The sequence below is a fragment of the Rhizobium sp. 05N430 genome, assembly GCF_056396985.1.
Genome location: NZ_JBFTMO010000013.1, coordinates 56332 through 143841, shown reverse-complemented (window position 1 = coordinate 143841; position 87510 = coordinate 56332). Strand labels below are relative to the sequence as shown.

Annotated in this window: 97 protein-coding genes (1 of these 97 only partly in view); 36 read left to right on the top strand and 61 right to left on the bottom strand. The window is 62.8% G+C overall.

The genetic code is table 11. The features are described 5' to 3' along the window. Positions 1–245: 245 nt before the first annotated feature. The 5 genes from AC1DJO_RS23175 to AC1DJO_RS23155 form a co-directional block, all read right to left on the bottom strand. Positions 246–716, bottom strand: a complete 471-nt coding sequence (locus AC1DJO_RS23175; protein ID WP_477973086.1) for a nuclear transport factor 2 family protein — start codon at positions 714–716, stop codon at positions 246–248. Positions 717–822: 106 nt separating this feature from the next. Then, the gene (locus tag AC1DJO_RS23170; RefSeq protein ID WP_477973084.1) at positions 823–1149 is read right to left on the bottom strand and encodes a nuclear transport factor 2 family protein; all 327 of its coding nucleotides are present in this window, start codon (positions 1147–1149) and stop codon (positions 823–825) included. Positions 1150–1162: 13 nt separating this feature from the next. Further along, the gene (locus AC1DJO_RS23165) at positions 1163–2146 is read right to left on the bottom strand and encodes a saccharopine dehydrogenase family protein (RefSeq protein ID WP_477973082.1); all 984 of its coding nucleotides are present in this window, start codon (positions 2144–2146) and stop codon (positions 1163–1165) included. A 1-nt stretch (position 2147) separates the two neighbouring features. Further along, positions 2148–2543 carry a VOC family protein gene (locus AC1DJO_RS23160; protein WP_112541150.1) on the bottom strand — a complete coding sequence of 132 codons (396 nt, stop codon included), beginning with the start codon at positions 2541–2543 and terminating at the stop codon, positions 2148–2150. 15 nt (positions 2544–2558) lie between these two features. Next, positions 2559–3302, bottom strand: a complete 744-nt coding sequence (locus tag AC1DJO_RS23155; protein WP_477973080.1) for an SDR family NAD(P)-dependent oxidoreductase — start codon at positions 3300–3302, stop codon at positions 2559–2561. Positions 3303–3438: 136 nt separating this feature from the next. Here AC1DJO_RS23155 and AC1DJO_RS23150 point away from each other — a divergent pair, with 136 nt between their 5' ends. Beyond that, positions 3439–4311 carry an AraC family transcriptional regulator gene (locus AC1DJO_RS23150; RefSeq protein WP_477973092.1) on the top strand — a complete coding sequence of 291 codons (873 nt, stop codon included), beginning with the start codon at positions 3439–3441 and terminating at the stop codon, positions 4309–4311. Between the two features lie 101 nt (positions 4312–4412). On the opposite strand, the gene AC1DJO_RS23145 is transcribed toward AC1DJO_RS23150, so the two are convergent. Beyond that, positions 4413–5204: an aldolase gene (locus tag AC1DJO_RS23145; RefSeq protein ID WP_477973078.1), complete on the bottom strand. Its 792-nt coding sequence runs from the start codon at positions 5202–5204 to the stop codon at positions 4413–4415. Positions 5205–5224: 20 nt separating this feature from the next. Further along, positions 5225–5926, bottom strand: coding sequence for a haloacid dehalogenase type II (locus AC1DJO_RS23140; protein ID WP_477973076.1), 702 nt, complete (start codon positions 5924–5926; stop codon positions 5225–5227). Positions 5927–6015: 89 nt separating this feature from the next. Here AC1DJO_RS23140 and AC1DJO_RS23135 point away from each other — a divergent pair, with 89 nt between their 5' ends. Further along, a complete protein-coding gene (locus tag AC1DJO_RS23135; protein WP_477973074.1) occupies positions 6016–6873 on the top strand; it encodes a LysR substrate-binding domain-containing protein in 858 nt (285 codons plus the stop codon). 48 nt (positions 6874–6921) lie between these two features. Here the strand turns inward: AC1DJO_RS23135 and AC1DJO_RS23130 are convergent, their stop codons facing one another. Beyond that, positions 6922–7698 carry a siderophore-interacting protein gene (locus tag AC1DJO_RS23130; RefSeq protein ID WP_477973090.1) on the bottom strand — a complete coding sequence of 259 codons (777 nt, stop codon included), beginning with the start codon at positions 7696–7698 and terminating at the stop codon, positions 6922–6924. A gap of 278 nt (positions 7699–7976) precedes the next feature. On the opposite strand from AC1DJO_RS23130, the gene AC1DJO_RS23125 reads away from it, so the two are divergent. Continuing rightward, positions 7977–8591 (top strand): O-methyltransferase, encoded by a 615-nt coding sequence (locus AC1DJO_RS23125; RefSeq protein ID WP_477973072.1) that lies wholly within the window; start codon positions 7977–7979, stop codon positions 8589–8591. Here AC1DJO_RS23125 and AC1DJO_RS23120 read toward each other — a convergent pair. The 4 genes from AC1DJO_RS23120 to AC1DJO_RS23105 form a co-directional block, all read right to left on the bottom strand. Then, positions 8588–9397, bottom strand: coding sequence for a DUF6456 domain-containing protein (locus tag AC1DJO_RS23120; protein WP_477973070.1), 810 nt, complete (start codon positions 9395–9397; stop codon positions 8588–8590). The genes AC1DJO_RS23125 and AC1DJO_RS23120 overlap by 4 nt on opposite strands. After that, positions 9390–9830 carry a helix-turn-helix domain-containing protein gene (locus tag AC1DJO_RS23115; RefSeq protein WP_442207989.1) on the bottom strand — a complete coding sequence of 147 codons (441 nt, stop codon included), beginning with the start codon at positions 9828–9830 and terminating at the stop codon, positions 9390–9392. Before AC1DJO_RS23115 ends, AC1DJO_RS23120 begins: the two co-directional genes overlap by 8 nt. A 138-nt stretch (positions 9831–9968) precedes the next feature. Then, positions 9969–10637: a LysE family translocator gene (locus AC1DJO_RS23110; RefSeq protein WP_477973068.1), complete on the bottom strand. Its 669-nt coding sequence runs from the start codon at positions 10635–10637 to the stop codon at positions 9969–9971. A 68-nt stretch (positions 10638–10705) separates the two neighbouring features. After that, entirely contained in the window at positions 10706–11458 is a 753-nt protein-coding gene (locus AC1DJO_RS23105) for an SDR family oxidoreductase (RefSeq protein ID WP_477973066.1), read from the bottom strand. Between the two features lie 98 nt (positions 11459–11556). Between AC1DJO_RS23105 and AC1DJO_RS23100 the strand changes: the two genes are divergently transcribed. Together AC1DJO_RS23100 and AC1DJO_RS23095 are read left to right on the top strand one after the other, a co-directional pair. Next, complete coding sequence (locus AC1DJO_RS23100; RefSeq protein WP_477973064.1) at positions 11557–12453, top strand: cupin domain-containing protein; 897 nt, start codon at positions 11557–11559, stop codon at positions 12451–12453. Between the two features lie 607 nt (positions 12454–13060). After that, a complete protein-coding gene (locus AC1DJO_RS23095; protein ID WP_477973062.1) occupies positions 13061–14266 on the top strand; it encodes an MFS transporter in 1206 nt (401 codons plus the stop codon). 56 nt (positions 14267–14322) lie between these two features. Here AC1DJO_RS23095 and AC1DJO_RS23090 read toward each other — a convergent pair whose 3' ends face one another. From AC1DJO_RS23090 to AC1DJO_RS23050, 9 genes are all read right to left on the bottom strand, one after another. After that, complete coding sequence (locus AC1DJO_RS23090; RefSeq protein WP_112389884.1) at positions 14323–14754, bottom strand: Ros/MucR family transcriptional regulator; 432 nt, start codon at positions 14752–14754, stop codon at positions 14323–14325. Between the two features lie 437 nt (positions 14755–15191). Continuing rightward, positions 15192–15521, bottom strand: a complete 330-nt coding sequence (mnhG, locus tag AC1DJO_RS23085) for a monovalent cation/H(+) antiporter subunit G (RefSeq protein ID WP_477939626.1) — start codon at positions 15519–15521, stop codon at positions 15192–15194. After that, a complete protein-coding gene (locus tag AC1DJO_RS23080) occupies positions 15521–15898 on the bottom strand; it encodes a cation:proton antiporter (protein ID WP_477939624.1) in 378 nt (125 codons plus the stop codon). Before AC1DJO_RS23080 ends, mnhG begins: the two co-directional genes overlap by 1 nt. Next, complete coding sequence (locus AC1DJO_RS23075) at positions 15895–16368, bottom strand: Na+/H+ antiporter subunit E (RefSeq protein WP_477973060.1); 474 nt, start codon at positions 16366–16368, stop codon at positions 15895–15897. The genes AC1DJO_RS23080 and AC1DJO_RS23075 overlap by 4 nt, the downstream gene beginning before the upstream one ends. Beyond that, positions 16365–17915 carry a Na+/H+ antiporter subunit D gene (locus AC1DJO_RS23070; RefSeq protein WP_477973058.1) on the bottom strand — a complete coding sequence of 517 codons (1551 nt, stop codon included), beginning with the start codon at positions 17913–17915 and terminating at the stop codon, positions 16365–16367. The genes AC1DJO_RS23075 and AC1DJO_RS23070 overlap by 4 nt, the downstream gene beginning before the upstream one ends. A 212-nt stretch (positions 17916–18127) precedes the next feature. Beyond that, positions 18128–18505, bottom strand: a complete 378-nt coding sequence (locus tag AC1DJO_RS23065) for a Na+/H+ antiporter subunit C (protein WP_477973056.1) — start codon at positions 18503–18505, stop codon at positions 18128–18130. Then, positions 18505–18924, bottom strand: coding sequence for a Na+/H+ antiporter subunit B (locus AC1DJO_RS23060; protein ID WP_112389877.1), 420 nt, complete (start codon positions 18922–18924; stop codon positions 18505–18507). Before AC1DJO_RS23060 ends, AC1DJO_RS23065 begins: the two co-directional genes overlap by 1 nt. Positions 18925–19126: 202 nt before the next feature. Then, entirely contained in the window at positions 19127–21481 is a 2355-nt protein-coding gene (locus AC1DJO_RS23055) for a putative monovalent cation/H+ antiporter subunit A (RefSeq protein ID WP_477973054.1), read from the bottom strand. A 60-nt stretch (positions 21482–21541) separates the two neighbouring features. Further along, on the bottom strand, positions 21542–21781 hold the full coding sequence (locus AC1DJO_RS23050; protein ID WP_477973052.1) for a hypothetical protein: 240 nt from the start codon (positions 21779–21781) through the stop codon (positions 21542–21544). Positions 21782–21952: 171 nt separating this feature from the next. Here AC1DJO_RS23050 and msrB point away from each other — a divergent pair, with 171 nt between their 5' ends. Continuing rightward, a complete protein-coding gene (gene msrB, locus AC1DJO_RS23045) occupies positions 21953–22363 on the top strand; it encodes a peptide-methionine (R)-S-oxide reductase MsrB (protein WP_310291369.1) in 411 nt (136 codons plus the stop codon). 99 nt (positions 22364–22462) lie between these two features. On the opposite strand, the gene AC1DJO_RS23040 is transcribed toward msrB, so the two are convergent. Continuing rightward, positions 22463–22969, bottom strand: a complete 507-nt coding sequence (locus AC1DJO_RS23040; protein ID WP_477973050.1) for an N-acetyltransferase family protein — start codon at positions 22967–22969, stop codon at positions 22463–22465. A 127-nt stretch (positions 22970–23096) separates the two neighbouring features. Here AC1DJO_RS23040 and AC1DJO_RS23035 point away from each other — a divergent pair, with 127 nt between their 5' ends. Beyond that, positions 23097–23579 carry a cytochrome c family protein gene (locus AC1DJO_RS23035; RefSeq protein WP_477973048.1) on the top strand — a complete coding sequence of 161 codons (483 nt, stop codon included), beginning with the start codon at positions 23097–23099 and terminating at the stop codon, positions 23577–23579. Here the strand turns inward: AC1DJO_RS23035 and trhA are convergent, their stop codons facing one another. Further along, on the bottom strand, positions 23580–24248 hold the full coding sequence (gene trhA / locus AC1DJO_RS23030) for a PAQR family membrane homeostasis protein TrhA (RefSeq protein ID WP_477973046.1): 669 nt from the start codon (positions 24246–24248) through the stop codon (positions 23580–23582). It abuts the gene before it with no gap. 223 nt (positions 24249–24471) lie between these two features. On the opposite strand from trhA, the gene AC1DJO_RS23025 reads away from it, so the two are divergent. Further along, the gene (locus tag AC1DJO_RS23025; protein ID WP_112537330.1) at positions 24472–25269 is read left to right on the top strand and encodes a polysaccharide deacetylase family protein; all 798 of its coding nucleotides are present in this window, start codon (positions 24472–24474) and stop codon (positions 25267–25269) included. Between the two features lie 57 nt (positions 25270–25326). On the opposite strand, the gene AC1DJO_RS23020 is transcribed toward AC1DJO_RS23025, so the two are convergent. Next, positions 25327–26619, bottom strand: a complete 1293-nt coding sequence (locus tag AC1DJO_RS23020; protein WP_477973044.1) for an NAD(P)/FAD-dependent oxidoreductase — start codon at positions 26617–26619, stop codon at positions 25327–25329. A gap of 13 nt (positions 26620–26632) precedes the next feature. After that, positions 26633–27799: an AI-2E family transporter gene (locus tag AC1DJO_RS23015; RefSeq protein ID WP_112389869.1), complete on the bottom strand. Its 1167-nt coding sequence runs from the start codon at positions 27797–27799 to the stop codon at positions 26633–26635. A gap of 5 nt (positions 27800–27804) precedes the next feature. Between AC1DJO_RS23015 and AC1DJO_RS23010 the strand changes: the two genes are divergently transcribed. From AC1DJO_RS23010 to AC1DJO_RS23000, 3 genes are all read left to right on the top strand, one after another. Then, positions 27805–28434: a GNAT family N-acetyltransferase gene (locus AC1DJO_RS23010; RefSeq protein ID WP_477973042.1), complete on the top strand. Its 630-nt coding sequence runs from the start codon at positions 27805–27807 to the stop codon at positions 28432–28434. A 26-nt stretch (positions 28435–28460) separates the two neighbouring features. After that, complete coding sequence (locus tag AC1DJO_RS23005) at positions 28461–29222, top strand: alpha/beta hydrolase family protein (protein WP_477973040.1); 762 nt, start codon at positions 28461–28463, stop codon at positions 29220–29222. A gap of 210 nt (positions 29223–29432) precedes the next feature. Continuing rightward, the gene (locus AC1DJO_RS23000) at positions 29433–30557 is read left to right on the top strand and encodes an acyltransferase family protein (protein ID WP_477973038.1); all 1125 of its coding nucleotides are present in this window, start codon (positions 29433–29435) and stop codon (positions 30555–30557) included. A 48-nt stretch (positions 30558–30605) separates the two neighbouring features. On the opposite strand, the gene pdxR is transcribed toward AC1DJO_RS23000, so the two are convergent. Further along, positions 30606–32117 carry a MocR-like pyridoxine biosynthesis transcription factor PdxR gene (gene pdxR / locus AC1DJO_RS22995; protein WP_477973036.1) on the bottom strand — a complete coding sequence of 504 codons (1512 nt, stop codon included), beginning with the start codon at positions 32115–32117 and terminating at the stop codon, positions 30606–30608. An 81-nt stretch (positions 32118–32198) separates the two neighbouring features. On the opposite strand from pdxR, the gene AC1DJO_RS22990 reads away from it, so the two are divergent. Continuing rightward, positions 32199–33362: an MFS transporter gene (locus AC1DJO_RS22990; RefSeq protein ID WP_477973034.1), complete on the top strand. Its 1164-nt coding sequence runs from the start codon at positions 32199–32201 to the stop codon at positions 33360–33362. Between the two features lie 6 nt (positions 33363–33368). Here AC1DJO_RS22990 and AC1DJO_RS22985 read toward each other — a convergent pair whose 3' ends face one another. Further along, a complete protein-coding gene (locus AC1DJO_RS22985) occupies positions 33369–34364 on the bottom strand; it encodes an aldo/keto reductase (RefSeq protein WP_477973032.1) in 996 nt (331 codons plus the stop codon). Between the two features lie 97 nt (positions 34365–34461). Here AC1DJO_RS22985 and AC1DJO_RS22980 point away from each other — a divergent pair, with 97 nt between their 5' ends. Further along, a complete protein-coding gene (locus AC1DJO_RS22980; RefSeq protein ID WP_477973030.1) occupies positions 34462–35391 on the top strand; it encodes an AraC family transcriptional regulator in 930 nt (309 codons plus the stop codon). A 16-nt stretch (positions 35392–35407) separates the two neighbouring features. Here the strand turns inward: AC1DJO_RS22980 and AC1DJO_RS22975 are convergent, their stop codons facing one another. The 3 genes from AC1DJO_RS22975 to AC1DJO_RS22965 form a co-directional block, all read right to left on the bottom strand. Beyond that, complete coding sequence (locus AC1DJO_RS22975) at positions 35408–36748, bottom strand: NAD(P)/FAD-dependent oxidoreductase (protein WP_477973028.1); 1341 nt, start codon at positions 36746–36748, stop codon at positions 35408–35410. A 123-nt stretch (positions 36749–36871) separates the two neighbouring features. Beyond that, positions 36872–37138, bottom strand: coding sequence for a DUF2277 domain-containing protein (locus AC1DJO_RS22970; RefSeq protein WP_112389860.1), 267 nt, complete (start codon positions 37136–37138; stop codon positions 36872–36874). 96 nt (positions 37139–37234) lie between these two features. Continuing rightward, positions 37235–38095, bottom strand: a complete 861-nt coding sequence (locus AC1DJO_RS22965) for a VOC family protein (RefSeq protein WP_477973026.1) — start codon at positions 38093–38095, stop codon at positions 37235–37237. A 280-nt stretch (positions 38096–38375) separates the two neighbouring features. Between AC1DJO_RS22965 and AC1DJO_RS22960 the strand changes: the two genes are divergently transcribed. Beyond that, on the top strand, positions 38376–38786 hold the full coding sequence (locus tag AC1DJO_RS22960; protein ID WP_112389859.1) for a universal stress protein: 411 nt from the start codon (positions 38376–38378) through the stop codon (positions 38784–38786). A gap of 6 nt (positions 38787–38792) precedes the next feature. Here AC1DJO_RS22960 and AC1DJO_RS22955 read toward each other — a convergent pair whose 3' ends face one another. Next, a complete protein-coding gene (locus AC1DJO_RS22955) occupies positions 38793–39764 on the bottom strand; it encodes an alpha/beta fold hydrolase (protein WP_477973024.1) in 972 nt (323 codons plus the stop codon). 173 nt (positions 39765–39937) lie between these two features. Between AC1DJO_RS22955 and AC1DJO_RS22950 the strand changes: the two genes are divergently transcribed. Beyond that, entirely contained in the window at positions 39938–40381 is a 444-nt protein-coding gene (locus AC1DJO_RS22950) for an RrF2 family transcriptional regulator (RefSeq protein WP_112389858.1), read from the top strand. 23 nt (positions 40382–40404) lie between these two features. Here AC1DJO_RS22950 and AC1DJO_RS22945 read toward each other — a convergent pair whose 3' ends face one another. Next, positions 40405–40794 (bottom strand): DUF930 domain-containing protein, encoded by a 390-nt coding sequence (locus tag AC1DJO_RS22945; protein ID WP_477973022.1) that lies wholly within the window; start codon positions 40792–40794, stop codon positions 40405–40407. Between the two features lie 522 nt (positions 40795–41316). Here AC1DJO_RS22945 and AC1DJO_RS22940 point away from each other — a divergent pair. Both AC1DJO_RS22940 and AC1DJO_RS22935 read left to right on the top strand, forming a co-directional pair. Then, positions 41317–43428, top strand: coding sequence for a S9 family peptidase (locus AC1DJO_RS22940; protein WP_477973020.1), 2112 nt, complete (start codon positions 41317–41319; stop codon positions 43426–43428). 221 nt (positions 43429–43649) lie between these two features. Further along, positions 43650–44174, top strand: coding sequence for a DUF1697 domain-containing protein (locus AC1DJO_RS22935; protein WP_477973018.1), 525 nt, complete (start codon positions 43650–43652; stop codon positions 44172–44174). A 29-nt stretch (positions 44175–44203) separates the two neighbouring features. Here AC1DJO_RS22935 and AC1DJO_RS22930 read toward each other — a convergent pair whose 3' ends face one another. The 3 genes from AC1DJO_RS22930 to AC1DJO_RS22920 all read right to left on the bottom strand — a co-directional run bounded on the left by AC1DJO_RS22930 (position 44204) and on the right by AC1DJO_RS22920 (position 47559). Continuing rightward, a complete protein-coding gene (locus AC1DJO_RS22930) occupies positions 44204–45616 on the bottom strand; it encodes a DUF1254 domain-containing protein (protein WP_477973016.1) in 1413 nt (470 codons plus the stop codon). A gap of 26 nt (positions 45617–45642) precedes the next feature. Continuing rightward, the gene (locus AC1DJO_RS22925) at positions 45643–46683 is read right to left on the bottom strand and encodes a DUF1254 domain-containing protein (protein WP_477973014.1); all 1041 of its coding nucleotides are present in this window, start codon (positions 46681–46683) and stop codon (positions 45643–45645) included. A 114-nt stretch (positions 46684–46797) separates the two neighbouring features. Next, positions 46798–47559: a sulfite exporter TauE/SafE family protein gene (locus AC1DJO_RS22920; RefSeq protein WP_477973012.1), complete on the bottom strand. Its 762-nt coding sequence runs from the start codon at positions 47557–47559 to the stop codon at positions 46798–46800. A gap of 139 nt (positions 47560–47698) precedes the next feature. Here AC1DJO_RS22920 and AC1DJO_RS22915 point away from each other — a divergent pair, with 139 nt between their 5' ends. After that, on the top strand, positions 47699–48277 hold the full coding sequence (locus tag AC1DJO_RS22915) for a hypothetical protein (protein ID WP_477973010.1): 579 nt from the start codon (positions 47699–47701) through the stop codon (positions 48275–48277). Here AC1DJO_RS22915 and AC1DJO_RS22910 read toward each other — a convergent pair whose 3' ends face one another. Continuing rightward, positions 48278–49198, bottom strand: a complete 921-nt coding sequence (locus AC1DJO_RS22910) for an EamA family transporter (RefSeq protein ID WP_477973008.1) — start codon at positions 49196–49198, stop codon at positions 48278–48280. It abuts the gene before it with no gap. 80 nt (positions 49199–49278) lie between these two features. After that, on the bottom strand, positions 49279–49911 hold the full coding sequence (locus AC1DJO_RS22905; RefSeq protein WP_477973006.1) for a TetR/AcrR family transcriptional regulator: 633 nt from the start codon (positions 49909–49911) through the stop codon (positions 49279–49281). Positions 49912–50136: 225 nt separating this feature from the next. Here AC1DJO_RS22905 and AC1DJO_RS22900 point away from each other — a divergent pair, with 225 nt between their 5' ends. After that, on the top strand, positions 50137–51090 hold the full coding sequence (locus tag AC1DJO_RS22900) for a homocysteine S-methyltransferase family protein (protein ID WP_477973004.1): 954 nt from the start codon (positions 50137–50139) through the stop codon (positions 51088–51090). Positions 51091–51103: 13 nt separating this feature from the next. Next, positions 51104–51298: a hypothetical protein gene (locus tag AC1DJO_RS22895; RefSeq protein WP_477973002.1), complete on the top strand. Its 195-nt coding sequence runs from the start codon at positions 51104–51106 to the stop codon at positions 51296–51298. A 39-nt stretch (positions 51299–51337) separates the two neighbouring features. Here the strand turns inward: AC1DJO_RS22895 and AC1DJO_RS22890 are convergent, their stop codons facing one another. From AC1DJO_RS22890 to AC1DJO_RS22880, 3 genes are all read right to left on the bottom strand, one after another. After that, the gene (locus AC1DJO_RS22890; RefSeq protein ID WP_477973000.1) at positions 51338–52789 is read right to left on the bottom strand and encodes an MDR family MFS transporter; all 1452 of its coding nucleotides are present in this window, start codon (positions 52787–52789) and stop codon (positions 51338–51340) included. A 162-nt stretch (positions 52790–52951) separates the two neighbouring features. Further along, the gene (locus tag AC1DJO_RS22885) at positions 52952–53275 is read right to left on the bottom strand and encodes a type II toxin-antitoxin system RelE/ParE family toxin (RefSeq protein WP_477972998.1); all 324 of its coding nucleotides are present in this window, start codon (positions 53273–53275) and stop codon (positions 52952–52954) included. Beyond that, entirely contained in the window at positions 53275–53532 is a 258-nt protein-coding gene (locus AC1DJO_RS22880; protein WP_162702792.1) for a ribbon-helix-helix protein, CopG family, read from the bottom strand. The genes AC1DJO_RS22885 and AC1DJO_RS22880 overlap by 1 nt, the downstream gene beginning before the upstream one ends. Positions 53533–53664: 132 nt before the next feature. Between AC1DJO_RS22880 and AC1DJO_RS22875 the strand changes: the two genes are divergently transcribed. Together AC1DJO_RS22875 and AC1DJO_RS22870 are read left to right on the top strand one after the other, a co-directional pair. Next, positions 53665–54192, top strand: a complete 528-nt coding sequence (locus AC1DJO_RS22875; RefSeq protein ID WP_477972996.1) for a dihydrofolate reductase family protein — start codon at positions 53665–53667, stop codon at positions 54190–54192. Positions 54193–54246: 54 nt separating this feature from the next. Beyond that, complete coding sequence (locus AC1DJO_RS22870; RefSeq protein ID WP_477972994.1) at positions 54247–55752, top strand: protein adenylyltransferase SelO; 1506 nt, start codon at positions 54247–54249, stop codon at positions 55750–55752. Between the two features lie 104 nt (positions 55753–55856). Here AC1DJO_RS22870 and AC1DJO_RS22865 read toward each other — a convergent pair whose 3' ends face one another. The 3 genes from AC1DJO_RS22865 to AC1DJO_RS22855 all read right to left on the bottom strand — a co-directional run bounded on the left by AC1DJO_RS22865 (position 55857) and on the right by AC1DJO_RS22855 (position 58247). Then, complete coding sequence (locus AC1DJO_RS22865; RefSeq protein WP_477972992.1) at positions 55857–56375, bottom strand: copper uptake system-associated protein; 519 nt, start codon at positions 56373–56375, stop codon at positions 55857–55859. Positions 56376–56386: 11 nt separating this feature from the next. Next, positions 56387–57760: a PepSY-associated TM helix domain-containing protein gene (locus AC1DJO_RS22860; RefSeq protein ID WP_477972990.1), complete on the bottom strand. Its 1374-nt coding sequence runs from the start codon at positions 57758–57760 to the stop codon at positions 56387–56389. A gap of 79 nt (positions 57761–57839) precedes the next feature. Further along, complete coding sequence (locus AC1DJO_RS22855) at positions 57840–58247, bottom strand: hypothetical protein (protein WP_477972988.1); 408 nt, start codon at positions 58245–58247, stop codon at positions 57840–57842. 280 nt (positions 58248–58527) lie between these two features. On the opposite strand from AC1DJO_RS22855, the gene AC1DJO_RS22850 reads away from it, so the two are divergent. Together AC1DJO_RS22850 and AC1DJO_RS22845 are read left to right on the top strand one after the other, a co-directional pair. Continuing rightward, positions 58528–60867: a glucose/quinate/shikimate family membrane-bound PQQ-dependent dehydrogenase gene (locus AC1DJO_RS22850; protein WP_477972986.1), complete on the top strand. Its 2340-nt coding sequence runs from the start codon at positions 58528–58530 to the stop codon at positions 60865–60867. Between the two features lie 289 nt (positions 60868–61156). Next, a complete protein-coding gene (locus AC1DJO_RS22845) occupies positions 61157–61654 on the top strand; it encodes a hypothetical protein (RefSeq protein WP_477972984.1) in 498 nt (165 codons plus the stop codon). Between the two features lie 92 nt (positions 61655–61746). Here AC1DJO_RS22845 and bla read toward each other — a convergent pair whose 3' ends face one another. The 3 genes from bla to dmeR all read right to left on the bottom strand — a co-directional run bounded on the left by bla (position 61747) and on the right by dmeR (position 63962). Next, positions 61747–62634 (bottom strand): class A beta-lactamase, encoded by an 888-nt coding sequence (bla, locus tag AC1DJO_RS22840; RefSeq protein WP_477972982.1) that lies wholly within the window; start codon positions 62632–62634, stop codon positions 61747–61749. Between the two features lie 77 nt (positions 62635–62711). Continuing rightward, a complete protein-coding gene (gene dmeF, locus AC1DJO_RS22835) occupies positions 62712–63671 on the bottom strand; it encodes a CDF family Co(II)/Ni(II) efflux transporter DmeF (protein ID WP_477972980.1) in 960 nt (319 codons plus the stop codon). Between the two features lie 18 nt (positions 63672–63689). Further along, a complete protein-coding gene (gene dmeR / locus AC1DJO_RS22830) occupies positions 63690–63962 on the bottom strand; it encodes a Ni(II)/Co(II)-sensing transcriptional repressor DmeR (protein ID WP_477972978.1) in 273 nt (90 codons plus the stop codon). 114 nt (positions 63963–64076) lie between these two features. On the opposite strand from dmeR, the gene AC1DJO_RS22825 reads away from it, so the two are divergent. From AC1DJO_RS22825 to AC1DJO_RS22815, 3 genes are all read left to right on the top strand, one after another. Continuing rightward, positions 64077–64721, top strand: a complete 645-nt coding sequence (locus AC1DJO_RS22825) for a MarR family transcriptional regulator (protein WP_477972976.1) — start codon at positions 64077–64079, stop codon at positions 64719–64721. Positions 64722–64763: 42 nt separating this feature from the next. Continuing rightward, complete coding sequence (locus AC1DJO_RS22820; RefSeq protein ID WP_477972975.1) at positions 64764–65480, top strand: hypothetical protein; 717 nt, start codon at positions 64764–64766, stop codon at positions 65478–65480. A 151-nt stretch (positions 65481–65631) separates the two neighbouring features. After that, positions 65632–66315: a thioredoxin domain-containing protein gene (locus tag AC1DJO_RS22815; RefSeq protein ID WP_477972973.1), complete on the top strand. Its 684-nt coding sequence runs from the start codon at positions 65632–65634 to the stop codon at positions 66313–66315. On the opposite strand, the gene AC1DJO_RS22810 is transcribed toward AC1DJO_RS22815, so the two are convergent. Beyond that, on the bottom strand, positions 66236–67093 hold the full coding sequence (locus AC1DJO_RS22810) for a glycosyltransferase family 2 protein (protein ID WP_112537293.1): 858 nt from the start codon (positions 67091–67093) through the stop codon (positions 66236–66238). The genes AC1DJO_RS22815 and AC1DJO_RS22810 overlap by 80 nt on opposite strands. Positions 67094–67330: 237 nt before the next feature. Between AC1DJO_RS22810 and AC1DJO_RS22805 the strand changes: the two genes are divergently transcribed. Next, complete coding sequence (locus tag AC1DJO_RS22805) at positions 67331–67900, top strand: acyltransferase (protein ID WP_477972971.1); 570 nt, start codon at positions 67331–67333, stop codon at positions 67898–67900. Between the two features lie 3 nt (positions 67901–67903). On the opposite strand, the gene AC1DJO_RS22800 is transcribed toward AC1DJO_RS22805, so the two are convergent. Then, entirely contained in the window at positions 67904–69013 is a 1110-nt protein-coding gene (locus tag AC1DJO_RS22800; RefSeq protein WP_477972969.1) for a DegT/DnrJ/EryC1/StrS family aminotransferase, read from the bottom strand. Positions 69014–69753: 740 nt separating this feature from the next. On the opposite strand from AC1DJO_RS22800, the gene AC1DJO_RS22795 reads away from it, so the two are divergent. Continuing rightward, positions 69754–70248 carry a GNAT family N-acetyltransferase gene (locus AC1DJO_RS22795; RefSeq protein WP_112389829.1) on the top strand — a complete coding sequence of 165 codons (495 nt, stop codon included), beginning with the start codon at positions 69754–69756 and terminating at the stop codon, positions 70246–70248. Positions 70249–70263: 15 nt separating this feature from the next. Here the strand turns inward: AC1DJO_RS22795 and AC1DJO_RS22790 are convergent, their stop codons facing one another. Next, a complete protein-coding gene (locus AC1DJO_RS22790; protein ID WP_477951016.1) occupies positions 70264–71229 on the bottom strand; it encodes a phytanoyl-CoA dioxygenase family protein in 966 nt (321 codons plus the stop codon). A gap of 297 nt (positions 71230–71526) precedes the next feature. On the opposite strand from AC1DJO_RS22790, the gene AC1DJO_RS22785 reads away from it, so the two are divergent. Continuing rightward, positions 71527–71919, top strand: a complete 393-nt coding sequence (locus tag AC1DJO_RS22785) for an ester cyclase (RefSeq protein WP_477972967.1) — start codon at positions 71527–71529, stop codon at positions 71917–71919. Positions 71920–72006: 87 nt separating this feature from the next. Here AC1DJO_RS22785 and AC1DJO_RS22780 read toward each other — a convergent pair whose 3' ends face one another. From AC1DJO_RS22780 to AC1DJO_RS22755, 6 genes are all read right to left on the bottom strand, one after another. Next, positions 72007–72348, bottom strand: a complete 342-nt coding sequence (locus AC1DJO_RS22780; protein WP_112389826.1) for a type II toxin-antitoxin system HicB family antitoxin — start codon at positions 72346–72348, stop codon at positions 72007–72009. After that, positions 72345–72551 (bottom strand): type II toxin-antitoxin system HicA family toxin, encoded by a 207-nt coding sequence (locus AC1DJO_RS22775; protein WP_477972965.1) that lies wholly within the window; start codon positions 72549–72551, stop codon positions 72345–72347. Before AC1DJO_RS22775 ends, AC1DJO_RS22780 begins: the two co-directional genes overlap by 4 nt. Positions 72552–72639: 88 nt before the next feature. Then, positions 72640–73554 carry a c-type cytochrome gene (locus tag AC1DJO_RS22770; RefSeq protein WP_477972963.1) on the bottom strand — a complete coding sequence of 305 codons (915 nt, stop codon included), beginning with the start codon at positions 73552–73554 and terminating at the stop codon, positions 72640–72642. 105 nt (positions 73555–73659) lie between these two features. Further along, a complete protein-coding gene (locus tag AC1DJO_RS22765) occupies positions 73660–74100 on the bottom strand; it encodes a c-type cytochrome (protein WP_477972961.1) in 441 nt (146 codons plus the stop codon). 298 nt (positions 74101–74398) lie between these two features. Beyond that, positions 74399–75109, bottom strand: coding sequence for a DNA helicase (locus AC1DJO_RS22760; protein WP_477972959.1), 711 nt, complete (start codon positions 75107–75109; stop codon positions 74399–74401). Between the two features lie 146 nt (positions 75110–75255). Beyond that, positions 75256–75915, bottom strand: coding sequence for a LysE family translocator (locus AC1DJO_RS22755; RefSeq protein WP_477972957.1), 660 nt, complete (start codon positions 75913–75915; stop codon positions 75256–75258). A 129-nt stretch (positions 75916–76044) separates the two neighbouring features. Here AC1DJO_RS22755 and AC1DJO_RS22750 point away from each other — a divergent pair, with 129 nt between their 5' ends. Next, positions 76045–76734, top strand: coding sequence for a helix-turn-helix transcriptional regulator (locus AC1DJO_RS22750; protein WP_477972955.1), 690 nt, complete (start codon positions 76045–76047; stop codon positions 76732–76734). A gap of 62 nt (positions 76735–76796) precedes the next feature. Further along, positions 76797–77441, top strand: coding sequence for a ThuA domain-containing protein (locus tag AC1DJO_RS22745; protein WP_477972953.1), 645 nt, complete (start codon positions 76797–76799; stop codon positions 77439–77441). 31 nt (positions 77442–77472) lie between these two features. Here the strand turns inward: AC1DJO_RS22745 and AC1DJO_RS22740 are convergent, their stop codons facing one another. Then, entirely contained in the window at positions 77473–78252 is a 780-nt protein-coding gene (locus AC1DJO_RS22740) for an SDR family NAD(P)-dependent oxidoreductase (protein ID WP_477972951.1), read from the bottom strand. A 153-nt stretch (positions 78253–78405) separates the two neighbouring features. Between AC1DJO_RS22740 and AC1DJO_RS22735 the strand changes: the two genes are divergently transcribed. Further along, positions 78406–79314 (top strand): AraC family transcriptional regulator, encoded by a 909-nt coding sequence (locus AC1DJO_RS22735; protein WP_477943193.1) that lies wholly within the window; start codon positions 78406–78408, stop codon positions 79312–79314. Between the two features lie 50 nt (positions 79315–79364). Here AC1DJO_RS22735 and AC1DJO_RS22730 read toward each other — a convergent pair whose 3' ends face one another. The 5 genes from AC1DJO_RS22730 to AC1DJO_RS22710 form a co-directional block, all read right to left on the bottom strand. Next, on the bottom strand, positions 79365–79856 hold the full coding sequence (locus AC1DJO_RS22730) for a histidine kinase (RefSeq protein WP_112389816.1): 492 nt from the start codon (positions 79854–79856) through the stop codon (positions 79365–79367). A 148-nt stretch (positions 79857–80004) separates the two neighbouring features. Further along, a complete protein-coding gene (locus tag AC1DJO_RS22725; RefSeq protein ID WP_477972949.1) occupies positions 80005–81177 on the bottom strand; it encodes a GAF domain-containing sensor histidine kinase in 1173 nt (390 codons plus the stop codon). Positions 81178–81386: 209 nt separating this feature from the next. Then, entirely contained in the window at positions 81387–83486 is a 2100-nt protein-coding gene (locus tag AC1DJO_RS22720) for an autotransporter domain-containing protein (RefSeq protein WP_477972947.1), read from the bottom strand. A 540-nt stretch (positions 83487–84026) separates the two neighbouring features. Then, positions 84027–84155 carry a hypothetical protein gene (locus tag AC1DJO_RS22715; protein WP_310291523.1) on the bottom strand — a complete coding sequence of 43 codons (129 nt, stop codon included), beginning with the start codon at positions 84153–84155 and terminating at the stop codon, positions 84027–84029. A 199-nt stretch (positions 84156–84354) separates the two neighbouring features. Next, positions 84355–84957, bottom strand: a complete 603-nt coding sequence (locus AC1DJO_RS22710; protein ID WP_112389814.1) for a superoxide dismutase — start codon at positions 84955–84957, stop codon at positions 84355–84357. 212 nt (positions 84958–85169) lie between these two features. Between AC1DJO_RS22710 and AC1DJO_RS22705 the strand changes: the two genes are divergently transcribed. The 3 genes from AC1DJO_RS22705 to AC1DJO_RS22695 form a co-directional block, all read left to right on the top strand. After that, a complete protein-coding gene (locus AC1DJO_RS22705; RefSeq protein ID WP_112389813.1) occupies positions 85170–85499 on the top strand; it encodes a hypothetical protein in 330 nt (109 codons plus the stop codon). A 210-nt stretch (positions 85500–85709) separates the two neighbouring features. Continuing rightward, entirely contained in the window at positions 85710–87236 is a 1527-nt protein-coding gene (locus AC1DJO_RS22700; protein WP_477972945.1) for a hypothetical protein, read from the top strand. A gap of 80 nt (positions 87237–87316) precedes the next feature. Beyond that, positions 87317–87510, top strand: the start of a protein-coding gene (locus AC1DJO_RS22695; protein ID WP_477972943.1) for a hypothetical protein. It continues 1168 nt past the right edge of the window; the window shows 194 of its 1362 coding nt (coding positions 1–194); it begins with the start codon at positions 87317–87319; the stop codon falls past the right edge of the window.

The following is an 87510-nucleotide window of genomic DNA, read 5'->3' as shown; positions in this document are numbered from 1 at the left end:
AAACGACGTCATATGGCGTCATTGCCGCATGAGAGCGGCATGAATTGAGACCCTGCGCCGAGGCGCGGGGCAGAAACGCGTTGGTACTCCGCCCGGAAAATCAAAATGGGCGGATGAGCAGCTAATGCGGCGAGTTTTTCAACGATATCCGCCAAAAGCAGACATCGCGCTACCCCGCGGCCACAGGCTGCTAGGCGGCGGAGACAGAGTCTCTCGCCGCCCTCCTTGGGCACCTATAGTGGAGGCTAGATGCCGGAAAGAACTCCAATGTCGCCGGAGCGCCAGACGTTGTCGACGGTGTTGCGGGTGATGACCCAGAGGCCGCCGTTCCTCTTGAGTTCGACGTCGTAGCGGTTCTTCATCAGGTAGTGACGCGAGGGATCGCTGCGGGGAACGTGCTGGGCTTCGACGAGAACGTCCATGCGTGCGGTGTCTCCATCGATCGTCACCCGCGGATTGCTGACGGAATGCGTCGTGTCCAGGTTGGCGAGCGATGTCGCCAACGCCGAGACGATGACATCCCGGCCCTCGATGACGGGATATTCGAAGCCGGCCTTGGCAGCAGCCGGTCGGAAGTCGGAGACGGCATTCTCCGCCAGCGATGATGCGAGGAGATCGCTGTCGCGAAGATCGATGCCGGCCGTGAAGCGATAGAGAGCCTCGACGACGGCGAGCCGGTCTGCAGCATCCTGTGCGAAGGATGGCGATAGGGTCATGAATTTGCTCCTTGTCGTGCCGGAGGCCTGCGGAATGCACGCCCTCCCCGGCATCGGCGCGCTGGGCGCAGATGTTCCTGTTTCGATAGGGCTGAAAGTTAGTCTGTTATTCGAGATCGGCGTCGATGCGCTCGATCAGGCCATCGGGATTGACCGCGATCTTCAGGATCCCGATCTCGTGTCCGAAATCGCCTGTGAAATCGAGCCGGACGTCCGAATGGAATTCGTCGAGTTCTTTGATCGACAGCAGCTTGCTGTTGGTGCTGTAACCAACGAAGAACCGCTCGAGGTAATGCCGGACACCATCGCGGCCGACAAAGGCGTCGCCGACTGAAACGTCGTCGATGACGGCGTCGGCTGTGAACAGCGACAGCGTCCCTTCCACGTCGAAGGCATTGGCGGCCATGATGAAGGATTCGATGAGCTTCTGCATGACGCCGGTCTCCTTAGACATCGTTGATCGAGGTATCGGCGATGGTCTGCGCGAAGCCGCTTCCGAACAGGGTCGCAGGCGTCTGGAAGCCGGGACGGACTTCGCCGCCAAGGACGCGCCGGCCAGCCTCGGCCGCCGCCATCGCCGTGAACGTGTAGCCGTTGACCGTATCGAGGATGGAACGGGTGATCGTTCCATCTGCGCCAGTGACTTCGACGGCTGCCTGGTAGCGGTTCGCCCGCCGCTCCTCTTCACTGGGGCCGTCCGGTAGGGTCGAGAGATCACCCTGCGGGAAACCATCGCCGGTGACATGCACAAAGGTCTCGACGTCGGGGACCCCCGTCGCCAGCCAGATGGTGATAAGATCAGGCAGCGTCACCGGGAAGCAGTCGACCGCGCCCTTGCCGAAATCGAACTTGCGGACGCCGTCGGCGGCAATCGAGACAAGCTCTCCGTCCACACGGGCCAGGGTTTCGCCTGTGACGTTCTCCATGGCGCTGATCGCCGACCCGCGCGAAAGTCCGCCTGCGACATGCAGCGCAATCCTGATCTTGCGAGGGTCGTTCACACGAGCGACCGCATGTCCGGCAAGGCTGCCGAGCATGGAGACGCTTCCGCCGCCGCCCGGCATGAGCATCACGCCCGCAGCCTTCGCGTCGTCGTCGAGCGTGCCGCCCAGACGGTAGCTGTCGAGTTCGGCCGCCGTGTCGAGATAGTGGATACCGTTGCGGATCGATGCCTTCATCAGTGCATCGGCGGTGCGCATGAATGGTCCTGCGCAGTTCAGCAGGACGGAGACGCCGGCCAGACCGACGTCAATTGCCGCAGCATCATCGAGGCCGAAGACGCGGTACTCGACGCCGAGTTCCGCAGAGAGTTTCGAGAGGGTCGCTTCGTTGCGGCCGGCGAGAACGAGAGGCGTCCGGGCAGCCTTCGCATGTTCCGCCGCCATGCGGCCGGTATAGCCGGTCGCGCCGTAGATCATCAGCTTTGTCATATCAGTGCTGCCATTCCTTGTAGACGAATTCGAGACTGTAGCCGTCCGGGTCGCGAACCTGGGCGGCGTAGTAGCGAGGGTCGTAGTGAAGCTGCGCTCCGGGCGGATGGATTTTTGACGCGCCCGCGGCGACAGCTGCGGCATAGGCGGCGTCGACCTGGGAGGTGCTGTCGGCGACGAAGCCGATATGAGCAGCACGGCCTTCGACCACGCCTTCGCGGAGCCAGAAGAACACCCTGCCATTCGCGCCGAACCCCTTCAGATCAGGATGGCCGGGCGGCCCGTCCTTTCCGTCATAGTCATGAGCATGAACAATCCCGAGTGGTGCCAGTGCCGCTTCGTAGAAGGCAATCGACCGATCGATGTCGCTGACGGATATGAAGACATGGTCGAGCATGGTGCTCTCCTTTGCTCAGATAATGTATCCGCCCGAGACCTCGATGTTCTGGGCGTTGATCCAGCGGTTCTCTGCCGACAGGAGACTGGCGACGACTCCACCGATCTCTTCAGGCTCGCCGACACGGCCAAGTGCGGTTTGGCCTGCCAGCATGGCCTCGAACTCGTCGTTCAGGCCGCCGCCAAGCTCCGTGCGGATTGCGCCGGGTGCGATCGAGTTCGCCCGGATGCCGCGCTCGCCGAACTCCTTGGCCATGTAGCGGGTCAGGACCTCGAGACCACCCTTGAAGGAGGCATAGGGCGCGACGCCAGCGGTCGCCACGCGCGAGGTGGCGCTGGTGATGTTGATGATCTGGCCGCCATTCGCCATCAGCGGCAGCAGGATCTGGGTCAGGAAGAACGGCCCCTTGAGATGAACGTTAAAGAGCCCGTCGAACTGTTCTTCCGTAACAGTCGCGATCGGATTGAAGAGGCCGTATCCGGCATTGTTGACGAGATAATCGAAATCGTCCCGGCCGAAGATGGAACGCAGTTTCGAAGCAACAAAATCCCGGAAGGCCGGAAACGCGCTGATGTCGCCGACGTCGAGTTTTAGGGCAACGGCCTTACCGCCGTTCCCGATGATTGCCTTGACGACATCGTCCGCTTTTGCCGGGTTGCTGTTGTAGGTCACGACGACGCCCATTCCTTTGCGGGCGCATTCGATGGCTGTGCTGGCTCCGAGACCCCGGCTTCCTCCGGTGACGATGACGATCTTCATGGCTGTTTCCTTGCCTGTTTGCTGTGCCCTGAAGCTAGGCCTGTGCCATCTTGCCCGCTCACCTATTCCTCTCCGAAGCTTGCCTATTTCTGCTTTACGCTTGCAGGGGCTTTCTCGAGCTGTCACGGTCATCGCTATGGAAAAGCAACTTCAGGAACTGCGTGCCTTGGCATCGACGGCGGAAAACCGCCGCACGGAAACGGGAATTCCCCGTGTTGCGATGGTCCAGGGCGAGATCCCGGAGCATCGGCTCTCTGCCGTCTACGAGCCGATGATCAACCTGATCCTCACTGGCTCGAAAACGATGACGGTCGGCGAGCGGACATTCGCCTACGACCCGGCGACGTATTTCGTCATGTCGGTCGATCTTCCGGCGGTGGGGTCGGTTCACCCTTCGGTGGCGGGAGAACCCTATCTCGCGGTCAGCCTGACACTCCACCCGCCAACGGTCGCCGCCCTCATCAGCGATCTGCCCGTGCAGGTGTGCAGCAAGCTGTTCGGCTCCGGTTTCTCCGTCGCGCCGGTCAACGACGAGTTCCTCGACGCCTGGGTGCGGATGCTCCGGCTGATGGACCGTCCGGACGAAATCGCCGTGCTTGCACCTGCCTACGAGCGTGAGATCCTCTTCAGGGTGCTGAAAGGCCCGCTCGGCTGGATGCTGCGGGACATTGCCGCGCCAGATGCTGCACTATCGCGGATCGGCGTTGCGATCCAATGGATCCGGGAAAATTTCGCCAAGCCGCTCAGGGTCGAGGCTCTCGCGGAGATGGCGGCGCTCAGCGTCTCGGCGTTCCATCGACACTTCAAGGCAATCACGGCACTCAGCCCGATCCAGTACCAGAAGCAAGTCCGGCTGCTGCATGCGCGCAGGCTTTTGATGGTTGGGGAAGGAACGGCAACGTCGGTCGCCTTCTGCGTTGGTTATGAAAGCCCGAACCAGTTCAGCCGTGAATACGCAAGGCAGTTCGGACTACCGCCCTCGAAGGATGTCGTGCGCCTTCGGGGGTGAGACCGTGTGACGGGATGCTTTCCTGCAACGACCGCTTTGGGTCGAAAGCGGCCACCGCGCCGTAGCCAACGAGCATCTGCTGGCCATAACCGCAATCCTCCTCAATCCTTATACCCCGACCCCTCGCGATCCAGCACCCGGCGCACACTCTCCAGATGCATCCGCGCACTCTCGGGGTCGCCCTCGCGCATCTGCCGTGCCGCCGCCGCCGCCACCTCGGGCGCGACCGGCAGCAGGCGGCGGCCGGTGCTCATGGCCTTGAGCTGCACTTCGGCGGCGCGTTCGAGGTAGTAGAGATCGTCCCAGGCCTCGGCGATATTGGGGGCGCAGACCATGACGCCGTGGTTCTTCATGAACAGGATGTCGTTGCCGCCGAGGACGGCGGCGATGCGGTCGCCTTCGCGCTCGTCGAGCGCCAGGCCGTTGTAATTCTCGTCGACGGCGACGCGGCCGTAGAATTTCAGGGCGGTCTGGCCGGCGAAGATCAGCGGCTCGCCTTCGACCATGCTCAGCGCCGTCGCGTTCGGCATATGGGTGTGGAAGGCGGCGCCGACGCGCGGCGACATTTTGTGCAGGCGGGCATGGATGAAGAAGGCGGTGGCCTCGGGCACGCCGTCACCGGCGACCACATTGCCCTCGAAATCGCAGATCAGCAGCGACGAGGCGGTGGCTTCCTGGAAAGCCCAGCCGAGGCGGTTGACGAGGAAAAGATCGGGATGGCCGGGGACGACGGCCGAGAAATGGTTGCAGATCCCCTCTTCCAGGCCGAGCTTTGCAGCCATCCTCAGGCAGGCGGCGAGATCGGCGCGGGCCTTCCAGATCTCGTCCGTATCGAGCGGGATGTTGCGCAGGATGGCGGGGCCGCCCTTCGAGAGATTGAGTTCGTGCGCCATGTTTGCCTCCGCAATATCCGTTACATCCAGCCGGCGGCAGCGAGCACGCCGGGTACCTTGTCGAGCGTTGGCACCACCGCGTTGGCGGCGTAATCGGCGAGCGGCTTGCGCCCCGTGCCGCGATCGACCCAGACCGTACGAAAGCCGAGTTCGCGGGCGGCGGCAAGGTCGAGATGCGGGCTGGCGCAGATATGCACCAGATCATTGATGCCGATGCCCAACTCTTTCCAGGCGTGACGGAAGATCTGCGGCGACGGTTTGTAGGCGCCGGCCTGCTCGGCGGTGATGACGCGGTCGACATGGCCGCCGAGCTGGGCAACATTGCCTGCGATGATCGCATCGTCGGTGTTGGAGATGATGGCGAGGCGGAAACCGGCTGATTTCAGCTGACCGAGCGTTTCGACGACTTCGGGGAATGGCGGCATCCTGCCGATCGAGGAGGTCAGGATCTCGGCATCATCGAGCGTGAAGCCGAGGCCGAATTCGCCCATCGCTTTTTCCAGCGCCAGGGCGCTCACTTCTCTGAAGGATCGGTGCGGGCGCTCTTCCTCCAGCGCGTGCTCATGGCGGTCATAGGTGGCGATGAAGGCTTTCTGGTCGATGTCACCGCCCTTGGCGGAGAGAATGCGATCCATCGCCGCCAGCAGCCCCTCATCCCACTGGATCAGGGTTCCGTAGCAATCGAATGTCAGCCAGCTCGGCCGGGTGCCTGGAAGCGTCATCTGCGTCATCTCCGTTGATGCCGCCAGATTGACAAAGCGCGCGGTCATTGAGAAATTAAATATAGAAATTTCTCTCAGTGAAAAATCGAATGAGCTACGGATTCGACCTCGATCTTCTCAGAACCTTCGCAGCCGTTATCGATTGCGGCGGCTTCACCAAGGCGGCCGAGCGGGTGCATCTGACGCAATCGACCGTCAGCCAGCAGGTGAAGAAGCTCGAGGCCAATCTCGGCCACACGCTGCTGTTGCGCGACAAATCGACGGGCGGAGTACAGACGACGGAGGCGGGCGAGCTGCTGCTGAGCTATGCCAGGCGGCTGCTTTCGACAGCCGACGAGGCGTCTGAAGCGATGCGCAAACCAGCAGCGCCGAAGACCGTTCGTCTCGGCGTTCCCGAGGATTTCGCCGGGCGGCGGCTGATCGATCTGCTCTCCGGCTTCTCGGCGGCCTCGCCGCACATCCGGCTGGATACGGTGAGCGGCTGGAGCACGGAGCTCAAGCGGCTGCTCGATGCCGGCGAGATCGATCTGGCGCTGATCAAGCGCGAACCCGGCGATGGCGCGGCATTGGCGAGCTGGAGCGAAGAGCTGATCTGGGTCGAAGGCGGGCAGCCGAGCGCCGGGAGCGACCCGGTGCCGCTGGCGGTTTTTCCCGTCGGCTGCATCTATCGCGACCGGGCGATCCGCGCCATCGAGCGCAGCGGGAGGCGCTGGCGGATCGCCTATACCAGCCAGGGGCTGATGGGCGTGCAGGCCGCCGTCGCCTCCGGCCTCGGCATCAGCCTGCTGCCCTCGGATGCGGTGCTGCCGGAACACAGGCTGCTTTCGGCGGATGACGGCTTCGAGCAGCAGCCGAACTCGGAACTGGCGCTGGTCAAGGGACGGACGCGGCTATCGGCGGAGGCGAAATTCCTCGGTGAGTTTCTGACGGATAACCTAGCGCCCTAGTGATGCGGCAGGGGCGAGCCTCAGCCCGCCCCTTTGCATTTGCTGATATCAGCCAAACTTCTCGGTCGTATCCGCCTTGCCCTTCACCCAGTAGCCCGAGGCCTTGATCCAGGCGAGCGGATAGCCGCGCTCTTCGGTCAGATAGGCGCGGATGGCGCGGACGACGGAGGCTTCGGCGGCGACCCAGACGAGGGTCTGCGGGGCGATGTCGATGCCGCTGAGCGCCGCGATGATCGGCGCGGCATCGGTCGCTTCCGACAGCGGGCGGTGGACCCAGCGGGTGGAAAGCGCCGCCTTCGTTTCGAAGACCTGTTGCTCTTCCGGCCCGGCGACGGCGCCGAGCACGGTGATGGCAGTGTCCTCGCCGCTTTCCTCGATGCGGCGGCCGATCGCCGGCAACGCGGTTTCATCGCCGACCAGCAGCCAGCGCTTCACCTTGTTCGAGATGACCGCCGAGCCGCGCGGGCCGCCGATTTCGAGCGTGGTGCCCGGCTTCGCATCGATCGCCCATTGGGTGACCGGACCGGCCTCATGGAGGGCGAAATCGATCGTCAGGCTGCGGGCGGCGTTGTCGTAGCGGCGCGGGGTGTAATCGCGGCGCTCTTCCTCGCCACCCTCACCCGGTACTATGACCTTGATATGGTCGTCAGGGGCGAGGCTGACGAAATCGGCGAGGTCTTCGCCTGTCAGCACGACGCGGCGCATGCCGGGCGTGATGTCGGTGACGCTCTCGGCGATCAGCGAACGGCGGCGCAGTTCATGCCTGACACGCTCGATTTCGGGTGCGGCATTGGCGTTGTTTGCAGAGTTGGTGTTGTTATCCATCTTGTCCTTCATGGGGCTCATAGAGCTCGATCCGCAGGACATGGTCGCGCAGATCGAAGCCGCAGAGCCGTTCGATCATACGCGTTGAGTGACGTTAACGCTTACGTGGCCGGGCAAGCGCCCGGACATTGACGAACCGGCTTTAACCGACAGAGCCCCTCGCCGCAAGACGGACGGCGCAGCGAATATCCGATGTTACTAAGATTTAACTTTTGCAAGGCCGATCATCCGCGTCAGATATTTCCCATATAGGCATTCGAAAGCAGATGGAAAAGATGATGGACGCCAAGATCCGCACGGTTCTCGACATATATGAAGAGATGATCGCCAAGGAGCGCACCAGCCCCCGCATCGAGCCGCCGGGCGGGMGGGACGGCGGGCAGGACCGGCGGATGCGCGCCGTCGGCCCGGAGACCGGCCAGTTTCTGAACATTCTGGCCAAGAGCCTCGATGCGCCCGTCATCCTGGAGCTCGGCACCTCCTTCGGCTATTCCGGCATCTGGCTGGCGGAAGCGGCGCGCGCGGCGGGCGGCAGCCTGATCACCATGGAAATGCACGGCTACAAATCCGCCTTTGCGCAGGAGATGGCGGAGAAGGCCGGGCTGTCGGCGCATATCGACTTCCGGACCGGCGATGCCGTGGAGATGATTGGCACGCTCAAGGCGGGCCTCGATTTCGTCCTCGTCGATCTCTGGAAGGATCTCTACCTCCCCTGCCTTGAGGCCTTCTATCCCCGGCTCAATCCCGGCGCGATCATCGTCGCCGACAACATGATCCGGCCCGGCGACGACAATGTGAAAGCCTATGGCCGGGCGATCCGCGCCAAGCCAGGGATTTCGAGTGTGCTGCTGCCTGTGGGCAGCGGGCTGGAGATCAGCCGGTACGAGCCTTAGCGGAAGGTGGTCTCCATCTCCGGCCGATACCCTTCCTCGCCCCAATGCTGCATCCGCGCGGCTCGCCGCGGCGGGTTGTAGTGGCGTGCGAGCGCCAGGAGAGCGGTGCGCAGCATCAGCTTGGCGGAGCGCACCGGCCATTGGCGTTCGCGCTCCACGGTTTCCAGCCCCTTCATGAAGCAGCAGATATCGAGGGCTGCGCCCGACAGTTCCGGCCCCATCGCCTCGATGGCGCGGTTGACGGCGATGCGGGCGGCTATCGCGCTGTCGGCGAGATCGGCCATGCCACCGCGCTCGCCCTTGCTGCGGCCGGAAAGCCGCGGCTGCCAGGAGGCGGTGACGCGCGGCTGCAGCTGGGCGCGGGTGAAATCGGCATGCAGGTGTTCGCCGGCGGCAAGTGCGGCCTTCGGCAGGAAGGGTTCGCCGTTCCTGTCCTTCAGGCGGGCGAGCGAGGCAAGCGGTGATTCCGCCTCGTTGACCCTGAGCGTCTCGGGCCGGCCATCGATCTCGCGGGTTGCGCGGGTGATAGTGCCGTGCTGCTCGATGAAGGCCTCGTTGCGTTCGGCCAGCGCCCGGCGGAGATAGGCACGCGCTGCCGGCGCCAGCCCGGCGCTGTCCTGCGCCATCGCGACAAGGCCGCGGGAGACGGCTTCGGAGAGCAGTCCGGACGGGATCTCGTAACGGGCGCCGCCGTGCTGGAGGGCGACGGTTTCCGAGCCGAAGCGCTCAAGCAGCACCTCGCCTTTCGCCAGAAACCGCAGCATTTTCAGCATCTGCCTGTCGCTGTTGACGGGTCGCTCAGTCATGGGCCGCTCCTTCCGGAAAGCGGAAGACGGAGACGACGGTGCGCTCGATGGCGGAGACGAAGTCGTCGAAAGCCGGGTCGTCGCGGCGCTGTTCGACGATCATGCAGGCATGGGCGACGGTGGTGCGATGGCGCCCGAAGCCGCCGGCAATCTCCTGCTGCGAGAATTGCAGCGCCGTGTGGCAGGCATACATGGAAATCTGCCGGACATGGCAGAGCATGCGGCGGCGATCCCGCCGCTCCAGCATGCGGCTTCCCGCGATCATCACCATCTCGGCGGTGATCTTCTGGGCGATGCGGCAGACGATGCGCACCGGCAACGACACCGATGGCGGACGCGGCTCGGGCGGTGGAGCCGGCGGCTCGTCGTCGATGATCGGGCGAAGGGCTGTTTCGAGGCGATTGCGCGGTAAAGGGATTTGAGTGTGCGGCATGTGAAACTCCCGGAAATAGGAATTAATTCACACACGATAAGAGAAGAATGCGCGAAGCGGAAGAGCGACGCCGCAACTTTTTCGTGCCTTTGGCCTTGATGGACCTTAACCTGCTGAAATTGAATTTGGATTATTTTCCTATATCGATCGTGCCACCGAAGGAGCGGGAGATGGGCTGCCGGAGAGGAGAAGCCGGATACCGAGGCCGACAAGGACGAAGCCGGTGAACCGCTCCTGCCAGGAGAGCAGTTTCGGAAAGCGGTGAAGAACATTGCCGACGGTTCCCGATGCCAGGGCCACGCCGCCGAGCGAGAGGATGCCGACCAGTTTCTGGATCGATCCGAGAACCAGCAGCTGCAGCCAGACCGGCCCCGTATGAGGATCGACGAAGAGCGGCAGGAAGGTGAACATGAACAGCAGGGACTTAGGGTTGGTCAGGCTGTTCAGTGTTCCCTCGCGTACAGCCTTCCACCCTGACACCGGCCGGGATTTCAGCCTTGCTGCGGATTGATGCGCAAAGCTTGCCCATACCATCCTGATCCCGAGATAGATCAGATAGGCCGCGCCCAGCCACTGGAGGACATGCAGCGCAGACGGATAGGCGGCCACCAGCGACGCCAGGCCAAGGACCAGCAGGCCGACCTGCACGGCCCCGGCGACAAAGACCATGCCGACGACCGTCAGAAGCGCGGTCCTGCGCCCCTGGCCGACGCCGCGGGCGATGACCAGCATCATGTCCGGCCCCGGCGTGATTTCGAGGACGGCAAGGGCGATGAGGAAGGTCAGGAAGATCGAGGCGTCGGGCATGGCTTTGAGATCGTGGAGGGAGGAAAGCTACCAATTGAAAACAAGAGGTAGCGGAAGATGGGTTGCCGTTACAACCCCGCTTCGGCCATCCAGAGCTCGGCGTCGGCGCCTCCAGGGATGCGCAGCGGTGCTGCGGGATCGGTGGCGGCGCGCCAGATGGCTTCGGCGACATCGGGCGCGTGGGTGACCGGGCCGGTATCGTCCTGAACGCTTCTGACGAATTGCTGGATCAGCGGCGCATAATCCGGATCATCGGCGCCGCGCAGATGTGGCCGGGCATTCTGGCCGAAACGAGTCTCGGGCGAGCGGCCCGGCAGGACGATATGCACCCGCACGCCGAACGGCTCCATTTCGACCGCCAGGGATTCGCTCAGCGCATTCACCGCCGCCTTGCTCGCCCGGTAGACGCCGATGACGGGCAGGACCTTGACCGTGACCGTCGAGGTGACGTTGATGATGACGCCGGCGCGCCGCTGACGCATCTGCGGCAGCACCGCCTGGATCATCGCCAATGTGCCGATCACATTGGTCTGGAAAAGCGACTGCGCCGTCTCGGGGTCCGTCAGCTCGATCGGCGCCGGCGCGCCGAAACCGGCATTGTTGACCAGCACGTCTATGGGACCTGCGCTCTTCACCGCTTCCGCGACGCTTGCGGGATTGGTGACGTCGAGCGGCAGGACGCGAAGGCGATCGGATGGCTGAAGCAGGCTGGCAGCCGGCGTGCGCATCGTGGCGATCACCTCCCAGCCGCGGTCGAGAAACAGTTTGGCGGTTTCAAGGCCGAAGCCGGACGAGCAACCGGTGATCAATATCGTGGGCATGCGCTTCTCCATGTGAAAAGGAATGCTGCGATGGTAGTGACCGATGACAGGACTTGATATAGGCTATAGTCTCCTTTTCTTTAGCGTTAGTCCTGATCATGAGCATCGATCCGCTTGCCGACATCGTCACCTTGCTGCAGCCCGCAGCGCGCTTCTCGAAGCTGGTGGAATGCGCCGGTGCCTGGCGTATTCGTCGCGAGGCCACCGGCGAGCCGTTCTATTGCGCCATCCTGGACGGCGCGTGCCGCGTCACATTCGGCGACGATCAGCCCTTCATCCTCGAAGCCGGGGATTTCGTGCTGGTGCCTGCGATGCGCGATCTCGTCAACGAGAGCCTCGATGCTTCCGCCGATTTGCCGGATACGATCCCGGCGCAGCTCGCCGACGGCCGTTTTCGCGCCGGGCGCCTCGATGGCCCGGCGGATCTGCGCATGCGGATCGGCCACTGCAGCTTCGGCGCGCCGGATGCCGCCCTGCTCGTGTCGCTGCTGCCCGACGTGGTGATCGTGCGCGGCGAACCGCGCCTGGCGACGCTGATGCAGCTCCTCGGCGAGGAGACGCGGGCGCAGCGCCCGGCACGCGAACTGGTGCTGGAGCGGCTGCTTGAAGTGCTGCTGATCGAGGCCCTGCGATCAGGGACCGAGACCACTGCCGCACCCGGGCTCAGCCGAGGCCTTGCCGACGAGCGTCTGGCAGCCAGTCTCCACGCCCTGCATGCGCGCCCAGCCCATCCCTGGACGGTGGCCGATCTCGCCGCCGAAGCCGCCCTCTCCCGCTCCGCCTTCTTCGCCCGCTTCAGCCGCATCGTCGGGCTGGCGCCGATGGAATATCTGTTCGCCTGGCGCATGGCGCTCGCCAAGCAGCTGCTGCGCCGGCGGGAGCTCACCATGGACGAGGTGGCCGAGCGTGTCGGCTACGGGTCGGCGAGCACATTCAGCGTGGCCTTCGCCCGCCATGCGGGGGTGCCGCCGGCACGGTTTGCGCGGGGTGGGTGAGGATGGGGCGGACTGGCTGGGCCGCCGCCTCATCTCCCCTTCTGGCACCGTCGTCGATGGGGAGAAGGGACGTCTGCACCCACCACCGCTACCGGCATTCGGTGCGGATGACCGTAAGAGTCATTCACGGCGCAGACGCGCCGTGGCTGGATTCCTGTGAAGAGCACAGGAATGAGGGAATTTGGGGTATTCCGGCCTGCAGATTGCACGGTCGAGACTGTCAGGAAATGAACACTACGCGAACTCCCTCGCGGCCGGTAACGCCCTGAAGCGTTACATCGACCTCCCTCATTCCTGTGCTCGTCACAGGAATCCAGCCGCCGCGCGTCCGCGCGGCGAAAGACTCATCGTCAGTAAGGATAGCTGACAAATGGTATGGACCGAAGGGTGGCTACGGTCAGACCCTTTCCTCGGCACGATGGCGGGGAAAGAGACGCAGGATGATCTTCGAGCGACTGCGTCGTCAGCCGGCATCGCCGGATGCGGACCAAACGACACGAAGGCATCAACCGCAAACCGGTGTCCACCGGCGCCCCCTCGCCCCCTGTCATCAAACTGATAGAATTGACTTGCTAATGATTTGCAATTGCAGATCGGAACGCATTTGATGACCAGAACAGAACCAGAGACGAAAATCCTCCTTCCCCTCGTCGTCCTGTCGATCGCCCAGCTGATCGGCTGGGGCGCCGTCGGTTTTCCGGCGGTGGTCGGGCGGGACGTGGCGGCCGATCTGCAGATCGGCATGCCGGCGGTATTTGCCGGAACGACGACCTTTTACATGATGATGGGAGCCTGCTCGCCGCTGCTGTCGCGGTTCTTTGCCAGCCTCGGGGCGCGGGTGGTAATGATGGCCGGGACGGTGGTTTCGGCTGCGGGGCTCATGCTGGTGTCGCTGGCACATTCGCCCGCCACCTATTTTCTCGGATGGCTTCTGATCGGGGCAGCGGGCAGTGCCAGTCTCACCATGCCTGCGCATATCCTGCTCAACGAGATCGCCGGACGCAGGGCGGCGCGGGCGATCGCGACGCTGATGCTGGTGACCGGCCTGTCAAGCACGATCTTCTGGCCACTCACCTCGTTTCTGGCGGCGCATGGCGGGTGGCGGGGCGCGTGCCAGGTCTATGCGCTGGTCATGGCCTTGGTCTGCCTGCCGCTCTATGGCTTCGGGCTGCCGCGCAGGCGCAACGAGGCCGTCTCTTCTGCAGCGGCGCCGGCGCCGACCGCAGCGCGCGCCTATGACCGGACCTTCTACCTTGTTGTCGCGGCAATCGTCTTCAATGCCTTCATCACCTATGGCTTCAGTTCGGTGCTGATCGAGCTCCTGAAAGGCGAAGGTCTCAGCGCTTCGCAGGCGCTGGCTTTCGGCTCGACGCTCGGCATCATCCAGATCGCCGCCCGCGGGGTGAACCTGATCGGCAAGACCGAATGGGACGGCGTGACGATCGGGGCCGGTGCCTCCGGAATGCTTTGCCTGTCGCTCCTGATCCTGCTCGCCGTTCAGGGCTCGCCCGTCGCCGTCGGGGTTTTCCTGGTGCTCTATGGCACCAGCAGCGGCGCACTGGCGGTGGCCCGCTCTACGATTCCGCTCACCTTCTACGACAAGGCTGAATTTGCGCGCGCCCTGTCGCGGATCGCCCTGCCGCTCAACTGGATCTCGGCGGCCTCGCCGCCGCTGCTGATTTGGCTGATGACCGCGTATGGCAATGGCGCGGTGCTGGCCCTGTGCCTGTTTTGCTCGCTTTGCGCCATCGGCATGCTGCTTTTGCTGCGCGGCCGCCGCCCGGCCGATCAGGCCGCCGCCGTCCCGTCCTAGCCGCAAACAAAAAAGCCGGGCGCAAAGCCCGGCTCTTGACATCGACTGCGCGCTTTTCAGCCGCGGCCGCGCTTGCGGCGCTGGCCGAGACCCATTTCCTTGGCGAGGCGCGAGCGCGCTTCGGCATAGGCAGGGGCGACCATCGGGTAGTCGGCGGGAAGATCCCACTTTTCGCGGTATTCTTCCGGCGAGAGACTGTGATGGGTCATCAGGTGGCGCTTCAGGGACTTGAAGTTGCCACCGCATTCCAGGCAGGTGATCTGCTCGTCCTGAACGGACTTGCGGACAGAAACAGCAGGCTTCTGCTTTTCTACGATCGCTGCGGCGGGCTGTGGTACGGACGTGTTGCTGAGGGCGGAATGCACGTCGGAAATCAGATTGGCCAAGTCGGTGACCGGGACTACATGATTGCTGACATAGGCCGCCACGATGTCGGCCGTCAGCTCTACCAGCAATTCCGGCCCAGTGCCGGTCGCGGTATCCGTCATATTTTATATCTCCTGTTCGCATGCGTGGATGATCTTTGTGCCAAAAAGCACAAGATCGCCTTCGTAGAGGCTAACAGTAGAAGTCCAGCTTACAGCAGCATGTCCTAAAACGCGAATCCACCCCTAGATTCTTGCCGCCGAAATCTGTCCCAATACTGCCTGAATCCGAATCATACGTCGCACTCTTCGACCGCAGCCTTAATTAGACATTGGATATCAACGTTAAGGATGGAAAAAGCGAAACGATTCTAATTCGAAATCAGAACTCTACTTGCAATTCAATTAGCATCGTTTGACCGAAAGTCCAATTCTTATTTGCGTGATCTCTACGTAAAAAATTGTCCGACATTAAGATTTTGCAAGCAAGCATCCGACTTTAGTCCATAAGCAGAGACAAAATTTGCGTAAAATTGCTTAAAGCCCTGTATTTTATACTCTCATCGTTTGCGCATATCGTCACGTACGGAAAATACCGACAAAGCATGTCCGGTGGCATGTGCGGCCCTTGCAAGCAGATGCGCAGCAACCGGAGCGGTCAGAAGCAGAAAGGCTATCCCGGCCACAGCTCGCGTAAAAATTGATAAATCCCCGGAATGGACCCCGGCAGCGAGCAGCAGGAGGCTGGCACCGACCGTGCCGGCCTTGGAGGCGGCATGCATGCGGCAATAGACATCAGGCAGCCGCAGAACGCCGATGGCCGCAGCCAGCGTGAAGAATGCGCCTGCCAGCACCAGGACGGCAACGATGATCGCAACGGCATAATCCATCACCGCACCCTCCCCGGTTTGGCGGCTTTCACTTTTGTCTTCGGTTTTGCGGCCTTGCCCTGCTTCGGAACCGCGTCCGGCTCCGGTTGCCCGGCCGGCAATCCCCGCGACAGTACGAAGCGGGCAAAGGCGACGGTCGCCAGGAAGCCGACGAGGCCGAGCGAGACGGCGATGTCGATGTAGAGCGCGAAACCGGTCTTGACCGCGACCACGGCGATGAAGCCGATGGCGATGCCGGTCAGCATGTCGAGACCGGCTATCCTGTCGGGCAAGGTCGGCCCGGCGGCGATGCGCCAGGCGGTGAGCAGCAACGACAGACCAAGCACGGCCAGTGCCGCATCGGCCGCAAGCTGGATGATGACGGCGGGCTCGATCACCGGAAGGCCTCCATGATCTTGCGCTCGAAGCCTTCGGCAATCGCCTTGCGGGCCGCCTTCGGATCGGAACAGTCAAGCGCATGGACATAGAGCGTCTTGCGGTCGTCGCTGACATCGACCGACAGCGTGCCGGGCGTCAGCGTGATCAGGTTGGCGAGCAGGGTGATCTCGAAATCGCGATCGACGGTCAGCGGAAAGGCGAAGATACCGGGCCGTATCCGCATCTTCGGCCGCAGCACCGTCAACGCCACCGCCGCGGCGGACAGTGCGAGCTCCCGCAGGAAGAGCAGAGCCAGCGACAGAACCAGCCGGAAGCGGCGCAGATAGCCGCTGCCGCCGAAGGGTTCGCGGACAACCGCGAGAACGGCAGCGCCGAGCACGAAGCCGAGCAGCAGATTGTGCAGCGAAGCGCTGCCCGATACGGCGGCCCAAGCAATGGCGAGCAGCAGGTTGAAGACGAAGGCGATCATGGTGTGCGAGCCTCCGGGAAGACCGAATGGATATAGGCGGTCGGATCGGCAAGGTTTTCGGCGGCCTGCTGCGTCAGCGACAGCAGCTGCTCCGGCAGCACGCCGAAGAGCGTGACGAGCGCCGTCAGCGCAATCAGCGGCGCGGCGGCGGTCCAGCCGACCGCCACTGGCGCAAGCGGAGCCGCCGCCGGACGCCAGTAGGCGAGCAGGAAGAGGCGGCCGAAGCAGATCGTCGACAGGAAGCCGCCGGTCAGCAAGACTGCCGCCAGCCACCAGGCGCCGACATCGAGCGAGGCCTTGACCAGCATCAGCTTCGGCCAGAAGCCGGAAAAGGGCGGCAGGCCGGAGGCGGCGAAGAACAGCATCAGCGAGACGGCTGCAAACCAGCCGTTTGCGCGGTAGAGGCCGCCAAGCGATACCAGCGAGAAGCCGCCGCCGAGGCGTCCGGCAATACCGGCTGCCAGATAGAGCGCGGTCATCAGCACGATCGACTGCAGCGCATAGAAGATCGCGCCGCTGACGCCCCCCGGCGTGCCGATCGAGATGCCGATCAGCATGCTGCCGATGCCGGAGATGACGGTATAGCCAAGCACGCGGCGGATATCGCTCTCGGCCAGCGCCCCCAGCGCGCCCGACAGGACGGTGGCAGCGCCGAGGATGGCGATCAGCAGACTGAGCTCCTCGCGCTCGACCGGCATCAGCATGATCATCACGCGGATCAGCGCGTAGATGCCGACCTTGGTGAGCAGGCCGGCAAACAGCGCCGACACGACGGTTCGCGGCGTGTGATAGGAGGCGGGTAGCCAGAAATTGACCGGAAAGGCGGCGGCCTTCATGGCGAAGGCAAACAGGAAAAGAGCTGCCAGCGTCATCAGCGGCGCGCCGTCGCGCAGGCCGGCGGCCTTTTCGGCGATATCGGCCATGTTGAGCGTGCCGAAGATGGCATAGAGATAGCCGACGGCCACGAGGAACAGCGTGGTGGCGATCAGGTTCAGCACCGCATATTTCATCGCTCCGTCGATCTGCCTCCGCTCGGAACCCAGGACCAGCAGGCCGAAGGAGGAGATCAGCAGCACCTCGAACCAGACGTAGAGATTGAAGACATCGCCGGTCAGGAAGGCGCCGCTGACCCCGGCCATGAGCAGAAGCAGCAGCGGGAAGAAGCCGAAGCGGCGATGCCCGGCATCGGTATCGGACAGCGCATAGAGACTTGCCGCCAGCGCCGCGATCGCCCCCGCCAGCGCCATCAGCACGCCGAAGAGGTCGGCGGTGAAGGCAATGCCGAACGGCGGCAGCCAGCGGCCCATCACCATGGTGACCGGGCCTTCGGCGATGACCTTCTGCAGGAGCAGTGCATTGATGACGACGAGAGCCGTCAGGCCGGCGATGGCGATCGGGGCATGGAGATGGATGCGGGACCGTAGCGCAAGTAGCAGGGCGCCGAGCGCGATGCAGAGGGCGACGGGAAGGATGACCAGCCAATGGGCCGCCGGAACGGGGGCGGTGAGCATGGCGGTGGAGAGGTCGAGGGTGGTGGGGGTGGCCATCTAGGGGGTGGCTCCCTTGAGTGTCGAGGGTGAGATACCCCCCTCTGCCCTGCCGGGCATCTCCCCCACAGGTGGGGAGATCGGCTGGGCGCACCCGCCCGCTCCACCTTTGATGATTGGCGAGAAGCGAGCCACTGGTCGATCTCCCCCCTTGAGGGGGAGATGCCCGGCAGGGCAGAGGGGGGTAGCCACGCGCAGAACGCTCTCCATCCTCAATACCCCACCGGCGGAACCGGCTCGTCGCGCGGTTCGGCCAGCCGCATCTCGCCGGTATTGTCGGTGCCGGTGTCCTGGTAGGCGCGGTAGGTCAGCACCAGCAGGAAGGCGAGGAAGGAGAAGGAGATGACGATCGCCGTCAGGATGAGGGCCTGCGGCAGCGGGTTGGCGGCACCCGCAGGAAGGGTGTCGAGACCGGCGGCGATGATCGGCGGCACCTCGCGGGTCAGGCGTCCGGCGGTGAACAGCAAGAGGTTGACGGCATTTCCGAGGATGGCGATGCCGAGCATGATGCGGATCGAGAATTTCGACAGCATCAGATAGATGGCGGCCGAGAAAAACAGGCCTGAGAGGATGGCGACAAGCGGCTCCATCAGTCGTCCTCCCTTTCTTCCAGCGCCAGCGCAATGGCGGTGATGGCGCCAAGCACGACGAAATAGACGCCGATATCGAAGAGCATGACCGAGGAGAGCGGCACTTCCAAACCGAGGATGGTTGGATAGATCCAGAGCCCGGTCATGAAGGGGACGGCGGCAGCGATGGATATTAGCCCGGCAGCCGTGGACATCAGCAGTCCGGCACCGGCGATTGCCAGCGGGTGGATACGGATGGCGCGGCGCACGGCCGGCACGCCATTGGCGATGCCGTAGATCGCCAGCGCGGAAGCCGCGATCAACCCGCCGATGAAACCGCCGCCGGGCTCGTTGTGGCCGCGCAGCAGGATGAAGACGGAAAAGAGCAGCATCAGGGCCGTGAGGAAGGGGGCGATGGTGCGGAAGATGAGGGTGTTCATGGGCGGGCGGCCTCGCCTTCCCTTCTCCCCCGCGGGGAGAAGTTGCCCGGCAGGTCAGGCGCAACTTGTTGCGCCGGGGATGAGGGGGCCGCGGGCTCGAAGCGATTGATGAAGCTGGGCACGGCCTTACCGTGTAGCCCCCTCATCCGGCCCTTCGGGCCACCTTCTCCCCGAGGGGAGAAGGGGAAAACTAGCACCACCATCACGTCTCCCTCCCCGGCCGCTTCGGCAGTGGCCGCGCGCCGCCTGCCCGCATGCCGATCAGGGCGATGATCGCCAGGGCGGCGACGGCGACGACGGCGATTTCGCCCAGCGTGTCGGTGCCGCGGAAATCGACGATGATGACGTTCACGACATTGGCGCCGTGGGCGATGGTCTTCGAATAGGTGTTGAAGAAATCGGAGAGCGTTGCATAGAATGGCCCCGCGGTAGCGCGGATCAGCAGCAGCGTCAGCCCCGCACCGCAGGCGAGCGCGATCGCCGCATCGGCAAAACGCTGGCCGGGCGGGCGGCGGTCGGCGGGCGAGAGCCTGAGCCGGGTCATCACCAGCGCCAGGATGACCACACTCAATGTCTCGACCATGAACTGGGTGAAGGCAAGGTCAGGGGCGCCGAACAGCAGGAAGATCAGCGCCACGGAGAGGCCCTGGATGCCGAGCGCGGCAATCGCCGTCAGCCGGTCGCGCGCCACCAGCACGGCGCCGAGCCCCGCTGCGGCAAGAAGGAACACCGCCCATTCATAAAGGCGCACGTCGCGCGGCCAGACGATCGCCTGTGGCCACTCGCCATAGACATAGAGCGGCACCAGCAAGATCGCCGCCAGCAGCACGAAGGTGGTGGTGACGTAGATTTCGAGCTTTCCCGGCTGCAGCAGCCGGGTGACGCGATGCGAGAGGCGTACAAGGCCCGAGATGAAGAGATCGAAATACCAGTCCGGCCCCGGCCCGGCAGCGCGGAAGAATGCATCCGTCCATCGGCGGCAGCGGTCGAGCTGCCAATAGACGGCGATGCCGAGCGCAATGGTGCCGACTGACAACAGCAGGGGCACGCCGATATGCGGCAGCAGCGAGATGGTGACCTCCACCGGCCGGTGCTCGATCGCCGAGGCCATGGGGATGGAGATGTAGCGATGAACGGCGGGCGCGAAGATGGCAGCGGCAAGGCCGAGCAGCGCCAGAAGCGCCGGGCCGAGCCAAAGCAGCAGCGGCGCCTCGTGGGCGATCTTCGGCGTGGTAACGGGCGTGCCGATGAACGGCTTGAGGCCGACGGCGAAGGCAATCGCAAACATCAGCACATTGCCGAAGATCGCAACCGAGGTGAAGACGATCGAGCGCAGATCGCCGAGCGCCAGGGCGGCATAGATCTCTTCCTTGGCGAGGAAGCCGAAGAAGGGCGGCAGCCCGGCCATCGAAATCGCGGCGGCAAGGGCTGCGGCGCATGTGAGCGGCATAGCCGGTCCGAGACCGCTGAGGCGGGTGACATCGCGGGTGCCGGTCTCGTGATCGAGAATGCCGGCGACCATGAACAGCGCGCCCTTGAACAGCGAATGGGCGACCAGATAGAGCACCGCCGCCTCGATCGCATATTCCGAGCCGAAGCCGGTGAGCAGCACCAGCAGGCCGAGCGAGGCGACCGTCGTATAGGCGAGCTTCAGCTTCAGATCGGTCTGGCGGATGGCGAGCGCCGATCCGGTGACCAGCGTCATGCCGCCGAAGAACGGCAGCAGGATTTCCCAGGCGGGCGTTTCGCCGAGCAGCGGATGGAGGCGGAGCAGAAGATAGACGCCTGCCTTCACCATGGTTGCCGAGTGCAGGTAGGCCGAAACCGGGGTCGGCGCCTCCATGGCGTTCGGCAGCCAGAAGTGAAAGGGAAACTGCGCCGACTTGGTGAAGGCGCCGCCGAGCACGAGGAGCAGCGTTGCCAGATAGAACGGGCTCTGGCGCATCAGATCGCCGGCTTCCATGATCAGCGACAGCTGGGTGACGCCGGTGATGTTCCAGATGAACAGGAGCCCCGCCAGCAGGCAGAGCCCGCCGCCGCCGGTGACGACGAGCGCCTGAAGCGCCGCGCGCCGGGCTGCCTCGCGCTCGTGGTCGAAGCCGATCAACAGGAACGAGGTGATCGAGGTCAGCTCCCAGAAGATGAAGAGCATCAGGAAGCTGTCGGACACGACGAGACCCAGCATCGAGCCCATGAACAGGAAGATGAAGGAAAAGAATCGGCCCTGATCTCTATGGCCCTTCAGGTACCCCCCGGCATAAAGCACGATCAGCGTGCCGATGCCTGTGATCAGCAGCGCGAAGGTCAGCGACAGGCCATCCAGGAACCAGGAGAAGCTGAGATTGTAGCTCGGCACCCAGACATAGCCGCCGGTCGCGACTTCGCCGGCGGCGATTTCGGGCAGAAAGCGGGTGAAATGCAGGAAGGAGAGCAGCGGAAAGAGCGCCAGCGGCCAGGCGGCTTTGGCGCCGAAGATGCGGACGGCAAGCGGTGCGGCGGCAGCGCCGATGAGCGGCAGGCACAAGGCAAGGAATGTCAAAGCCGTGACATCGCCCATGCGCCCTCCCCTTGCCAGAACCCTAGAAAATTCCGGAAAAACCGGGTGCGTCGCCAAGATTTAGGTCAATCGGCGGCGGGCCTCAAGCCTTTTCGGGATGGGTGCACAGGCAAAGCGCGGCCCGGCAGCGGCATGGATCAGCGGCAACAGAAGAACCAGCGGCCAGAACAGGCAGGCGGCCAGTCCGGCGATCTGCCAGGGGCCGAAGCGGTCATGGTTTACCCAGCCCTCCAGCGAGGTGGCGGCCATGCAGACCGCAGCGGCAGCGGCATAGGCAATGACGAAGATAACGGTCAGCACCTCCAGATCCCCCTGTTGCGCCGTTGGCCGACAGAATAGGCGCTGGAGCGGCCAGCCGCAAACCTGCAATAGGGACTAAGCTTTTCAGGCTACCCTTGATCCGGCCCGATTTCCGATCCACATTCCGCAGGTCGAAATTTGTCTTCTCCGGCGCCGAAGGAGCAAGCCCCCATGTCCGACACCGACAGTTTGAAGATCGATAAGACCGACGACGAATGGAAAGCGCAGCTGACGCCGGAGCAATACCGCATCACGCGGCAGCACGGCACCGAACGCGCCTTTACCGGCCCCTACTGGGATCGTTTCGAGACCGGCCTCTACCGCTGCATCTGCTGTAATGAGCCGCTGTTCCGCTCCGACACCAAATTCGACGCCGGATGCGGCTGGCCGAGCTATTTCGAGGCGGTTTCGCCTGAAGCGGTGACCGAGTATCGCGACACGTCCTATGGCATGGTGCGCACCGAAATCCGTTGCGCCAATTGCGATGCCCATCTCGGCCACGTCTTCCCCGACGGCCCGCCGCCGACAGGGCTGCGGTATTGCATCAACGGGCATGCGATGGTGTTCGAGCCGGAGGGGTGATCAGCGGCGCAGGCGCTCGACGACGAGCGCTGCGGCTGGTCTACTGAGGTGCATGACGCGGCGAGGTTAGGAAAACCGTCTAATCGGTCTCTTTCGGACTCACTCCGGCACCCGCAACTCCATAAACGTCAAATCCAGCCAGCGGCCGAACTTCTTGCCGACTTCCCTGAAGGTGCCGCCGTTGCGGAAGCCGAGCTTTTCGTGGAGGGCGATCGAGGCGGTGTTGTTGGCTTCGATCCCGGCAATCATCACGTGGATGCCGTTTTCGGAGGCGCGCCTGATCAGCGCCTGCATCAACAGCTTGCCGATGCCGGCGCCCTGATTGTCTTTCTCGACATAGACGGAATGCTCGACGGTGTGGCGGAAACCGTCGAAGGCACGCCAGTCGCCATAGGAGGCGTAGCCGGCGATCCGGCCGTTGCGTTCGGCGACCAGCACCGGAAAGCCTCTCGCCTTGCGGGCATTGAACCATTCGACGCGGTTTGCGAGATCGACGACCGTCTCGTTCCAGATCGCCGTCGTGTGTTCGACCGCGTGGTTGTAGATGTCGCGGATCGCAGCAAGGTCGGCTTCGGTGGCGTCGCGAAGGGTGACGGCGTCGGTCATATCATGTTCCATTCCGGCGGATATTGCAGGACCGATACGCTGGCATTCCGGGGATGTAAACCCGGAGATTTGCCGCGACTGGGATTGCGGTTTGCGCTAGTCTGCGGCGATCTCTGAGGGAGCCTTCATGCGCCTGTTCTTCGTTCTTCCGCTGCTCCTTGCAGCGGCGCCCGCCCTTGCCGACGGCTGGAAGCCCTATGCCAATCCGCGCTTCGGCTTCGGCTATGTCATCGACCTGCCCGGCGATTTCCGCACGGTCAGCGAGGCCGACAATGGCGATGGCATCACGCTGCAATCGAAGGATGGCAAGGCGACCCTGCTGGTGTTCGGCTCCACCGTGACCGAAGGCACGCTCGGCGAGGATGTAGCCAACCGGAAGCAATCGGAAAAGGACGAGGGCTGGACGATCACCTACGAGAAATCGGCCAAGGACTGGATGAGCTATTCGGGCACCCGCAAGGACCGCATCCTCTATGTGCGGGCGGTCTCGCTCTGCCAGGGCGCCGGCGGCTATTTCACGCTCGAATATCCGAAGGCGCAGGCGAAACTCTACGACCCGACGGTTGCCCATCTGGTCAAGACGCTTTCGGGCCCGCCGCACTGCCGCTGATCAGAGATTGGAAGCGCTCATGCTGAAGCAGGTGAGCACGGCCGAGTAGTGTACGGCGGCCGCGGCAACGACGAAGCCGTGCCAGATGGCGTTCTGAAAGCGCAGCTTTTCCCAGACATGGAAGATGACGCCCGCCGAATAGATCAGGCCGCCGATGACGATCAGAAGCATGGAAGCGAAGGGAATGCGCAAGGCGACAGGCTCTGCGACCAGCACGCCGCTCCAGCCCATCGCCAGATAGAGCAGGATCGCCAGCCGGTCATAGCGCCCGGGAAAGACGCATTTCAGCACGATCCCGGCGATGGCGACCACCCAGATGCCGATCAGCATGGCAAAGAGCAGCGGATCGTCGGAGCCCTTTTCGAGAAACGGCGTGTAGGTGGCGGCGATCAGCACGAAGATCGACGAGTGATCGAAGCGGCGCAGAAACCATTTGGTGCGCGACACCGGCCAGGCATTGTAGGTGAAGGAGATGCCGATGGTCATGACCAGACCGACGCCATAGACCCAGGCGGCAGCCAGCTCGCCATGGCTGCTCCACAGCGTCGCATAGAAGATCAGCACGGTGGCGCCGACCAGCGCCAGCGCCAGCCCGACACCGTGGACGATGCCGTCGGCGATCAGTTCGTATTTGTCGTAAGCCCAGCGGATCCCGTTGAACTCGGCCATCATGCACACCCGTTTTTCATCGGCCGCAATGCTCGCATCGAACAGGAAGCGGCGCAACCGACACTAAGGCAGTAGGCGGTAAAACTTCGTGAAGCCGGGGATGGCAGGGCGCGGATTTCCGGCTATAGGCACGGCCGGAAGAGACGAGCGGCAAGAGGCCGCATCGCCGCCTTCTGCCCAAAGGCTTAGAATTCCTTCATCGATATCGTTGAAAACAGTTCCCATGATCCGCATTCTTCTCGCCGCTCCGCTGCTTGCAGCCTGTCTTTCCGTTGCCTCTGCGGCCGAGCTTCCGGCTCTGCCCGCCGCACCTGCCGCCGCCGCGCCGGTGGCGAAACCCAAGGGGCCGAAGCTTGTCGAGCCGCAGCTGCATGTGGTGCGCTCAGGGGTTCCCGGGCGTCCGCGGATCGCGCTGACCTTCGATGCCTGCATGGGCAAGGCGGATGACCGGATTATCTCGACGCTGGTTTCCGAGCGCATTCCGGCGACGATCTTCGTCACGGCACGCTGGCTGAAGCACAATCCGCAGGCGCTTTCGATCTTCCTGCAGAATCCCGATCTGTTCGAGCTCGAGAATCACGGCCAGAACCATATTCCGGCCGTCGACAAGCCGGCGTTGATCTATGGCATTGCCGCGGCCGGATCTCCTGAGGCGGTGCACCAGGAGGTGCAGGGTGGCGCCGACGCGATGCTGGCAGCAGGCATTGCCGCGCCGCACTGGTTCCGCGGCTCGACGGCGAAATACGATCTCTCCGCAATCGCCCAGATCCGCGCCATGGGCTACAAGATCGCTGGCTACTCGGTAAATGGCGACGGCGGCTCGCTGCTGGGAACGGCGATCACCGAAAAGCGGATCAGTTCTGCCAAGGACGGCGACGTGGTGATCTCGCATATCAACCAGCCGACGCATGCCGCCGGCGCCGGGGTCGCCAAGGCGATCGTGGATTTGAAGGCGAAGGGCGTGGAGTTCGTACGGCTGGAGGATGCCGAGGGGCTTGGGGATGACAAGACGACGAATTAGTCGCTGAGGCCTTCCAACGGCGTTGTGCCCTGCAAGCCCCGAGCACAACGCCCGCCCCTACCGCAGCACCGTCTCCACCCCACGCTCCCCAGCCCTGACACCCCGGAATCCCGGCCCGTCGCGGTCCAGTGCGTAGTCGTCGAACCAGTCGCGGTGGATGCCGGCCACCATGGCGCCGACCATCGGGGCGGCGAGGAAGGAGAAGGTGATGCCGTTGCCGCCGTAGCCGTAGGCGGCGTAGACATTCGGCATGCGGGGCACCGGGCCGATCAGCGGCAGGCCATCCGCGGTCTCACCGAAGGTGCCGCACCAGGCGGTGGCGATTTCCGCATTGGCCTGCGGCCAGAGCCGCTTCATCTTCTCGCGGATCGCCTGCGCCTTTGCGGCGAGCTTGGAATCGCGCCTGTCGGGATCGGTGGTGGCGTCGTCCTCGCCGCCGGCAACGATGCGGTGGTCCGCCGTGGTACGCATGTAGAGATAGGGGTCGGCATCCTCCCAGATCAGCGTTTCACCGCGCCAGAGGGTTGCCGGATCCTGCGGCACGGTGGCGATCGCGAAGCTGGAGGTGGAGCGATGCAGCTTCGGCATGTCGATGCCAGGCATCGTATAACCCGTCGCCAGCACCGCGGTACCGGCCTCGATGACGAAGGGGCCGTCGAGCTCGGCCGTCACCTTGCCGCCTTCGCTGTGCAGCCGCTCTACCGTGCCCTTCACCAGCATGGCGCCGCGGGCGATGGCGATATCGAGAAGCCCCCAGGCGAGCAGCAGCGGATCGGCCTCGGCGGAGCCCGGCGACAGAATTGCCCCATCACGGTCGAGTTCGAACTGGGTCAGGAGATCGCAATGCTCCAGATAGACGCCCGGAAGGCCGGCGCGGCGGCGTAGCTGGCGCTCCTCGTAGAGATCGCGGGCGCTCTCATGGTTCTGCGCCAGAAACAGCGTCTGCCTCGGCTGGAACTGGCAGGGTAGCGCATGGGTGGCGACGAGCTTGGCAAGGCCGGAGACGGCAGCGGCGCTGCGGCGGTACATGCCGGCCGCCCGCTCGAAGCCGTAATAGTGCTCGAGTTCCGAAAGCGTGCTGTCGATCTCCCATTGCAGCATGGCGGTACTTGCCGCCGTGGAGCCGAGGCCTGGCTCTTCCTTGTCGATGACGACGACCGACAGGCCGCGGGCCGTCAGATGCTCGGCCGCCAGCGCTCCGGTGATGCCGCCGCCGATGACCAGCGCATCGGCCTTGAAACTCTGCGTCAACGGCTCAAAAGCAGGGCGGCGCCCGCCCCTGCCCCACGGGCTGCGGCCGCTGCGCAGATCGTCCTGGCTTGCAGGGTCGAATTCGATGCCGTTTGCCATCATTGTCTCCCCTTCACTTCGGCAGCTGCGGCGTGACGCGCTCTTCGATGAACAGCTCATCGACGATGGTCATAACGATCAGCGACAGCGGCAGCGCCAGCATGGCGCCGACAGCTCCCCACATCCAGGTCCAGAAGATGATGGCGAGGAAGACGACGAAGGGATTGATCTCGAGGCGACGGCCCATGACCGCCGGGAAGATCAGATTTTCCATCAACAGGTGGACGATGAAGAAGGCGGCCGCCGGCAGCAGCGCGAACAGCATGCTGTCATGGGTCAGGATACCGGCAACGGCGATCGCGAAGGTCATCATGGTGATGCCGAGATAGGGAATGAAGCTGGAGAGGAAGGCGAAGAAGCCCCAGAGAATGGGGACCGACAGCCCGCCCGCCCAGGCAATCACCGTCATGATCACCCCGAGGCCGGCATAGATGATGGCGGCGGTGGCGAAATAGAAGCCGAGCACCTGCTCGACCGAGCTAATGACGCGGATGGCGGCAAGGCGCTGCGGCCGGCTGCGGAAGGTCATGATGATCGTCTTGCGCAGATTGACGCGGCCGACGAGGAAGAGCAGCAGCGCGGCAAAGAAGATCAGCCCCTGCACCAGCGCGGGCGTCAGGTTCGCGGTGACGACATGCAGGACGTTGCCGGTGTTTTCGAGCAGCTTGTCGGCCGACATCGGGCCACTCTGGAAGGTCTCGGGCGTGATATGCAGCCAGCGGACTTTCTCGAGATAGGGCATCAGCCTGTCGATGGTCTTCTCAACGAAGGCGGGCCCCTCGTTCATCAGGGTGCCGACCGGCCCGGCCAGTGCATTGGCGACCAGGAAGATGACAAGCGCCACCGCGCTCGACAGGATCACCGCATTGGTGATGCGGGGCACGCCGAGCTTGCTCAGCTTCTCGGCGAGCATACCGAGGATCATGCCGACGACGATGGCGAGCGTCAGCGGGATCAGGATCAGCGACATCTGGTAGACGGCGGCAAGCCCCAGAATGCCGAAGATGCCGATGATCGCCCAGGCCATGCTGACATCGAGACCATCCTTCTCGACGCGGCGCACCGGCGCCTGCTGCATCTCTTCGGTGGCGGCCGAAAGCTTTTCGGCCCAGGCGCTGGTGCGCCGCTCGCCGATGGCGATCTTCTTCGCATGCTTCTTGATGCCGTTGGCGATGCCCATATCCCATGTTCCCCGAAAGCCCAGCGCTTCGCGACGACAACGCGGATTGGGGGATTCTGTTCCTTGGGGGAGAAGGGTGGGTGCGCGGGTGTGGCGGAGCGGACACGTTTGGAAACTTCTGGTTGATTTTCCGGGAGCCGAAGGCATTGTGTGCGAAGCTGACCAATACGCCTGAGCCTATCAACCATGGACACCACGGACCGCGCATGGAGCCCATTCTCGAGATCATCGCCTCAAGCCCGCCGATCGAAATTCGGCAAGCTATCGAAGCCGCCCTGGATGCTTTCAACATCGATGCGGCGGGTATCGCCGACGCAGATCCGGATTTTGCCGTCGCATTGCGAGACCCGGAGACGAATGGTGTGTGCGGTGGTCTCTACGGCGTCGGAGACTACGGTTGGGCGTTCATCAAGCTGGTTGTCGTCCCGGCGGAATATCGCGGCAGAGGTCTCGGCACCAAGCTTCTTGCCGAAGCCGAGGCCATCGCCAAGGCGCGCGGATACGCCGGTGTGTGGCTTGATACGTTCGAATTCCAGGCACGGCCATTTTACGAGAAGCTCGGCTATACGCTATTCGGCGAACTCGAAGGCGACGGCAACGCAATCGCGCGATATTTCCTGAAGAAGAAATTTTGAACGTATCTCGCGGGACAGGTGAAGGGATGGCGGCGGTAGAGCGGCATGTGATCGATCGTGGCGACGGCGCCTCCGTCGAGCTTTTCCAGGCGGGAGGACCGGTTGGCGCGCCGCGGGGAGCCATCCTTTTCGTCCACGGCAATCAGGGCGGAATGCTGCTGGGGGCCAAGGAGGCTGCCGACAACGGAACGCTGCTGCGGTTCTCCTCACGCCTGAATGTGACGGCGGCGGCCGTATCGCAGCCGGGCTTCGGCGCATCGGACGGACCGGCGGATTTCTGCGGACCGGCGACCCAGCGTGCGATTATCGCCGCGCTCGACTTTCTCAAGGTGCAACCCGCCGTCGATCCGGCCCGCATCGTCCTCTATGGCAACAGCCGCGGCGCGGTTGCGTCTGCGATGGTCGCAGCGCAGGTGGCCGACCTGAGGGCGCTCATCCTGTCGGGCGGCGTCTACGATCTCAAGGAAGCCTACCAAAACAGCGCTCCGGGCCTGCAGCAGGCGATCATCCGGGAGGCTGGCACCTCGGACCAGGCGTTCCTGGAGCGCTCCGCGCTTTATCACGCACACGAGATTCGCGCGGAAACATTGCTTCTGCATGGCCAATACGACGACCGGGCGCCGATCGAGCAGGCCGAGACGTTCGCGGCCGTGCTTTCGCAGGCGCGGGTGCCCGTGGCGCTGCACCGGTTGGAATGTGGGCATCAGATCCCCCGCGAACAGCTGACCCCGGTTCTCCGAGATTTTCTGACGAGCGTACTTGCCCCTGCCACTGCGACATACCACTGAGCGGCTGCCAATCAAGCGGCTTACGCTTAGAGTAGAGCAATTGTTTACGCCCGGCTGCGATTGTACAGCGGGCATATGGCGAGAGTGTCTGATGGTGGGAACCGAACGGCAAGCAAGCGGTCCGGCCCAATATTCGGATGCCTGTCTGAGACCCCAGCGGCATGAGATCCAGCATGTCATTTTAGACAACTTCGGCCCCAGGCACGTTCCATGATTGAAGCAACGAGACGCGACGCCTTCATCGATCAATGCAGGGGTATCGCGATCCTCATGGTGATAACGATACATGCCGGTCAGTCTGTTGCGGGGTTGGCGCGATGGACGACGTCAATCACCGAACTCGGTCAGTTAGGCGTGCAGCTTTTCTTTGTCGTCTCCGCCTATACCCTGTGCGAGAGCGCAAGCCGTCGATGGTTTCATGAGGGCTGGGTGTCCGGGTTCTTTGTTCGGCGATGGTTTAGAATTGCGCCTCTTTATTACCTTGCGATCGCACTGTATTTCACCGTCTCGGCGGGGATGGCCCGGCAGGGGAACACAGCGATAGAGGCCTACAGTTTGGCAACTGTAGCTGCCAACTTTGCCTTGGTGCACGGTTTCATACCAGCTGCGAACAACAGCATTGTGCCAGGGGGCTGGTCGATAGGCACGGAGATGGCGTTCTATCTGACGTTTCCGCCCCTGTTCTGGTCCTTGTCTCGGCTCGCAAGCGATGCGGCGCGAGGCGGCATGGCGTTGGCGGCCGCAGTGATCGTTTCCGCGGCGAGCGTATACGTCGCCAGCACCTTCCAGGATTCTGCGCTGGCAGATAACAACAGCTTCTACTTCTATAATCTTTTCAACCAGATGCCGGTCTTTCTCGCCGGCATCTCTGCCTACTGGTGGAGAGACCAATCCGCAGCAAGAAATGCCTTGGTGACCTCGCTCGTATCCGTCGTCTCATCGGCATGCGGGGTGGCCCTATTCTATTCCGGTCTTCCATTCGCATTCGAGATGCTTCCGATCGCCGCAGGGATCGCTTTCGCGTCGTTGGCGCTCACCCTGCGGTCTATCGGGGTAAGAGCAAAGGTGATCGAATATATCGGCGTCCGATCATTTTCGATCTACATTTTCCACTTTATGTTCGTCTCTCAAGCTGCGAAGATTTTTGAAATCGCGGCCATTAAAATAGTCGCGTTGCCCGCGCTCAGCATCTTCGTTCTGACATGGCTAACGACCGTCATAGTAACAACGTTGCTTGCCACGATGACAGAGATGAGTATCGAGCGCCCATTCATAGCGCTCGGGAGCAAGGCCGCCGGATTTTTTGAGCGCCGTGAGGCTTCCTCCAGATCGTAGCGCCTCACCGCCGCTTGACGGATCCATGAACTTGGCGCCTCCAAGGCCTTACCCAGCCACCGTCTCCAACACCCTCCCCAGCCTCCCCACTGCCACATCAGCCTCCTCCGCCGTCAGCCCCGAAAAGCCCAGCAGCAGCCGCGGTTCCGGCGAGGCGGAGATGTGCATCGGCGAAACGGGGATGACGACCACGCCACCCTTCAGGGCGGCTTCGGCCAGCGCGCGGTCATCGCGCCATGTGCCGGTGCTGGAGACGGTGAAGTGGATGCCCTGTTCGGGGACGGGGGTGATCAGGTGGTCGGAGAGCCGCGCCTTCAGCAGGAACGCGAGATTGTCGCGGGCGGCGCGGTGGCTTTCACGCAGGCGGCGCAGATGCGCCGGGAAATAGCCCTCGTTGAGGAAATCGGCGACGACCAGCTGATGCAGCGGCGCCGGGAAGCGGTCGATGATCGGGCGGACGGCGCGGAAGGCGGCGACGAGATCGTCCGGCACGATCAGATAGCCGACGCGGAAGCCCGGCAGCAGCGCCTTGCTGAAGGTGCCGGCGTAAATCACCCGGCGCGTCGCATCGAGACCCTGCAGCGAGGCGATCGGGTGGCCGTCATAGCGGAATTCGCTGTCATAATCGTCCTCGATGATCCAGCTGCCGCGGGCCTGGGCGAAGGCCAGCAATTCCAGCCGCCGCGCAAGCGGCAGGGCAGAGCCTGAGGGATATTGATGCGACGGGGTGACGTAGATCGCCGCCGGCGGCGGGCCATCGTAAAGGGATAGCTCACCGGTGATCACGCCCTCGCCATCGACGGGCATGCCTGAGATCGCCGCACCGTTCAACAGGAAAGCAAGCCTTGCCGGCGGATAGCAGGGATCCTCGATCATCACGGTTTCGCCGGGCGAGACGAGTACGCGGATGGCGAAATCCAGGGCCTGCTGGGTGCCTGAGGTGATGAAGATCTGGCCGGGGTGGCAGCGCACGCCGCGCGAGGCGGCGAGATGGGCCGACACCGCCTGTCGCAACGAAAGCTCGCCCTGCGGATCGCGGTAGCGGTCGGTGGAATAGTCGATATGGCGATGGGCGAGCCGCTTCAGTAGACCGGCAGTGCGCGCGTCGTGGATCACCCGGCCGGTGGCGAAGGCGACCTGGGCGGGCGGCGCCAGATCGGTGCGCATCGCCAGCCGCGCGGCGGTGGAGATGCCGCGCCGGGCGCTGTTGTCGGCCATCTCGCGGGCGCTGCGGCTGCCTGAGGGCATCGTCGGCAGGCCGGAGGCGACATAGGTGCCGGAGCCATGCCGTCCCTCGGCATAGCCCTCGGCGATCAGCATCTCGTAGGCCTCGGCGATCAGGCCGCGCGACAGCGACCATTCCGACGATGCGGTCCGTGTCGAGGGCAGCCGGTGGTCAGGCTGCAGCGTGCCCGCGACGATGCTGTCGCGCAGCTGCAGGTAAAGCTGGCGGACTGCCGGAACCGGCGAGGACGTATCGATATCAGGCAAGAAACCGGCCGCAGCACTTTCGCGGCGGCGTGTGCGGGCGCTGGTCTGGCGGGGCGAAGTGGCTTGCATGGCTGACTCGAAGTGGCTCTGGATATGTTTGCCATTATTCCTTTTTATCGGACCACTTTCAACAACTGTCCGGACATGCCGATGCGCCCTTCCGCCGCCCCTTTTCTCTTCACCGGCACCATGCTTGCTGCGGCAGGCTATGGCGCCACCTTCCTGTTTTCCGCCTATTACCGCGCCCATGGCGGCAGCGATGTCGATACCGGACTTACGCTGGGTGCGGCGATGGCCGGCACCTTTACCGGCGTGCCGCTGGTCGGCTGGCTGTCGGGGCGGATCGATGCCGCGCGGATGAGCGCTATTGCCACCTGCTCCGTCGCCTTTGGCTTCCTGCTGCTCGCCTTTGCGGCGGGCGGCGGCCTCGGCCTGCCGCTGGTCTCGGGCTTCTTCATCGGGCTTGGCTGGGGGATGTTTTATATTGGCGCGCCGATGGCGCTGTCCGAGCGGGTCACGGATGCCGATCGCGGCTTCTGGTTTACCCGCTTCGGCGCCTTCCAGATGGCGGGCATCGGTGGCGGCCCGGTCATTCTCAATCTCATGCTGCGGCAGGTCGGGCTCTCGGTCGAGGCGACCTTCATGCTGGTGGGTGCTGCCTGCCTTGCGGCTTCCGTGCTGCTCTGGGTCTTCGGCTCGATGGCGCCGGGCGGGCCGCGAACTGCGGGACTTCGGCCCTGGGTGCGCGATATCGGCGTGATCGGCCGCAGCGCTTCCGTCCGGCCGATCCTGATGGTGGCGCTCGGCGCCTGCGTCTTCTCCGGCTTGCTCACCTTCCAGTCGTCGCTGGTGGAAGGAACCTCCGCCGATGCGGCAACCTTCTTTGCAGTTTATGCCGTCACAGTCGTTGCCGCCCGGCTGCTGCTTGCCCGCTTGCTGGCGGCGCTGCCGCAGGCGCAGCTTGCAACGGCGCTGCTGACCTCGATGTGCCTCGGCGTCGTCGCCATGTTCGGCACCGGCATCCACCCGGCCTTCCAGATTCTCTCAGCCATCCTCACCGGCATCGGCTATGGCCTGGTCTATTCGGTGATCCAGACCTGGGCGGTGAACAACACCGAACCGCGCTACCGCCATGCGGCGCTCACCTGGTTCGTGATGTCCTACTTCACCGGCATCTTCGGCTTCCCTGTCATCGGCGGCTGGGTGCTCGTCCATCTCGGCCGCGAGGTCTTCCTCGGCATCCTGCTTGCCGCTGCGATCGCCGAACTGGCGATCGCAGCAAGCATCGGACTCAGAAGGGTTCAGGCCGCGTGAGCGCGCTTACCGGTCGACCGTCGCCATGATCCACGAGGCGTAGCGCTCGCCGGAGACCTTTTCCGGGGCGAGTGCAGCGTCGAGGCTTGCGAGGTCTGCGGCGCTGAGGGCAATGGCGGCGGCGCCGACATTTTCCTCCAGGTAGCTCTGGCGCTTGGTGCCGGGGATCGGCACGACGTCGTCGCCCTGGTGGAGCAGCCAGGCAACCGCGATCTGGCCGGGCGTTGCATTGTGATCGCGGGCGACGGCATGGACGATCTCGGCCGCCTTGACGTTCTCGTCGAAGTTGGCGCCCTGATAGCGCGGGTCGTTGCGGCGGTGGTCATTCTCCGGATATTCCTCGGCGCGCATCACCTTGCCGGTGAGGAAACCGCGGCCAAGCGGCGAGAAGGGCACGAGGCCGATGCCGAGTTCGCGCAGAACCGGAATGATCTCAGGCTCCAGATTGCGCTCCCATAGCGAATATTCGCTCTGCAGCGCCGAGACAGGGAAGACCGCATGCGCCTTGCGGATATTGGCGATACCGGCTTCCGACAGGCCGAAATACTTGACCTTGCCTTCCTTGACGAGCTCGCCGACGGTGCCTGCCACATCTTCCATCGGCACATTGCGATCGACGCGGTGCTGATAGAGCAGATCGATATGATCGGTCTGCAGCCGCTTCAGAGATCCCTCGACCGCCTTGCGGATGTCTTCCGGACGGCTGGTGGTTTCCGCGCCCCGCTGCTTGCCCTCGACGATCTTGAAGCCGAACTTGGTGCCGATCGTCACCTCGCTGCGGCGGCCCTTGAAGGCGCGGCCAAGCAGGTCTTCATTGGTGTGCGGACCATAGACTTCGGCAGTGTCGAAAAAGGTGCAGCCGAGGTCGATCGAGCGGTGCAGCGTGCGGATCGCCTCGTCCTGATCGGCCGGTCCATAGGACTGGCTCATCGGCATGCAGCCGAGGCCGATCGCCGAGACTTCGAGGCCCTGAGTGCCGAGTTTACGTGTCTTGAGGCTCATGATGCATTCTCCATTCGTGATTGCATCCGGAGACTGCGCCCGGCGCGCCGAATTTCAAATACTTGTAAATTCCGATTACATGCGCGAGAATTCGAAAATGTCGCACGATCCGTTTTCCGACCTGCTTACCCTCACCAATGCCCAGTCCGTCATCTCGGGCGGTTTCACCATCGGTGGCGCGTGGTCGCTGCAATTCCGGCCGCAGCAGATCAAGTTCTATGCGGTGCTGAAGGGCAGCTGCTGGCTCGATGTCGAAGGCGGTGACGGGCCGGTGCGGCTGGAAGCGGGCGACACGTTCCTGGTCACCACCCGCGACTTCGTGCTCAGCACCGATCTGTCGCTGACCCCGGTCGAGGCCAAGCCGCTCTTCGCCACCTATATCGGGCGGGTCAAGCATATCGGCGACGTCAAGGAAGTGGAGATCGTCGGCGGCCATGCCGGTCTCGATCCGGAACGCGGCGCGCTTTTGACCGATGTCATGCCGCCCTTCATCCATGCGAAAGCCGGATCGCCGCAGGCAGCCGTGCTGCAATGGGTGGTGGCGCAGATCGTTTCGGAGCAGACCGCCGATCTGCCGGGCGGCTCGGTCGCCTCGGCGCAGCTGGCACAGCTGATGTTCGTGCAGCTGCTCCGCGCCCATCTGGATGACGGTGGCCCGCTGGCCTCGGGCCTTCTGCGCGCCGTCAGCGACCGCCGCATCGCCCCGGCCGTGCGGCTGATGCATGCCGAGCCCGGCCGCGCCTGGCAGCTGGAAGAGCTTGCCGCTGCCGCTGCCATGTCGCGCACCACCTTCGCCGTCTATTTCAAGCAGGTGGCCGGCATCGCCCCACTCGCCTATCTCACCGAATGGCGCATGCGGCTTGCCGAACGCTCACTCGGGGAAGACGACGTGCAGGTGGCAACACTTGCCCGCTCGCTCGGCTACACCTCGGAAAGCGCCTTCTCCAACGCCTTCAAGCGCGTGACCGGCCGGGCGCCGAAGTTTTACCGCAACGACACGCGGGCGATGGCGGTGGCGGCGGAGTAGGCCGGAAGGCGCTTTCTCAGATCGCCGGACCCAGGCGGATCGGGCTGCCGTCGGAGAAGCGCGACAGGCGGAAGCGGTTCAGATTGTGGCCCGTCGCGTTGCCTTGGATCAGATCCGACATGACGCGGCCGATGCCCGGGCCGATGCCGAAGCCGTGGCCGCTCATACCGGTGGCGACGAAGAGACCGGCGATGGCGCTGACGCGGTCCACGATCGGGACGACGTCAGGCATGGCGTCTATCATGCCTGCCCATGTGGCTTTCAGGCGCAATTCTCCGAGCTGCGGGAAGAGGTTTTCGAAGCCGCGCTTGATCGAGGCGAGATCGGATTGACCGGGCGCCGGGTTGAGGACGCGCATGCGCTCGAACGGGCTTGTCGTCTCGGGCGTCCAGTCGCGCGGCGTCGACCAGCTGTCCGGGAAACCGGAGGGCGCGGCCGGGAGATAGCGGGTGCCAAAGGGGTGGTCGATCAGCGCCGGAAGATATTTGGTGGCGTTGCGGAAGGCGTCGGGGCCGACAAAGAGCAGATTGCTGCCGCCCGGGGCCAGCGTATAGCCGCCATCCTGCCTGCGGCGGAAGGCGATGTCCTTTTCGATGGCCGCGCCGGCGTGGAATTCCGGCAAGGGCTCGGTCGCCGCCACCGTGGCGCGGACGCTGAGCTGGGGGATGGAGACGCCGTGCTTGCGCAGAAACAGCGACGACCAGGCGCCGCCGGCCACCAGCACGTTCGTCGTCGCGATCTTGCCGCTTTCGGTCCAGACCCCCGCGACCCGGCCGGCAGCGATATCGAGCGCGCGAACCGCGCAATTCTCGATGATCCTGACACCCTTGCGGGCGGCGAGCCGTGCCAGCGCAGGCACCGCAAGCCAGGGCTCGGCGCGCATATCCGATGGCGTTGTCATCGCGCCGGCATAGGTGCGGGCCATGCCGCCGATCCTGGCCGCGACCTCTGTGCCGTCGAGAAGGCGGGTATCGAGATCGTGGGCGGCGGCGAGCTGCATGAATTTCGCAAACTTCGCCATGTCCTTGTCGGTGCGGGCCAGATAGGTGACGCCCGTCTGCCTCAGGCCGATATCCTCGCCGCATTCTTCCGCCAGTTGCTGCCAGAGACGGCAGGCTTCCATGACGATCGGCAATTCGTCGGCATCGCGCCCCTGCTTGCGGATCCAGCCCCAGTTGCGCGACGACTGCTCGGCGGCGATGCGCCCCTTTTCCAGAAGCGTCACCTGGATATTGCGCGCGGCGAGGAAAAGCGCCGTCGAAACGCCTATCACCCCGCCACCGACGATCACCACCTCCGAGCTTTCAGGCACGGGGCTCGCGTGGCGGATCGGGTCGGCTTCTGAAAAGGGAAACATGAGGGAGGGTCTTGCTGCATGAGGGATGTCAACCGATCCCTAGCGCTGCGTTAGCAGGTGTTCAAGCATGGTTATGCTGCAGCAAGGCAGCGCCTGGAACGATCTTTCCAGAGCGGCAGTTCCTCAGGCAAACCTGAGCGCCGAGCGGGCCTTTGCCTTGGCGGCCTCTTCCTCGCGGTCACGGGGCGGTTGCGAGGTCTCGAGCGACGTCAGCAATTCCGCGGCACATTTGGCGATCGCCAGAACCGCGTGATCGAAGGCGGCCTCGTTGCGTTTGGAAGGCTTGTTGGTGCCGCTCAGCTTGCGCACGAACTGCAGCGCCGCATCATGGATTTCCGCCTCCGTTGCCGGCGGGTCGAAGTTGAACAGGGGTTTGATGTTGCGGCACATGGGCTGCTTCCTCCTCGTCTCGGCGCCGCGGACGAGGCGCGGCGCAAGGGGAAAGCTAGTCGTATCGGCGGCAATTGCAACGGATTGGACGTGCCCTCAAGCCGTCAGCGTCAGCCCAATCCCCCAGGGATCCCTGAGGAACACGCCGCCGTCGCGGGCTTCGGTCTTGATCTCGAGCTTTTCCAGCGCGGTCTTGGCTGTTTCCAGTGCCGCCTTGTCGTTGAAATGCAGCGAATAATCGGAAAGGCCGGTCATGTTGTGGCTGCGGGTGCCTGCGCCGCGGCTGTTCCAGATGTTGGCGGCGACGTGGTGGTGGTAGCCGCCGGTGGCGAAGAAGCTGGCGCCTGGATAGCGGGCCATGATTTTCAGGCCGAGAACGTCGCGGTAGAACGTGTCGGCTTCGGGGATATTGCCGACCTGCAGATGGATGTGGCCGATCGCGGTGCCGTCTGCCATGCCGTTCCAGGTGTCCTGAGGGGCGCTGTCATAGAGTGCCTGCAGATCGAGGCGGTTGGTCGCCATTTCCACCTGGCCGTCTTGGTGGAATTTCCAGACGTCATGCGGGCGGTCGGCATAGATCTCGATGCCGTTGCCTTCGGGGTCGGAAAGATAGATCGCCTCGCTGACGAGGTGATCGGACGCGCCTTCGAGGACGACATTGTTATGCGCGGCATGGCGCAGCCAGCGGGCAAGCTCGGTGCGGTCGGGCATCAGGAAAGCGGTGTGGAACAGGCCGGCGGCGTTGCGGGGCGCCGTTTGCGCGTTGCTGTCCGTCGTCAGCGTCAGCAGCGGCAGGCCCGATACGCCGAGCACTTCGCCGCTGGCCGTCTTCTCGATGACCCTGAGGCCGAGCATCGACTGGTAGAAGCCGGAAACGGCGGCCAGGTCCTTCACGACCAGATGCGAATGGCCGACATGGGCAGGGCGCGTCAGCGCGTAGGAAGTCTCTGTTGTCATCGATCTGTCTCCTGCCATCAGTTGCGACGCTGCACCGGCGGTGGCGGCGAAGGCGCCGCCTGTGGCAAGCTCGAGGAATGTTCGCCGGTTCATGATCTCATGGTCCCCTCGGCCACCGTACTTGCATTCTATATGGCGCATTCCGATTGTTCGCAGAAGATGCGTTCTTGCGGATAAATCGTTCAGCATCTGTTGACGCTGGAGATGCGGCGCTTGATCCGCGTCAAAGCGCCTTATGTTTCCTCCGATAGGTTGGATGCATCTCATAAGGACGAAAGCCATGTACAAGAAAATCCTGGTTCCCATCGAAATCGGTGCCATCGACCGCGGCGAGAAGTCGTTTCGCAAGGCTGCGACGCTGCTCGATGAGGGCGGCGAGATCATCCTGCTCAACGTCGTCGAGGACATCCCGACCTATGTGGCGATCGATCTRCCGGTCGAGCTGGTCGAGAATGCCATCAAGGACGGCAAGGCGCGGCTGGAAGCGCTGCGGCTGAAGACCGGCATTCCGGCCAGCGTCGAGATCGGCCGCGGGCCGCCCGCCAACGGCATCCTCGCCGCCGCCGAAACCCACAGCGCCGACCTGATCATCGTCGCCTCGCACATCCCCGATTTCTCCAACTATTTCATCGGCGCGACGGCAGACCGCGTGGTGCGGCATGCAAAATGCTCGGTGCTGGTGGATCGCTAGGGGCGTTCAGAGCTGCTGCAGGAAGGCGATCATCCGTTCCGAGACCTCGGCCGGGCGCTCCTGCTGAAGCCAATGACCCGCGCCGGGAATAATATGCGAGCCGCGCAGCTGCGGCACCAGCGCGGGCATGGCGGATATGATCTTGTCCATGCCGGGAATGGCGAGGCCGGGGTCGCGTTCGCCGGTCATGAACAGTGCGGGGATGGTGACGGTCTGGCCGGCGTTCGCCTGCTGGAGTTCCCAGTTGCGGTCGAGATTGCGGTAATAGTTCAGGCCGCCGGTGAAGCCTGACACTTTGAAGTCGGCGACCAGTCTTTCGAAATCTGTGGGCGGCAGCCAGGCGGGAAGCTTTGCGGGGTCGGGCAGAGCAGCCAGAAGGCCGGTCTTGCGGCTGACCATCGAAAAGGGATTGGGCGTGCCGTCGCCGGGCTTTCTGGGACCCGCCTCGCCGCTTGCCGCGTGGATGATCTTGCGCAGTGTCAGCGCGGGGTCGCGGCCGAATTCGGCATCAGCCGCACCCGGCTGCTGGAAATAGAGCGTGTAGAACAGCGCCTCGTCATTCTCCGGAAATATCTTCGACGGCGGCACCGGCGGCAGGCCCATCATCGGCACGCTGAGGGCGACGACGGCCCTGAACCTGTCGGGGCGCAGCAGCGCCGCCTGCCAGGCAATCGTCGCGCCCCAATCGTGACCGGCGATCACCGCCGTCTCTTCGCCGAGCGCATCCATCAGCGCGATCAGATCGCCGACGGCGTGGAAGACGGTGTATTGATCGGCGCGGCCGGGTGCCGCGGTCTTGCCGTAGCCGCGCATATCCGGTGCCACGGCGCGGTATCCGGCCTTTGCGAGATCTGCGACCTGATGGCGCCAGGCATGCTTGGTTTCCGGAAACCCGTGGCATAGCAGCACGAGCGGCCCGGAGCCCGCCTCGAGGATACCCATGCTGATCGTCCTGGTGTCGATGAGTGTGTCATTCATGATGGGCTCCTGATTTGTTGCCTTGGCGCCGGAAACTGAGATAACCAAGGCCGGTGCGGCGAGTAGAAACTGGCGGCGCAGCATGCGTGCTCCTTTTATCCGTAACAATATCTGTTACAGATAACCGGCACCGTCAAGATAGCGTAACAATAATTGTTGCGGAAAGGTTCGCGATGAAGACCGATGGCCGGCTTGCCCGGATGCTGCATGTGCTGGTGCATATGGGCCTGCTTGGCGGCCGGGAGACGTCGGAACGGATCAGCCAGATGCTGAACACCAATCCGGTCGTCGTGCGCCGGACGCTGGGGGCGCTGCGCGACCATGGGATCGTGGAATCGGAAGGCGGGCGCGGCGGTGGCTGGAAGCTGGTCAGGTCACTCGACGAGGTGACGGTGCTGGATATCCAGCGGGCGCTGAACGAGGGCGCGATCCTGCCGGCGCCGCTCTCGCGCGATCACCCCTCCTGCCCTGTCGAGCGCGCCTCGAATTCCGTGCTGCAGATGGCGCATGCGGCGGCCGAGAAAGAGCTTCTGGAGAGGTATGCAGCGACGACGCTGCGGCAGATCGCCGAGATGGCGATCATCGATCAGGGCAAGGTACCGCCGAAGCTCGCCTGATCAACCAATGAGGCCGAGAGGCCTCAATCGTAGAGGTAATACTTCGTCCAACTCTCCTTCGGCACCTTGTCGCCGATCTTGTACTGGAGTTCGCGGACATTGATGTGCTGCGGGCCGGTGATGCAGGTATAGGAGAGATGGTACCAGACGCCCTTGCTGCGGAAGACGGCGCCGGGCGCCACCAGGCGATCGTCGCTCGGCACCGGATCCTTGAAAGTGTAGGCGATCACCTTGTCGGGGTTGAAACCGGTCTTGTCCTTGTTGATGCGGCTCATCGCCTCGGTATCGCAACTCTGTTCGAGGCGGGTGGCCGGATCGAGCTTTTCAAGCTGCTTCTTGATGGCGGGATCGACGGCATAGGCGGAGGAGGCAAGGCTGAGAAGCGATACGGACAGGACCAGGCATTTCGGCATGTAGGAATAATCCCTCTATCTGCTCAATCCGGAACAAGCCTCAGCCAGACGCCCCCGTCATCTCCATCTGGCAAGGCGCAGGTTCCGCGCGATGTAAGAGCCTTTCCGGGTTCTATTGCATCATTCTGCCGGAGCAGGTTTTCGACAGGGCAAAGGCGATTGGCGAAGGGCATACCCCTAGGTACGTCCGAGCCGATCGCCTTTGATCCTGGCGGAAGGATGCCCGGCCCTCCGGGTTGGCTGAAACGGGCCGCCTGATCGGCCGGCTGGCTTGGCCGTAGGACTGGGCTACGACGCGCGCCAGCCGACCGACCATCCGACTCCGTTTGAGCCAACAGAATGATGCAATAGAACCCGGAAAGGCTCTCCCGGACTTTCTTAAACAATGTGGTGACATCAAGGCAACATGAGGAACACTTCGATTTAGCCGCAGCTTATCCACGACGGCTTGCGCGGCGCTTGATTGCGTCCCGCAGCACCTCTATCTCTTCCCCACCGCAATACCGATCCGGAGCTTTTCATTTGTCCGTTTTCAAGAACCTGCCGACCCCGCCCGCTGCTGCCAAGAAGCCGCTTTCCGATACGCGCCACGGCATCACCAGGACAGACGATTACGCCTGGCTGCGCGCCGACAACTGGCAGGCGATGTTCAAGGATCCCAGTATCCTAGACCCCGAGATCCGCTCGCATCTGGAGGCCGAAAACGCCTATATGAACGCGGCGATGGAAGACACCAAGCCGTTGCAGAAGGCGCTGTTTGCCGAGATGCGCGGCCGCATCAAGGAAGACGACAGCTCGGTGCCGATGAAGGATGGCGCCTATGCCTATGGCACCTTCTTCGTCACCGGCGGCGAACAGCCGCGCTATTTCCGCATTCCGCGCGACGGCGACACCAAGGACGAGACGATCCGCACCGTGCTGCTCGACGGCGACAAGGAAGCGGCGGGCAAGAGCTATTTCCGCCTCGGCGGGCTCGATCACTCCACCGATCACAATCGCGGCATCTGGGGCTATGACGACAAGGGTTCGGAGTTCTTCACGCTGAAGGTGCGCGATCTCGCGACCGGCGAGGACCTCGCCGATGTGATCGAGAATACCGGCGGCGGCGGCGTCTGGGCGCCCGATGGCAAAAGCTTCTTCTATTCGGCGCTGGACGAGAACCATCGTCCGTCGAAGGTCTATCACCACATCATCGGCACGCCGCAGAGCGACGACCGGCTGGTTTACGAAGAGCCGGATGCCGGTTTCTTCATGGGCGTCGGCGGCTCGCTGCTCGACGACTTCATCTACATCGATATCCACGATCACGAGACGTCAGAATACCGGCTGCTGTCCACCAAGGACCTGACGGCCGAGCCGAAGATTGTTGCCGAGCGCGAGGAAGGCATCGAGTACACGCTGACCGAGGGCGGCGATGTCTTCTACATCCTGACCAATGACGGCAATGCCAAGGATTTCAAGATCGTCGAGGCGCCGGTCAATGCACCGGGCAAGGAGAACTGGCGCGAAGTGGTGCCGCACAAGCCGGGTACGCTCATCATCAACCACATGGCCTATGCCCGCCATCTGCTCTGGCTGGAGCGCAAGGACGGCCTGCCGCAGATCATGATCCGCGACCGCAAGACCGGCGAGGAACACGCGATCGCCTTTGCCGAGGAAGCCTATTCGCTGGGCCTCTCAGGGGCTGCCGAATATGACACCGACGTCATCCGCTTCTCCTATTCGTCGATGACGACGCCCTCGCAGCTCTACGATTACAACATGGTGACGCGCGAGCGGACGCTGTTGAAGACCCAGGAAGTGCCGTCCGGCCATAACCCGGACGATTACGTCACCCGCCGCGTCTTCGCGCCCGCCTGGGACGGCGAGACGGTGCCTGTGACCCTGCTCTACCGCAAGGACACCGCGCTCGACGGCTCTGCACCCTGCCTGCTCTATGGCTATGGCGCCTATGGCATCACCATTCCGGCCGGGTTCAACACCAATTGCCTGTCGCTCGCCGACCGAGGCTTCGTCTATGCCATCGCCCATATCCGCGGCGGCAAGGACAAGGGCTTCGCCTGGTACGAAGACGGCAAGATGGAAAAGAAGACCAATACGTTCAAGGACTTCATCGCCGCCGCCGACTATCTGAATCAACAGAAGTTCACGTCCTACACGAACATCATCGCCGAGGGCGGATCGGCGGGCGGCATGCTGATGGGGGCGATCGCCAACATGGCGCCCGAGAAATTCGCCGGCATCATCGCCGCCGTTCCCTTCGTCGACGTGCTGAACACCATGCTCGACGACACGCTGCCGCTGACCCCGCCGGAATGGCCGGAATGGGGCAACCCGATCGACAGCCAGGAAGAATACGAGCAGATCGCTGCCTATTCGCCCTACGACAATGTCGGCGAAAAGCCCTACCCGCCGCTGCTGGCACTCGGCGGGTTGACGGACCCGCGGGTGACCTATTGGGAACCGGCGAAATGGGTAGCGAAGCTGCGCGAGAAGACGACGGGCGACGCGCCGATCCTGATGAAGACGAATATGGATGCCGGGCATGGCGGCGCGTCCGGGCGCTTCCAGCGGCTGGAAGAGATCGCGTTCGAGTATGCGTTTGCGATCAAGGTTGCGGGGAAGATGAGCTGAGCTAGAGCAAGTTCGCCCCCCTCTGCCCTGCCGGGCATCTCCCCCACAGGTGGGGAGATCGGCCGGAGGCGACTGCTCGACCAAACTGCAACCGCTCAGCGCACCGCAACGTCAATTTTGAAGGGGGAGCCTCCCACTTGTTATCTCCCCACCTGTGGGGGAGATGCCCGGCAGGGCAGAGGGGGCTGGCCGGGCCGCAGCATTCACGAGGGAGAAAATCCATGCCCGTCTACATCGCCCTCCTCCGCGCCATCAATGTCGGCGGCACCGGCGCCTTGCCGATGGCGGAGCTGAAGGCGATCTGCGAGGAGCTCGGGTTCGAGGATGTGAAAACCTATATCCAGAGCGGCAATGCCGTCTTCCGCTCCGCTGACAGCGAAAAGGCCGCGGGCGAGAAACTCGACGAGGCACTGGGCAAGCGGCTCGGCAAGAAACCCGGCGTAATGATCCGCAGCCGCAAGGAAATGGCAGCGATTGCCGGGAACGCGCCCTTCCCGGATGCCAAGCCGAGCTTCGTTCTGGTGCATTTCCTGGCTGAAGCCGCACCCAAGAACGCGCTCGAAAGCATGGTGGCTCCTGACGGTGAAGAGGCCGTGATCTCCGACCACGAGATCTATGTCCACTACCCCGTCGGATCAGGGAAATCGAAGCTCAAGCTTGCGGCGCTGAAGGCGGGAACCTCGCGCAATATCAACACGGTGCGCAAGCTCGTGGAGATGGCGGCCGAGATGGACGATCCGGGCTAAGCTCGAATGCCTGAACCCGCCCGCCGTGCCTACGTCACCTTGATCATAGGCGGCTGTTTCCACTTTCCGTCCAGCGCCTCCGGCTTCGGCCAGTAGAGCCGCGTCGCGATCACGAAGGGGCCCTTGGGTGCCGGCAACCAGTTCGGTTCCTTGTCCTTGCCGGGGGATTCGGTCTGGACGTAGAAGGTCAGCCCGCCATCGGCATCCTTGACGAAATCCGGCAGCATCGGCGAATTCAACAGGTAGCGGTCGATCGGATTGGCGACAAGCAGGCTCTCGGGCAGCTTGTACATGGTCAGCGACCAGAAGGCGTTGACTGGCGGAAGTTCGCCTTTGGCGAAACGCACCGTGTATTTGTTGGCGCCGTCGAGCTTGTTGCCTTCGGCATCGACGGCGTAGGCCGGGTAGATAGCTTCCTGTTTGGAGTTGCCGTAGATGCCGAGAACAGCTGCCGTCATCCGGTAGAGATAGTTGTTCTTCAGGTAGGCGCGGGTGCCGAACACGTCGCCCGAGGTGACTTCGCCGGTATCGAAGCGTCTGCGCAAGCCCTCGATATCCGCCCAGGCATCGGCCCTGCCCTGCTCGAAGGCCGTTTTCATGTCCGGCGTCAGCTTGGCTGGGTCGAACGGCTTGCCGCCGCCGATGCCGATGCTTGCAAAGCGCTGCATCAGCGCCGTTTCGGACGGATCGGGCGGGCAGAACTGCAGGATGAAATTGAGGATGCCGAAGAACGCGAGCGAGGTCTTCTCGCCATCGGGGGTGAGCGGCTTGGCAAAGTCGATGGCCGGTGCTGCGGCGGGTGCCGGTTTGCCGAGGAATTTCGACAGCGGCTCCGCCTTGTAGGCGGCCTGGATCTTCTTGACGTTGTCGAGATCGCCGGGATTGAAAAGCTGCGTGCGGTAGACGGCCAGCAGCAGCTGGGTCTCCGAGCGCATCACCTTATCGATGCCCTTCGGCGTCTCGCCCTTCCAGTCCGGCCCGGCGATCAGGAAGCTGCCGCCGCCGTTTCCGGTGGCGCGGCTGCCGATATAGTCGAAATTGAAGGTATAGGCATCGATCAGCTGGATGCTGAAATAGCGGTCCTTTTCGATCGGCGGCACGGTCAGCACCATCGGCTCGGCGCGAAGGTCCAGGCCGAGCATCGAGTAGGGCGTATCGGAATTCGGCGTCTGCACCGCGGTGTCGGCAGGGGTGTAGACCCGCGGAATATTGACCAGATGGTTCCACGGCCCCTTGTATTCCGGATTTTTGGTATCGACGAAATAGGCATGCTGGATGCGGTAGCTGTCGACCATCGGGAAGCCGTAGATATAGGCCTCCTTGGCGATGGCGCGGGCTTCAGCGGCGCTGACTTCGGCGGCCAATGCAGTGGCCGGTCCGAGACCCGCGAGCCCTGCGGCCGCAACCATGCCCTTGGTGAATTCACGTTTTGTCAGATGCATGACACCCTCCCCTTTTTGCGGAACAGTCACTTCACCGGCTGCGGCTCGGGAAATGTCCATGACCCGTCAAGGATCGCCTGTTGCGGGCGGTAGAGGCGGACGGTGTAGTTCCAGCCCGGCGTGGTCGGCAGGCAGTTTTCGATCTTGCCGTCGCAGCCGCCGAACTGGATGGCGATCGAACCATCGGCGCTCTTCTTCGCGGTGACGTCGTTCAGCGCATAGGCGCCGTATTTGTTCTTCTTGTAATAGCCCTTGGCGTCATAGAGGCTGACCGACCAGAAGCCGTCGACGGGAACGTCCTTGACGGTGAGTTTGTAGACGGTCTTGCCGTCATTCTTCGGCGGCGTGATGTTGAGATAGGTGGCGTCCTTGTCGGGATTGCCGCCCCAGGCAGCGGCGCTGGCCACCAGATGGCGGATGGGATCGACCACATCCCTGGCGCCGAACGCCTTGTTGAAATTGGGCATTGTCGATGCCAGCACCAGCAGCGCGTCGCGCACCTTCTTCTGGCTCACCGGATCCCATTGCGGGATCGAGAACTTGCCGGGGCCGCCCGGCTGCTCGGCCTTGATCGCATCCTGCAGCGCGTGGACAGCTTCGACATCCTTGGGGTCGGCCGGATTGACGAAGGTCCGGATGCCGGCGATCACATAGCGGGTGCCGACCTGCTCCTTGGTGAAGGTGCTGGCGCCCTGATAGGACACAACCGGGATATAGTGATCTTCGCTGACGGCAAAGAGCGACATGAACCGCCCGCCGGCATCCGGCAGGGTGATGGTCACCGGCCCGGCGTCGAGATCGAAGACTGCCGAGGTATAGAGCGTATCGCGGTTCAGACGGATCACCGTCTGCTTGTCGATATCGGCCGGTTCGCGGCGGTGGATCAGCTTGCCGAAACCGCCATCCTTGACGATGTTATTGAAATAGAGGTCGCTTTCGGCCCTGACGAAATTGTCCACCGTGACAGCTTCGGCGGCGAAGGCCGGATGCGGTGCGGTCACGACGGCCAGTGCTACGGCGGCGGCAGACAGAAGCGGTCTTGGTTGCAGGAAAGTTTGTCCAGGCATCGCGCATCTCCTGAATGGTGGAAATGCACCCTTCCGCAAAGCCGGTGCGGCGGTAAGTACGTTACAGTAACACGGGCGTAAATGGAGCGGTGTTTACGGCGATGAGCCAACCGCTTACATCCAGTATTTCACGGCGTAGACCACCGTCATCACGGCGCCGGTGACGATCACGAACCACCGGACAACGGATCCCGGCAAGATGCGGACTAGGTAGCCGCCGAGATAGCCGCCGAACAACGCGCCAAAGAGCATCGTCAGTGTCTGCGGCCAGCGGACGGCGCCCTGCAGGATGAAGATCGTCACGGCGGCGATGCTGACGGCCGTGGCGAGCAGGTTCTTCAGCGCCTTGACGCGGCGGATATCGTTGGGGTCGCCGATCGCCAGCACTGCCGTCAGGATGACGCCGAGACCGGCGCCGAAGAAGCCGCCATAGATCGACGCGAATGCCAGCACCGTGGAGCCGGCGAGCTGTGACGGCTCGCTGCCGCCGCGGCGCCTTTCGGCCCAGGCCGCGATGTGCGGCGAAAACAGGAAAAGCAGCGTGGCGGCGCCGATCAGCGCCGGCACCGGCAGCACGAAGAGCCGCTCCGGCAGCGCCAGCAGAAGCAGCGCGCCAAGGATGCCGCCGATGAGGCAGACCAGGACCGAGAGGCCGAGCTTGAGATCGAGCGGCTGCAGCTTCCGGTGATCGGCAAGCACCGCAAGCAGATGGCCGGGGACGATGGCCACCGCATTCGAGGCGTTGGCGGTGACCGGCGGCAGGCCCGAGGCCGCCATTGCCGGAAAGGTCAAGAGTGTGGCGCCACCCGCCAGCGCATTGATGACGCCGCCGGCAATGCCTGCGGCAAACAACAGAATTGCGATTTCCAGGCTCATCGGCGGCTCCCCCATCCCCCTGCCCTTGCTAGCCGCCTCCGGCTCCGGCGCCAAGCCGTCCTTGACGCCAGGCGGTTCGCCCCGAACGATGATTTTGAGATTTGCCGCGTCAATGCGATACTCAGCGCAGGAGAGAGCGATGGGGCGTCACTGGCGGATCCTGGCTGCGCTGCTTTCACTGGCGCTCGTCAGCGCCGGTCCGGCCGACGACGGCCGCTGGTATGCCGGCGACTTCTCCTTTTCCGACGAACTCGGCGGCTTCCGGATCCTGTCGATCAAGGGAAAGGGCACGCGCGCCGATCCGATCGAGATCACCGAGGCGCTCACGTCGACCGAGCCGGTGACGCTGGTGATCCGCGCCGCCAATGCCGCCAGCCTCGATACGCTGCGGCAGAACTCGTTCCACATGAAGATCTCGGCGGTGAACCAGAGCAAGCTTGCCTGGATCGGCTTCGAATTCGAACTCGAGGAGATCCGCGGCAAGCCGAGCGATTTCTATGACGGCCTGTCCTTCGGCCAGACCAATCCCAATCCGGATTTCTTCTCCTCCGACCGCTACGCGCATTTCCAGAACCAGTTCGAAAGCTTCGACCGGCTGCGCTTCGATGACGGCCATTCCGACCCCGGCGTGACGACCAGCTTCGGCTTCTTCGTCACCGACGTGACGCCGGTGGCGGAATTCTATCTGGTGGAGGATCCGCTGATACCGGATTCGTGACTATCCGAGGCTGACAAGCGCCGTCCCGGCGATCGCCATGGCGGCCCCCGCCCAGGCATAGGCATGCGGCATCTTTCCGCTTCGGAGCCACACCATCGGCAGGATGACGATCGGCGTCATCGACGACAGCGTCGAGACGATACCGACGCTGCCGGTCTTCAGGGCTGCGAGCAGCAGCGACATGCCGAGCGCGGTGCCGAAGAAGGCGGAAACAACAGCAAGGGACACATCCTTCCTGCGCAGCGTGCCGGACTGGCGGCGAATGGCGGGCAACGACAGCAACGCCCAGAAGAAGATGACGGCGATGCCTGCGCGCACGGCCATTGCCGCAAAGGGCTCGACGCCGGCTGCCATGGCCGGACGAGCGAAAAGACTGCCGAGCGCCTGGCCGAAGGCAGTGACGACACCCAGCACGATGCCTGTCAGTGACGTGCGCTCCTGCGGTGCAGGCGCCTCGATCGGCTCACCATCGGCCAGCGGAATCATCGGCGCCGGGCGGCGGCGGCGCGCGGCGATGGCGATCAGGATGCCGGTCAGGATAAGCACGACGCCCGTTGCTTGCAGCAAGCTGATCGTTTCGCCGAGCGCGACATATCCCATGGCGAGCGCAAAGGGCGAGGTCAGCGAAAACAGCAGCGCCGTCACCCGTGGTCCGGCGGTATAGATGGCCGCGAAATAGGTGGTGCTGGCAATCGCGATGCCGAAAACGCCGGATGCGGTAAGCGCCATAAACTGCCAGCCGCCCAGCGTCGCCCAGCCACCGGCGACCGTGGCTGCTGTTGCCGTCATCAGGAACGCTGCGGTCAGCTGCCAGCGGGCGAGCTGCATCAGCGGCACCCGGCCGTTCAGCTCGTTGATGAACATCGAGCTCAGCGCGATACACGTCGCGGAACCAAGGGCAAGGGCTTCGGAAATCAGCATCAATAGCTCCGGGAGAGAGCTCATCCTTGGCGTGCGACCGGTGCGCTGTCAATGGACCGGGAGACCGCTTGCCCGCAGCATCACTGCCGGTAGATAGCGCCTGCCTGCGGCTGGAACAGCAGCTTGACGAAGGAGCGCAGTACGAGGATCTGTTCGGCGAGGCTGTTCGGCTCCTTCAGCGCCTTGGACAGCACGATGCCGCCTTCGAGCACGGTGGAAACCATGTCGGCCAGCTGATCGACCTCCAGTGGTTCGCGGGGCGTATAGACCGCCATGATCTCTGCAAACATCTGGCCGAAGCGGCGGCGCCAGGCGAGCACGGCGTTGCGGTTGGTCTCCTGTATCTCGCGGTCGAAGATGCGCTCGTAGTAGCAGACGGTGGCGACCAGACAGCCGGGATGACCGTTCGGCAGATCAGCCAGCAGTTCGGATAGCAGCTTCAGGCCGAGCAGGAAGGACTGCAGCGGATCGTCGGTCAGCTCGCGGGCGCGGCTGAAAATCTCGTCATAGATGCGCTCGTCGTTTTCGATGTAGCGGTTGAGCAGCGCCTTCGCGAGCTCGTTCTTGTCGCGGAAATGGTAGAAGAAACCGCTCTTGGTGATGCCGGTCTCGGCGATCAGCTCCTCGATCGAGGTGCCACCAAAGCCCTTCTGCAGCACGGCGGCTTCGGCGACATCGAGAATGCGTGTGCGTGTTTCGGCGCCCTTTTTCATGCTCCCTCCTGTACCGCCGGTACAGTTTTCAGTTGCCAAAGCCATCTCGCGGCTGCGGCCGCGCCTTCAAAAGCGCAAGCAAGATCATGATTTCAATAGGCAATATTCCCGACCCGCAGGAAGTATACCGCAAGTCGTCTAGTTTCGCATGCGATTAAGCGCGAGAAATCTATCGGCCGGACACCCGATCAGGTGGCGCCGGGCGGTGTAGGGGTGGGTTTTTCAATGGCACAATATAGACGGAAACTGCCGCAGCTTGGTGGCGGTGCCTACATTACCGATGGCGGGCTGGAGACGACGCTGATCTTCCACGAGGGCGTGGAGCTGCCGCATTTCGCAGCCTTCGTACTTCTGGAAACTGAGGCCGGCCGCAGCAAGCTGCGCCACTATTACAGACGCTATCTCGATCTTGCCCGGCGCCATGGCACCGGCTTCGTGCTTGACAGCGCGACATGGCGTGCCAATCGCGACTGGGGCGGGAAGCTCGGCTATTCCAGCGCCAGCCTGAAGGCTGCCAACGAGGCGGCAATGGCTCTGGTCGTTGCATTGCGGAAGGATTACCAGCGACCGAACCTGCCTGTCGTGCTCAGCGGCTCGATCGGCCCGCGCGGCGACGGCTACAAGGCCGGCGCAATGAGCGCCGCCGAAGCGGAGGATTATCACAGCGAGCAGATCTCGGCTTTCGCCGGAACCGAGGCCGACATGGTGAGTGCCTTCACGCTGACCAATATCGACGAGGCGATCGGCATCATCCGGGCCGCCAAGGCACACGGGATGCCGTCGGCGATCTCCTTCACCGTCGAGACCGATGGGCGGCTGGTGACCGGAAAGAGCATTCAGGAGGCGATCGAAACAGCCGATGCAGCAACCGATGGGGCACCAGCCTATTATATGATCAACTGCGCCCATCCCCTGCATTTCGAGGCGGCGCTCGATCCCGGCAGCGCCTGGGCAAAGCGGATCGGCGGCATCCGCGCCAATGCCTCCACCATGAGCCATCAGGAACTCGATGGCAGCGAAACGCTGGATGCCGGCGATCCCGCCGATCTCGGGCGGCGCTACCGGCTGCTCCTGTCTGCCATGCCGCAGCTGAAGGTGCTCGGCGGATGCTGCGGCACCGATCACCGGCATGTCGCGGCGATCTGCGAGGCCTGCCTGCCGCAGGCGATGAGTGCGTAAGGAGGGTAACGCGATGACGACGCTGCGCAAGAAGCTGCGGCCGAAGCGGCTGCTGCGGATGATCCTGCACCACCCCGTCTGGCCGAAGACCAGGAGCAAGGCCCGGCAATTCGCCGATGCCGGGCTGACGCCGTTCGAGGCCCTCGACAGCCACCTGCTCCGCGATATCGGCATCGGCCCGCATGGGCGGCGGTCGAGTTGCGAATAGAGGAACGAGGTTCCGGGTGCGGTCAGCACCCGGAATTGCCTAGTGCTCGGCAGCCGCCACCGCATCCTTGCGCCGGTGGCCGCTGATTTCCGAACCGGCATTCGGCGTGAAGCGCAGGTTCCAGACGGTGGCAGCGAGCGAGATGATGGTGACGACGATGAAGGCGGCGGAGAAATCGTGCAGTTTCGGCTGCTCGCTGCCTGTCGCGGTCATCGAGGCATGCAGCGCCAGGGCGCCGATGCAGATGCCGAGCGACAGCATCAGCTGCTGGAAGGTGGTGTAGAAGCTGGTGGCCGAGCTCATGCGCTCATGGCTGATCTCGTCATAGGCGATCGTGTTATAGGCCATGAACTGGAACGACAGGAAGAAGGCGCTGAGCGTCAGCACCGCAAACATGACGCCGACGGGCCATGCCGGGCTGAAAGCGGCACAGAGGCCATAACCCAAGGTGCCGAGCAGGCCGTTGATGATCAGGCTGTTGCGGAAGCCGAGGCGGCGGAAGACCGGACCCGACAGCGGCTTCATCGCCATCGAACCGATCGCGGTGGCGATGACGATCTGGCCGGCCGTGGCCGCCGACATGCCGAAACCGACCTGGAAGAGCAGCGGCAGCAGGAAGGGCTGCGCCCCTTGCGTGATGCGCGTCAGCGACCCGGCGATGACCGAGGTGCCGAAGGTCGGCACCTTCATCAGCGAGAAATCCATGATCGGCGACGGGTGCTTGCGGGCATGGCGGAGATAGCCGATGCCGAACAGCAGGCCGATGGCAATCAGGAACACCGCCATGGATGCCTCGCCCTCGCGGCTCGACATTTCGAAGCCGAAGAGCAGCGAGCCGAGCGATATGCCTGACAGTATGAAGCCAACCGTATCGAAGGGGCCGATCGCCTTGCCCTTCACCTCGTCGATGAAGATCGACACGAGGATGAAGCCGACGATGCCGATCGGCACGTTGATGTAGAAGATCCAGCGCCAGTCGAGATAGGTGACGATGAAGCCGCCGAGCGGCGGACCGACGATCGGGCCGATCAGCGCCGGAATCAACAGCCATGACATGGCATTGACCATGTCCTTGCGGGCGACGCTGCGCATCAGTACCAGGCGGCCGACCGGCATCATCATGGCGCCGCCGGCACCCTGAATGAGGCGGGCAACGACCAGCAGGAAGAGGTTCGGCGCCAGCGCGCAGGCGATCGACCCGGCAACGAAGACGGCGATCGCCGAGCGGAAGACGGTGCGCGAGCCGAAACGATCGGCCATGCGGCCGCTGGCGGGGATGAAGATCGCCAAGCTCAAGAGGTAGGAGGTGAGCGCGATACTCATCGACGGCGCATCGACGCCGAAATCGCGCGCCATGGTCGGCAACGCCGTTGCCAGAACCGTGGCATCGACGTTTTCCATCAGCATGGCGCTCGCGACGATCAAGGCGATCGTGCGAAAATTCGGGGCAGCCCGCTCGGTGCGAACGGGGTGGAATATCTGATCCGGCATCAGCAGGGATCACTCGCGATGGCGCGGCGAAGCCATGAAAGGACGACAGGGCCGCAGATGTGAAATGGCATGATGCCACAAGGGAGATAACACCGTGTATACGCCCGCAAATGTGGCAAAGGCATGCATTTTAGACAATGCTGGCATGAAGTAACCGAATGGCTACTTGGGAGGGTGCAAGAGGTCGGCGTAATCGCGGGCGCCGGAGAGGATGTTCACGATCCTCACAGTATCTCCCTCGACCGCGTAGAGGATGACAATGCGCCGTTCGAAGACCGCCATGCGCAAGCCGGGACCAATGTCAGGCCGTGCCACGCCTACGAAAGGAGCATCGCCGATCTTGTCACAACGATCTCTCAGTCTTCTTAGGTAGTTGGTGGCTGTCTGGCGGTTCTGGCTGACTTCGAAGATGGCACGGTAGATCACCAAGAGATCATCTTGTGCCGAATTTCGATAGCTAACACGATAGCGCTTCATGCTCGCCATCAATGCGATTCAGAGGCCAGCCGTTCTATCCATGCGCCGACCTCTTCGCTGCTCAGATCCGGACGAGGATCATCGAGGGACGCTTTGACCCGCGCGCGAATGGAGTCCATCCGCTGCTCATAATCGTCCTCATCGTCGAGCCAACGGCGCAACGCAACTTCGACAATCTCACTGGAAGACGAAAACCGTCCCTCTTCGATTTTGGCTCGAAGTGCGTCGTCCAGATCTTCGGGAATCATGATGCTAAGCGGCTTCATGGTCTGCAACCTTGAGTTCATCATCGCAGAATAAGGGAAAACCGCACCAGCTACAAGCGAGGTAGAGAAGCCCTGCTCATTCCACCCGCCACCCTTTCCCGCTACACTTCACCCAAGGTGGAGGTTTTCAGCATGGCGACGCTTGTCTTTGAAATGAACCAGTCGCTGGATGGCTATGTCGATCATGACCGGATGGCGCCGGAGCCGTTGTTTCAGCATTGGGTGAAGCGGACCGAGGGGCTGAGCGCCACCGTCTATGGGCGGACGATGTACGGGCTGATGCGCTACTGGGACGAGGATCAGGATGAGTGGGACGATGCGCACCGGGCGTTTGCGGCAGCATGGCGCAAGCTGCCGAAATGGGTGGTGTCGCGGTCGCTGACAGAGGTCGGGCCGAATGCCACTTTGGTCAGCGGCAATGTCGAGGCCACCATTGCCGGGCTGAAGGCGGAGCGTGAGGGGGAGATGACGATCGCCGGGCCGGTGCTGGCGGGTAATCTTGCGGCAAGCGGGCTGATCGATGAATACCGGCTCTACGTGCATCCGGTCGTGCTCGGGCATGGGCGGCCGTTCTTTACCGGGGCGCGGCCGCCGCTGAGGCTTGTGGCCCACGAGCGGATTGCGGGCGATGTGGTCCGGCTCACATATACTCCGGCCTAGCGTCAACAATAGAAGCAGCTTGCGCCTCCCCCGGCCCGGCCCTACCTATTGAGCATGAGCTCCGCACCTTCAAAGACTGCGCCCGGGGGCGCCGCATTTCCGTTCGACAACAGCTATGCCCGGCTGCCTTCGCATTTCTTTGCGCGGCAGATGCCGTCGCAGGCCGCCGAGCCCTGGCTGATCAAGCTCAATGAGCCCTTGGCGGCGGAACTCGGGCTTGATGTCGAGGTGCTGAAACGGGATGGGGCTGCAATCTTTTCGGGCAATCTCGTGCCTGAAGGTGCCGATCCCTTGGCGATGGCCTATTCCGGGCATCAGTTCGGCCAGTTCAACCCGCAGCTCGGCGACGGGCGGGCGATCCTGCTCGGCGAGGTTGTCGACCGCAACGGCAAGCGCCGCGACATCCAGCTGAAGGGCGCGGGGCAGACGCCGTTTTCGCGCCGCGGCGATGGGCGCGCGGCAATCGGCCCGGTGCTGCGCGAATATATCGTCAGCGAGGCGATGTATGCGCTCGGCATTCCGGCGACGCGGGGGCTGGCCGCGGTCTCGACCGGGGAGCCGGTCTATCGCGAGCGGGTGCTGCCGGGTGCGGTGTTCACGCGGGTAGCGGCGAGCCATATCCGCGTCGGTACCTTCCAGTTCTTCGCGGCGCGCGGCGATACCGATGGCGTCAGGGCGCTTTCCGACCATGTGATCGAGCGGCACTATCCGGAAGTAGCCGGTGCGGACAATCGCTATCTGGCACTCTTCGAAGCGATTGCCGAGCGGCAGGCGGCGCTGATTGCCCGCTGGCTGCATGTCGGCTTCATTCATGGAGTGATGAATACCGACAACATGACGGTGTCGGGCGAGACGATCGATTTCGGGCCCTGCGCCTTCATGGATGCCTATGATCCCGGCACGGTGTTCTCCTCGATCGACCAGCAGGGCCGCTATGCCTATGCCAACCAGCCGGGCATCGGCCAATGGAACCTGGCGCGGCTCGGCGAGACGCTGATCCCGCTTTTCGACGCGGATCAGGACAAGGCAGTGGATCTCGCCAACACTGTGATCAAGGGCTATGGCGCGCGGTTCCAGGCGCATTGGCTTGATGGTATGCGCAAGAAGATCGGGCTTGTGTCCAAAGAGGACGGCGATCTGACGCTGGTCCAGGCTCTGCTTTCGGCGATGCAGGCCGGGCAGGCGGATTTCACGCTGGCCTTCCGGCGTCTCTCGACGCTTGCCGGTGACGATGTTGAAGAAGGCGAGTTTCTCTCGACATTCGACGGGATCGGCGAGGCGATGGGCTGGCTGGTGGACTGGCGCGAACGGCTCAGCCGCGATGCGCAGACGGCGGAGGAGCGCAGCACTGCGATGCTTTCGGTCAACCCGGCCTTCATTCCGCGCAATCACCGGATCGAGCAGGCGATCAATGCCGCCATGGACGATGGGGATTTCTCGCTGTTCGAGGCGCTGATTCAGGTGCTGGCCAAGCCGTATGAGGATCAGCCGGGTTTTACGGCCTATATGGAGCCGCCGAAGCTGGAAGAGCGGGTGCTGCAGACGTTTTGCGGGACGTAGTTTGTGTAAGGCTGCGGCTTGGAGCCCCCTCATCCGCCCTATCGGGCACCTTCTCCCCGCTGGGGAGAAGGGACGTCGCGTTTCGGGGCTACCTTGCGGGCAACCTATTTGCCGTGACCTTCGTGACCTGCATGTGCGGCTGACGCAGTGGCCGCGCCGAGTGTTACCGTTCCCTCGAAGCTGGCGAATGCCTGCAGGGCTTTCGGGTCTGCTTGGGCTTCGGCATCCTTGAGTGCCGCCGCCAGTGCCGTTGCCACATCGGTGGGAACTCCGGCCTGTGCAAGCGCATCGGCTTCCCGGATCGCATCGCCGCTGCATAGCAGCGGGCGCCAGCCATGCTCGCCGTTTTGCAGCAGGATTCGGCCGCCGCGGCCGTCCTGTTGCCAGCCGGCGACCGCCCAGGGGCCGTGGATAGCGACCGGGCCAATGGTGAGCGGCTTGTCCGGGGTTTCGAACATGGTTCTGAGCACATCGGGGATCAGCTGCTGCGGATCGCCGGATGGCGGTTGATCCATCGGCATGTCCATCGTCGTGCCGTCGGGCATCTGCATCGTCGCAGCGCCAGACGTCATCGGCGCGGACAGGGAGAGAGCGGCGGTGATCAGGATCAAGACTAGCTTCATGATGATCTCCCTCACGAAAAGGCGCGCCGGAGCGGCGGCACGAAGCGGATGACGAGCTGGTCGAAGGCGATCATGGAAAGGATCGCGAGGCCGGTCAGCGGGAAGGCGATGCCGAAGATGACGGCGATCACCCAGAGACCGATATAAACAGAGCGCTGCGGCGGCTGCGGCGGCACGCCGACGCGGCCGGCCGGGCGGCGCTTCCACCACATTATGACGGCGGTGACGCAGGAAAGGATGATCGCGAGACACGTGGCGAGCATCAGCAACTGGTTGAAGCGGCCCCACTCCTGTCCCTGATGGACGTTGATGCCCCATTCGATCGCCTTGCCGAGGAAAGGATAGGCGCCATAGCTGATATCGACCAGCGGCTTGCCGGAATATTGGTCGATATGGAGGGTGCGCTCGCGGGAGAGATCGTCGGGGAAGATGGCGGCGGTATAGACGCCCGCCTCGGTCGACGGGATCGCCATGTCGAAGCCCGGCGTCATGCCTGCCGCCTTGGCGATCTCGACGGCGCGGTCGAGGCCGATCGGCGGCTTTGACTGCGCGGCAGCGATATCCGACAGCGGCACCGGCGCCTTCTCGACGGTCCAGCCGACCTTCGGCAGGATATCCTCGGTCACTTTCGCCGATTTCGGCACGTCGTCCCAAAGCTGGGCCGGATAGCCCATGCCGTGGCTGCCGAGGAAGGACTGGACATTGGCGCCCCAATAGCCCGACCAGGGCATGCCCGTTGCCGCCAGGAAGAAGATCAGCAGCCCGGCAAAGGCGCCGGTGACGGCATGCAGGTCGCGCCAGAAGACGCGCTTCGCAGGCGTGCCGCGGACGCTGACCACCCCGCCCGTCTGGCGGCGCGGCCACCAGAGATAGATGCCTGTCAGAACGAGCACCATGGCAAAGCCGCCGGCGATCTCGATCAGCCGGTTAGCCGCACCGCCGAAATAGGCCAGGCTGTGGATGTGCTTGACGACGGTGTTGAACTCTTCCGTCGTGCCGACCTTGTCCAGCACCTTGCCGTCATAGGGATTGACGAAGACCAGCGTTGACTGATCGTCCGCGGCAACGGTGACGATGGCCGAACGCTCCGGCGTGGCCGGGTCGCGATAGGTGGTTGCCACCGAACCGGGCACGGCTGATGCAGCGATATCGCTCAGCACCTGCGGCGAAAGCGGCTGGCCCGCGGGCGTCACGTCATAGCGATAGGCGAAGACCGTATCGTTGATCTCGTCCTTGAACAGATAGAGCGAACCGGTGATCGCCAGATTGAGCATGAAGGGAACGGCGAGCAGGCCGGCGAAGAAATGCCAGCGCCAGATGGCGCGGTAGAGCGAGACGCCTGAAACGACGCTCTCCACCGGCTCAGTGGAGGTGATTGAAGACATGAAACAGTTCCAGATCGATGGCTGGCGTCAGGGCGCAGCCGAAAGCGAGGCACGCCTGGCCGGCTGGCCGGGCGCGGGTTCAGGCAGTCGCTGGATCTGCGGGCGGGGCTCTCGGGCCGGTATTCGGCGGGAACGGATCGCGGTGGAAGACGGCGGCGCGCAGCGGCACCGCTTCGGCAACGGCATAGCCGAGCGGCGCACCCGACAGATCGGCCGGAGACGGCAGCATCGCCGTGGCGCTGATGCGGCAGGCCTCGCAGCCGTGATTGTGATCGGCGCCATGCTGGCTCTTGCCGGTCTCATCGGTAACCGTGACGCAGAGCGTCGGCAGGCTTCCATCCGGCAGCGCATAGGCGGAATAGTCGGCGGGGCCGGACGGCGAGGCAGCCGCGGCGGGCACCTGATGGGCAAAGCCGACGGACACGAGCGCGATGGCGCATAGAATGCGCACCGCCCACTGCTCGAATCTGCTGCCAAGATATTTCATATGACCCCTGCCCTCAGGCCCGGTTCTGATAGCGGCGCTTGCTGGAAATCGCAATGCGACATTGTCGCGTGTTGAAGCCCGCCCAGCGCATGGCTGCCCTGCGCAGACTGCGGCAATTGTGGCGGTTGAAAGGCAGGCGCCTCGCTCTATGTGCTTGAGAATGCTTGTGGCGGCGCCCCTGGAAGTGGGCCGCAGGCGCTTTCTCATTCGACCCGAGCCCCCTCGGGAACCTGCCCGCGCTCCGCCTCCCGGACGCGGCTTTCAGCGGGAGACATTTTTCATGGCGATCGCCATAACCTCCATCCTCTTCCTTCTCATTGGCCTTGCGCTTGGCGGCGGCGGGCTCTGGCTCGTCATCCTCGGCGGCAGCATCTTCTATCTGTTCGCCGGAGCGATGTTCATCATCACCGCCGTGCTGCTCCTCATGCGCAAGCCGGTGGCGCTCTGGGTCTATGCGGCGCTTGTCGTTGCGGCGCTGATCTGGGCGGTCTGGGAGGTCGGCTTCGACTGGTGGCAGCTCGGGCCGCGCGGCGGGCTGATCATTCTGCTCGGTCTGTGGCTGCTGACGCCCTGGATCCGCCGTCCGCTCGGCTTCAAGAGCCCGACCGGCGCCGTCTACAGTACCAATCCCTGGCCGCTCGGCGTCCCCGTCATCATCGCCATCCTGGTGGCCGGTTACTCGATGACCACGGATCCTCACGATCTCTCGGGCGACCTGCCGAAGGATGTCGTCGCCGCTGCCCCGCCCTTCGGAGGCGACGTGCCTGACGGCGAATGGCATCAATATGGCCGCACGCCCTTCGGCCAGCGCTATTCGCCGCTCGACCAGATCAATGCCACCAACGTCAAGGACCTGAAGGAGGTCTGGCGCTACCAGACCGGCGACGTGAAGCGGCCTGACGATGTCGGCGAGACCACCTATCAGGTGACGCCGCTGAAAGTGGGCGACACGCTCTATCTCTGCACGCCGCATAACTGGGCGATCGCGCTGGACGCCAAGACCGGCAAGGAGAAATGGAAGTTCGACGCCAATTCCGGCATGAACCCCGACCGCCAGCACCAGACCTGCCGCGGCGTCACCTATTACCACGACACGGCCGTCGCTGCCGGTCAGCCCTGCGTCGACCGCGTCTACCTGCCGACCTCCGATGCCCGGCTGATCGCGCTCGATGCCACCGACGGCAAGGTCTGCGAGAGCTTTGCCGACAAGGGCACGCTGCATCTGCAGACCGGCATGAAATACAATCCGGCCGGCTATTACTATTCGACCTCGCCGCCCGTTGCCGTCGGCAACAAGCTGATCATCGGCGGCGCGGTCAACGACAACTACTCGACGCAGGAACAGTCGGGCGTCATCCGCGCCTTCGACATCAATACCGGCGCGCTGCTCTGGAACTGGGATTCCGGCAATCCTGACGTCACCACGCCGCTGCCCGAGGGGCAGACCTATACGACCAATTCGCCGAACAGCTGGTCGGTGCTCTCGGTCGATGAGGGCCTCGGCATGGTCTACATCCCGCTCGGCAACCAGGTGCCCGACCAGCTCGGCATGGGCAGAAGTGCCAATGTCGAGAAATTCTCCTCCTCGGTGGTGGCGCTCGACATCAACAGCGGCCAGCTGAAATGGGTGCAGCAGTTCGTCCACCACGACCTCTGGGACATGGACGTTCCGGCCCAGCCGGTGCTGTTCGACATGACCAAGCCTGACGGGTCCGTCGTGCCGGCGCTGGTGGCGCCGACCAAACAGGGCGATCTCTATGTGCTCGACCGGCGCACCGGCGAGGCGATCATTCCCTTCAAGGAAATCCCGGCGCCGGGTGGCGCAATCCCCGAGGACAAGACGGCGCCGACGCAGCCGATTTCCGATCTGACCTTCTCGCCCGATCCGCTGCAGGAAAAGAACATGTGGGGCGTCTCGCTGTTCGATCAGCTGGCCTGCCGCATCGAGTTCCACCGCTACAAGTATGAAGGCCGCTATACGCCGCCGTCGTTGCAGGGCACGATCGTCTATCCCGGCAATTTCGGCACCTTCAACTGGGGCTCGGTCGCGGTCGATCCGGAACGGCAGATCCTGTTCGGCATGCCGACCTATCTGGCCTTTACCTCAAGGCTCGTTCCGGCTGCCGACATCCCGCCGAAGGGGCAGGACGAAAAGGGCAGCGAGCAGGGCCTGAACCGCAATGACGGCGCGCCCTACGGCGTGTTCATGGGCCCGTTCCTCGGGCCGCTGGGCATCCCCTGCCAGGCGCCGCCATGGGGCTATGTCGCGGGTGTCGATCTGCGCACCGGCAAGATCGCCTACATGCACAAGAACGGCACCGTCCACGACATGACGCCGCTGCCGCTCCCCTTCAAGCTCGGCGTCCCCGGCATCGGCGGGCCGATGATGACCAAGGGCGGCGTGGCGTTCCTCGGTGCCGCCGTCGATAACTATCTCCGCGCCTATGACGTGACGAGCGGTGCGCAGCTCTGGCAGGCCCGCCTGCCCGCCGGTGGCCAGGCAACGCCGATGACCTACACCACGTCCGATAACAAGCAGTATGTGGTGATGGTTGCCGGCGGGCATGGCTCGGTGGGCACGAAACCGGGGGATTATGTGATCGGGTATACGTTGCCGTAGAGCAACCGTCGCGCCCGGAGCCCCCTCACCCTACCCTCTCCCCGCTGGGGAGAGGGGAATTAACCGTTGCGGCTCCAGCGTCCCTTCTCCCCTCGGGGAGAAGGTGGCCCGAAGGGTCGGATGAGGGGGCCTCGGGCACAATGTGTCCGCAATACCTGTCCCGGTCAGCGACGAGAAGCGCTCTACGGCCGGCTCGACAACCTCAAACCCACAACCTTAAATAATCCCCTCCAGCTTCGCGCAGGCTTCGGCATCGATGGTTCCCGCAATATTCAAGGGAGTCCTTTTCATGGAAATCGGTGGCAGTGTTCTAAGCCTTTTCAATCCCTATAATCTTTCCAGCGATCAGCGCGCCAAGCAGCAGCAGCAGGGTGCGCCGCTGCAGGTGGAAACCAGCGGGCGGGAGACCGGTGGCGGGATGGCGCCGAGTTATACGGCGCCGTCGATCTCCAGCGTCATGTGGTCGATGCAGAGCGCGCCGGATACGACGATCAAGGAAGAGAGCCAGGCCGATATCGAGGCCAAGCAGAAACACGATGCGCTGCTGCAGGAGTTTCACGATTACGCCGACATGACGCCGGCGGAGAAGATCCGCAAGAGCATTCTCGACCAGATGGGCCTCAGCGAGGACAGCCTCAAGGGGATGGATCCGGATGCGCGGGCGGCGATCGAAAAGCAGATCGCCGATGCGATCAAGCAGCAGCTGACGGGCATCGACGACGATGGCAAGACGGCAGCGGCCGACGTGCCGCAGGGCGCCTCCGAGAGCGGTTCCGAGACCAAGTAGGCGCCGCTTTCAGACTTCAGATTCTGATTCAAAGAGATCGGGCGGAGATTCACATCTCCGCCCGATCTCTTTGATGGCGTTTGATTATTTTATTATTGCAGCATGCCGGCGGCGAGCTTGGCGACTTCGGCAAAGACATCGTTGAGTTCAGACACCGGAGCCGTCGCCTCGGCGACATAGACAGCGACGAGGATTGGTGAGGCGCTTTCCTCAGGCCAGATGATGGCGATATCGGCGGCGGAGCCGTTGCTGCCGGTACCGGTCTTGTCGCCCACTTTCCACTCCTCCGGCAGGCCGGCGCGCAGGCGGGCAGCGCCCGTGGTGTTGGCGGTCATCCAGTCGATCAGCTGCTGGCGCGAGGGCTCCGACAGCACCGTGCCGAGCGCCAGGTTGCCCAGCGTATCGAGCATCGCATCCGGCGTCGTCGTGTCGCGCGGATCATCCTTCTTGGCCTCGTTGAGCTCGGTCTCGATGCGGTCCAGACGGCTCGACGTGTCGCCGATCGAGCGCAGCCATTTGGTCAGCGCCTCGGGACCGCCGAGACTGTCGAGCAGCAGGTTGCCGGCGGTGTTGTCGCTGAGCGTGATCGCCGCCTTGCAGAGCTCGCCGACGGTCATGCCTTCGGCGCCGACATGCTTTTCCGTCTCAGGCGAATAGGTGACGAGCTTGTCCTGATCGTAAGTGACTCGGCGCTCCAGGTTTTCGTCGCCGCCGTCAACCCGGGCGAGCACCATGCCCGCGGCCAGAACCTTGAAGGTGCTGAGCAGCGGGAAGCGTTCCGTCTCGCGGTTGGAGAAGCTGACATTGGTGCCGGTGTCCATGACCGAGACGCCGAGACGGCCGCCGGTGCGCTTTTCCAGTGCCGCCAGCTGCTGATCGACATCGTCGTCATCGGCACGCGCGGGCGGCGCCAGCATCAGCGAGGGATAGAGAAGCGCAGAGCTGACGAGCAGGCTCCGGCGGGACAGGGCAATGGGCATGAAATCCTCCGGCAGAATCACCGGAGGACAGAATTAAGGAGCGATTGTGGCGCGATCCCGCCGCCTCGATAAAGTTATCAGGCCGCAACCCTTACTCGGCTGACCTCGACGGTCACATGCGACAATTCGCCGAGCGCCTGAAGTTTCGCCTTGTAGGTTTCCGGCGACTGCGGATCGGGGCTGACGAGGGCGACGATTGCCGCGTGGTGGCCGGGACCGACCTGCCAGACATGCAGGTCGGTGATGCGGTCGCCGCCGGTTTCGATCAGCTTGCGGATATCGCCGGGCAGATCCTCGTTCTCCTCCATCGCATCGAGCAGCACGCGGCCGGAGGATTTCATCAGGCCGAAGGACCATTGGGCGATGATCGCGCCGCCGACGATGCCCATCAGCGGATCGAGCCACAGCCAGCCGTAGACGCTGCCAAGCGCGAGTGCGGCAATGGCAAGCACCGAGGTCAGCGCATCGGCGATGACGTGGATATAGGCGGCGCGCATATTGTTGTCGGCGCCGTGGTTACCGTGGCCATGATGGGCGTGATCGCCGTGGTGATGGTGACCGTGATCATGGCTATGGCCGTGATGATGGCCCTCGCCTCTCAGCAGCCAGACGCTGACGAGATTGACGGCTAGACCGGCAACGGCAACGCCGATCGCCTGCGAGAAGCTGATCGGCACCGGATGGGTGATACGCAGAAAGCTCTCCCAGGCCATCAGCAGGGCAATGATGGCGAGGATGATGGCGCTGGCGAAACCGGCGAGATCGCCGAGCTTGCCAGTGCCGAAGGTGAAGCGCGGATTATGGGCCTGCCTGCGGGCATAGAGATAGGCGCAGGCCGAGATCAGCAGCGCGCTGGCATGGGTCGACATGTGCCAGCCATCGGCGACCAGCGCCATCGAGCCGTAATAGGTCCCCGCCCCGATCTCGACAGCCATCATGACGGCGGTGAGCGCGATCACCAGCCAGATGCGGCGGGCGTTGCGATCGTGATCGTCTCCCAGGAAAACGTGGTCATGCTCAAGCGTGTTCGCAGTCATTGCGCAGTCCTCAGGTCTCTAGCGGATATAGGTCCGCAGCACTTCCGAAATTTCTTCCACCGCCTCGGCCCGCGCCGTCTCATCGGCGGCGTGCAGGACGTGTTCGTGCAGGTGATCGTCCAGCACCTCGCCGGTCAGCCCGTTCAGCGCGCCGCGGATCGAGGCCAGCAGTTGCAGGATATCGCCGCAGGGCCGCTCGGCCTCCAATGCCCGCTCGACGGCATCGAGCTGGCCCTTCAGGCGGCTGATACGGGCGATGAGCTTTTTCTTGTGGTGCTGGGTGTGGGACATCTCTACTCTCGATTTAGTATAGGGGGGTACCCTATCATTGCGTGAGCTCTCACGAAAGAGCCAAGCTGATGCAGGGTATCTTGAATTTATATAGGAGTCCTATATATAAGCATCATGGAAACGCCATTAGACCCGACCCCGATCTCACATCGCATCAGCGAAGGCCTTGCGCGCTTGGCCGTGGCGATGCGCAGCGACGACTGGACGCGCGCCGAAGCCACCGGCCTGAAGCCGACCCAGCTGGCGATCCTCGATTACCTCGCCGGGCGCGACCAGCCGATGCGGGTCAAGGAGATTGCCGTCCATCTCGGCGTCTCGCAGCCGACGGCGACGGATTCTATCGCGGCGCTGGAGCGCAAGGGCTATGCCGAAAAGGCGGCGGCGGACGGAGACAAGCGCGCGGCGGCAGTGGCGGTGACAGCAGCGGGACGCGCGATCCTGGTCGAGGCGAGTGCGGCCGAGGGATCGGCTGCGGCGGCGGCACGCACGCTGCCCGCTGAGGAACAGGAAGATTTGCTGATGTCGATCGTCAAGATGATCCGGCATCTCCAGGAGGCTGAGGCGATACCGGTGCAGCGCATGTGCGCCACCTGCCGCTATTTCCGGCCCTACCAGCACGATGACGCGGCCAAGCCGCATCATTGCGACTTCGTGAATGCGGCCTTCGGTCAGCGCGATTTCCGCGTCGATTGCCGCGAACATGAAACTGCCGATCCGGCAACCCGGGCTGCCACCTGGGATGCCTTTCAAAAGGGATAGGCAGACCTCTCCAGGCAAACAGGAACAGAAAAGGAAACGACCATGTTCAGGACTATACTGACCGGCGCGCTGATCGCCGGAGCGCTGACGCTTGCGCCGAATTTCGCCACCGCCCACTCCGTTGATGCAAAGCCCGACGAGACGGTGAAGGCCGCGTTCGATATCGTCGAAACGCGGATCACCACCACCGGGGATAGCGCCGTGTTCTCGACCCGGGTGCGCGGCGAGGCAGGCAGCGAAAAGCCCGCCGCAACGGGCAAGGTCGAAGGATCCGGCGTCTATGCCTATGTCTGGCCGACATCGCTGAACAGCGGCGATATCGGCTTCGACAAGGACAAGGGCATCGTGGCGCTCGCCGTCACCTTTCATCCGGATTTCGACGATGCCGCCTATGGCAAGCAGAACCGCTCGGTCTGGCATCCGCATTGGGTGGTGCTGAACGAGGACAAGGCCTGCGCCGGCGGGCTGAAGGTCAGTGATATCCCTGAAGGCAGCAAGCCGAAGCTGCCGGCCACCTGGCCCGGCGTGCCGCTTTTGATCGACAGCCCGGATTATCCGACCGCGCTCAAGGGCGATACCGTCGATGTCACCATCCCGCTGTCGCTGATCGGCGGCATCAAGGGCGCGTCCTATGACGGCGTCACGGCCGGGTTGAAGATCAACGGCAACCTGCATTCGCCGCTGCTCTGCGTCGACAACGTCTTCAAGGTCGCCTCGGGCAATCTCAGCCTTCCCGGCAAGGTGATGCCCGCCAAGTAAACGGAGGCGCCGGTCCGCCAACTGCCATCGGCGGACCGGCATGTTCCTCTCTCCAGGCAAATGGAAAAGAGAAAGCCGCCCAGCCTTACTCCCCCCGATGCGCCGTTTGCAACCGCGCCGGGGCTGGCCGGCTCACGAAAGGATCAATGCAATGCCGAACGAAACCGCCATCAAGGCGCCGGAACTCGCCGTCAGCCAATGGTTCAATACCGAAACGCCGCTCACTGTCGAGGGCCTGCGCGGCAGGGTGATCTATCTCCACAGCTTCCAGCTGCTCTGGCCGGGCTGCGTTGCCGAAAGCCTGCCACAAGTGCGACGTATCGAACGGCTCTTCGGCCACACGGATCTGCAGGTCATCAACCTGCACACCGTCTTCGAGCATCACGAGGCGATGACCCCGGTGACGCTGAAGGCCTTCATCCATGAATACCGGCTGGCCTCGCCGATCGGCGTCGATCAGGCGGACGGCCGGTCGGACATTCCGGTGACGATGCGCCGCTACGGATTGCGCGGCACGCCCTCCTCCGTGCTCATCGGCCGCGACGGCACCATCCTGCATCACGCCTTCGGTGTGGAAGACGACATGGCTGTCGGCGCCCGGATCGCCGTGGCGCTGGCGGCACCGATTCCAGTCACGACTACGTTGCCTGCAGACGCAGAGGACGGCTGTGCGGGCGGGCGTTGTGCATTGCCTGACCTGTCATGGTCACAATCGGCGGCCCGGATGACAGGCCGCCGTCAGTGCAGAGCGTCAGCTATGCGCGACGGGCGAACACGCCTTCCAGAGGACCGACCCGGCCCAATGTCGAAAGGCGTTCGATCTGCTCCGTGTTGAAGAGCTGGTGGCGATATTCTTCGTCGAGCGTGCCTTGCTCGATCGCCTTGGCCAGGCGGCGCCAATGCCAGGCGGCGGTCGGGTGCATTTGCGGATTTGCCGCAAGCGTCGCGGCCGCATTCCGGTATTTCTGCTCGAACTTGGCATAGCTCGAGATCGGAAAATGAAGGATCAGAAGATCTTCCGGAACAACCTGCGTCTTCAGCTGCGGGCTGGCAACGGAGTGATGACCGAGTGAAAGCTGCGCGCCGACACCCCGGTGCATGACCTTGGGACCGATGGCGCCCGAATAGATCGGCGTGCCGATCGGGCTGTTGGCATCGACAGGAGCGCGTTCGACATAGACGATCTGCTCGCGGAACCGCGCCGGATCGAGCTGGCGGCCGTTGACGACCTCGTCGACATTCTGGACGGCATTGTAACGCCGTACACTCATCACATCGGCCTGGCCGGGATCGCGCAGCGACGCCAGCGTTCCACCATAGGGAATCCAGAATTCATCGGGATCGATATGCGCCACATAGTCGGGCTTGAGCTCGGTAACGGCAAATTCCAGCATCCGCCCGGGCCAGTTGGTGCTGCGGAGATCGAGGCCCGCGTGCAACAGGGAGACGCGCGAGGTGGCCGCGATGCGATCCTTGACGATCTCGATACTGCCGTCCGTCGATCCGATATCGGTGACGACAATATGGTCGAAGCCGATCGCAAGGTGATAGTCGATGCAAGTGCCGATGCAGTCGGCCTCGTCTATCAGTCCGATAAGCGCAACAAATTTCATGAATGACTTCGCTCTCAAATTAAGGCCGAAACCGGATTTCGGCAGCCATGATGAATTTCACTTTGAACCTGCATGCGAACCGCAAAAGCCCGGCGCTGCATGGCCTACAGCTTCGACACTAGCCGATTCGAATGTCATGCAAAAATGTGAAATCCCACGGGTATGCCGCAGCCGCGCGTCGAATCGGTTAGACATGATGGCAATTTGGATCCGACGATCGGGATGGGGATATTTGCGATGACCGATAGCTTTTTGTCACATGACGAGCTGCATGCGCTGGGCCTGAAAGCGTTCGGCAAGAACTGCAAGGTCAGCAGATTTGCCCGCATCTATGGCGCCCCGGCGATCAGCCTCGGAGATCACGTGCGGATCGACGACTTCTCCATTCTCAGCGGCGAGATCGTGCTGCAGGACTATATCCACATCGCCAGCCACTGCACTCTGCATGGCGGCAGGGGTGACGCGCGGATCACCATGCAGAGCTTCAGTGGATTGTCGGCACGCGTTTCGATCTACGCCCGAAGCGACGACTATAGCGGCGAATGGCTGACCAACCCGACGGTTCCTGCCGATTTCACCAACGTCATTTCCAAGGGGGTGACGATCGGCCGCCATGCGATCATCGGCACCGGCGCAGTCGTTCTTCCCGGCGTGACGATCGGCGAAGGCGCTGCCGCCGGCGCGATGACACTCGTCAACAAGAGCCTCGAACCCTTCATGATCTATGCCGGCAATCCGGCCCGCCCCCTGAAGCCACGCAGCCGCGCCTTTCTCGACCATGAGAAGGTGATGCTGGACAGAGGCTAGCGGTTACGCCGAGCGCAGGAAATCGGTGATCTTCTCCACCGTCGCCATTTCCAGATCCGGGTAGATCGGCAGGCAAAGCACCTGGGATGCAGCTTCGGTCGCAACCGGAAGATTGCCGGTGCCGGCGGATGGCAGGCTGCGATACATCGGATAGCTTGAGATCAGCGGGTAGAAATAGCGGCGCGCATGAATGCCGAGATCCTTGAGCCGGTCGTAGACATCATCACGCGACATCGGGAAATCCGGACGGATGAGGATCGGGAAATAGGAATAGTTGGCGACAGTTTCCGTTGATGCGCCAAGGCAATGGATGCCCTTGATGCCTGCAAGCTGCTCGCGATAGGCGGCATCGATCCGGGAACGGGCCTCGATTGCGACATCGACATATTTCAGCTGCAGAACGCCGAGCGCTGCATTGAATTCGCTCATCTTTCCGTTCGTGCCGGGTGCCACGACCGTCACTTCGCCGACATGGCCGAAATTCTTCAGATTGTCGATCCGTGCCTTGGTCTTGGCGTCGGGAGAGACGATGGCGCCGCCCTCGAACGTGTTGAAGACCTTGGTCGCGTGGAAGCTGACGACAGAAAGGTCGCCGTAATTCAGGACGCTGCCGCGATGGTCTTTGACGCCGAACGCATGGGCGGCATCATAGATAACCTTGAGATTGTAGTTGTCGGCGATGCGCTGGATCGCATCGACATCGCAGGGATGACCGTAGCAATGAACCGGCATGATCGCCGTCGTATGCTGGGTGATGGCGCCTTCGATGCGTGCCGGATCGATGTTGAGCGTGACAGGGTCGATATCGACGAAGACAGGCTGGATGCCGTTCCACAGAAGCGAGTGCGAGGTGGCGACGAACGAATACGGAGTGGTGATCACCTCGCCGGTGATGCGCAACGCCTGAAGCGCGGTCAGCAGAGCCATCGTGCCATTGGCAAACAGGCTCACATACCCGACGCCAAGATGTTCCGCGAGGCGCTCTTCAAGCTCCTGGTGGAAAGGCCCGCCATTCGTCAGGATCTTGCTGTCCCATATCTTCTCCAGCGACGGAATGAATTCTTCCAGTGGCGGCAAGCTGGGTCGGGTAACAAAAATCTTCTCGTTTTTCATCAGGGCCACTTGGTGAGAGAATCCGTCGCGGGATCGTTGCGAGGACCTTTGCATCCATAGCTTTTGTCAAACTTGCCTTGGCCATCCACGCGCGCGCTCCTGCAGTTCGCGAAGCGTCTGGCGCGCGGTTATCTTCGCTGACATGTCAAATGCAAAAGCCAGAAGGGGGTTACCGGTGTAGCATCCATTCCGGCGCGCTTTGATGGGGATGCAACGGCTGACATTGAGCGGCATTGCGAGGTCGCCCATATGGCGAATACGGAAAACGAACGGCCGGATGTGACGTCCGCTGAGCCCATGGCGCGGCCTCCGGCCGGGTTGAAAACCTATCTGCTGCGGGCTCCACCGGCCGTCCGCCGGATCCTTGGATGGTGCGCGATCATGGCGCTTGTCGTCTTGATCTTCAGCCTTTCATCGCTTGCCGCATGGTGGCCGCGATGAGTGGGCGGATCGAGCGCGGGCGCTGACGGTGATCTGCATCGCGGCAATCGCCGGGCTGATCTATGCCTTCTGCTAATTGCAGGCATACCTCCAAAGGCTGCCCGAAGTGCCATTGACAAAGTTTCCGTTCTGGAGAATCTATCATTCCATGATCCAGAACGCGCACATCAACCGCTCGTACTTTTGGCTGTACCTCTAGAGGGCGGCCCGACAGATCATATTGTCAACAAGCCGCCGTCAGGCGGCTTTGTTGTATCAGCAGCGTCCTGACGGCAGAAACACACAAGGACGCGAAGGCCATGATTGAAATCGAAGACAGTGAAATTTCGCTGATCCGCCCGCCGGTGGTGACCATCCGTACGGCCAAGCCGCGCGATCTGCCCGAACTCAACGACATGATCAACCTGCTTGCCATCCACCATGGCGATGCCTCGGCATCGACGATGGAGCAGCTGGAGCGTGACCTGTTCGGCACCGTGCCGTGGATCACCGCGCTGGTGGCGGAAACCGACGAGGGCCTGATCGGCTACGCGATCCTCTGCCCACTCTATCGCGCCCAGGAAGGCAAGCGCGGTATGGATCTGCACCATCTCTTCGTGCGCGACGGCCATCGCGGCCACGGCATCGGCCAGCACCTCGTCAACCGCGCCCGCGAGACGGCAAAGGGTGCCGGCTGCGACTACCTTTCGGTCAGCGCCGCGACCGGCAATATCCAGGCCCATCGTTTCTACCAGTACATGGATTTCACAGCGCGCCCGGTGACCGGCATGCGCTATATGCAGGCGCTCGCCTGAGCGCCTTCCGGCGTTTCAGCGGATCACCGGCTCGCCGTGGAAGCGGCGCCGGGATGGCTTGGAGACGCCAAAGCCGACCTCCATCATCAGCCGGGGCGCGGTGACAGGCACCGTGCCCATGTGGAAGCCGAAGGGATCCTCGACGAAGCCCTGCCCGGCCTTGCCGGTCAGCGTCACGGCGCTGTCGCTGCCATAATAATCCAGGATTTCGTCCGCCGGATGACCGACCAGCAGAGTCAGCTGATGCCTGACGCTGCGCCTTCTATGGCTGCCCCTGACATAGACATGCGGGCCGGTGCCCTCGTCGACATCGACGAGATAGAAGAAGAACTTCAGCATCCGCCAGTCGTCGAGATCAAAGTGATATTTGTCGAGCGAGGCGAGGCTGCGATCGGCTTCGCTGGCTTCGGTCGGGAAGCTCCACCAGATGCGGGTGGTGATGAGCTGCGCCTGGGCGCCGAGATATTGCCTCGCGACCGCAGACAGCAGCGGATCGCGCTGGACAGCAAGCACGGCATCGCAATCGAGAGCCCGCTCGAAATGGTGACCGCTGAGCAGCGGGCGGCCGAAGCGTTTCTCGGCATCGCGGTGCTCAGGCGCCAGGAATTCCATGCGGCGATCGAAATTGCCGAAGCACGGCGTCTCCGCAGCAAAGCGCGCGATCTGCCGGTGAATGCCCTCCGGCAGCACGAGCCCCGAAAACAGCCCCTCGCCCCTGAGGCTGGCGACGACATCTTCCACTGCGGCTCCCTCGAACATCGACGGCAGCGCCTGTTCCCCGTCATTGACGCGCCTTGCCGTCAGCCAATGGGCGCGGCGGCCCGGAATGGTGCGCGCCAGCAGGAACATCGGCAGCCAGGCCGGGTTCTCCCTGACATCGGCAAGATAGGTCGGGATGCGCACCGCCATGCGGCGCAGCTTGCCGCCTTTGCGGGCGACGGCTTCAAGATCATTATTCCGGGAGACAGATATGCCGTGCATTCAACTATCCTTTTCTTACGGAAGCCCAGAGCGTTCTTCAGTCAGTTACGGATGAGATCTCGCCAAGGCGGCAAGCATCAGGCAGTACGGAAACAATTGTGCTGCAATGCGGCATTTATTTGTTCTCGCTGATTGGAATAATACTTTTTAAACTTAAATATAACCATGGCGCGACTGTATATTCATCTGCAACCTCTTCCGGGCATCACCACGCACGGAAGAGATATGGAACCTCTATACTCCTTTCGGATTAACTCGATCGGAGAGGGTTGGCGGCAGACAAGGGATGGTACCGCTGTGACAAGAGACAAGCTGGAAGAGATTTACCGCCAATACATCGCCTGCCTGAATGCACGGGATTGGCCGCAGCTCGACGCCTTCGTCCATCCCGACGCCCATCACAATGGCCGGCCGTTCGGCGTGGCCGGCTATCGCGCCATGCTGGAGAACGACTATCGCGAAATCCCCAACCTTCACTTTACCATCGAACTGCTCGCCGCCGATCCGCCTTACATCGCCGCCCGCCTGGCCTTCGATTGCACGCCTGTCGGGATATTCATGGGATTGCCGGTCAACGGCCGGCGCCTCACCTTTGCGGAGAACGTGTTCTATCGGTTCGAGGATGGAAAGGTGCGTGAAGTCTGGTCGGTGATCGACAAGGCGGCGATCGAGGGGCAGCTGGGGATGTAAGGCTGCGTGCTATCTCACTGCGCTAATTCCTGTGCCCGTCACGAGAACAAGGGAAGTTGAGACACGTCTTGACGTCCAGCAACAAAATTACGCCGCAGACTTATCCGCTGCGCTCGCCAGCACTTCTTCGGCCCACTGGTTCAGGCTCTTGCCTGCCAATTCGGCCGCCCTTGCGGCGCGGGCGTGCACATCCGGATCGACGCGGAACATCATCTTGCCGGAGAAACTCTTCTGCGGCTCCTTGCCGATCTTGCGGCAGGTCTCGAGATAGTCGTCGACGGCCTCGTGAAAGGCGCTTTTCAGGTCTTCGACGGTGTTGGCATGGAAGCCGATGACATCGGAAATTCCGGCGATATTGCCGAAGAAGATTTCATCTTCGGCATCGAATTCGATGCGCGCAGCATAACCCTTGTAACTCATCACATTCATGGCTCAACTCCCAATGACTGCAGGAAGCGCCTGGCATCCCTCACTTGATAGCGCTTGGCTTCCTTTTCCGGATGCGGGCGATGGAAGAAGGCCAGTTTACCGTACTTTTCGAACCGCACGCGCGAGCCGCTTCCTTCGACAATGACGCAACCGGCAGCCAGCAACAGGCTTTCGATATCATCCCACACGATCGAGCCAGACACCGGATCGCGAAAGACTGACTGCAATGTCCGTTTGTGGCGCCCATTCATCTCGTGGCAAGATAAGTGGTGCTAGCATTTTTTGCAAGCATCACCGCTTCGGCACCGCCTTCAAATAGGCTGCGATCGCCTCGATGTCGCTCTTCGGCAGATGTGCGATGTTCTGCTGGACCTCGGTCATCGAGCCGCCGGCGGAGTCGAAGTCGGGGGTGAAGCCGGTTTCGAGGTAGTTGGCGATGTCGGCCTCGCTCCAGTTTCCGACATCCTGGCCGCCGGGGGTGATGTTGGGGATGCGTCCCTCGCCTTCGGGGTTCGGGGCGCCTGCCAGCCACATGTCGGGCTTGAAGCCGCCGAGCGCGTCACGCGGGGTGTGGCATTCGCCGCAATGGCCGGGGCCCTCGACGAGATATTGGCCGCGCCTCAGCTTGTCGTCGGCATTGGCGAGCACGACACGGGGCTGATCGTTGAAATACAGGAACTTCCAGCCGCCGAGCGCCAGGCGGATATTGTAGGGGAACGGCAGTTCATGCGGCGGCGCGACGTTTTCGCTTTTCGGCAGGGTCTTGATGTAGCCGAAGAGGTCGACGACATCCTTGTCGCTGATGCGCGCATAGGAGCCGTAAGGGAAGGACGGATAGAGATGCTGACCCTGCGGGCCGACGCCGCGCTTCATGGCGTTGCCGAATTGCGTCAGCGTCCAGGCGCCGATACCGGCCTTCTGATCCGGGGAGATATTGGGAACGTGGAAGGTTCCGAAGGGGCTCTTCAGTGCCAGACCGCCCGCGAGCGTCAGCTTGGCATCGCCCTGCGAACCGGGGGCCGCGTGACAGCTGACGCAGCCGCCGGCCCAGAAGACCATTTCGCCATTCTTAAGATCAGCTTCGCCGAGACCGGCCCAGTGGCTCTCGGGCAGCGGATTGGGGGCGGTGATGAAATAGAAAGCGGCGCCACCGAGAACGGCGACGCCGATCAGACAGAGCAAGAACCGGATGAACCTGCGGACCATCTGCCGCTCCCCTTTTCGTAATCACTGCATCTAAACATAAACCGGCCCGCACCCGCGGCAAGACGGGAACGGACCGAAAGCTTCAAGGACGGGAAAGACCTACCGCTATTCCTTCAGGCGGTAGGCCTGATGACAGCCGCCGCAATTGGCGCCGAGCGTCTTCAGCGCACCGCCGACACCAGCGGAATCGGCCGGAAGCTGGGCGAGGATCGTATCGGCGTCGGTGCTGAGCTTGTCGGCACGCGCCTTGAAGTCAGCCATGTTTTCCCAGATCTTCGGGCTGGCTTCCTTGTCGCCCTGCTCGGTGCCGGGCTTGAACTGGTCCGGGAAGGCCTTGGCAGTTTCCGAAATAGTGGTCAGCGCCGCCTTGATGGCTTCGGCATCGTAGGGCTTTTCGCCCTTGGCAATCGCCGACATGGCGCCGACGGAACCGCCGATCTTCTTCATCATGGCTTCACGCGCTTCATGCGTGCCGTCCTGAGCGAAGACCGCCGTGGCCGCCATTCCGGCGACCATGACGGCCGCCGCTATCACTTTGAATTTCATATTGCAGACTCCTCTTGGATACCGAGGGCTTAGAATCCCGGCGCCTCTAATTCGCGGCCGCATGATGGCAAGTTTCTTTAGGCCGCGAAGTAACAATTGGGTGATATGACAGGGATTTCAAATTGGTAGGGAGCTAGCGAACTTGCGCGACGTTGGCGTCGGTGCCCCCTCATCCGGCTGCCGCCACCTTCTCCCCGAGGGGAGAAGGGAGTTGCCGCGCCGTCTCGTGTCCCTTTCTCCCCAGCGGGGAGAAGGTGCCCGCAGGGCGGATGAGGGGGGCCAAGGACGCGAGGTTCAGTTATGCCGCGCGGAACTCGATCGCCCCGTTGTTTACGAAGCACGCCTTGTCGAACAGGCCGAGATCCAGCGGGTTTGGCAACCGGATATCGGTCATATCAGGGCACGGCTTCGCCGCCGGATCGTAGTATCGGTCGATCTGCGAGATGAAGACGATGACGACGCCTCGTTCCTGCGCGAAAGCCTTTAACGTCCGCACCTGCGTCATCAGATCAGGCTTGTCCCGCCGCTGGTCGAGTATCTGCAGGTAATCGATGATCACGAGCGTGCCAGACGCGGCGGATGACAGGCGGCCGGCGATATAGTCGGCGCTGATCGCCTCCGACGTATCGAACTCGAAGAGCGCCTTGTAGCGCTCCCAATCGGCACCGATCATGCGGAAGCGGTCGAGGACGTCCCTCTCCGTATATTCCAGCGTGAAGAAGGCACTGCGATGACCCGATTTCATCGCCTCGACGGCAAGCTCCAGGCTTATCAGCGTCTTGCCGTGGCCGGGACGAGCGCCGAGGAGAACGAGATCGCCGGGGCTGAGGCGGGCGAAGAGTTCGCTTGCCGGCATGGCCTCCGCCAATCGCGCGGATAACAGGCTCCAGCCGGAAAAGCCTTCCCTGGCGGCGATCCGGTCGAGCGCTTCGTGCAGGGGGATGTTCTCCTCGCGGGAGAGGAGCTTTGCCTTTCGTTTCAGGCGATAGACAGGTGCAGACAGTTTCATCATAAACCTCCTGATGCGGGCAATGGCTGCATTCCCTCCTTATGCGTGGTGCCCGGACAGTGGGTTCGATGATCAGATGCCCTGCATGATCGATACTTTCCCTTCGGAGGGGGGAGGCACGGGCCGCGCCAGAATCAGATCATAGCTCAATTGCCGGCGCCGGAGAATTGGACTTCCGTCTCCCAGCCATGCCACGCCGTCAGGACGGCGACGATGATCAGCAGTGCTCCGGCAACGCGGCCGACCATGATGGTGACGCCGGGATTGGCGATCAGCAGGGTGCGGCTGCGGTCGGCGGTGAAGGCGACAGCGCCGTAGATGGCGAACTGGGTGGCGAGCGTCATCAGGCCCATGATCACGCCCTGCATCCAGATCGGCCCGTAGACCGGCTTCAGGAATTGCGGATAGACGGCGAGCATGAAGAGATAGGCCTTGGGATTGATCAGGCAGGTGATGGCGCCCTGGCGGAAGGCGCGCCAATCGGTGCGCACTGCGCCATCGCCGACCTCGTTGACGGTGATCGAGCTGCGGATCAGCGTGAAACCGATCCAGACCATGTAGGCGGCGCCGATGAAAAGCAGCGGCGCGAAGAGCGATGGCAGCAGGCTGGCGAGAATGCCGACGCCGATTGCGCCGTATAAGGAATGCACCGCCCCGCCCGCCATGATGCCCGCCGTCGCCGCCATGCCGCGTGCCCGGCCGCCGGTCAGCGAATTGGCAAGCACGAAGAGCATGTCCATGCCGGGCACGATGATGATGCCGAAGAGAAGCGTGAAATAGAGCCAGAGGTTTTCGCTGTATGTCATGTCAGTTGCCCGTTTTATGTTTGGCGGCAGAATTTCGCTCTCCGCCTTTGATTTCAACCCGATAAGCAACGGCTATACGCAAGGGCAACTGACAGTGTATTGTCAGGAGCGTTTCAACGAGCGGGTAAAATGCGCAAGGCATCGCGGCTTTTCGAGATCATCCAGATTCTCCGGCTTTCCAAGAAGCCGATGACGGCGCAGGTGATGGCCGACCAGCTGGAGGTAACGGTCCGGTCGATCTACCGCGATATCGCGGCACTGCAGGCGATGCGCGTGCCGATCGAGGGCGGACGCGGCATCGGCTATATCATGCGGCCGGGTTTCGACCTGCCGCCGCTGATGTTTTCGATCGAGGAGATGGAGGCGATCGTGCTGTCGCTGGCGCTGCTCGACCGCACCGGCGACAGCGAGCTGAAACAGGCGGCGCGGCGGGTGAACCAGAAGATATCGGGCGCTGTTCCCGGCCCGCTCCGGCAGGCGATGGAGAACAAGGCGCTCTATGCCTGGGGCTCGGTGGCGCAGCCGCCTGCCGGTTTCGATCTCGGCATGGTCAGGCGGGCGATCCGCGACGAGGAGAAACTGTCGCTCGACTATCGCGACGAGCTCGGACGCGCCACCGAGCGCGTCATCCAGCCGATCGCGCTGATCTACTATTCTCAATACGCAAACATCGTCGGCTGGTGCGAGCTGCGGCAGGCGATCCGCAATTTCCGCAGCGACCGTGTCGCGCATTGCGAGAGCGCTGCGGCCTTCTTCCGCGGCGACGGCGACCGGCTGCGCGAGGAATGGATGCGCGGCTGGGCCAATCCTCCGGCCTGACATCAGACGATCTTCGCCCTATGTTGCTCTCGTGATTGAGGAATCAGCATGGGAGTGGAGGAATGCGCAAGGCAATCGTCGTCTGGGGCGGATGGAAGGGTCACGAGCCGGAGGAATGCGCGAGCGTCGTCGGCGACATGCTACGCAGGGACGGCTTTTCCACCGAAGTCACCGGCGATCTCGGCATCTTCAGTTCGCCCGATATCTCCAAGGCCGACCTGCTGGTGCCCATCATCACCGGCGAGAAGCTGGAAAAGGCGCATGCCGATGCGCTGGTCGAGGCGGTGCGCGGCGGGCTGGGGCTTGGCGGGCCGCATGGGGCGCTGGCGACTTCCTTCAAGGAAAGTGCGCCCTTCCGCTATGTTTCCGGCGTGACCTGGGTTTCGCACCCGGGAAACATCATCGATTTCCGCGTCAACATCACCAGACAGAACGATCCCGTCGTAGAGGGCATTCCCGACTTCGACTATCGCTCTGAGCAATATTACCTTCACTACGACCCGACCGTCGAAGTGCTGGCGACGACGACCTTCAGCGGCGAACATGACGAGGCGGCGCGCAATGTGGTGATGCCCGTCGTCTTCAAGCGGTATTTCGGACAGGGCCGCGTCTTCTATTCGGCCCTCGGCCATGTCGCGGCCGAATACGACCACGCACATATGCGCGAGATCCTGCGGCGCGGACTGCTGTGGGCGGCGCGCGGCTGAGTGGCTGGCCACAGCCACGCGCCTTCATGAATTAGAGATTTGCGCCGCCGGAGACTTCGATGCGCTGGCCGTTGACCCAGCGATTGTCGTCGGAGAGCAGCGAGGCGATCATCGGGCCGAGATCGTCGGGCAGGCCCGGGCGGCCGAGCGCCGTCGTATCGGAAACCATCTTGTTATAGGCCGGGTTGTCGCGGACGACGCCGCCGCTGAAATCGGTCTGGACGGCGCCCGGAGCGACCGTGTTGGCGGTGATGCGGCGGGGGCCGAGTTCCTTGGCGAGATAGCGGGTGAAGACCTCGATGGCGCCCTTCGCCGAGGCATAGGCGGAAATGCCGGGCACGGTGAAGCGGGCAAGGCCGCTGGAGATATTGATGATGCGGCCGCCGTCATTCATCAGCGGCAGCAGCTTCTGCGTCAGGAAATAGACGCCCTTGAAGTGGATATTGACGAGCTCATCGAAGGCCTCCTCCGTCGTCTCTGATATCGGCGCGTGGTAGCTGTTGCCGGCATTGTTGACCAGGTAGTCGAAACGATCGGTTCCAAGCGTCTGCAGCACCTCCTTCACCTGTTCGACGAAGGCATCGAAATCGCTTATGCGGCCGGTGTCGAGCTGGAAGGCGAAAGCCCTGGCGCCCAGCCCTTCGATCTCGGCAACGGCAGCATCGGCTTCTGCCCGATTTGCACGGTAGGTGAAGATCACATCGACGCCGCGCCTTGCGAGGTTGACGATGGTATTGCGGCCGAGACCGCGGCTGCCGCCGGTGACGATTGCGATCTTGTGCTTTGAATTTGTTTGAGTTTCGCTAGGCATCTTCGCATTCCTCTGTTGGATGGGATGCTCAGACGGTAGGCCCGAAACGGCCTTCTGTTGATGCCGGAACTCTCGAATTTCTTGCCTATTCCTCCAAGCCAGTTGCGGGCGGCGCCTCTGTGGCGCATACCTTCAGGCAAGGAGTTTCTTTCCATGCTGACACCATTGAGACATGCCATCCTCGATTATATCGACCGGCTCGCGGGCGATGCCGAAGGGCGCTTCCAGACGCCGGTCCCTGCCCTTTCCGTCTCGCGCGTCAGCCAGCCTGTCATGCCGCGCCACATGATCTACCGGCCGACGATCTGTGTCGTCGTGCAGGGCGCCAAGCAGATCATGGTCGGCGACCGGGTGTTCGATTACCACGAGATGCAGTCGCTGGTGGTGACCTTCGAGGTGCCGGCGCTGGGGCAGATCACTGAGGCGAGCAAAGAGGCGCCCTATATCGGCCTCAACATCGATTTCGATGTGGCGATCCTGCGCGAGGTGATGGAGGCGATGGAAGAGCCGCCGCGCCCGGCCGGCGAAGGCGCTGCCGGTGTCTTCGTGCAGGATTTCGACGGTGTGCTGGCCGATTGCGTGTTGCGCCTCGTGCGGCTGACGGAGACGCCGAAGGCGATCCCGGTGCTCTATCCGGCGATCATGCGCGAGATCTGCTACTGGCTGCTGACAGGGCCGAACGGCCGCGAAGTCTGCAAGCTGGCGCTGCCCGGCAGCCACGCAAGGCGGATGACCGATGCGATCAACCTTTTGCGCGACAATTTCACAGCGCCCATGCGCATCGAGCAGCTGGCGGCAGCAGCCCGCATGAGCCCTTCCTCCTTCCACCAGCATTTCAAGGAGATGACGGCGATGACGCCGCTGCAATACCAGAAGAACCTGCGCCTGCTCGAAGCGCGGCGGCTGATGGTGGCGGATGGCGCCAGCGTTGCGACGGCGGCCTACGAAGTGGGCTATGAAAGCGCCTCACAGTTCAGCCGCGAATATGCCCGCACCTTCGGCACGCCGCCGAAGCGGGATGTCACAGAGATCAAAGCGATGCCGTTTCAGGCGGTTGCCTGATTTCATCTAACAGGCGGATGCTCCGGGAAAGAAGCATCCGCCCGTCGCACTTACTCAGCAGCCTTCAGCGAGCTGATAATACCCTGCAGTTCGGAAGCATGCGCTTCCTGGGTGCCCTGGGAACCCCAGTACGTGATGACCAGCAGCTTTCCGGCTTTCGGCGAGAGCAGCGACAGGCCGACATTAACGGCGCCGTCGTCGTCCTTGCCGGTCCAGTCGAAATTGGTCATGTCCATGCCGTTGATCTGCTCATCGGACTTCTTCTGGGTCGAACCGTCGATCTTGACGCCGTTCTTTTCAAGGAAGGCGACGGCATCGTCGATGACCTTGTCGGTCGTCTTCTCGTCGGCAATGTCGATCGAGAGGTAGATGGCGGAGTCTGCCGAGGTCGCCTGGATGCCGGTATCGGTTTCTTCAGGGTTCCAGGCGTCGGGGATGGCAATTTCGGCGATCGGCGCGTCGCTTGGAAATTCAAGCGTCTTGGCCTGGCTGATGCCGGGCAGCAATGCGGCCAGAACGACGCCTGCAAGCAAGATTTTCATGGGTAGTGTCCTCTTTGGAAATTGGGGCAACAAGCCATAACGCTTTAGCATTAACGCAATTTGGAATGACCAGCGCCAAGGCGCCGCTTTCGGGCTTGTGCCCAAAAATGGTCCGGCGGCCGGGAACGATCCGGATCGGCGGCAACGCTCAGCGCACTGGCATGCGGAAGGTGAAGCGCGTTTCGGCAGGCGAGGAATCGACCGTCAGCGTGCCATCATGCGATTTGGCAATCTCGGATGCGATATAGAGGCCGAGGCCCAGCCCCTCCTGGTTCGGCATCGCGGAAGCGCGGACGAAGGGCTTGAAGAGATGCGCGCGCGTCTCCTCGGGAATTTCGTTGCCGGGATTGTACACGCTGAGTTCCAGCATATTGCCTGTCACCGCGCCACGAACGGTGATGGAGCCATCGCCGTCGCCGTGAGTGATGGCATTGGCGAGCAGATTGGACAGAAGCTGCCCGATCCGGCCCGGATCGCATTTCGTGACGACGTCGGGGAGGACCGCATCGATCTTGCGATCGGGAAAAGTGGAGACGATTTCGTTGAGCACCTGCGCCAGAACGGGCTTCAACGCTACCTTTTCCATCGGCCGGACAGGAACGCCGTCGCCCAGACGGCCCCGGGCAAAATCGAGCACATTGTCGATCAGCGCCGACATGCGGCGAATGCTGCCTTGCACCAGCTCCACGATATGTGCGGAACTTTCGTCGGTCGCCGTCTTGCCGAGCCTTCTGACGCCCGCATCGATCGATGCCAGCGGGTTTCGCAGATCGTGACCGAGCACGGCAATGAACTGCTCCCTCAGCGTCGTATCCTGCTGCTGATCCGCGAGCTCCGACGCAGACCGTTCAAGCCGCTCTAGCGCATCGAGGTGAAAGGCAATCATCTGTGCAAACAGTGTGAACATGCCGATGACGGCAGGCGTATTGAGCTTGTTCGGCTTCGGATCGATCGCGCAGAGTGTCCCGAAAAAGCGGCCATTCGGCAAGACGATGGGGATGGAGATATAGCTCTGCAGACCATACATCGCCGGCGTGTGGTGGCTGGCATAGAGCGGGTCTTCGGCGACATTGTCGATCACGACGGCCTGCCGGTGCTGGCGTATCTCGTGGCAAATCGTCGTTTCGAGCTTGAGCTCGCCGCCGGGCTTCAGCCCGAACGCAACATTGTCCTTCACGCTGCAGGCTATCCAGCGCTCTTCGGTGACACGGGCCACCGCCGCAAAGCCCATCCCCGTTGTCATGCATACGACATTGAGAATGCTCGGAACTGCGTCAATGGACTGGATGGCTTCTACAGAGGATTCAACAGTATCGAACACGACCGCTCTCGTTTTACATCAGCTGCAAACCTAGAGCTTTTGCGCGAAAAGTCATCCCCGCGCAGAATGCGACAGAAAGCGGCGGCGCGCCATTTCGGCAGTGCGCATTTCACGGCTTTCCCGGCATATCGCACCCATCAGCGTCCAAACGAAAACACCCGGCGCCGATGACGCCGGGTGTGTCTTGTTCAGGACTATCGCGGCGCGGATCAGAACTTGACGTTCCAGCCGGAGCGCAGCCAGACGTTCGGGTCGTCGCCTTCGGTGGTAACGTTGATGCCGAGGGAGGCGGTGCCGCCTGCGACGTCGAACTCGGTGCCGATGGCGCCGCGCAGCCAGAGCTGCTTGACGTCTTCGCCGTCGAATTCGAAGGCCGAGAGGCCGACGATCTGGCCGCTGGTGCCGGCCGTGGTCTTCTCGAAGCGGTAGTCGGCTTCGGCGCGGGCCGTCAGGCGGACGGTGTCCGTCACGTCATGAATGAAATCGACGCCGATACGGGCAACCGTCGAATGGTCGTTGACGGAATCGAAGGCCGACGGGAAGGAGCCGCCCTCTTCCGTGTAGCCGTCCATATGCGAGTGAGCGTAGGTCAGGCTGGCATAGGGCGTCAGCTTGGTGCCTGCGATCGTTGCCGCGTTCAGCCAGTCGAAGCGGATCTTGGCGCCGTAGGTATCGACATCGGTTTCACCATGCGAGAAGTCCATCGCCGCGCCATTCATATAGCCGCGGTGAATGTTCATCCGGCCAGTCGAATAGTAGCCGCCGATCGTCGCATAGACGTTGCTGCTGCCGAGCGCGATGGTGGCTTCAGGCGACATGTAGAAGGCCGCCTGATGGAAATCGCCGCCGGTCTCGATATCCTGCTTGGTGTAGAGACCGCCGCCGGCAAAGCGGGCGGTAACGCCTTCCGCAAGACCGTAACCGAAGGTCACATCGCCGATGCCGACGCCGCCGTTCGAAACGCGGCTGTCGTCATAGCCGATGTCGGAGGTGAAGGCGACGGAACGCTGGCCGAGGCCGAGCAGATCGCGCATCGGCTCGCCATGCGCACCCTGGAGAACGGTGTTGGCATAGCCGAGACCGACTTGGGCAGAGGGCTTGGCGACGAGGGTGGTGCTATACTGCTGCACGTCGATGATGCCGGAGGTGGGGCCGGGCGTGTCGCCATCGCCTGTGTTCGGAGTATCGCCGTCGCCAGTGTCCGGAGTAACCACGCGGGCGATGTACGTGCCGCCGTTCTGCGTATCGCCGACGATGATCTTGCCATCTTCGGAAACGCCGGTCGCCGTTCTCGTGGGATCGTTGCCGATGCTGACACCATTATCTCTCAGCCACTGCACAACGGTCTTCGATGTGCCATCAGCCCAGCGGAATGCGTGGTAATCGTCCTGCCCCAAGTCGACCTGACCGACGATCACCGATCCGTCGCCGCTGACAGCATTGGCGACGGAATAATGGCTGTCAAAGCCATCAATATCCACCACGCCCTGGGCTTCAGTCCAGCGGAACGCGTGGGTAGTGTCCTGAAGGGGCTGGAAGGAGCCGACGATGACAGAGCCATCATTGCTGGCAGCGGATGCAGTGGACCAAAGCCCGAGCCCAGGGAAATCGCCAAGATCGTTAGCTACCCGGCCTCCGTCCGTCCATCTTACGGCATATCTATAAGAGAAACCGTCGCCGGCTTCTCCGACAATAACCGTTCCGTCACGGCTTATGCCATTGGCTCTGGTCGTTTCAATGGGATCCTGCCCTAGGAGAAACAACGTACCGCCCTCCTCCCAACGGACACCGAACCCGCTGCCTCCATTGTTGAAATAGCCGACGACAATGGAGCCGTTGCCACTGACACCAGTTGCGGCGGCTTCAGGACTAACGGGGGTATAAAGCTGTTCAATGACACCGTTGGTCCAGCGCACGGCACGCATGTACCCCGCACTGTCGGTAGAACTGCCCGCGATCACCGAACCGTCATCGTTGACGGCACGAGCCGTTGTGTTGGGAACCACCGGTGTTGTCGCTAGAGCGTCTAGAGCGTTCCATCCACCGTCTACGTCCCAGCGAAAACCATAGGTTTGAGACATCCCCGTAAGCGTACCTACAACGACTTTTCCATCGCCGCTAATGCCGGCGCTTGAAGACTGGTCGGTACTTCCGATGATCTTGATTGCCTCGTTATCGATTGCGCCCGCGCGTGCCGCGCCCATTCCGGCAGCGAGCAATCCGGCGGAGAAGACCAGCGTCAGCGCCGAGGTTTCCAGGAGGCGCCGCGCCATGGATCCGGCGTTTGACCGGTATGTGATGTTCGTCATCATTGTTAAAAGCTCACCCTGCTTTTTCAATTGCTTAAAAAGAAAATACTGTGCATGCCGCCGCGCAAAACGGGCGGCCGGACAGCTTTCGAGCAAGCCGGAAAGCACCTGTCAATATGGTTGCAATTCAGTGCGAACTTTACAAAAAGTTGCTTTTTTAGCGCAATTTATGCGCTAGAAACCATTGCAACCTGAGGCAGCGCAGCCTCATTCAGAACATGATTAAAAACTTTAATCAGTTTCGAAATGGCGCATCGCGCCGGGCGGTCATTTAACCAAATACCAAAAAAGGTCCGGATGCCGGGCAGCGGGAAGCACCAGAAGACCCTCCGTCGTGCCGGTAGGACGAAATGTAAAGGAATTGCTGCGTGTGAGTCGCGGGCCGGGCGTGACAATCACCCGCCGCTCCATCGTTGGTGCTGTTAAAAATGCCGGTTCTTTCGCGGAGATCGCAATGCTCTGCGGCGCGCGGCTTGGCACACGCGATCACCGCCGCCGTCAGCGACGGCAGCGATGATGATTGGCGTCACTCTGCGCCAATTACTTCTTCTTGACGTCGCTTTCGCTCGACTTCACCTGCGAGCCGAGAGCGGGAGGGGCCTTGGCTGCCACTTTGTCCTTCTTCGGCTTGCGTGTCTCTTTGTTGCTGCGAACCTGACCCTTGGCCATAATTTGCTCCTCCTGTTGAAACCCTAGCTAGCAGCCTATTCGCGGAAAATTGCAAGCGGCTCCAGCATGTTCGCGGGCGCGGAAACAGAAAATCCTGTCCGGAGCGCTGACATTACTCCGTGGCGGGCGCACCCTGCGCAAACAAAAACACCCGGCGCTTTCGCACCGGGTGCCTTCAAATCCGTTCGCTTCGAACCGATTACTTCGTGGCTTCTTCGTAGCGCTCCAGGACGTAGTCCCAGTTGATCAGGCTGTCGACGAAGGCTTCGAGATACTTCGGGCGGGCGTTACGGTAGTCGATGTAATAGGAGTGTTCCCAGACGTCGACGCCGAGGATCGGGGTGGCGCCGTGGACGAGCGGGTTTTCGCCGTTCGGGGTCTTGGAGATTTCGAGCTTGCCGTTCTTGACGGAAACCCAGGCCCAGCCGGAGCCGAACTGCGTGGCGCCCGCATTGGCGAAATCGGCCTTGAACTTGTCGTAGCCGCCGAGATCGGAGTTGAAGGCCGCTTCGAGCTTGCCCGGCAGCTTGTTGCCGCCGCCGCCCTTCTTCATCCACTTCCAGAAATGGACGTGGTTGTAATGCTGGGCAGCATTGTTGAAGAGGCCGGCATTGGTGCCGAAAGACTTCTTAACGATTTCTTCGAGCGAGAGATCGGCCAGACCTGCTTCAGCCGCGAGCTTGTTGCCGTTGTCGACATAAGCCTTGTGGTGCTTGTCGTGGTGGTACTCCAGCGTTTCCTTCGACATGAAAGGCGAAAGCGCTTCGTAGTCGTACGGGAGTGCGGGCAATTCAAAAGCCATGGTAAGTCTCCTCTTGGCAATGGGTTGCGTGATCGGCAGGTGAGGCGGAACATAGGAGCGGAACCTGCCAGTGGCAACGGCGGAAACATCAAAAAAGGCAGCCTCAGAGGAAAAATTGCCTTGATTGCGGGCTTGGCTTTGAGGGGTAAAATCACCGATGATGCACAGCCAAACCCGAACGATACGCCACAGCGAACCGAACGAGGCCCCTGATGCAGAGGAATAAAATCCGCCTTTCCGTCTCCCTTTTGCTGCCGCTGTGCGCCGGCAGCGCTCTCGCCTCCTCCGACGACGCCTGGAAGGATTTTGCCGCCGATGTCGAAGCCAAGTGCAAGGCGGCCGCCACCGTCTCGATCGACGAGGCACGCGCCGTCGTCGATCCCTTCGGCAGCGAACATTACGGACTGGCGCTGGTGACCGGCCGGCCGAAGGGCGCCAACGGCTTCGTCACCCATATCTGCGTCTATGACAAGCAGTCGAAGGCCGCCGAGATCGGCAGCGAGCTGCAGACCGACAAGCTGAACCTGCTGCCGGAAGAATAAGCAGCGCTCGCTGCCCGTCCAAATCTTAAAAAACTGTTGATTTCATCGAACGGTGCTTTGACAGGCGGCGGGTTTGCGGTCCTAGATGCGCCACAAGTTATCCGGGCAAAGATCGTTAGAACAACCTTTGATAGGACGAACTTAATTAGCGTGAATTGATAATTCGAAACTGCATTTTGACATCGATCTTTTGGGGCGCGAGTGATGGTCATGAGTTTTTTCCGCCGGGGCGACGAGCCGGGCAAGACGGATATCCGCACGAACAGCCAGGCCTACCGGCCGGCCTCCATCACCGAACAGCCGATGACGTCCCAGGCAACGGCGCCGCAGTCCTACCAGATGCCCGAGATCAACGAGTTCCAGGCCTTCGGATCTGTGCTTGAGGAAAACCAGCGCAATTCCAAGGAGCTGATAGCCGGGCTTTCCGCATTGCAGGACCGCGTGACCACACTTCTCGGCGCCCATGACCATTCGCTTTCCGAGACCGGACGGCTGCAGGCCGAATGTGCCCGCATAAGCTCGCTGCTCGACTACGAGAGCGGCGCGAGACGCAAGGCCGACGAGGACAATGCGCGGCTTGCCGCCGAGAACAAGGACATCCGCACCGCAAACGGCCAGTTCCGCATCGAGATCGAAGCGGTGCGCGAAGAGCTGACCAAGCTGCAGAACGTGCATGGCATCACCTGCGAGGAATTTTCGATCATCGAGACGCGGCTGCTCGACGCCGAGCGCGAGCTTGCCGGACGGATCATGCAGTTCGACGAAGCCTCGATGCTTCTGAAGCGCGCGCAGCAGGAGCTCGACAGCCGCAGCCGCGAACTGTCCGCCACGCGTGAAAAGCTCGATCTGGAAACGACGGCACACCAGTTGCTGACCGAAACGTCGCGCCGCGAAAGCGCCGTGCAGGCCCGCGACATCGCCCGGCTGACGGAAGAGCGCGGTCACCTGAAGAGCAATCTGATGGCGCAGGAAGCCCTGGTTTCCAACCTGCAGACGGCCGTCGCCAGCCTGAAGCAGGAATTGTCGCTGGTCGAGGAGCGCCACAAGCGCGCCGAGGTCGAGCTGCATACGGTCACCACCTCTTCGGCGCTCGAGATTGCCCACCTGACGACCAAGAGCGACGCCGTCAGCTCCAAGGCCGAGCTGGTCGAGAAGCTTTTGATCACCGCCAATGGCCGCAACAAGATGACCGACGAGGAGCTGCAATCGGCACGCGGCGAGATGAAGCGGCTGAAATCCGAGCTCGCGGCCACCATCTCGCGCGCCGAGCGCGTCGAGGAAGAGCTGCGCCGCGCCCGCATGAGCGGCACCGAGAGCGAGACCGCCCGCCGCGAGCTTTCCGCCTATAATAACGAACTGACGGTGAAACTGCGCGAGGCGGAAAGCCTGCGCACGCGCCGCGACCGGGAAGCCGACGCCATGCGGCGCGATCTCGACACCCGCATGGACAGCGACCGCCACGAAATCGGCCAGCTGCGCACTAGCCTGGAGATCGCCAAATCCGAGATCCGCCAGCTTCGTGCCGAACGCGCCATCCTGAACGGCCAGCTGGAGGTCGCCCGCGGCGACAGGTCTTCGCCTGCTGCGTTCGACGAGCCCGAGGATGTGCGCATGCCGGCAGCCACCTTCTCGCCGCTGATCGACATTTCGGAGAAGTCGCTGCGCGGCTCTGCCGACGGGTTTGGCGGCGAGCGCGATACGACCGGCGAGCCGATGCGCGTACCGCCTGCGGAGTAAGGCTGTACGCTCATTTTGAAGGCCTTGTTTTCGCCGGGATTTTAAGGGTTTCTTAAGAGGATACCAGCCGGAGGAATATCATGGCGCTTGGCGCATCTCACCGCCTGCACGACGGCATCGAAGCCGTGGAAACGATGACGCGCTTTGCGCTGGCGGTCCTGGCGCTCGCATCCGGCGTCTATACCTATCTCGGCGTGCGAAGCCTGCTCGACGGCTCGCCGACCTCCACCTTCTTTGCGGCGCTGATCTATTCGGCGGCGGTTTCGGTGGCGAT

What these genes read in the sequence shown, in the direction of transcription:
- AC1DJO_RS23175 (WP_477973086.1), bottom strand. Translation starts at nt 716, where the DNA reads ATGACCCTATCGCCATCCTTCGCACAGGATGCTGCAGACCGGCTCGCC.
- AC1DJO_RS23170 (WP_477973084.1), bottom strand. Translation starts at nt 1,149, where the DNA reads ATGCAGAAGCTCATCGAATCCTTCATCATGGCCGCCAATGCCTTCGAC.
- AC1DJO_RS23165 (WP_477973082.1), bottom strand. Translation starts at nt 2,146, where the DNA reads ATGACAAAGCTGATGATCTACGGCGCGACCGGCTATACCGGCCGCATG.
- AC1DJO_RS23160 (WP_112541150.1), bottom strand. Translation starts at nt 2,543, where the DNA reads ATGCTCGACCATGTCTTCATATCCGTCAGCGACATCGATCGGTCGATT.
- AC1DJO_RS23155 (WP_477973080.1), bottom strand. Translation starts at nt 3,302, where the DNA reads ATGAAGATCGTCATCGTCACCGGAGGAAGCCGGGGTCTCGGAGCCAGC.
- AC1DJO_RS23150 (WP_477973092.1), top strand. Translation starts at nt 3,439, where the DNA reads ATGGAAAAGCAACTTCAGGAACTGCGTGCCTTGGCATCGACGGCGGAA.
- AC1DJO_RS23145 (WP_477973078.1), bottom strand. Translation starts at nt 5,204, where the DNA reads ATGGCGCACGAACTCAATCTCTCGAAGGGCGGCCCCGCCATCCTGCGC.
- AC1DJO_RS23140 (WP_477973076.1), bottom strand. Translation starts at nt 5,926, where the DNA reads ATGACGCTTCCAGGCACCCGGCCGAGCTGGCTGACATTCGATTGCTAC.
- AC1DJO_RS23135 (WP_477973074.1), top strand. Translation starts at nt 6,016, where the DNA reads ATGAGCTACGGATTCGACCTCGATCTTCTCAGAACCTTCGCAGCCGTT.
- AC1DJO_RS23130 (WP_477973090.1), bottom strand. Translation starts at nt 7,698, where the DNA reads ATGGATAACAACACCAACTCTGCAAACAACGCCAATGCCGCACCCGAA.
- AC1DJO_RS23120 (WP_477973070.1), bottom strand. Translation starts at nt 9,397, where the DNA reads ATGACTGAGCGACCCGTCAACAGCGACAGGCAGATGCTGAAAATGCTG.
- AC1DJO_RS23115 (WP_442207989.1), bottom strand. Translation starts at nt 9,830, where the DNA reads ATGCCGCACACTCAAATCCCTTTACCGCGCAATCGCCTCGAAACAGCC.
- AC1DJO_RS23110 (WP_477973068.1), bottom strand. Translation starts at nt 10,637, where the DNA reads ATGCCCGACGCCTCGATCTTCCTGACCTTCCTCATCGCCCTTGCCGTC.
- AC1DJO_RS23105 (WP_477973066.1), bottom strand. Translation starts at nt 11,458, where the DNA reads ATGCCCACGATATTGATCACCGGTTGCTCGTCCGGCTTCGGCCTTGAA.
- AC1DJO_RS23100 (WP_477973064.1), top strand. Translation starts at nt 11,557, where the DNA reads ATGAGCATCGATCCGCTTGCCGACATCGTCACCTTGCTGCAGCCCGCA.
- AC1DJO_RS23095 (WP_477973062.1), top strand. Translation starts at nt 13,061, where the DNA reads ATGACCAGAACAGAACCAGAGACGAAAATCCTCCTTCCCCTCGTCGTC.
- AC1DJO_RS23090 (WP_112389884.1), bottom strand. Translation starts at nt 14,754, where the DNA reads ATGACGGATACCGCGACCGGCACTGGGCCGGAATTGCTGGTAGAGCTG.
- mnhG (WP_477939626.1), bottom strand. Translation starts at nt 15,521, where the DNA reads ATGGATTATGCCGTTGCGATCATCGTTGCCGTCCTGGTGCTGGCAGGC.
- AC1DJO_RS23075 (WP_477973060.1), bottom strand. Translation starts at nt 16,368, where the DNA reads ATGATCGCCTTCGTCTTCAACCTGCTGCTCGCCATTGCTTGGGCCGCC.
- AC1DJO_RS23070 (WP_477973058.1), bottom strand. Translation starts at nt 17,915, where the DNA reads ATGGCCACCCCCACCACCCTCGACCTCTCCACCGCCATGCTCACCGCC.
- AC1DJO_RS23065 (WP_477973056.1), bottom strand. Translation starts at nt 18,505, where the DNA reads ATGGAGCCGCTTGTCGCCATCCTCTCAGGCCTGTTTTTCTCGGCCGCC.
- AC1DJO_RS23060 (WP_112389877.1), bottom strand. Translation starts at nt 18,924, where the DNA reads ATGAACACCCTCATCTTCCGCACCATCGCCCCCTTCCTCACGGCCCTG.
- AC1DJO_RS23055 (WP_477973054.1), bottom strand. Translation starts at nt 21,481, where the DNA reads ATGGGCGATGTCACGGCTTTGACATTCCTTGCCTTGTGCCTGCCGCTC.
- msrB (WP_310291369.1), top strand. Translation starts at nt 21,953, where the DNA reads ATGTCCGACACCGACAGTTTGAAGATCGATAAGACCGACGACGAATGG.
- AC1DJO_RS23040 (WP_477973050.1), bottom strand. Translation starts at nt 22,969, where the DNA reads ATGACCGACGCCGTCACCCTTCGCGACGCCACCGAAGCCGACCTTGCT.
- AC1DJO_RS23035 (WP_477973048.1), top strand. Translation starts at nt 23,097, where the DNA reads ATGCGCCTGTTCTTCGTTCTTCCGCTGCTCCTTGCAGCGGCGCCCGCC.
- trhA (WP_477973046.1), bottom strand. Translation starts at nt 24,248, where the DNA reads ATGGCCGAGTTCAACGGGATCCGCTGGGCTTACGACAAATACGAACTG.
- AC1DJO_RS23025 (WP_112537330.1), top strand. Translation starts at nt 24,472, where the DNA reads ATGATCCGCATTCTTCTCGCCGCTCCGCTGCTTGCAGCCTGTCTTTCC.
- AC1DJO_RS23020 (WP_477973044.1), bottom strand. Translation starts at nt 26,619, where the DNA reads ATGGCAAACGGCATCGAATTCGACCCTGCAAGCCAGGACGATCTGCGC.
- AC1DJO_RS23015 (WP_112389869.1), bottom strand. Translation starts at nt 27,799, where the DNA reads ATGGGCATCGCCAACGGCATCAAGAAGCATGCGAAGAAGATCGCCATC.
- AC1DJO_RS23010 (WP_477973042.1), top strand. Translation starts at nt 27,805, where the DNA reads ATGTTCCCCGAAAGCCCAGCGCTTCGCGACGACAACGCGGATTGGGGG.
- AC1DJO_RS23005 (WP_477973040.1), top strand. Translation starts at nt 28,461, where the DNA reads ATGGCGGCGGTAGAGCGGCATGTGATCGATCGTGGCGACGGCGCCTCC.
- AC1DJO_RS23000 (WP_477973038.1), top strand. Translation starts at nt 29,433, where the DNA reads ATGATTGAAGCAACGAGACGCGACGCCTTCATCGATCAATGCAGGGGT.
- pdxR (WP_477973036.1), bottom strand. Translation starts at nt 32,117, where the DNA reads ATGCAAGCCACTTCGCCCCGCCAGACCAGCGCCCGCACACGCCGCCGC.
- AC1DJO_RS22990 (WP_477973034.1), top strand. Translation starts at nt 32,199, where the DNA reads ATGCGCCCTTCCGCCGCCCCTTTTCTCTTCACCGGCACCATGCTTGCT.
- AC1DJO_RS22985 (WP_477973032.1), bottom strand. Translation starts at nt 34,364, where the DNA reads ATGAGCCTCAAGACACGTAAACTCGGCACTCAGGGCCTCGAAGTCTCG.
- AC1DJO_RS22980 (WP_477973030.1), top strand. Translation starts at nt 34,462, where the DNA reads ATGTCGCACGATCCGTTTTCCGACCTGCTTACCCTCACCAATGCCCAG.
- AC1DJO_RS22975 (WP_477973028.1), bottom strand. Translation starts at nt 36,748, where the DNA reads ATGTTTCCCTTTTCAGAAGCCGACCCGATCCGCCACGCGAGCCCCGTG.
- AC1DJO_RS22970 (WP_112389860.1), bottom strand. Translation starts at nt 37,138, where the DNA reads ATGTGCCGCAACATCAAACCCCTGTTCAACTTCGACCCGCCGGCAACG.
- AC1DJO_RS22965 (WP_477973026.1), bottom strand. Translation starts at nt 38,095, where the DNA reads ATGACAACAGAGACTTCCTACGCGCTGACGCGCCCTGCCCATGTCGGC.
- AC1DJO_RS22955 (WP_477973024.1), bottom strand. Translation starts at nt 39,764, where the DNA reads ATGAATGACACACTCATCGACACCAGGACGATCAGCATGGGTATCCTC.
- AC1DJO_RS22950 (WP_112389858.1), top strand. Translation starts at nt 39,938, where the DNA reads ATGAAGACCGATGGCCGGCTTGCCCGGATGCTGCATGTGCTGGTGCAT.
- AC1DJO_RS22945 (WP_477973022.1), bottom strand. Translation starts at nt 40,794, where the DNA reads ATGCCGAAATGCCTGGTCCTGTCCGTATCGCTTCTCAGCCTTGCCTCC.
- AC1DJO_RS22935 (WP_477973018.1), top strand. Translation starts at nt 43,650, where the DNA reads ATGCCCGTCTACATCGCCCTCCTCCGCGCCATCAATGTCGGCGGCACC.
- AC1DJO_RS22930 (WP_477973016.1), bottom strand. Translation starts at nt 45,616, where the DNA reads ATGCATCTGACAAAACGTGAATTCACCAAGGGCATGGTTGCGGCCGCA.
- AC1DJO_RS22925 (WP_477973014.1), bottom strand. Translation starts at nt 46,683, where the DNA reads ATGCCTGGACAAACTTTCCTGCAACCAAGACCGCTTCTGTCTGCCGCC.
- AC1DJO_RS22920 (WP_477973012.1), bottom strand. Translation starts at nt 47,559, where the DNA reads ATGAGCCTGGAAATCGCAATTCTGTTGTTTGCCGCAGGCATTGCCGGC.
- AC1DJO_RS22915 (WP_477973010.1), top strand. Translation starts at nt 47,699, where the DNA reads ATGGGGCGTCACTGGCGGATCCTGGCTGCGCTGCTTTCACTGGCGCTC.
- AC1DJO_RS22910 (WP_477973008.1), bottom strand. Translation starts at nt 49,198, where the DNA reads ATGCTGATTTCCGAAGCCCTTGCCCTTGGTTCCGCGACGTGTATCGCG.
- AC1DJO_RS22905 (WP_477973006.1), bottom strand. Translation starts at nt 49,911, where the DNA reads ATGAAAAAGGGCGCCGAAACACGCACACGCATTCTCGATGTCGCCGAA.
- AC1DJO_RS22900 (WP_477973004.1), top strand. Translation starts at nt 50,137, where the DNA reads ATGGCACAATATAGACGGAAACTGCCGCAGCTTGGTGGCGGTGCCTAC.
- AC1DJO_RS22895 (WP_477973002.1), top strand. Translation starts at nt 51,104, where the DNA reads ATGACGACGCTGCGCAAGAAGCTGCGGCCGAAGCGGCTGCTGCGGATG.
- AC1DJO_RS22890 (WP_477973000.1), bottom strand. Translation starts at nt 52,789, where the DNA reads ATGCCGGATCAGATATTCCACCCCGTTCGCACCGAGCGGGCTGCCCCG.
- AC1DJO_RS22885 (WP_477972998.1), bottom strand. Translation starts at nt 53,275, where the DNA reads ATGGCGAGCATGAAGCGCTATCGTGTTAGCTATCGAAATTCGGCACAA.
- AC1DJO_RS22880 (WP_162702792.1), bottom strand. Translation starts at nt 53,532, where the DNA reads ATGAAGCCGCTTAGCATCATGATTCCCGAAGATCTGGACGACGCACTT.
- AC1DJO_RS22875 (WP_477972996.1), top strand. Translation starts at nt 53,665, where the DNA reads ATGGCGACGCTTGTCTTTGAAATGAACCAGTCGCTGGATGGCTATGTC.
- AC1DJO_RS22870 (WP_477972994.1), top strand. Translation starts at nt 54,247, where the DNA reads ATGAGCTCCGCACCTTCAAAGACTGCGCCCGGGGGCGCCGCATTTCCG.
- AC1DJO_RS22865 (WP_477972992.1), bottom strand. Translation starts at nt 56,375, where the DNA reads ATGAAGCTAGTCTTGATCCTGATCACCGCCGCTCTCTCCCTGTCCGCG.
- AC1DJO_RS22860 (WP_477972990.1), bottom strand. Translation starts at nt 57,760, where the DNA reads ATGTCTTCAATCACCTCCACTGAGCCGGTGGAGAGCGTCGTTTCAGGC.
- AC1DJO_RS22855 (WP_477972988.1), bottom strand. Translation starts at nt 58,247, where the DNA reads ATGAAATATCTTGGCAGCAGATTCGAGCAGTGGGCGGTGCGCATTCTA.
- AC1DJO_RS22850 (WP_477972986.1), top strand. Translation starts at nt 58,528, where the DNA reads ATGGCGATCGCCATAACCTCCATCCTCTTCCTTCTCATTGGCCTTGCG.
- AC1DJO_RS22845 (WP_477972984.1), top strand. Translation starts at nt 61,157, where the DNA reads ATGGAAATCGGTGGCAGTGTTCTAAGCCTTTTCAATCCCTATAATCTT.
- bla (WP_477972982.1), bottom strand. Translation starts at nt 62,634, where the DNA reads ATGCCCATTGCCCTGTCCCGCCGGAGCCTGCTCGTCAGCTCTGCGCTT.
- dmeF (WP_477972980.1), bottom strand. Translation starts at nt 63,671, where the DNA reads ATGACTGCGAACACGCTTGAGCATGACCACGTTTTCCTGGGAGACGAT.
- dmeR (WP_477972978.1), bottom strand. Translation starts at nt 63,962, where the DNA reads ATGTCCCACACCCAGCACCACAAGAAAAAGCTCATCGCCCGTATCAGC.
- AC1DJO_RS22825 (WP_477972976.1), top strand. Translation starts at nt 64,077, where the DNA reads ATGGAAACGCCATTAGACCCGACCCCGATCTCACATCGCATCAGCGAA.
- AC1DJO_RS22820 (WP_477972975.1), top strand. Translation starts at nt 64,764, where the DNA reads ATGTTCAGGACTATACTGACCGGCGCGCTGATCGCCGGAGCGCTGACG.
- AC1DJO_RS22815 (WP_477972973.1), top strand. Translation starts at nt 65,632, where the DNA reads ATGCCGAACGAAACCGCCATCAAGGCGCCGGAACTCGCCGTCAGCCAA.
- AC1DJO_RS22810 (WP_112537293.1), bottom strand. Translation starts at nt 67,093, where the DNA reads ATGAAATTTGTTGCGCTTATCGGACTGATAGACGAGGCCGACTGCATC.
- AC1DJO_RS22805 (WP_477972971.1), top strand. Translation starts at nt 67,331, where the DNA reads ATGACCGATAGCTTTTTGTCACATGACGAGCTGCATGCGCTGGGCCTG.
- AC1DJO_RS22800 (WP_477972969.1), bottom strand. Translation starts at nt 69,013, where the DNA reads ATGAAAAACGAGAAGATTTTTGTTACCCGACCCAGCTTGCCGCCACTG.
- AC1DJO_RS22795 (WP_112389829.1), top strand. Translation starts at nt 69,754, where the DNA reads ATGATTGAAATCGAAGACAGTGAAATTTCGCTGATCCGCCCGCCGGTG.
- AC1DJO_RS22790 (WP_477951016.1), bottom strand. Translation starts at nt 71,229, where the DNA reads ATGCACGGCATATCTGTCTCCCGGAATAATGATCTTGAAGCCGTCGCC.
- AC1DJO_RS22780 (WP_112389826.1), bottom strand. Translation starts at nt 72,348, where the DNA reads ATGAATGTGATGAGTTACAAGGGTTATGCTGCGCGCATCGAATTCGAT.
- AC1DJO_RS22770 (WP_477972963.1), bottom strand. Translation starts at nt 73,554, where the DNA reads ATGGTCCGCAGGTTCATCCGGTTCTTGCTCTGTCTGATCGGCGTCGCC.
- AC1DJO_RS22765 (WP_477972961.1), bottom strand. Translation starts at nt 74,100, where the DNA reads ATGAAATTCAAAGTGATAGCGGCGGCCGTCATGGTCGCCGGAATGGCG.
- AC1DJO_RS22760 (WP_477972959.1), bottom strand. Translation starts at nt 75,109, where the DNA reads ATGAAACTGTCTGCACCTGTCTATCGCCTGAAACGAAAGGCAAAGCTC.
- AC1DJO_RS22755 (WP_477972957.1), bottom strand. Translation starts at nt 75,915, where the DNA reads ATGACATACAGCGAAAACCTCTGGCTCTATTTCACGCTTCTCTTCGGC.
- AC1DJO_RS22750 (WP_477972955.1), top strand. Translation starts at nt 76,045, where the DNA reads ATGCGCAAGGCATCGCGGCTTTTCGAGATCATCCAGATTCTCCGGCTT.
- AC1DJO_RS22745 (WP_477972953.1), top strand. Translation starts at nt 76,797, where the DNA reads ATGCGCAAGGCAATCGTCGTCTGGGGCGGATGGAAGGGTCACGAGCCG.
- AC1DJO_RS22740 (WP_477972951.1), bottom strand. Translation starts at nt 78,252, where the DNA reads ATGCCTAGCGAAACTCAAACAAATTCAAAGCACAAGATCGCAATCGTC.
- AC1DJO_RS22735 (WP_477943193.1), top strand. Translation starts at nt 78,406, where the DNA reads ATGCTGACACCATTGAGACATGCCATCCTCGATTATATCGACCGGCTC.
- AC1DJO_RS22730 (WP_112389816.1), bottom strand. Translation starts at nt 79,856, where the DNA reads ATGAAAATCTTGCTTGCAGGCGTCGTTCTGGCCGCATTGCTGCCCGGC.
- AC1DJO_RS22720 (WP_477972947.1), bottom strand. Translation starts at nt 83,486, where the DNA reads ATGACGAACATCACATACCGGTCAAACGCCGGATCCATGGCGCGGCGC.
- AC1DJO_RS22715 (WP_310291523.1), bottom strand. Translation starts at nt 84,155, where the DNA reads ATGGCCAAGGGTCAGGTTCGCAGCAACAAAGAGACACGCAAGCCGAAG.
- AC1DJO_RS22710 (WP_112389814.1), bottom strand. Translation starts at nt 84,957, where the DNA reads ATGGCTTTTGAATTGCCCGCACTCCCGTACGACTACGAAGCGCTTTCG.
- AC1DJO_RS22705 (WP_112389813.1), top strand. Translation starts at nt 85,170, where the DNA reads ATGCAGAGGAATAAAATCCGCCTTTCCGTCTCCCTTTTGCTGCCGCTG.
- AC1DJO_RS22700 (WP_477972945.1), top strand. Translation starts at nt 85,710, where the DNA reads ATGAGTTTTTTCCGCCGGGGCGACGAGCCGGGCAAGACGGATATCCGC.